General features: G+C 61.7%; 104 protein-coding genes, 1 tRNA gene and 1 pseudogene (1 of these 106 cut by a window edge). 53 read left to right on the top strand and 53 right to left on the bottom strand.

Annotated features, from left to right (window positions below):
• The 3 genes from VXL81_RS05195 to guaB all read right to left on the bottom strand — a co-directional run.
• A protein-coding gene (locus tag VXL81_RS05195) for an ATP-binding protein (RefSeq protein ID WP_340545533.1) crosses the window boundary here: on the bottom strand, positions 1-651 show its start. It extends 1,659 nt beyond the left edge of the window; only the first 651 of its 2,310 coding nucleotides appear in the window; it begins with the start codon at positions 649-651; its stop codon lies beyond the left edge, outside the window.
• Between the two features lie 93 nt (positions 652-744).
• Complete coding sequence (locus tag VXL81_RS05190) at positions 745-1,956, bottom strand: RsmB/NOP family class I SAM-dependent RNA methyltransferase (RefSeq protein WP_416553195.1); 1,212 nt, start codon at positions 1,954-1,956, stop codon at positions 745-747.
• Between the two features lie 68 nt (positions 1,957-2,024).
• Positions 2,025-3,473, bottom strand: a complete 1,449-nt coding sequence (gene guaB / locus VXL81_RS05185; RefSeq protein WP_340545531.1) for an IMP dehydrogenase — start codon at positions 3,471-3,473, stop codon at positions 2,025-2,027.
• Positions 3,474-3,722: 249 nt separating this feature from the next.
• Between guaB and VXL81_RS05180 the strand changes: the two genes are divergently transcribed.
• The 4 genes from VXL81_RS05180 to VXL81_RS05165 all read left to right on the top strand — a co-directional run bounded on the left by VXL81_RS05180 (position 3,723) and on the right by VXL81_RS05165 (position 7,918).
• On the top strand, positions 3,723-4,898 hold the full coding sequence (locus tag VXL81_RS05180; RefSeq protein WP_416553193.1) for a CaiB/BaiF CoA transferase family protein: 1,176 nt from the start codon (positions 3,723-3,725) through the stop codon (positions 4,896-4,898).
• 150 nt (positions 4,899-5,048) lie between these two features.
• The gene (locus VXL81_RS05175; RefSeq protein WP_416553191.1) at positions 5,049-7,145 is read left to right on the top strand and encodes an ASKHA domain-containing protein; all 2,097 of its coding nucleotides are present in this window, start codon (positions 5,049-5,051) and stop codon (positions 7,143-7,145) included.
• An 87-nt stretch (positions 7,146-7,232) separates the two neighbouring features.
• A tRNA-Gly gene (locus tag VXL81_RS05170) sits at positions 7,233-7,306 on the top strand.
• A 135-nt stretch (positions 7,307-7,441) separates the two neighbouring features.
• Complete coding sequence (locus VXL81_RS05165) at positions 7,442-7,918, top strand: acyl-CoA thioesterase (RefSeq protein ID WP_416540193.1); 477 nt, start codon at positions 7,442-7,444, stop codon at positions 7,916-7,918.
• Between the two features lie 24 nt (positions 7,919-7,942).
• Here the strand turns inward: VXL81_RS05165 and pgl are convergent, their stop codons facing one another.
• From pgl to VXL81_RS05150, 3 genes are all read right to left on the bottom strand, one after another.
• Positions 7,943-8,614: a 6-phosphogluconolactonase gene (gene pgl, locus VXL81_RS05160; protein ID WP_416535957.1), complete on the bottom strand. Its 672-nt coding sequence runs from the start codon at positions 8,612-8,614 to the stop codon at positions 7,943-7,945.
• The gene (zwf, locus tag VXL81_RS05155) at positions 8,611-10,095 is read right to left on the bottom strand and encodes a glucose-6-phosphate dehydrogenase (protein WP_416535958.1); all 1,485 of its coding nucleotides are present in this window, start codon (positions 10,093-10,095) and stop codon (positions 8,611-8,613) included. The genes pgl and zwf overlap by 4 nt, the downstream gene beginning before the upstream one ends.
• A 278-nt stretch (positions 10,096-10,373) precedes the next feature.
• On the bottom strand, positions 10,374-10,643 hold the full coding sequence (locus tag VXL81_RS05150) for an usg protein (protein ID WP_340545525.1): 270 nt from the start codon (positions 10,641-10,643) through the stop codon (positions 10,374-10,376).
• 223 nt (positions 10,644-10,866) lie between these two features.
• On the opposite strand from VXL81_RS05150, the gene gyrA reads away from it, so the two are divergent.
• Complete coding sequence (gene gyrA / locus VXL81_RS05145) at positions 10,867-13,599, top strand: DNA gyrase subunit A (protein ID WP_416536301.1); 2,733 nt, start codon at positions 10,867-10,869, stop codon at positions 13,597-13,599.
• Positions 13,600-13,722: 123 nt separating this feature from the next.
• Complete coding sequence (locus tag VXL81_RS05140; RefSeq protein WP_340545524.1) at positions 13,723-14,073, top strand: DUF6614 family protein; 351 nt, start codon at positions 13,723-13,725, stop codon at positions 14,071-14,073.
• Positions 14,074-14,167: 94 nt separating this feature from the next.
• Here VXL81_RS05140 and VXL81_RS05135 read toward each other — a convergent pair whose 3' ends face one another.
• The 3 genes from VXL81_RS05135 to VXL81_RS05125 all read right to left on the bottom strand — a co-directional run bounded on the left by VXL81_RS05135 (position 14,168) and on the right by VXL81_RS05125 (position 17,626).
• The gene (locus VXL81_RS05135; protein ID WP_416553189.1) at positions 14,168-15,637 is read right to left on the bottom strand and encodes a carboxypeptidase M32; all 1,470 of its coding nucleotides are present in this window, start codon (positions 15,635-15,637) and stop codon (positions 14,168-14,170) included.
• A gap of 2 nt (positions 15,638-15,639) precedes the next feature.
• Positions 15,640-16,788: a heme A synthase gene (gene ctaA / locus VXL81_RS05130; protein ID WP_416553187.1), complete on the bottom strand. Its 1,149-nt coding sequence runs from the start codon at positions 16,786-16,788 to the stop codon at positions 15,640-15,642.
• 91 nt (positions 16,789-16,879) lie between these two features.
• Positions 16,880-17,626, bottom strand: coding sequence for an RNA methyltransferase (locus tag VXL81_RS05125; protein WP_340545521.1), 747 nt, complete (start codon positions 17,624-17,626; stop codon positions 16,880-16,882).
• Positions 17,627-17,833: 207 nt separating this feature from the next.
• On the opposite strand from VXL81_RS05125, the gene VXL81_RS05120 reads away from it, so the two are divergent.
• Positions 17,834-18,469 (top strand): thiamine phosphate synthase, encoded by a 636-nt coding sequence (locus VXL81_RS05120; RefSeq protein WP_416535961.1) that lies wholly within the window; start codon positions 17,834-17,836, stop codon positions 18,467-18,469.
• A 64-nt stretch (positions 18,470-18,533) separates the two neighbouring features.
• Here the strand turns inward: VXL81_RS05120 and VXL81_RS05115 are convergent, their stop codons facing one another.
• Positions 18,534-19,757 (bottom strand): HupE/UreJ family protein, encoded by a 1,224-nt coding sequence (locus tag VXL81_RS05115; RefSeq protein ID WP_416553185.1) that lies wholly within the window; start codon positions 19,755-19,757, stop codon positions 18,534-18,536.
• Here VXL81_RS05115 and VXL81_RS05110 point away from each other — a divergent pair.
• From VXL81_RS05110 to VXL81_RS05095, 4 genes are all read left to right on the top strand, one after another.
• Positions 19,756-20,601 carry a DUF4198 domain-containing protein gene (locus VXL81_RS05110; protein WP_416553183.1) on the top strand — a complete coding sequence of 282 codons (846 nt, stop codon included), beginning with the start codon at positions 19,756-19,758 and terminating at the stop codon, positions 20,599-20,601. The two genes, VXL81_RS05115 and VXL81_RS05110, sit on opposite strands and share 2 nt — an antisense overlap.
• Positions 20,602-20,649: 48 nt before the next feature.
• Complete coding sequence (locus VXL81_RS05105; RefSeq protein ID WP_416544350.1) at positions 20,650-21,612, top strand: PfkB family carbohydrate kinase; 963 nt, start codon at positions 20,650-20,652, stop codon at positions 21,610-21,612.
• Complete coding sequence (locus VXL81_RS05100; RefSeq protein WP_416542311.1) at positions 21,609-22,523, top strand: pseudouridine-5'-phosphate glycosidase; 915 nt, start codon at positions 21,609-21,611, stop codon at positions 22,521-22,523. Before VXL81_RS05105 ends, VXL81_RS05100 begins: the two co-directional genes overlap by 4 nt.
• Before the next feature lie 83 nt (positions 22,524-22,606).
• A complete protein-coding gene (locus VXL81_RS05095; RefSeq protein WP_416538728.1) occupies positions 22,607-23,299 on the top strand; it encodes a DUF502 domain-containing protein in 693 nt (230 codons plus the stop codon).
• Between the two features lie 44 nt (positions 23,300-23,343).
• On the opposite strand, the gene VXL81_RS05090 is transcribed toward VXL81_RS05095, so the two are convergent.
• Both VXL81_RS05090 and VXL81_RS05085 read right to left on the bottom strand, forming a co-directional pair.
• Positions 23,344-24,372 (bottom strand): patatin-like phospholipase family protein, encoded by a 1,029-nt coding sequence (locus tag VXL81_RS05090; RefSeq protein WP_416553181.1) that lies wholly within the window; start codon positions 24,370-24,372, stop codon positions 23,344-23,346.
• 134 nt (positions 24,373-24,506) lie between these two features.
• On the bottom strand, positions 24,507-25,280 hold the full coding sequence (locus tag VXL81_RS05085; protein WP_416538726.1) for a 3-hydroxybutyrate dehydrogenase: 774 nt from the start codon (positions 25,278-25,280) through the stop codon (positions 24,507-24,509).
• A 416-nt stretch (positions 25,281-25,696) separates the two neighbouring features.
• Between VXL81_RS05085 and VXL81_RS05080 the strand changes: the two genes are divergently transcribed.
• From VXL81_RS05080 to VXL81_RS05060, 5 genes are all read left to right on the top strand, one after another.
• Positions 25,697-27,523: an extracellular solute-binding protein gene (locus tag VXL81_RS05080; protein WP_340545512.1), complete on the top strand. Its 1,827-nt coding sequence runs from the start codon at positions 25,697-25,699 to the stop codon at positions 27,521-27,523.
• A 111-nt stretch (positions 27,524-27,634) separates the two neighbouring features.
• Positions 27,635-28,474: a helix-turn-helix domain-containing protein gene (locus VXL81_RS05075; protein WP_416553179.1), complete on the top strand. Its 840-nt coding sequence runs from the start codon at positions 27,635-27,637 to the stop codon at positions 28,472-28,474.
• A gap of 16 nt (positions 28,475-28,490) precedes the next feature.
• Positions 28,491-28,967, top strand: a complete 477-nt coding sequence (locus VXL81_RS05070) for an arsenate reductase ArsC (RefSeq protein WP_416553177.1) — start codon at positions 28,491-28,493, stop codon at positions 28,965-28,967.
• Positions 28,964-29,620: an MIP/aquaporin family protein gene (locus VXL81_RS05065; RefSeq protein ID WP_416553175.1), complete on the top strand. Its 657-nt coding sequence runs from the start codon at positions 28,964-28,966 to the stop codon at positions 29,618-29,620. The genes VXL81_RS05070 and VXL81_RS05065 overlap by 4 nt, the downstream gene beginning before the upstream one ends.
• 191 nt (positions 29,621-29,811) lie before the next feature.
• Positions 29,812-30,042 (top strand): hypothetical protein, encoded by a 231-nt coding sequence (locus VXL81_RS05060; RefSeq protein ID WP_014874610.1) that lies wholly within the window; start codon positions 29,812-29,814, stop codon positions 30,040-30,042.
• 145 nt (positions 30,043-30,187) lie between these two features.
• Here VXL81_RS05060 and VXL81_RS05055 read toward each other — a convergent pair whose 3' ends face one another.
• Positions 30,188-30,811 (bottom strand): helix-turn-helix domain-containing protein, encoded by a 624-nt coding sequence (locus tag VXL81_RS05055; protein WP_340545508.1) that lies wholly within the window; start codon positions 30,809-30,811, stop codon positions 30,188-30,190.
• A 65-nt stretch (positions 30,812-30,876) separates the two neighbouring features.
• Between VXL81_RS05055 and VXL81_RS05050 the strand changes: the two are divergent.
• From VXL81_RS05050 to VXL81_RS05040, 3 genes and pseudogenes are all read left to right on the top strand, one after another.
• Positions 30,877-32,487 (top strand): annotated as a pseudogene (locus VXL81_RS05050) (class I adenylate-forming enzyme family protein).
• Positions 32,484-33,155, top strand: a complete 672-nt coding sequence (locus VXL81_RS05045) for a DsbA family oxidoreductase (RefSeq protein WP_416553173.1) — start codon at positions 32,484-32,486, stop codon at positions 33,153-33,155. The pseudogene VXL81_RS05050 and the gene VXL81_RS05045 overlap by 4 nt, the downstream one beginning before the upstream one ends.
• A 221-nt stretch (positions 33,156-33,376) precedes the next feature.
• Positions 33,377-34,600, top strand: coding sequence for an MFS transporter (locus VXL81_RS05040; RefSeq protein WP_416535973.1), 1,224 nt, complete (start codon positions 33,377-33,379; stop codon positions 34,598-34,600).
• Positions 34,601-34,692: 92 nt separating this feature from the next.
• Here VXL81_RS05040 and mfd read toward each other — a convergent pair whose 3' ends face one another.
• Together mfd and VXL81_RS05030 are read right to left on the bottom strand one after the other, a co-directional pair.
• Complete coding sequence (mfd, locus tag VXL81_RS05035; RefSeq protein WP_416553171.1) at positions 34,693-38,154, bottom strand: transcription-repair coupling factor; 3,462 nt, start codon at positions 38,152-38,154, stop codon at positions 34,693-34,695.
• Positions 38,155-38,188: 34 nt separating this feature from the next.
• Positions 38,189-38,713, bottom strand: coding sequence for a component of SufBCD complex (locus VXL81_RS05030; RefSeq protein WP_340545503.1), 525 nt, complete (start codon positions 38,711-38,713; stop codon positions 38,189-38,191).
• A 201-nt stretch (positions 38,714-38,914) separates the two neighbouring features.
• Here VXL81_RS05030 and hemB point away from each other — a divergent pair, with 201 nt between their 5' ends.
• Together hemB and VXL81_RS05020 are read left to right on the top strand one after the other, a co-directional pair.
• Positions 38,915-39,913 carry a porphobilinogen synthase gene (gene hemB / locus VXL81_RS05025; protein WP_340545502.1) on the top strand — a complete coding sequence of 333 codons (999 nt, stop codon included), beginning with the start codon at positions 38,915-38,917 and terminating at the stop codon, positions 39,911-39,913.
• A 217-nt stretch (positions 39,914-40,130) separates the two neighbouring features.
• A complete protein-coding gene (locus VXL81_RS05020; RefSeq protein ID WP_340545501.1) occupies positions 40,131-40,706 on the top strand; it encodes a YSC84-related protein in 576 nt (191 codons plus the stop codon).
• 159 nt (positions 40,707-40,865) lie between these two features.
• Here the strand turns inward: VXL81_RS05020 and VXL81_RS05015 are convergent, their stop codons facing one another.
• On the bottom strand, positions 40,866-41,738 hold the full coding sequence (locus VXL81_RS05015; protein WP_416553169.1) for an NAD(P)-dependent oxidoreductase: 873 nt from the start codon (positions 41,736-41,738) through the stop codon (positions 40,866-40,868).
• A 136-nt stretch (positions 41,739-41,874) separates the two neighbouring features.
• On the opposite strand from VXL81_RS05015, the gene VXL81_RS05010 reads away from it, so the two are divergent.
• Positions 41,875-44,364 (top strand): penicillin acylase family protein, encoded by a 2,490-nt coding sequence (locus VXL81_RS05010; protein WP_416553167.1) that lies wholly within the window; start codon positions 41,875-41,877, stop codon positions 44,362-44,364.
• Between the two features lie 104 nt (positions 44,365-44,468).
• On the opposite strand, the gene hflX is transcribed toward VXL81_RS05010, so the two are convergent.
• The 4 genes from hflX to trkA all read right to left on the bottom strand — a co-directional run bounded on the left by hflX (position 44,469) and on the right by trkA (position 49,033).
• Positions 44,469-45,740, bottom strand: a complete 1,272-nt coding sequence (gene hflX / locus VXL81_RS05005) for a GTPase HflX (RefSeq protein ID WP_416553165.1) — start codon at positions 45,738-45,740, stop codon at positions 44,469-44,471.
• The gene (gene hfq / locus VXL81_RS05000; RefSeq protein WP_008204623.1) at positions 45,740-45,979 is read right to left on the bottom strand and encodes an RNA chaperone Hfq; all 240 of its coding nucleotides are present in this window, start codon (positions 45,977-45,979) and stop codon (positions 45,740-45,742) included. The genes hflX and hfq overlap by 1 nt, the downstream gene beginning before the upstream one ends.
• Positions 45,980-46,107: 128 nt before the next feature.
• Positions 46,108-47,655: a TrkH family potassium uptake protein gene (locus VXL81_RS04995; protein ID WP_340546316.1), complete on the bottom strand. Its 1,548-nt coding sequence runs from the start codon at positions 47,653-47,655 to the stop codon at positions 46,108-46,110.
• 1 nt (position 47,656) lies between these two features.
• A complete protein-coding gene (trkA, locus tag VXL81_RS04990) occupies positions 47,657-49,033 on the bottom strand; it encodes a Trk system potassium transporter TrkA (RefSeq protein ID WP_340545497.1) in 1,377 nt (458 codons plus the stop codon).
• Between the two features lie 129 nt (positions 49,034-49,162).
• Between trkA and VXL81_RS04985 the strand changes: the two genes are divergently transcribed.
• Positions 49,163-49,624: a hypothetical protein gene (locus tag VXL81_RS04985; RefSeq protein WP_374015281.1), complete on the top strand. Its 462-nt coding sequence runs from the start codon at positions 49,163-49,165 to the stop codon at positions 49,622-49,624.
• Between the two features lie 76 nt (positions 49,625-49,700).
• On the opposite strand, the gene VXL81_RS04980 is transcribed toward VXL81_RS04985, so the two are convergent.
• The 5 genes from VXL81_RS04980 to dusB form a co-directional block, all read right to left on the bottom strand.
• Positions 49,701-51,116 carry a sigma-54-dependent transcriptional regulator gene (locus VXL81_RS04980; RefSeq protein ID WP_340545495.1) on the bottom strand — a complete coding sequence of 472 codons (1,416 nt, stop codon included), beginning with the start codon at positions 51,114-51,116 and terminating at the stop codon, positions 49,701-49,703.
• Positions 51,113-53,392, bottom strand: coding sequence for an ATP-binding protein (locus tag VXL81_RS04975; protein ID WP_416553163.1), 2,280 nt, complete (start codon positions 53,390-53,392; stop codon positions 51,113-51,115). The genes VXL81_RS04980 and VXL81_RS04975 overlap by 4 nt, the downstream gene beginning before the upstream one ends.
• Before the next feature lie 99 nt (positions 53,393-53,491).
• On the bottom strand, positions 53,492-54,904 hold the full coding sequence (locus VXL81_RS04970; protein WP_340545493.1) for a response regulator: 1,413 nt from the start codon (positions 54,902-54,904) through the stop codon (positions 53,492-53,494).
• Between the two features lie 6 nt (positions 54,905-54,910).
• Positions 54,911-56,077: a two-component system sensor histidine kinase NtrB gene (locus VXL81_RS04965; protein ID WP_416538717.1), complete on the bottom strand. Its 1,167-nt coding sequence runs from the start codon at positions 56,075-56,077 to the stop codon at positions 54,911-54,913.
• Positions 56,074-57,087, bottom strand: a complete 1,014-nt coding sequence (dusB, locus tag VXL81_RS04960) for a tRNA dihydrouridine synthase DusB (RefSeq protein WP_416538716.1) — start codon at positions 57,085-57,087, stop codon at positions 56,074-56,076. Before dusB ends, VXL81_RS04965 begins: the two co-directional genes overlap by 4 nt.
• A 191-nt stretch (positions 57,088-57,278) precedes the next feature.
• On the opposite strand from dusB, the gene VXL81_RS04955 reads away from it, so the two are divergent.
• The 4 genes from VXL81_RS04955 to VXL81_RS04940 all read left to right on the top strand — a co-directional run bounded on the left by VXL81_RS04955 (position 57,279) and on the right by VXL81_RS04940 (position 60,860).
• Positions 57,279-58,481 (top strand): bifunctional 2-C-methyl-D-erythritol 4-phosphate cytidylyltransferase/2-C-methyl-D-erythritol 2,4-cyclodiphosphate synthase, encoded by a 1,203-nt coding sequence (locus VXL81_RS04955; protein WP_416553161.1) that lies wholly within the window; start codon positions 57,279-57,281, stop codon positions 58,479-58,481.
• A complete protein-coding gene (locus tag VXL81_RS04950) occupies positions 58,478-58,984 on the top strand; it encodes a phosphatidylglycerophosphatase A (protein WP_340545489.1) in 507 nt (168 codons plus the stop codon). The genes VXL81_RS04955 and VXL81_RS04950 overlap by 4 nt, the downstream gene beginning before the upstream one ends.
• 17 nt (positions 58,985-59,001) lie before the next feature.
• Positions 59,002-59,466: a CinA family protein gene (locus VXL81_RS04945; RefSeq protein ID WP_416535989.1), complete on the top strand. Its 465-nt coding sequence runs from the start codon at positions 59,002-59,004 to the stop codon at positions 59,464-59,466.
• Between the two features lie 212 nt (positions 59,467-59,678).
• Positions 59,679-60,860, top strand: coding sequence for an ammonium transporter (locus tag VXL81_RS04940; RefSeq protein WP_340545487.1), 1,182 nt, complete (start codon positions 59,679-59,681; stop codon positions 60,858-60,860).
• Between the two features lie 84 nt (positions 60,861-60,944).
• Here the strand turns inward: VXL81_RS04940 and VXL81_RS04935 are convergent, their stop codons facing one another.
• On the bottom strand, positions 60,945-61,391 hold the full coding sequence (locus tag VXL81_RS04935) for a type II toxin-antitoxin system RatA family toxin (protein WP_340545486.1): 447 nt from the start codon (positions 61,389-61,391) through the stop codon (positions 60,945-60,947).
• Between the two features lie 73 nt (positions 61,392-61,464).
• Here VXL81_RS04935 and hpt point away from each other — a divergent pair, with 73 nt between their 5' ends.
• Together hpt and VXL81_RS04925 are read left to right on the top strand one after the other, a co-directional pair.
• Entirely contained in the window at positions 61,465-62,010 is a 546-nt protein-coding gene (gene hpt, locus VXL81_RS04930) for a hypoxanthine phosphoribosyltransferase (protein ID WP_340545485.1), read from the top strand.
• A 200-nt stretch (positions 62,011-62,210) separates the two neighbouring features.
• Entirely contained in the window at positions 62,211-62,561 is a 351-nt protein-coding gene (locus VXL81_RS04925; protein ID WP_416553159.1) for a hypothetical protein, read from the top strand.
• 47 nt (positions 62,562-62,608) lie between these two features.
• Here VXL81_RS04925 and VXL81_RS04920 read toward each other — a convergent pair whose 3' ends face one another.
• Together VXL81_RS04920 and lipA are read right to left on the bottom strand one after the other, a co-directional pair.
• Positions 62,609-63,754 carry an amidohydrolase gene (locus tag VXL81_RS04920; RefSeq protein ID WP_416553157.1) on the bottom strand — a complete coding sequence of 382 codons (1,146 nt, stop codon included), beginning with the start codon at positions 63,752-63,754 and terminating at the stop codon, positions 62,609-62,611.
• Positions 63,751-64,701 carry a lipoyl synthase gene (gene lipA / locus VXL81_RS04915; RefSeq protein ID WP_340545482.1) on the bottom strand — a complete coding sequence of 317 codons (951 nt, stop codon included), beginning with the start codon at positions 64,699-64,701 and terminating at the stop codon, positions 63,751-63,753. Before lipA ends, VXL81_RS04920 begins: the two co-directional genes overlap by 4 nt.
• 358 nt (positions 64,702-65,059) lie before the next feature.
• On the opposite strand from lipA, the gene VXL81_RS04910 reads away from it, so the two are divergent.
• The gene (locus VXL81_RS04910) at positions 65,060-65,608 is read left to right on the top strand and encodes a peroxiredoxin (protein WP_416553155.1); all 549 of its coding nucleotides are present in this window, start codon (positions 65,060-65,062) and stop codon (positions 65,606-65,608) included.
• A gap of 93 nt (positions 65,609-65,701) precedes the next feature.
• Here the strand turns inward: VXL81_RS04910 and VXL81_RS04905 are convergent, their stop codons facing one another.
• Positions 65,702-66,775 carry a DUF6456 domain-containing protein gene (locus VXL81_RS04905; RefSeq protein ID WP_340545480.1) on the bottom strand — a complete coding sequence of 358 codons (1,074 nt, stop codon included), beginning with the start codon at positions 66,773-66,775 and terminating at the stop codon, positions 65,702-65,704.
• Between the two features lie 239 nt (positions 66,776-67,014).
• Here VXL81_RS04905 and VXL81_RS04900 point away from each other — a divergent pair, with 239 nt between their 5' ends.
• Complete coding sequence (locus VXL81_RS04900) at positions 67,015-67,311, top strand: DUF6477 family protein (RefSeq protein WP_340545479.1); 297 nt, start codon at positions 67,015-67,017, stop codon at positions 67,309-67,311.
• A gap of 128 nt (positions 67,312-67,439) precedes the next feature.
• On the opposite strand, the gene VXL81_RS04895 is transcribed toward VXL81_RS04900, so the two are convergent.
• Positions 67,440-68,993 carry a trimethylamine methyltransferase family protein gene (locus VXL81_RS04895; protein ID WP_416535996.1) on the bottom strand — a complete coding sequence of 518 codons (1,554 nt, stop codon included), beginning with the start codon at positions 68,991-68,993 and terminating at the stop codon, positions 67,440-67,442.
• A 237-nt stretch (positions 68,994-69,230) separates the two neighbouring features.
• Between VXL81_RS04895 and guaA the strand changes: the two genes are divergently transcribed.
• The 9 genes from guaA (at position 69,231) to VXL81_RS04850 (ending at position 79,353) form a co-directional block, all read left to right on the top strand.
• The gene (guaA, locus tag VXL81_RS04890) at positions 69,231-70,799 is read left to right on the top strand and encodes a glutamine-hydrolyzing GMP synthase (RefSeq protein WP_340545477.1); all 1,569 of its coding nucleotides are present in this window, start codon (positions 69,231-69,233) and stop codon (positions 70,797-70,799) included.
• Between the two features lie 146 nt (positions 70,800-70,945).
• Positions 70,946-72,499 (top strand): hypothetical protein, encoded by a 1,554-nt coding sequence (locus tag VXL81_RS04885; protein ID WP_416553153.1) that lies wholly within the window; start codon positions 70,946-70,948, stop codon positions 72,497-72,499.
• Positions 72,500-72,605: 106 nt separating this feature from the next.
• Entirely contained in the window at positions 72,606-73,508 is a 903-nt protein-coding gene (locus tag VXL81_RS04880; RefSeq protein WP_416553151.1) for a DMT family transporter, read from the top strand.
• Between the two features lie 106 nt (positions 73,509-73,614).
• Positions 73,615-74,772 carry an OmpP1/FadL family transporter gene (locus tag VXL81_RS04875; RefSeq protein WP_340545474.1) on the top strand — a complete coding sequence of 386 codons (1,158 nt, stop codon included), beginning with the start codon at positions 73,615-73,617 and terminating at the stop codon, positions 74,770-74,772.
• A 200-nt stretch (positions 74,773-74,972) separates the two neighbouring features.
• On the top strand, positions 74,973-75,836 hold the full coding sequence (locus tag VXL81_RS04870) for an ATPase (protein WP_340545473.1): 864 nt from the start codon (positions 74,973-74,975) through the stop codon (positions 75,834-75,836).
• A 65-nt stretch (positions 75,837-75,901) separates the two neighbouring features.
• Positions 75,902-76,819 (top strand): homoserine O-acetyltransferase MetA, encoded by a 918-nt coding sequence (gene metA / locus VXL81_RS04865; RefSeq protein WP_340545472.1) that lies wholly within the window; start codon positions 75,902-75,904, stop codon positions 76,817-76,819.
• Positions 76,809-77,813 (top strand): alpha/beta fold hydrolase, encoded by a 1,005-nt coding sequence (locus VXL81_RS04860; RefSeq protein ID WP_416553149.1) that lies wholly within the window; start codon positions 76,809-76,811, stop codon positions 77,811-77,813. The genes metA and VXL81_RS04860 overlap by 11 nt, the downstream gene beginning before the upstream one ends.
• Before the next feature lie 60 nt (positions 77,814-77,873).
• Positions 77,874-78,743 (top strand): polyphosphate kinase 2, encoded by an 870-nt coding sequence (ppk2, locus tag VXL81_RS04855; RefSeq protein ID WP_340545470.1) that lies wholly within the window; start codon positions 77,874-77,876, stop codon positions 78,741-78,743.
• On the top strand, positions 78,736-79,353 hold the full coding sequence (locus tag VXL81_RS04850; protein WP_416553147.1) for a TetR/AcrR family transcriptional regulator: 618 nt from the start codon (positions 78,736-78,738) through the stop codon (positions 79,351-79,353). The genes ppk2 and VXL81_RS04850 overlap by 8 nt, the downstream gene beginning before the upstream one ends.
• A gap of 101 nt (positions 79,354-79,454) precedes the next feature.
• On the opposite strand, the gene rpsI is transcribed toward VXL81_RS04850, so the two are convergent.
• The gene (rpsI, locus tag VXL81_RS04845; protein WP_416536010.1) at positions 79,455-79,940 is read right to left on the bottom strand and encodes a 30S ribosomal protein S9; all 486 of its coding nucleotides are present in this window, start codon (positions 79,938-79,940) and stop codon (positions 79,455-79,457) included.
• A 5-nt stretch (positions 79,941-79,945) separates the two neighbouring features.
• On the bottom strand, positions 79,946-80,404 hold the full coding sequence (gene rplM / locus VXL81_RS04840) for a 50S ribosomal protein L13 (protein ID WP_260101830.1): 459 nt from the start codon (positions 80,402-80,404) through the stop codon (positions 79,946-79,948).
• Positions 80,405-80,700: 296 nt separating this feature from the next.
• Between rplM and VXL81_RS04835 the strand changes: the two genes are divergently transcribed.
• Positions 80,701-81,225, top strand: a complete 525-nt coding sequence (locus VXL81_RS04835) for a hypothetical protein (protein WP_340545468.1) — start codon at positions 80,701-80,703, stop codon at positions 81,223-81,225.
• Between the two features lie 96 nt (positions 81,226-81,321).
• Here VXL81_RS04835 and VXL81_RS04830 read toward each other — a convergent pair whose 3' ends face one another.
• Positions 81,322-82,737 carry a PLP-dependent aminotransferase family protein gene (locus VXL81_RS04830; RefSeq protein WP_416536012.1) on the bottom strand — a complete coding sequence of 472 codons (1,416 nt, stop codon included), beginning with the start codon at positions 82,735-82,737 and terminating at the stop codon, positions 81,322-81,324.
• A gap of 91 nt (positions 82,738-82,828) precedes the next feature.
• On the opposite strand from VXL81_RS04830, the gene VXL81_RS04825 reads away from it, so the two are divergent.
• From VXL81_RS04825 to asd, 4 genes are all read left to right on the top strand, one after another.
• Complete coding sequence (locus tag VXL81_RS04825) at positions 82,829-83,062, top strand: DUF1127 domain-containing protein (RefSeq protein WP_416540228.1); 234 nt, start codon at positions 82,829-82,831, stop codon at positions 83,060-83,062.
• 212 nt (positions 83,063-83,274) lie between these two features.
• Positions 83,275-83,796 (top strand): adenosylmethionine decarboxylase, encoded by a 522-nt coding sequence (gene speD / locus VXL81_RS04820; RefSeq protein ID WP_340545465.1) that lies wholly within the window; start codon positions 83,275-83,277, stop codon positions 83,794-83,796.
• Entirely contained in the window at positions 83,793-84,647 is an 855-nt protein-coding gene (speE, locus tag VXL81_RS04815) for a polyamine aminopropyltransferase (RefSeq protein ID WP_416542331.1), read from the top strand. The genes speD and speE overlap by 4 nt, the downstream gene beginning before the upstream one ends.
• Positions 84,648-84,832: 185 nt before the next feature.
• The gene (gene asd / locus VXL81_RS04810; protein WP_416553145.1) at positions 84,833-85,723 is read left to right on the top strand and encodes an archaetidylserine decarboxylase; all 891 of its coding nucleotides are present in this window, start codon (positions 84,833-84,835) and stop codon (positions 85,721-85,723) included.
• 3 nt (positions 85,724-85,726) lie between these two features.
• Here the strand turns inward: asd and VXL81_RS04805 are convergent, their stop codons facing one another.
• Entirely contained in the window at positions 85,727-86,149 is a 423-nt protein-coding gene (locus VXL81_RS04805) for a PaaI family thioesterase (protein WP_416538703.1), read from the bottom strand.
• 128 nt (positions 86,150-86,277) lie between these two features.
• On the opposite strand from VXL81_RS04805, the gene VXL81_RS04800 reads away from it, so the two are divergent.
• The 4 genes from VXL81_RS04800 to gluQRS all read left to right on the top strand — a co-directional run bounded on the left by VXL81_RS04800 (position 86,278) and on the right by gluQRS (position 90,295).
• Positions 86,278-87,066: an enoyl-CoA hydratase gene (locus tag VXL81_RS04800; RefSeq protein ID WP_340545461.1), complete on the top strand. Its 789-nt coding sequence runs from the start codon at positions 86,278-86,280 to the stop codon at positions 87,064-87,066.
• 365 nt (positions 87,067-87,431) lie between these two features.
• Positions 87,432-88,775 (top strand): methylenetetrahydrofolate--tRNA-(uracil(54)-C(5))-methyltransferase (FADH(2)-oxidizing) TrmFO, encoded by a 1,344-nt coding sequence (gene trmFO, locus VXL81_RS04795; RefSeq protein ID WP_416536016.1) that lies wholly within the window; start codon positions 87,432-87,434, stop codon positions 88,773-88,775.
• Between the two features lie 33 nt (positions 88,776-88,808).
• On the top strand, positions 88,809-89,423 hold the full coding sequence (locus tag VXL81_RS04790) for a class I SAM-dependent DNA methyltransferase (protein ID WP_416536019.1): 615 nt from the start codon (positions 88,809-88,811) through the stop codon (positions 89,421-89,423).
• Positions 89,420-90,295 (top strand): tRNA glutamyl-Q(34) synthetase GluQRS, encoded by an 876-nt coding sequence (gluQRS, locus tag VXL81_RS04785; protein WP_416542334.1) that lies wholly within the window; start codon positions 89,420-89,422, stop codon positions 90,293-90,295. Before VXL81_RS04790 ends, gluQRS begins: the two co-directional genes overlap by 4 nt.
• A gap of 56 nt (positions 90,296-90,351) precedes the next feature.
• Here the strand turns inward: gluQRS and hisI are convergent, their stop codons facing one another.
• Complete coding sequence (hisI, locus tag VXL81_RS04780) at positions 90,352-90,729, bottom strand: phosphoribosyl-AMP cyclohydrolase (protein ID WP_416553143.1); 378 nt, start codon at positions 90,727-90,729, stop codon at positions 90,352-90,354.
• Positions 90,730-90,788: 59 nt separating this feature from the next.
• Here hisI and VXL81_RS04775 point away from each other — a divergent pair, with 59 nt between their 5' ends.
• Complete coding sequence (locus VXL81_RS04775) at positions 90,789-91,241, top strand: iron-sulfur cluster assembly scaffold protein (protein WP_416542336.1); 453 nt, start codon at positions 90,789-90,791, stop codon at positions 91,239-91,241.
• Positions 91,242-91,609: 368 nt separating this feature from the next.
• Here the strand turns inward: VXL81_RS04775 and VXL81_RS04770 are convergent, their stop codons facing one another.
• The 5 genes from VXL81_RS04770 to VXL81_RS04750 form a co-directional block, all read right to left on the bottom strand.
• A complete protein-coding gene (locus tag VXL81_RS04770) occupies positions 91,610-91,732 on the bottom strand; it encodes a hypothetical protein (protein WP_024097384.1) in 123 nt (40 codons plus the stop codon).
• A 191-nt stretch (positions 91,733-91,923) separates the two neighbouring features.
• Positions 91,924-94,014 (bottom strand): ATP-dependent DNA helicase RecG, encoded by a 2,091-nt coding sequence (gene recG, locus VXL81_RS04765; RefSeq protein WP_416538698.1) that lies wholly within the window; start codon positions 94,012-94,014, stop codon positions 91,924-91,926.
• Positions 94,011-96,206 (bottom strand): NAD-dependent DNA ligase LigA, encoded by a 2,196-nt coding sequence (gene ligA, locus VXL81_RS04760; RefSeq protein WP_416553235.1) that lies wholly within the window; start codon positions 96,204-96,206, stop codon positions 94,011-94,013. Before ligA ends, recG begins: the two co-directional genes overlap by 4 nt.
• A 202-nt stretch (positions 96,207-96,408) precedes the next feature.
• The gene (gene ctrA / locus VXL81_RS04755; protein WP_340545454.1) at positions 96,409-97,128 is read right to left on the bottom strand and encodes a response regulator transcription factor CtrA; all 720 of its coding nucleotides are present in this window, start codon (positions 97,126-97,128) and stop codon (positions 96,409-96,411) included.
• Between the two features lie 125 nt (positions 97,129-97,253).
• Positions 97,254-97,532, bottom strand: coding sequence for a DUF1153 domain-containing protein (locus VXL81_RS04750; RefSeq protein WP_040104126.1), 279 nt, complete (start codon positions 97,530-97,532; stop codon positions 97,254-97,256).
• Positions 97,533-97,681: 149 nt separating this feature from the next.
• Between VXL81_RS04750 and mnmA the strand changes: the two genes are divergently transcribed.
• Positions 97,682-98,827: a tRNA 2-thiouridine(34) synthase MnmA gene (mnmA, locus tag VXL81_RS04745; protein WP_340545453.1), complete on the top strand. Its 1,146-nt coding sequence runs from the start codon at positions 97,682-97,684 to the stop codon at positions 98,825-98,827.
• Positions 98,828-99,096: 269 nt separating this feature from the next.
• Here mnmA and lpxB read toward each other — a convergent pair whose 3' ends face one another.
• The 13 genes from lpxB to pyrH form a co-directional block, all read right to left on the bottom strand.
• Entirely contained in the window at positions 99,097-100,278 is a 1,182-nt protein-coding gene (gene lpxB / locus VXL81_RS04740) for a lipid-A-disaccharide synthase (RefSeq protein ID WP_416553141.1), read from the bottom strand.
• The gene (locus tag VXL81_RS04735) at positions 100,275-101,063 is read right to left on the bottom strand and encodes an LpxI family protein (RefSeq protein WP_340545451.1); all 789 of its coding nucleotides are present in this window, start codon (positions 101,061-101,063) and stop codon (positions 100,275-100,277) included. The genes lpxB and VXL81_RS04735 overlap by 4 nt, the downstream gene beginning before the upstream one ends.
• 4 nt (positions 101,064-101,067) lie before the next feature.
• Positions 101,068-101,853, bottom strand: a complete 786-nt coding sequence (gene lpxA / locus VXL81_RS04730; protein WP_340545450.1) for an acyl-ACP--UDP-N-acetylglucosamine O-acyltransferase — start codon at positions 101,851-101,853, stop codon at positions 101,068-101,070.
• 5 nt (positions 101,854-101,858) lie between these two features.
• Positions 101,859-102,323, bottom strand: coding sequence for a 3-hydroxyacyl-ACP dehydratase FabZ (gene fabZ / locus VXL81_RS04725; protein ID WP_340545449.1), 465 nt, complete (start codon positions 102,321-102,323; stop codon positions 101,859-101,861).
• Positions 102,324-102,460: 137 nt separating this feature from the next.
• Positions 102,461-103,111 carry an OmpH family outer membrane protein gene (locus tag VXL81_RS04720; RefSeq protein ID WP_340545448.1) on the bottom strand — a complete coding sequence of 217 codons (651 nt, stop codon included), beginning with the start codon at positions 103,109-103,111 and terminating at the stop codon, positions 102,461-102,463.
• Positions 103,112-103,116: 5 nt separating this feature from the next.
• Complete coding sequence (gene bamA / locus VXL81_RS04715) at positions 103,117-105,513, bottom strand: outer membrane protein assembly factor BamA (RefSeq protein ID WP_340545447.1); 2,397 nt, start codon at positions 105,511-105,513, stop codon at positions 103,117-103,119.
• 125 nt (positions 105,514-105,638) lie between these two features.
• Positions 105,639-105,764: a hypothetical protein gene (locus tag VXL81_RS04710; RefSeq protein ID WP_340545446.1), complete on the bottom strand. Its 126-nt coding sequence runs from the start codon at positions 105,762-105,764 to the stop codon at positions 105,639-105,641.
• A 187-nt stretch (positions 105,765-105,951) separates the two neighbouring features.
• Positions 105,952-107,301 carry an RIP metalloprotease RseP gene (rseP, locus tag VXL81_RS04705; protein ID WP_340545445.1) on the bottom strand — a complete coding sequence of 450 codons (1,350 nt, stop codon included), beginning with the start codon at positions 107,299-107,301 and terminating at the stop codon, positions 105,952-105,954.
• A gap of 4 nt (positions 107,302-107,305) precedes the next feature.
• Entirely contained in the window at positions 107,306-108,478 is a 1,173-nt protein-coding gene (gene dxr / locus VXL81_RS04700; RefSeq protein ID WP_416553139.1) for a 1-deoxy-D-xylulose-5-phosphate reductoisomerase, read from the bottom strand.
• Positions 108,478-109,269, bottom strand: a complete 792-nt coding sequence (locus VXL81_RS04695) for a phosphatidate cytidylyltransferase (RefSeq protein WP_340545443.1) — start codon at positions 109,267-109,269, stop codon at positions 108,478-108,480. Before VXL81_RS04695 ends, dxr begins: the two co-directional genes overlap by 1 nt.
• A complete protein-coding gene (locus VXL81_RS04690; protein ID WP_340545442.1) occupies positions 109,266-110,024 on the bottom strand; it encodes an isoprenyl transferase in 759 nt (252 codons plus the stop codon). Before VXL81_RS04690 ends, VXL81_RS04695 begins: the two co-directional genes overlap by 4 nt.
• A gap of 9 nt (positions 110,025-110,033) precedes the next feature.
• Positions 110,034-110,597, bottom strand: coding sequence for a ribosome recycling factor (gene frr / locus VXL81_RS04685; protein ID WP_340545441.1), 564 nt, complete (start codon positions 110,595-110,597; stop codon positions 110,034-110,036).
• A 275-nt stretch (positions 110,598-110,872) separates the two neighbouring features.
• Positions 110,873-111,622 carry a UMP kinase gene (gene pyrH / locus VXL81_RS04680; RefSeq protein ID WP_340545440.1) on the bottom strand — a complete coding sequence of 250 codons (750 nt, stop codon included), beginning with the start codon at positions 111,620-111,622 and terminating at the stop codon, positions 110,873-110,875.
• 146 nt (positions 111,623-111,768) lie between these two features.
• On the opposite strand from pyrH, the gene miaA reads away from it, so the two are divergent.
• Both miaA and VXL81_RS04670 read left to right on the top strand, forming a co-directional pair.
• Complete coding sequence (miaA, locus tag VXL81_RS04675; protein ID WP_416553137.1) at positions 111,769-112,641, top strand: tRNA (adenosine(37)-N6)-dimethylallyltransferase MiaA; 873 nt, start codon at positions 111,769-111,771, stop codon at positions 112,639-112,641.
• A gap of 306 nt (positions 112,642-112,947) precedes the next feature.
• Entirely contained in the window at positions 112,948-113,772 is an 825-nt protein-coding gene (locus VXL81_RS04670) for an AraC family transcriptional regulator (protein WP_340545438.1), read from the top strand.
• The last annotated feature ends 145 nt before the right edge of the window (positions 113,773-113,917 follow it).

The following is a 113,917-nucleotide window of genomic DNA, read 5'->3' as shown; positions in this document are numbered from 1 at the left end:
TTCCCCGATCAGGCTGCGCGCGGCTTCGTTCATGAACAGGACGGCGCCGGTCCGGCCAATGGTCAGCATCGGGATCGGCACCGCATCGGCGCCACGGCTGGTTGTTGGACGATCGGTGATTTCTTCGACCCGCCACAGGAAGCTGCCGCCCTGCATCTGATGGACCGCCAGCCGCACATGGCCGCGTCGCGTCACGATATCCTCGCGCGCCGCGCCATCGACACGCGCGCGGCTCTGCATCCGAAAGAGCACGGCCGAAGGATTGGCCAGGATGGATCGCAGCGTCCCTGCCAGCGTTTCGGTATCAACATCGGCAAAACGCTTGCGCGCGGCCCCGTTCGAAGCATGGATCATACCGTCATCGTCACAAACGAAGGTTGCGGTCGCATCCTTGTCGATAAAGCCGGTAAGAAGCGCTGTCGCCACCGCCCGTGCGCGCAGACGTGTGCGGGCCTGTATCAGCATCATCAGGGCCACCGCAATCAGCGTCAGGCCAACCGTGACCAGCCCGCGGGTGATCCAGTCCGGGGTCTGTAGCAGCCAGGGCGCCGTGATGACCATGGCCGACAACAGCAAGACCGCCGCCAGACGAGCGTGTTCTGGCGTGTAGACGCGCAATTGGGGAACGGGTGAAGCTTGGCGACCGTTCATTGCGGCTCCCTCGATGAATTGATCTGCTTATATCGAGACGAATTAAGTTAAAACTGCGTTAAGAATGCAGCGTATGGCTTGCATATAGCCTGGTCAATCGTCGCCCAAACGGACCATCACGGCAACATAGAAACCGTCGGTTCCATTGTGGACCTGCCAGCCGTGATCCTGTTGCAACTGCCAACCCGGATTCTCGGCTAGAAACCGATCCACCTGCGCGCGGTTTTCCACATCCAGCATCGAGCAGGTCGCATAGGCCAGCACACCGCCAGCGCCGACCAACTGGCTGGCATCGCTGAGGATCTGCGCCTGGATCCCGCAGAGCTCATCCAGTTTCTCCTGCGTGAGCCGCCACTTGCCCTCGGGCGCACGCCGCCATGAGCCGGAGCCGGAACAGGGCGCGTCGCAGAGCACCAGATCAAAGGGCGCGCGGGCTTCCACGTCACCGGGCGCGAGCAACGTGATGGCGGCTCCGGCACGCGCAGCACGGGTCGGGAGATCCTTCATCCGCTGAGGCGCGATGTCATGGGCAAAGACATCCAGACTGGCCCGGGCCGCCATGGCCAGGCTCTTGCCGCCGCCGCCTGCGCAGAAATCAAGGACGCGCAGGCCATCCGCCAGCGGCAGTGCTTCGATCACCGCCTGGCTGGCAGCGTCCTGTAACTCGACCAATCCGTTTGTGTAGGCATCGCTGTTGCGCAGCTTGCGAGCGCCTTCGGTCACACAGAGGGCCGTGGCCGCCGCCGGATGTGGTTCAGCAAGGATGCCCTCTTCCGCCAGCCGCGCAATCGCTGCGGCCTGATCAGGATGGCTGCGGTTGACGCGCAGATGCACCGGGGCCCGCTCCTGCAATGCGCGTGCCGCAGTCTCGGCGGCGCTGCCAAGGCTGGCTTCAAATGCAGGCCAGAGCCAGTCGGGCATGTTCAGCTCTTCAGCCTGCCCCATCTGCGGCGCGGTCTGCAACAGCGCCTGTTCGGCAGCGTCCAGCGGCGCCGGTGCGTGGCCCACGCCGGTGAAGATATCGGCCGGATCAACCTCTTCTGCGCGTAGAGCCCCCAGCATCAGCTGTCGACCGGTCGTATTGCCGTCAGAGACGGGTGCAGCACCACCGCCACCACCAAGGGCTGCATAGGATCGCAGGCTGCGCAGCGCGTCAAAAACATGATCCCGCACAGCTGCCCGGTCCTTGGACCCCGCAAACCGGCTCCGCCGCGCCCAGGCCGTCAGCTCCTTCTCGGCAGGCTGTCCCGTCAGGATCTGATCAAGGATCTCAATCGCGGCCTGACGGCGGGCAGCCGGGGTCATACCCCGACCTCTGGGTGATGGCGGTTGGTCATGGCGACGATGGTCATCGGGGGATCTCCCTGGCTGGCTCAGCCAATACGGTAGTTCGGGCTTTCGCGGGTGATCTGCACGTCATGAACGTGGCTTTCCTTCAGACCAGCGCCGGTGATGCGAACAAATTCGCAGTTCTTGCGCATCTCGTCGACCGTGGCACAGCCGGTGTAGCCCATGGCGGCCCGCAACCCGCCAACCAGCTGATGGATCACCGCGCCGGCCGAGCCTTTATAGGCCACCTGCCCTTCGATGCCCTCCGGCACCAGCTTGTCGCTGGCCGCATCCTTCTGGAAGTAGCGATCCGCAGACCCCCGCGCCATTGCGCCAAGCGAACCCATCCCGCGATAGGATTTGAACGAGCGCCCCTGATACAGGATCACCTCACCGGGGGACTCATCCGTGCCCGCAATCATCGAACCGACCATCGCGCAGGACGCCCCTGCCGCGATCGCCTTGGCAAAATCGCCGGAGAATTTGATGCCACCGTCGGCAATGATCGGAATATCACCGGCAGCGCCTGCGCAATCCATGATCGCGGTCAGCTGCGGCACCCCGACACCCGCCACCATACGTGTGGTGCAGATGGAGCCGGGACCAATGCCGACCTTCACGGCATCCGCACCAGCATCAATCAGCGCCTTGGTTGCGGCGGCTGTGGCGACGTTGCCTGCCACGACCTGCACCTTGGAGGACAGCGCCTTGATCCGCTTCACCGCGTCGATGACGCCTGCCGAATGGCCATGGGCCGTATCCACAACGACGATATCAACACCTGCATCAATCAGCGCCTCGGAACGGGCAAAGCCGCTGTCGCCGACCGAGCTGGCCGCCGCCACACGCAGGCGCCCCAGATCATCCTTGCAGGCGGTGGGGTTCAAAACCGCCTGTTCAGTATCCTTGAGTGTCAGCAGACCTGTCAGCTTGCCAGCCTTATCGGTGACCAGCAACTTTTCGATGCGACGCGCCTTCATCATCGACTTGGCCTCTTCCAGCTCGGCCGGCTCATGCAGCAGCGCGAGATTGTCAGAAGTCATCATCACCGAAACCGGCGTATTGTCGTCAGTGGCAAAGCGCATATCGCGGTTGGTCACGATGCCAACCACACGGCCGTCATTGTCCACAACCGGGAAACCGGTGACGCGGTAGCGCTCCTGCAGAGCCTTGGCATCCGCCAGGGTCTGATCGGCGGTCAGGGTGATCGGGTTGTAGACGATGCCGCTCTCGAAGCGTTTCACGCGGCGCACCTGGCGGGCCTGCTCTTCGAGGTCGAGATTCTTGTGAATGACACCCATGCCGCCGGCCTGCGCCATGGCGATGGCCATACGCGACTCCGTCACCGTATCCATGGCAGAGCTGAGCAGCGGTATGTTAAGGGAGATGCCACCGGTCACCCGCGTGCGGGTATCCGCAGTGCTCGGCAGAACGCTGGACGCAGCCGGTACCAGAAGAACATCGTCGAATGTGAGAGCCTCACGAATCTGCATTTGTCATCCCCATGCATAACCCCGTTTGGCGATGACCCTATGGCACAGAAGCCGAAGGGGGAAAAGAGGCCGAACCGGAAAATCGGAAGAATTGCGCGGGTTTCTCTTGCCGGTGACGAACGGCCCTTGGCGTGGCTCTACGCCCCGCCTGCGCATCCGCACACCCGTCGCCCGGCTGATCTGTATCAAGGCAGGCCCGCCGCCAATCCGCCACCAAGGGCGCGCGGACAGAGCAGACAGGAGACCCCGATGATTTACCCGCTATCCGGCATTGTTGTTCTTGACCTCACCCATGTTCTGGCAGGTCCCTATGCCTCGATGACGCTCAAGGATCTCGGCGCAAGGGTCATCAAGGTGGAGCGACCGGGCCTGGGTGATGATACCCGTGCATTCCCGCCCTTCAAGGACGGCGAAAGCGCCTATTTTGCCACCATCAACCATGGCAAGGAAAGCATCGCGCTGGACCTGCGCGCCGAGGAAGATCGCGGTATCTTCGATCAGCTGCTGAACGAGGCCGATGTGATCCTCGAGAACTTTCGCCCCGGCGTGATGGAGCGGCTGGGCTACGGCTGGGAGGCGTTGCACACCCGGTTTCCCAAGCTGGTTTATGGCGCCGTCTCGGGCTTTGGTCATAGCGGGCCGGACCGGCTGCGCCCAGCCTATGACATGGTGGTGCAGGCGCGCGGGGGGGTGATGTCGATCACCGGCGAGCGCGACCGCGAACCGGTTCGCGTCGGCGCCTCCATCGGGGATATCGCGGCTGGCATGTTTCTCTGTCAGGGGGTTCTGGCCGCGCTTTATGCGGTGCGCGGCGGCGCGCCGGGGCAGAAAGTGGATATCTCGATGCTCGACAGCCAGCTTGCGCTGCTGGAACATGCAGTGGCGATCACCTCCGTAACGGGTCAGCCGCCGCGTCCTTCGGGCGCCCGCCATCCGTCGATCACCCCGTTTGAGACCTTTCACGCCAGCGACGGTTTGTTCGTGATTGCTGCCGGGAATGACGCGCTCTTTGCCACCCTCTGCACCGCGCTGGAACTGCCGCTGGCCAATGATCCGCGCTTTGCCGACAATCAGTCGCGCTGTGAAAATGCCCGTCTCCTCAAACGGTTGATCGAGGCGGTCACGCTGGATCAGCCGGCGAGCCACTGGATCGACCTGCTTCAGCGCGCAGGTGTGCCCACCGGCCCGATCCAATCGGTGGCCGAGGTAATGCAGGACCCGCAGATCCTGGCGCGCAATATGCTGGTGGATGTCTGCGACAAGGACGGCACACCGAGGTTCAAGGCCGCAGGCAATCCGGTCAAACTCTCCGAGCTGCCCGATGCAACGACCCGCAGGCCCGCCCCGAAACTGGACGAAGACCGGGCCGACATCCTGCGCTGGCTGGCTGCGACTGCGGGCGAGTCTCCGGCACCGACCCATTAGATCGCCGTGACGCCGCCAAAGGGGCGCCAGTTTTGAGCAAATGCGCTCAGAAATGACGCCCGGAGACCGCAAAATGACGCGCGCCGCCTTCCCTCGCGCAAAAAACGCCATATGCTCCGCCCAAACCGCGCAAGCAAGATAGGTACAGGCATGGCAAACGATCCCGTCACCGAGATCCCGACCGAGACCGCAACTGATCCCGCGTCCCATCCGCTGGTGGTCTTCACCCCCTCGGGCAAACGGGGCCGGTTTCCGGTTGGCACCCCGGTTCTCACCGCGGCCAGACAGCTCGGCGTCGATCTGGATTCGGTCTGTGGTGGCCGGGGCATCTGCTCGAAATGCCAGATCACGCCCTCTTATGGTGAGTTCTCCAAACATGGAGTCACCGTCGCCGATGATGCGCTGACCGAGTGGAACAAGGTCGAACAGCGCTACAAGGACAAACGCGGGCTGATCGAGGGGCGGCGGCTGGGCTGTCAGGCACAGGTGCAGGGCGATGTGGTGATCGACGTGCCACCCGAAAGCCAGGTCCACCGCCAGGTCGTGCGCAAACGCGCAGAGGCCCGCGAAATCACCATGAACCCCTCCACCCGGCTCTATTATGTCGAGGTGGAAGAGCCCGACATGCACAAGCCCACCGGCGATATGGAGCGGCTGATCGAGGCGCTGCACAGCCAGTGGAACCTGAAGGGGGTCAAAACCGACCTGCATATCCTGAGCGTGTTGCAGCCTGCCCTGCGCAAGGGCGGCTGGAAAGTCACCGTGGCCGTGCATCTGGGCGATGCGAACCACCCGCCCAAGATCATGCACATCTGGCCCGGCTTCTACGAAGGCTCGATCTACGGCCTTGCTGTTGACCTCGGTTCCACCACCATCGCTGCGCATCTGTGTGATTTGCAGACCGGCGAGGTCGTGGCCTCCTCCGGCATCATGAACCCGCAGATCCGCTTTGGCGAAGACCTGATGAGCCGGGTCTCCTATTCGATGATGAACAAAGGCGGCGATCAGGAAATGACCCGCGCCGTGCGCGAGGGCATGAATGCGCTGTTCACCCAGATCGCGACCGAAGCGAGCATTGACAAGGCGCTGATCGTCGATGCGGTCTTTGTCTGCAACCCGGTGATGCACCACCTGTTCCTTGGCATTGATCCGTTCGAGCTGGGCCAGGCGCCATTTGCCCTGGCGACATCCAATTCGCTGGCTCTGCGCGCAATCGAGCTGGAGCTGAACATCCACCCGGCTGCCCGTGTCTACCTGCTGCCGTGCATCGCTGGCCATGTCGGCGCCGATGCTGCTGCGGTGGCGCTGTCGGAAGCCCCCGACAAATCCGAGGATCTGGTGCTGGTGGTCGATGTGGGCACCAACGCCGAGATCCTACTGGGCAACAAGGAAAAGGTTCTGGCCTGCTCCTCCCCCACCGGCCCCGCATTCGAGGGCGCGCAGATTTCCAGCGGCCAGCGCGCCGCGCCCGGTGCGATCGAACGTGTCGAGATTGATCCCGTCACCAAGGAGCCGCGGTTTCGCATCATCGGCTCTGAGCTCTGGTCCAATGAGGACGGTTTCGCCACGGCTGTCGCCACGACCGGGATCACCGGCATCTGTGGCTCCGGCATCATCGAGGCCATTGCCGAGATGCGACTTGCGGGCATTCTGGATGCCTCCGGTCTGATCGGATCTGCCGAACAGACCGGCAGCACGCGCTGCATTCAGGACGGGCGCACCAATGCCTATCTCCTGTGGGATGGCTCGGCCGACGGCGGCCCGACCATCACCGTGACCAACCCGGATATCCGCGCCATCCAGATGGCAAAGGCCGCGCTCTACTCTGGCGCGCGATTGCTGATGGACAAATTCGGGATAGACAAGGTGGACCGGGTTGTCCTTGCCGGTGCCTTTGGCGCGCATATCTCGGCGAAACATGCGATGGTTCTGGGCATGATCCCGGATTGCCCGCTCGACAAGGTTACCTCGGCCGGCAATGCGGCAGGCACCGGCGCACGGATCGCGCTCCTCAACACCGCAGCCCGCGCCGAGATCGAGGCCACCGTGCAGCAGATCGAGAAGGTCGAAACCGCTGTGGAACCACGCTTTCAGGAGCATTTCGTGAATGCCTCCGCAATCCCCAATTCCATGGAGCCATTCCCGATCCTCAACAGCATCGTCACCCTGCCGGATGTCAACTTCAACAGTGGCGGCGGTGACAGTGGTGACGACGGCGGACGCCGTCGCCGCCGGCGCCGTGGCTAGCGTCTGTTGACGGTTCAAATTTGCTGGTTGGAGGGCGGTTGTGCGCTTGACCCTCCCCGGCGAAACCGGTAATCAGCCCTTATTGGCGCGGGTATGGTGAAAAGGTATCACGGCAGCTTCCCAAGCTTTAGTTACGAGTTCGATTCTCGTTACCCGCTCCAAAGTCTCCCAGATCAGCACACTGCGCCAAGCCATTGATCTTTCGCTGGATTTTGCGGCGCGTGATTGGCGTTTCCCATAAAGTTATGCCGCAAGTCGACTTGCGACCTGCCGCCATTCCTTCTACCGACAGGGCCATGGATCTGATTTTTCACACCCCGCTCAGCCCCGAAGCGCAACGCCATCACGGGCTGGAGACGCCGCAGCCGCTTGCCATGGCGGATCGGGTGCGGTTCTCTGAATTGGACATTCTGCACCACGTCAATAACAAGGCCTATCTGAGCTGGTTCGAAACCCTGCGCGTGGCCTATTATGATCGGTTTTTTGCGCCCCATTTCACGGGCATGCCCACGCCACGCAATGTATTGCGCAACGCCAATGTCCATTATGTCAAAGAGATGGTGCTGGATGAGAGCTATATCGCCACCGCCCGTGTGGTGTCGTTCCGGCGCACTTCATATGTCATGGAACAACAGATCTGGTCAGGCGATCTGCGTGCCAGGATGACAGGAGTCATGGTGCTGCGCTCGCCAGATGGACGCGCAGGCTATCCGCTCCCCGACAGTTTGCGCGCCGCCCTGATGGAGCAGGACGGCGCAGTCGCAGAGGCCTGAGCCATCAGCAGAAGGTCACATCATTTAAGGCGCCCAATGCACTGTCATTTCTGACAAAACCGCCTGAATCGGTGCCTCTTCGGGCGGCAGAGATTTCGCCCGTTCCAATGCCTCACGCTTGGCATCGCCATAAATCACCAGATGTTTGGCAATCGCAGCGTCCAATACACGCGCCGACAGGCTGACACGCGGTTCGGGCTGGCTGTCGGGCCGCATCACCGCCAAAATCGGTGCATCCGCAGCCAGAGCCTCGGCCAGCCCGGAGACGCCGGGAAACAGCGAAGCTGTATGCATGTCCTCGCCCATACCAAGCAGCACCACCGACAGCGGCAGATCCGGCTGGATCTGGCTTTCTACTTCGGCCAGCACCTCCTCGGGCGCGCGCGCGGGCACATGGAACGGCAGAAACGTCGCCGCAGCGGCGCGGTTGACCAACAGCCGTTCACGGATCATCCGGGCATTGGAACGCGCGCTGTCAGACGGCACCCAGCGTTCGTCTGTCGCCATGAGGCGCACCCGCGCCCAGTCAATATCGGCAGCGCAGAGGTCGTCAAAAATCGGCGCAGGCGTGGTGCCGCCCGCAACGGCAAAAGACGCGCTGTCATGATGCAGCAGATGGGTTTTCAGGTCACCGGCCAGTTGATTGGCCACATCAATGGCCAGCATGTCCCGATCAGCATATTCGATAATATTCATGGGTTGATCCCCCGCCATTCCCGTTGATCGCGCCGCATCAGAAGATCCGCATCCCCCGGCCCGGTGCTACCGCTATCATAGGGTTTTGGCACATCCCCGCGCGATGTCCAGCCCGCAATGATGGGATCGGTCCAGGCCCAGGCCGCTTCGACCTCGTCGCCGCGCATGAACAACGTCTGATTGCCCCGGATCACATCGGTGATCAACCGCTCGTAAGCATCCGGCGCGCCGTCGATATCGGCCCCCAGCGCCTGGGCAAAGCTCATATCCAGCGGCACGTCGATCAACCGCATACCGCCCGGCCCCGGCTCCTTGATGGTCACCTTGAGGGTGATGCCCTCATCCGGTTGCAGGCGAATGGTCAGCAGATTGGCATGGCGCCCGGCATCAGCACCAAAGATCGAATGTGGAGCATCCTTGAAAAACACATTGATCACCGAGGATCGCGCCACCAGCCGCTTGCCGGTACGCAGATAGAACGGCGTGCCTGCCCATCGCCAATTGCTGATATGCGCCTTCAGCGCCACATAGCTTTCGGTGGTCGAGCGCGGATCACCGGCGGTTTCGCGATAGGAAAGATCCGCGCCCGGCTCCGCCCCCTCAACAGAGGTATATTGGCCGCGCACGATATGGTGCGGCTCCACCGGTTCCAGCGCCCTGATCACCTTCAGCTTTTCGTCACGTACTGCGTCGGGATCAAACTTCGCCGGAGGCTCCATCGCAATCAGGCAGAGCAACTGCATTAGATGGTTCTGCATCATGTCACGCATCGCGCCGGATTTGTCGTAATAGGACTCCCGACCGCTTACGCCTACCGATTCAGCCACTGTGATTTGAATATGATCAACATACTGGCTATTCCACAGAGGCTCAAAAAGCATATTGCCGAACCGGATCGCCATCAGGTTCTGCACTGTCTCTTTGCCCAGGTAGTGATCAATACGGTAGATCTGGCTTTCATCGAAATGGCTGGCGAGCGTACGGTTCAGCGCCTTGGCCGAGGCAAGATCATGCCCGAACGGCTTTTCCACCACGATTCGGGTGTTATCATCGGCCAGTTCATGGGCCCAGATCTGTTCGGCCAGCGGTGCAAATAGAGTTGGCCCGACGGAAAAGTAGAACACCCGCACACGGTCCGTCGTCGGCCGGCCCAATTGCTGCGCCAGCGCGCGCCAGCCTGCTGTCTCCGTGGCATCAATGGCAAGATAGTCCAGCCGCGCCAGAAACCGCTCAAGCTCAGCGGCGCGCATCGCCAGATCTGTGGCGCCGCTCTCATCCTGCAAAGCGCGGCGGACCAGATCGCGATACCCGTCACTGCCAAGGTCGCCCCGCGCCGCGCCCAGAATACGGGCATCCTGTGGCAGCTGGCCCGCGCAATGGCGCCGGAACAAGGCGGGCAGAATCTTGCGCTGCGCCAGATCGCCGGTACCGCCAAATATGACCAGATCGAAGGCCTGAACCGGAATAACACGAGAAACCATGATGCGCCTTCTCTCACCCCTGAGATTCCACGCCGCGGCGAGATGCGCCTCAGGCACATGCACGCGGCCGCGAACCGTCACCGAAGCGGGCGCCAACCAGCTGGGCCCACCTGTTTTCGGTTCTATTCGGCGCCAGTATAAGCAGTTGTCAGTGAAAGAAAACAGCTCTCCGGCACGCCGAAGTGACAGCAGCACAGCTGGAAAGCGGCCGCAGGTAAGATGGCTCAGCTCTGCTCAGCCCCCAGCGTCTTCACCGGGGACCGCGCAATGGGGCGCTGTCAGTGGATCTGCAACACGCCTTTGACGTGGCGCCACTCTCCGGGGCTGATCATCTTGCGATGGGTAAATCGGACAGAATGAAGCGGGCCGTCGATCTCACGGTGCCAGAATTCAATGAATTTGAACAATCGAGGATGGTCCGGTGCAAGATCATAATCCTGCCAGATAAAGGTGTTCAGGACATGGGTGTGATCCGGCATATGATAGGTCATCTCTGCCGTGGTCAGACCGTAACCCTTCAGCATCAGTTCGGTTTCGCTTTCCTTCATTTCAGGTCTCCCTTACGGATCCCCCCATTCCACACTAGCACGCAATGGGTTAATTCTGAACGAATACAGTTCCTTGCCTAAAAACATCGGTCATTGACCGGGTGAAAACCCCTGCTTGCTTGCGCCTTATATGCCCTGTCTGATAAGGTGCTGACACAATATATAGACCCAATAATAACAACGGGCAGCCAACGTGAACGATACGCCGGAAACTCCTGAAAACATGGACGAAAACAAACCCGCAAGGCCCAAATACGACGGCCCGACGGTGTCCATCGAATCCGAGATGCGCACATCGTATCTCGATTATGCGATGTCGGTTATTGTCAGCCGCGCCATTCCCGACCTGCGCGATGGTCTGAAACCGGTTCATCGCCGGATTCTCTACGCCATGCATGAGGTCGGAAACTCGCATGACAAACCCTATCGCAAATCGGCGCGTCCGGTTGGTGATGTCATGGGTAAATACCACCCCCATGGTGACTCCGCGATCTATGACGCGCTGGTGCGAATGGCGCAGGATTTCTCCATGTCGCTGCCGCTTCTGGACGGTCAGGGCAACTTCGGCTCGATGGACGGCGATAACCCGGCGGCCATGCGTTACACCGAGGTGCGGATGGACAAACCCGCAGCCTCGCTGCTGGCGGACATCGAAAAAGAGACCGTCGATTTTCAGGACAACTACGATGGCAAGGACCGTGAACCCACGGTACTGCCCGCGCGTTTCCCGAATATGCTGGTCAATGGCGCTGGCGGTATTGCCGTCGGCATGGCCACGAATATCCCTCCTCACAACCTCGGCGAGGTAATCGACGCCACGCTTGCGCTGATCGAGGATCCCGATCTGACCAGCGAGCAGCTGATCGATTATATCCCCGGCCCCGACTTTCCGACCGGCGCGCTGATGCTGGGTCGCTCCGGTGCCCGCAAGGCCTATCTTGAGGGGCGCGGCAGCGTCATTATCCGTGCGAAGACGCGGGTCGAGGAAATCCGCAAGGACCGCTATGCCATTGTCGTGGATGAGATTCCCTATCAGGTGAACAAGGCCGCGATGATCGAGAAAATCGCCGAGCAGGTGCGCGAGAAGAAGATCGAGGGCGTCGCCCACGTGCAGGACGAATCTGACCGCAACGGCGTGCGTGTGGTCGTGGAACTGAAACGCGATGCCACCGCCGAGGTGGTGCTGAACCAGCTCTACCGGTTCACGCCGATGCAGACGCATTTCGGCTGCAACATGCTGGCGCTGAACGGTGGGCGTCCCGAGCAGCTGACGCTGCGCCGGTTCCTGACCTCCTTCCTTGATTTCCGCGAAGATGTGATTGCCCGGCGCACCGCCTATGATCTTCGCAAAGCGCGTGAACGCAGCCATATTCTGTGCGGCTTGGCGGTTGCTGTCTCCAATGTGGATGAAGTGGTTGCGACCATCCGTGCCTCTGCGGATGCAGCCGAGGCGCGGCACAAGCTGATGACCCGGCGCTGGCCGGCCGCAGATATTGCGCCCTATATCCGTCTGATCGACGACCCGACCCATACGATGAATGACGATGGCACCTATAACCTCTCCGAGGTTCAGGCCCGCGCCATTCTGGAACTGCGGCTGCAGCGTCTGACCCAGATCGGCGTCAAGGAAGTCACCGACGAGCTGGAACAACTGGCGGGTAAGATCAAGGAATACCTTGAAATTCTCTCCTCGCGTGAGCGGATCCTTGGCATCATCTCCGACGAGCTGCGCGAAGTGCGTGACAATTTCGCGGTTCCCCGTCGCACCGAGATCGTCGACTGGTCCGGTGACATGGACGACGAAGATCTGATCGAACGCGAAGACATGGTCGTGACGATTACCAGTGGCGGCTATATCAAGCGGACCCCGCTTGCCGATTTCCGCGCGCAGAAGCGCGGCGGCAAGGGTCTGTCGGGGATGCAGACAAAGGAAGAGGATGTTGTCACCAACCTCTTTGTCGCCAATACCCACACGCAGCTGTTGTTCTTCACCACTGATGGCATGGTCTACAAGCTGAAGACCTGGCGTCTGCCACAGGGCGGCCGTACCTCAAAAGGCAAGGCAATCGTCAATATCCTGCCGATCCCCACCGGGGTGTCCATCGCGGCGATCATGCCCGTCGATGTGCCGGATGACGAATGGGAAAACCTGCAGGTGGTCTTTGCCACCAGCGGCGGTGACGTGCGCCGCAACCGGCTGTCGGATTTCACCAATGTGCGCCGCAACGGCAAGATTGCGATGAAGCTGCCCGAGGATGGTTCGGTCAAGCTGGTCAATGCCCGGATCTGCTCCGAAGATGATGACGTGATGCTGTTCACCGACTCCGGTCGTGCGATCCGCTTCCGCACCACTGATGTGCGGGTCTTCAACTCACGTGAATCGACCGGTGTCCGCGGCATCCGCCTGACTGGTGATGACCATGTGGTGTCGATGTCGGTGATCCGCCATTTCGAAGCCTCGCCAGAGGAACGCGCCGCCTATCTCAAGATGCGCCGCGCGGTGGCAGGTCTGACTGATGATGGCGAAGGTGACGAGGAAGAGGCCGTCGCAGGCGCCATCAGCCAGGAGCGCTATGCCGAGATGTCGGCCTCCGAGAACCTGATCCTGACCATTACCTCCGGCGGCTCGGGCAAGCTCAGCTCCAGCCATGATTACCCGGTACGTGGCCGCGGTGGAATGGGTGTCACCGCAATGGACAAGGCGATGCGCGGCGGTGCCATTGTTGCCTCCTTCCCGGTTGAGATGGATGACCAGATCATGCTTGCCACCTCCAAGGGGCAATCGATCCGGGTGCCGGTTGATGGCATTTCCTTCCGGTCGCGCTCCGCCGGTGGCGTGCGGGTGTTCAACACTGCCAAGGGCGAAGAGGTTGTCTCGGTTGCCTGGATTGCCGAGCAATCCGACGATGACGACGATCTGCCAGACGCGGATACCGCCGCCAGCGCAGAGGCCTGATCCCGCCCGGGATCATCTGCCAAAACTTCAAAACGCCACCCTCGGGTGGCGTTTTCGTTAATCAAAACCTAAGCAGTGTCTGTCATTCTTCCTCCCACAAACGCCATCGCGAAGGGAGGCACCATGAACCTCTATCACTGCTCGATCGACCTGCATCATGAGGCCAAGGCGCTTGCCTTTGCCAACGCCGTGGACCAATGGATGTCTTATCTGCGCGAGCGTGAGGTGATCCAGGGCTGGCGCCTGCTGCGCCGCAAGCTGAACCTCGCCAGCGACAAGCACCGGGATTTCCTGCTGGAAATCGAATTCGCCAATATGACCCAACTGGATCAGGCGTTTCGGGTGCTGGGCGAATTGGACGAGCATGTCGAGCGGCTCTACGCAAATGTGAATGCGCTGATCGCCTCGGCTGATTTCGGGCTTTATCGCCCCTTCCCCGATCCCGAACGTGCCGAGCGGATGGCGCTGATCTGACTGGCAGGACTCCGGCTCGAACAGACAAATAAGCCCCCGCCAGTTTCCGGCGAGGGCTTTGAATTACTGCTCAAGATCTTGAACCAATGCGCGCTTACAGCCCGTAGAGCGCGCCGAACTTCTGTTCCAGATAGGACAGCAACGGCTCCGGGCTGGGCGCCATGCCCGCAGCATGAGTGATCGTCTCGACCGGGCTGCGCAACCCGCCATGGGTCTGCAGATTGTTCCGCAGCCAGCTGGTTGCCGCTACGGTGTCACCCGTCGCCAGCTGCGCATCCAGATCCGGCACTGCCTGATGCAGCGCGTCATAAAGACAGCCGGCATAGACATTGCCCAGCGAATAGGTCGGGAAATATCCAAACAGCCCCACCGACCAATGCACGTCCTGCAGGCAGCCATTGGATGGCTTATCAACGGCGTAGCCAAAATCAGCGGCAAAACGGTCGTTCCAGGCTGCTTCCAGATCCTTAGCCTGCAAATCGCCGGACATCAGCGCCCGTTCCAGATCAAACCGCATCATCACATGCAGGTTATATTGCAGCTCATCCGCCTCGGTGCGGATATAGCCGTTATGCACCGCATTCACGGCCGCATAGAAGGCATCAGCATCCGCAATGCCGAAATCACCAAACTGCAGCACCATCTGATCGAACAGCCAGCCGGTGAAGGCACGGCTGCGGCCCAGCTGGTTCTCGTAGATCCGGCTCTGGCTTTCGTGCACCCCCATCGACACGCCACGCCCTAGCGGCGTGAACAGATAGGCATGGTCAATGTTCTGTTCATATGCGGCATGGCCCACTTCATGGATGGTCGAGTAGAAGCAGTTGAACGGATCCTCATCGCTGGTGCGGGTTGTGACGCGCACATCAAGCCCGCTGCCGGAACAGAAGGGATGCACCGCCTTGTCGACCCGGCCGTGGCTCATCTGATAGCCGAAGGTCTCGGCCAGCGTGGTGGTCAGGGCCATCTGTTTATCGGCATCGAAATGACCGCTGACGCCTTTGGGCGTGGGGCGGTCCAGCACGCGGGCGCGCAGCTCCACCAGGCGCGGGCGCATGGCATCAAACAGCGTCGCAATTTCCGCCCCTGTGGTGCCGTGTTCATAATCCGCAACCATCGCGTCATAAACATCGCCCCCAGCGGCGAGTGCCTGCCCCTCTTCGCGCTTCAGGGCAACCACCTCTTCCAGCACGGGCAGGAAGGCTTCGACATCCTCGGCGGCACGGGCAGCCGCCCATTTGCCCTGCGCCTCGGAGGTAACGCGGGCGATACGTTTGGCGAGATCTCCGGGCACTTTCACGGCGCGCTCGTAGCTTCGGCGGATCTCGCGCAGCTGGGCGGCACCGATCTCATCGGGCGCCTCGGCCTGCTCCAGCCAGTCAGCGACCTGCGGATCAGAGCGGCGGGCGTGCAGCACAGCCTCGATGGCGGCCATTTCCTCGCCCCGCTGAGGCGCGGCACCGCGCGGCATCATCGTCTCCTGATCCCAACCCAAACGGCCGGCAATCTGGCCAAGCGCCTGGGTGTCACGCTCATAGGCCATCAAATCGTCAAATGCGCTCATTCTCAGTGATCCTTAATCGAAGTTGCAATCGGATAGCCCGACAGATACCGCGCCCTGAGGATCAGGACCCAGAGGCAAACAGCCATCAGCTGATGCAGGATCGCAACCTGCCAGGGTGCGGCATAGAGCACGGTGACAATACCCAGAACCATTTGCAACAGCAGCGCCGCAAAGACCGCGTTAAAGGCAAAGCGCGTCCGCGGATGGGCGCTGCCTCTGCCCCGCAGCCAGACAACAATGCCAAAGGCCAACAGGAGATATCCGCTGACGCGGTGAATGAACTGCACAAGGCCGGGGTTTTCAAAGAAATTGGTCCAGAGTGGCTCCAGCATGAAGGGCTGCGGCGGCAGGATCTGCCCCCCCATCAGCGGCCAGTCGGTGTAGGAACGGCCCGCATCAATACCGGCAACCAGCGCGCCCAGAAGGATCTGCAAGAAGCTGAAATGCAATAGCCCGGTCGACAGGCCGAACAGCTTGGTCTCCTTGGCGCGACGCGCCTGCATCAGATCGCGATCCTCACGCCCCAGCAGGAACATATACCAGGCAATGAACCCCAGAATGACAAAGGCGAGCCCCAGATGCGTCGCCAGCCGGTAAGAGGCAACCGAGGTCATGCCTTCACCCTGCGTGACACCCGATTCCACCATCCACCAGCCGATCGCGCCCTGCACGCCGCCCAGAACACCCAGTAGCGCCAGACGTCCGGTCCAGCCGACCGGGATCTGCCGCGCCAGCGCAAAACCTAGGAACCCCAGCGCCCAGACCAGACCAATAACGCGGCCCAGTTGGCGATGGCCCCATTCCCACCAGTAGATTTCCTTGAAGTCGGCCAGCTGCATCCATTGGTTGGCAATGCGCCACTGGTCGATTTCCTTGTATTTGTCGAACTCCGCCTGCCAGTCTGCCTCGGTCATGGGGGGGATCGCGCCGGTGATCGGCCGCCATTCGGTGATCGACAGACCGCTGTCGGTCAGGCGCGTCAGCCCGCCCACCACGATCATTGCCACCACCAGCGCAAAGAGCACCGCAAGCCACGCGCGGATTGCCCCCCTTGCGCCACGGCGGGCACGGTCGATGCCGCCCGGTTGCGCCTGCGGGCGCTCCTGAGGCTCATTGCCGGACACCTCTTCGAAAATGCTGCGCTTGCTCATGCTTGCCTCTTCCAATTTCCCGTCAAGCTAGGCCGCAGACGCGACCCCGTCCAGTAGGCGACTATGGCGCAAATCGGCCCGAAGTCGCGTCTCAGTCGCGTTTTTCTTTCCAGCGGACCATCTGTCGCATGATCCCGTGCAGCATCTGCACATCAGCGCGGGTCAGCGGCATCCGGCTGAACAGGTTGCGAAACACCGTCTTCATGCTTGGGGCCTTGTCCGGCGGAAAAAAGAAACCAGCCTCGTCCAGCCGTTCCTCATAGTGATTGACCAGCGCATCAACATCGCCATGAGTGGCCCAATCCGATTTGCCAAGGTCGGTCACAACCGGCATCACCTCAGTCACCTGCCTGCGCCATTCATAAGCGGTGAGCAGGACGCATTGACCAAGGTTGAGCGAGGCGAAATCCGGGTTCACCGGAACCGATATGATGGCATTGGCTCGGGCGATGTCCTCATTCTCAAGGCCCGCCCGTTCGGGTCCGAACATCACGGCCACCCGTTCGCCAGCTGCAATTTTCTCCGCAGCCAGCTTCATCGCCGCCTCGGGGCTGTAGACCGGTTTGGTCAGCTCACGCGGGCGCGCCGTCGTGGCAAAGACAAAATCGCAATCCGCGATGGCGCCTGCCAGATCTTCGGCCAGCTGCGCCTCATCCAAGAGCCGCCCAGCACCAGAAGCCATGGCCACCGCCTTGGGGTTCGGCCAGCCATCGCGCGGGGCGACGATGCGCATCCGGTCCAGCCCGAAGTTCCACATCGCCCGGGCGGCGGCGCCGATATTCTCGCCCATCTGCGGGCGCACGAGGACAAAAGCGGGTTGAGGGGTGTCGCTGGGCATCCGTTTCTCCAAAAAATCTGCTCTGCTCTAATCGGCGCGGGCCTGATGGGCAAGGCTCGGTCGTGGGACTTCTGTGCAAACGCTGCTATATTCCCGCATAATGAGCGTAGCATCACACGGAAATATCCCACCCGGGATGTCGCCAAATCCTTGCGTCCAGTGGCAGATGCGCTAAACACCGACAACCACTGAACAGGAGCCCTCCCGATGGACAGCCCCGCTGACGCCCCCGAAACGCCGCAGATCTATCTGACGACACCTCCCAGTTTTGAGCTTGGCCGGTTTCCCGACCAGCTGGCGCGGGTGCTGGATGAAGTGGAGATCGCCTGCGTCCGGCTGGAGCTGGCCAGCCGCGATGAGGACACACTGAGCCGTGCCGGCGATGCGCTGCGCGCTGTCGCCCATGCCCGCGATGTGGCGATTGTGATCACCGATCATCAGATCCTCGCCGAGCGTCTCGGCCTTGACGGCGTGCATCTCTCCGATTCAGCCCGCCCAGTGCGCGCCGCGCGCAAGGCGCTTGGCGCCGATGCCATTGTCGGCAGTTTCTGCGGTGCCTCACGCCACGACGGGCTGACCGCCGCCGAAGCCGGCGCTGATTACGTCAGCTTTGGCCCGATTGGAACCTCCGGGCTTGGCGATGGCAATCAGGCGCAGAAAGATCTGTTTGAATGGTGGTCGCAGATGATCGAAGTGCCCGTGGTCGCCGAAGGCGGGCTGACCGTTGATCTGGTCAGTGATCTGGCACCCTATACTGATTTCTTCGGTATCGGCGATGAGATCTGGCGCGAGGAAGATCCTCTGGCGAGTCTGCGGCAGCTGATGGCCGCAATGGAAGGCTGAGACCGCCCATTTTGTCTGGCCAAGGCCACATATCAGAAACGAAGCTGACCGGCGCCACCGCCGGTCAGAGGAACAGACGCTCCACGCACCAGTATCCGCCGATCAGCGCGATGGTGAAACTGGCGGGGATGGCAACCCGGCCGCGGTATTTCGGATGCCGCCAGAACCAGAACCCCAGCAGCCCATAGGCCGCGCCGACAACGGTCAGCTGCCCCAGTTCAACGCCAACATTGAATCCCAGGAGTGCCGGCAGAAACTGCGCCTCAGGCAGGCCGAATTCGCCCAGCACCGAGGCAAATCCCAAGCCGTGCAACAGGCCAAAGCCAAAGATCACCAGAGTGCGCCAGCTGTGCAGCTTGCGGGCAAAGATATTCTCAACCGCGACAAACACGATGGATCCTGCGATCAGCGGCTCAACTATGGCCGGGTTGATATGCACCAGCCCCAATGCCCCGAGCGCCAGCGTGATTGTATGCGCTACGGTAAAGGCACTGATCTGCCATATCAGCGGCCGCAGCCGGGTGCTGAAGAAGAACAACCCCAGTACAAACAGAATATGATCCAGCCCCTTTGGCAGGATATGCGTATACCCGACCGGCACATAGTCGACGAAGGCCTCGCTTGGCGTCTTGGCCAGCCCGCCGGACAGCGGAATGGTTGGCGTGGTCTCGCCGCCTTGCAGATAGCCGGTATAAGGACCTTCCACACCGTTCTGACGCAACACCACACCGCCTGATCCCTTGGGCCAGCCGATCTTCAGCCCGCGTGCACCGGTGGGAACCTCGCCCGACAGCTGCAGGATGCTGCTGCGCGGCAGGCTGACGTCACCCGGCTCCGGGATCTCGATCCCGACCACCTCCAGTGCGATATCGCCACCCGCCTCGATCCGCAGCGCCTGCAGCCAGTCTTCGGCAAAGACCTGAACCATCGGTTTCAGCTCATCCGGGCCAAGCCCGCGCAGGTCGTCATAGTCCCGCGCCTGATCAACGGTATCCGTATCGTCCACGCCATCAAGATCGATGCCTGCGACAAATGCCTCGGCGTTCAGACGCAGGTCCATCTTCAGCCGCCCGTCGGCAATTTCAAAATCCGCAATCGTCGGCGTGACTTCATGCGCAAAAACACTAGAGTAGGAGAAGCTCCAGAAGAGCCAGACCAGCAACAGACGGCTCAGCTGGGGGAGCCTGCGACCGGCGTGGCTGCGACGTCGCACCGGAGCCTCCATCGACGCCGCGCCTTGCCCGTCTCTGTCATCCTGCGTCCCAGCCAGAGGTCCCATCTGCGCCATGCGTTCTGTCCACCCTGTTGTTCTTATTCTGCTCACGCTCACCACCAATATCATCGGCGGCCGCGCCCTTGCCCATGAGTTTTGGATTGCGCCAGAAAAATATCAAGTGAAATTAGGCGCCTCGGTGCAGGCAGATCTGCGGAATGGGCAGATCTTCAGCGGGTCGCGCCTGGCGTATTTCGACCGCAATATCGCCCGCTTCGAGGTCTGGGATCAGCTCGGTGCCCATCCCTACGCTGGCCGGATGGGAGATATGCCGGCATTACAGCTCGAGCCACCGGCCGAGGGGCTGCTGGTGGTGGTCCACGAAACCACGCCGGACACGCTGACCTACAAGACCTGGGAGGAGTTCGCAAAATTTGCGGCCCATAAGGATTTTGCCGATATCAAGTCCCGCCATGCCGCGCGCAACCTGCCGGATGCAGGCTTTGCAGAGCGCTATACCCGCCACGCCAAATCGCTGGTTGCGGTGGGCAACGGCGCCGGGGCGGATCGCGCAACCGGTCTGTTGACCGAGTTCGTCGCGCGGGCCAACCCCTACACCGACGATCTCACCGCTGGCCTGCCGGTTGAGCTTCTGTTCGAGGGGGCCGCGCGCCCCGGCGCCCAGATCGAAGTGTTCGAGCGCAGCCCAGATGGCAATGTCGCTGTCACATTGACCCGCAGCGATTCCCAAGGGCGGGCGACGATCCCGGTCAAATCCGGTCACGTCTACCTGCTCGACGCCGTGGTGCTGCGCAGTCTGGACGCCGAGGCGGGTGCGTCCGATGATGGCGCTACCAAAAGAGGCCCCATACCGGTCTGGCAAACCCATTGGGCGGCGTTGACTTTCGCCGTTCCGTAGATCGGTTGCGCCTTGCGGGGGCGGGAAAAACGCGGCAATACGGGATTTATGACACAGGTTCCGCACTCTCCCGCTTCACCTAGATCTGAGGCTCCGGCCGCCTTGGGCGTCGGCACCGCCGCAGATCAGCCTGACATCCTCTGCATTGGCTCCGTCCTCTGGGACATTATCGGCCGCTGCACGGCTGAAATGCAGCGCGGATCCGATATGCCCGGACGTATCAGCCGCCTGCCCGGCGGTGTTGCGATGAATATCGCGATGACACTGGCCCGCTTTGGTCTGCGTCCGGCCCTGCTCAGCGCAATCGGGCGCGACCCGGAGGGTGACGAGCTGGTCCATGCCTGTGCCCATCTCGGCCTGATCACCGATCATCTCTACCGCTCGGAAGATCTGCCCACCGACCGCTATATGGCCGTCGAAGGTGCCAACGGGCTGATTGCCGCGATTGCCGATGCCCATTCGCTTGAAGCCGCAGGTGCCAAGATCTTGCGACCGCTCAGCGATGGTACTCTTGGCAGTGCGGAAACGCCCTATACCGGTCCCGTCGCGCTTGATGGCAATCTGACGCTGTCGCTGCTGGACGACATCACTGCCGACCCGATCTTTGCCAAGGCGGATCTGCGCGTCGCGCCCGCCTCTCCGGGCAAGGCCGAACGCCTGCGCCCCTTTCTGCTGCGCAGCTGTGGCACGCTCTATGTGAACCTCGAAGAGGCCGGTCTGCTCTGTCAGGACGACTTCACCGACAGCGCCACCGCTGCCCGCGCCATGCTGGATCGCGGCGCAGCGCGGGTACTGGTCACCGATGGTGGCAGCACCGCCACCGAAGCCGACCACAATGGCCTGATCACCCAGGCGCCACCGCGCGTGACCGTGGCGCGCGTCACCGGCGCCGGTGACACTTTCATGGCCGCTCATATCGCGGCCGAGGCCCGCGGCGAAGACCGCGAAACCTCCCTTGCGTCGGCATTGAAAGCCGCTGCCACCTATGTTTCAGGAGAACCACCCCTTTGATCAATATGACATTTTCCGCCGAGGTCGCCGCCGCCCGCGACTCCGGCCAGGCCATCGTTGCGCTTGAAAGCACCATCATCACCCATGGCATGCCCTATCCGCAGAACGTCGAAGTCGCCGCTCAGGTCGAAGACGACATTCGCGCCGCAGGCGCGGTGCCTGCCACCATGGCCGTGATCGAGGGCGTGCTGCACATCGGCCTTGAACCCGATCAGCTGCAGGCGCTTGGCCAGGCAAAGAACGTCGCCAAGATCTCGCGCGCGGATATGCCGGCCTGTATCGCCACAGGCGGCACCGGGGCAACAACCGTCGCAGCCACCATGATTGCCGCACGGCTGGCCGGGATCAGCGTCTTTGCCACCGGTGGCATCGGCGGTGTCCACAAAGGCGCCGAGACCAGCTTTGACATTTCCGCCGACCTTATGGAGCTGGCCCAGACCCCGGTAACCGTGGTCGCCGCAGGCGCCAAGGCGATCCTCGACATCCCGAAGACGCTCGAGGTGCTGGAAACCCAAGGCGTGCCGGTCATCGCCTATGGTCAGGACAGCTTCCCTGCGTTCTGGTCCGCAACCTCGGATCTGGCCGCCCCCCTGCGCATGGACAGCGCCGCAGAGATCGCCCGTGCCCATGCCACCCGTCAGGCGATGGAGCTGCCCGGTGGCCAGCTGATCGCGAATCCGATCCCGGCAGCAGACCAGATCGCAGCCGAGGATCTGGCCCCGGTTCTGGCCCAGGCCCAGTCCGAAGCGGACGCGGAAGGCATCAGCGGCAAGGATGTTACCCCCTTCCTGCTGCAGCGTATTTTTGAGCTGACCGAGGGCCGCTCGCTCACGGCCAATATTGCCCTGGTGCGCAACAATGCCCGTCTCGCAGCGGAAATCGCCAAGGAATTGGTCAACTTGAAGCAATAAAAGGTCTTTCTGCGCAGCTGCCCATTGCGGTTGCGCAGTTCCCTGCCTAGCTTCCTTACGTTCCTCTTTGGTGAAACGCACAGATGACCACGCCCTTCGACGACGAAACTACCCCCCGCCGCCCCGGCCTTTTTGCCCGGCTGCGGTCGTCCTTCTTTACCGGCATCGTGGTCATTGCCCCGGTTGGCTTGACCATCTGGCTGCTATGGACCGTGATGGGCTGGATCGACGGGGTTGTGCTGCCGCTGGTGCCGCATACCGTGCGGCCAGAACAGTATATCGGGATCAACCTGCGTGGCGTCGGGCTGATTATCTTCCTGCTGTTCACCATAGTGGTTGGCTGGATCGCCAAGGGGATCATAGGCCGTTCGCTCATCGGCTTTGCCGAGAGCCTGGTGGATCGCATGCCGGTGGTGCGCTCGATCTACTCCGGGATCAAGCAGATCTCGGAAACCGTGTTTGCCCAGACCGAGCGCAGCTTTGATACCGCCTGCCTGATCCAGTATCCCCGCCGCGGCATCTGGGCGATCGGCTTTGTCTCCACCACGGCCAAGGGCGAGGTGGCCGACCGCGCTGAAACCGGCGGCAACCTTCTGTCGATCTTCGTGCCGACAACGCCGAACCCGACCTCCGGCTTTCTGCTGTTCTTCCCCGAAGAAGACGTCATCATGCTGGATATGAGCGTGGAAGAAGCTGCAAAACTGGTGATTTCCGCCGGGCTTGTCTATCCGAACGCCAAGGATCCGACCAAACCTGTCGACCCCAGCGCAGATTAAGCCTCCAGTTAAGCCCCGGCCGTTTCCTTGACGGGCGGCCGCATTTAGCCAAACATCTCGGCCAGATCCACTGTAGATGAGACGCCGATCGCGGCGCAATCCTGTTCCAGAAAGCGCTCCGCTGCGGCCCGACCTGCCGCCTTCAGCTTTGCCAGGATCTGCGGGATCGGGATCAGCTTGGTATTGACCGATAGCTGCCGCATCAGATCATCATCAGCGATCATATGCACCAGCACCCGCTTCATCTGTCCCGGCTCCAGATGCCCGTCGGCCAACAGCCGCTGAACAAAGGAGATCGCCCGCAACTCACGCAGCAGCGAGGAATTGAAGCTGATTTCATTCACCCGGTTCTGGATCTGCTGCGGCGTCCGCGGCAGCTCATCGCGCTCCAGCGGGTTGATGCTGACAATCACCACATCCGACGGCAGCTCAGGCCGATACAGCGGAAACAGCGCCGGATTGCCGGTATAGCCGCCGTCCCAATATGGTTCCAGACGCCCGGTCTTGGGGTCCTCTATCTCGATCGCCTGAAACAGGTTGGGCAGGCAGGCCGAGGCAAGAATGGCATCGGTTGTGACCTCGTCACCGGAAAAAACCCGCACCTTTCCGCTGCGCACCGAAGTGGCGCAGATAAACAGCTGCGGCCCCTGATCCGCGCAGACCTCGGCAAAATTGAATGCCTCCACGACAGGCGTCAACGGATTGCGATAAAACGGCCCGTAGCTGTAAGGCGACAGGATCTGCCCCATCGCCTCACGCGGGGAAAACGGCGCGATCCAGTCCAGCGCTCCGAGCAAAGGCGCCGCATCAAGCCCCGCCAGCCAATGGGCAAAGCGCAGATCGCCGACCGCTCCCATCCGCTGCCAAAGCTGATCGAGACAGGCGCGCGCACCGGCAGGACCGCCATGCACCAGCCCGGATTTCAACGCAGCCCCGTTGAGCGCTCCGGCAGAGGTGCCGGTGATGGCATCAATCTCCAGCTCGTCGCTTTCAAGCAGCCGGTCCAGCACCCCCCAGGTGAACGCCCCATGGGCGCCACCGCCCTGAAGGGCCAGGTTGATCCGCTTCGTCATCTCTGCCTCCCGATCGGCGCGTCCCCGCCGCGGAGCCATGCCCGCTGCGTGTCACCTTTCTCAAAATACTCCGGGGGTGAATTGCCCTGAACAGGGGCAAGAGGGGGCGGGCCCCTCCCCGGTTTCCGCGCGGCCTACAGCGCGGTCCAGCCACCATCGACGCTGAGCGTGGTGCCTGTCATCTGGGCTGCCGCATCAGAGCAGAGGAACACTGCCGTGCCACCAAGCTGCTCCACGGTCGCAAACTCGCGTGAGGGCTGGCGTTCCAGCATCACCTTCTTGATGACCTCTTCGCGTCCCATATTGTACTTTTCCATGGTGTCCGGGATCTGCGCCTCGACCAGCGGGGTCAGCACGTAACCGGGGCAGATTGCGTTGGCGGTGATCGGCTCTTCTGCGGTTTCCAGAGCCAATGTCTTCGTCAGCCCGACAACGCCGTGCTTGGCTGCGACATAGGCGGATTTGTAGGGCGACGCCGTCAGCCCATGCGCCGAGGCGATATTGATCACCCGGCCCCACCCCGCAGCGCGCATCATCGGCAGCGCTGCCGCCGCCGTGTGGAACGCCGATGACAGGTTGATCGCCAGGATGGCATTCCATTTGTCGATCGGGAAGTCCTCAACAGGTGCGACATGCTGGATGCCCGCATTGTTGATCAGAATGTCGCAGCGCCCAGCCGTGGTGATCAATGCCCGGCAGGCCTCTGCATCGGACATATCGGCCTGAATGTAGCGCGCCTTGACGCCGAATTCTTTGGCGATCCCAGCTGCCAGCGCGTGGTCCTCGTCCCGGTCGGTAAAGGAATTCAGCACCACATCCGCCCCGGCCCGCGCCATTTCCCGCGCGACCCCAAGCCCGATGCCGGAATTCGACCCGGTAATCACCGCGCATTTGCCCGTCAATGTCATCTTGCTCTTCCCTTCCTGTGCAAAACCTGATTGGTGCAACTGTGACATGCTGCACCTGCAAAGGGAACGGCAATCCCGGCCGGAAAGTTGCGAGAAACCGCGGCAAAACGGTCCAGATGCTGGCCCATGCAACAACCGCGTGCAAGAGATGTGCGCCGAAAGGGCACCGCCACCGGGGCCGACTATCGTCCGGCAAGCCCGTCAAATATATCGCGAAGCACCGCACAAAAAAACGCCCGCACGAAGCGGGCGTTAAGTTATTGAGGCAGGTTTCATACAGGCAAGAAACCTATCGAGCAGTGAGACCTTTATAAGCAATTTCCCCCGCTCATCCAAGCTAAAAGTTTGAATTGACGCGGCAGCGCCGTTAGCGTTGGTGTTCATGAAAATAAGGCCAGAGCGGGATTGTTGCAAAAGTGCGTCCAGATTTTTTCTTTAGAGTTCGACCGGCCTTGGCCGGAATCATCCTCAGCGCATGCGCAAATTTTGCACAGGCAGAATCAGCGCATGGCATAGCTATGTATGGGGACCCGGCACTACCACCGGATTTTGTGTCTTTACCCTATGCAAATGCCGATGCCCCCAAGGGCGGCACCGTGGTCTTCGGCAACACCGGCGGCTTTGATACGCTGAACCCGTTTGCCCAAAAAGGCACCCCGCCCTGGCAGCTCCGTTTCTGGGGATATGAGAGCCTGATGGGGCGCTCGGCGGATGAACCTTTCACCCTCTACGGGCTGCTGGCCGAATCGATTGAGGTGCCAGAGGATCGCGCCTGGGTTGAATTCACCCTGCGCCCCGAGGCCCGATTCTCCGATGGATCGCCTGTCACGGTCGAGGATGTCATCTGGTCCTACCAGACCCTCGGCCAGGAAGGGCATATCCGCTACCGCCGGTTCTGGACCCAGATCGACAGCATCGAACAGACCGGAGAGCGCAGCCTGCGCATCACCTTCAACGAAGACAACCGCGAACTGGCGCTGATCGCCGGGCTGCGTCCGATCCTGAAAAAGGCGCAGTGGCAAGGCAAGGATTTCGCCGAGTCCGGCCTGCAGGAAGCCCCGATCGGCTCCGGCCCCTATACGGTGGCGGATTTCGAACCCGGTCGTTTCATCCGTTTTTCCCGCAACCCGGAGTACTGGGGGCAGGATCTGCCGCTGCGGCGCGGCACCAATAATTTTGACGAGATCCGGCTCGATTTCTATGGCGACCAGACCGTCCTGCTGGAGGCCTTCAAGGCCGGGGAAATTTCTGCAATCCGCGAATTCAACGCCGCCAAATGGGACAAGGCCTATGATTTTCCTGCGGTGACCTCCGGTGAGGTGATCAAGACCGTCATCCCCAATGGCAACCCTTCGGGCATGACCGGTATCGCTATGAATACCCGCCGTGCCCCATTCGACGATTGGCGGGTGCGCGAAGCGCTAATCCAGGCGTTCAACTTCGAATATATGAACGAAACGCTGACAGGTGGCACCCAGCCGAGGATTTCTTCCTATTTCTCGAACTCCTATCTGGCCATGCAGCCGGGAGCTGCCGAAGGCAAGGTGCGCGAGCTCTTGACCCCGTTCAAAGACAGCCTGCTCCCCGGCGTGATGGAGGGCTATACGCTGCCGGTCAGCGACGGGAGCGAGCGCAATCGCAAGAACCTGCGCACCGCAACCAAACTGCTGGCGGAGGCCGGATGGACGGTCCAAGACGGCATCATGCGCAACGCAGATGGCGAGGCGCTTGAGATCAAGGTGCTGTTGACCCCCGGCAATCTGGGCGAAGGCGAGATGCGCTCGGTCGTGGAAATCTATGCCCGCGCTCTGGAACGTCTCGGTATCGCGCTGGAGGCCGACATGGTGGACAGTGCCCAGTTTGTCGAACGTCAGCAGGAATTCGACTACGACATGACCTTCTTCCGCCGCTCGATGTCGCTCAGCCCCGGCAACGAGCAATATCTTTACTGGGGCAGCGACGCTGCGCAGCAGCCGGGATCGCGCAATCTGATCGGGATCGAGGACCCTGCCGTGGATGCAATGATCGACGCCATGCTGACCTCCAAAAGCAAAGAGGATTTCACCGCCGCCGCCCGCGCGCTTGACCGTCTGCTGACCGCAGGACGCTATGTGATGCCGGTCTGGCAATACGCCGAAGGCCGCATCGCCCATCGCAAGGAGTTGAAATTCCCCGAGCGTCTGCCCGTCAGCGGCGATGGCATCAGCTACATGCCAGAGGTCTGGTGGTATCAGGCCGACTGACCAAGCCACAGCAGCAGCTGACAGTAGCCCGCCCCGATCATCGGTGGCGGGCTTTTTTTCGGCCAGCCAAAACGGTTGACGCAGGAATAGTATTTCCGTATTTCGTGAAATATGGAAATAAAGCTTACATCACAGCTTTCCGCCTTGGCCCACCCCCAGCGGCTGGCGCTGTTTCGTCTGCTGATGCGGCGATATCCCGATGCGGTTCCCGCAGGCGAAATCGCGACGGCGCTGGCGCAGAAGGCCAATACCGTTTCCGCTTATCTTTCAACGCTCAGCGCGGCGGGGCTGATCCTGTCGCAGCGGCAAGGCACGTCTCTGCTCTATCAGGCACATCTGAACGGTCTGCGCGGGGTGTTTGATCAGCTGCTGTCCGACTGCTGCCAGAACCGCCCGGATATCTGCACCCCGCCGGACCACGAGACGACGCTCATCCCCACGACTGAGCGCCCGCTGAATGTCCTCTTCATCTGCACCGGCAACTCAGCCCGGTCGATGATGGCCGAGGCGATCCTGACCAAGGAGGGGCATGGCCGCTTCATCGCGCATTCTGCCGGCAGCCAGCCCGCGACAGCCCCACGACCCGAAGTTCTGGCGCTGCTGCGCGCCAAGGGTCATGACACCGCCACCTTGCGCTCCAAACATTTCAGCGCGGTCTCCGGCGAGGCTGCGCCGCAGATGGATTTCGTCTTTACCGTCTGCAATCACGCCGCAAATGAAGCCTGCCCAGCCTGGCCCGGTCAGCCCATGAGCGCCCATTGGGGCCTGCCTGATCCCGTGATGACCAAAGGGACAGAGGCGCAGAAACAGCTTGCCTATCAACAGGCCTACGGGCTGCTGCGAAATCGCATCCGGGCCTTTGCGGCGCTGCCTTTTGACACACTCAACCGACTGTCGCTGCAACATCATCTGGATGATATCGGCCGTCACAAAGCCACCGAACGCTCCTAAGAAACGGGTTTCCCATATGAATATTCTCGTCCTCTGTACCGGCAATTCAGCGCGGTCTATCCTGCTGGAAACGCTGCTGAACACCCATGGGAATGGCCGTGTCCGCGCCTTTTCCGCCGGATCCAAACCCGCCGGAAAAGTGCATCCGCAGTCATTGGTTCTGCTGAATGAGAAAGGCCATGACACAGACGCGGCCCGGTCAAAAAGCTGGGACGAATTTGCAGGCCCCGATGCCCCTGAGATGGACCTTGTGATCACCGTCTGCGCCTCCGCCGCAGGCGAAACCTGCCCGATCTGGCCCGGCGCGCCGCTCCGCGCCCATTGGGGTATCGAGGATCCGGCCGCCGCCGCGGAGCCAGATTGGGACGCTGCCTTTCAGACCGCCTATGCGCGGCTGGAGCGCCGCGCGCTGGCCTTCCTTGATCTGCCGCTGGAGACGCTGGATCGTGACAGCCTGTGCCAGGAGCTGACACGCATCGGAGAGCTGCCATGACCACGCAGAAGCTGATGGCCGAGGGGCTAGGCACCTGTTTCCTGCTGATTGGCGTCGTGGGCTCCGGCATCATGGCCGAAACCCTGTCGGGCGGAAATGTCGGGCTGGCGCTGCTGGCCAATGCGGTGGCAACCGGCGCGATGCTCTATGTGATCATCACCACGCTGGGGCCGATCTCGGGCGCGCATTTCAATCCGGCTGTGACGCTGGCCTTTGCGCTGCGCGGTGACCACAGCTGGCGCGCGGTTCCGCCCTATCTGGCGGCGCAGATCATAGGGGGCATCCTCGGCGTCTGGGCAAGCCACGTGATGTTCGATCTGTCGATCCTGCAAAGCTCCAGCACAATGCACCGAAACGGTATGGCCCAGTGGTTCTCCGAAATCCTCGCGACATTTGGATTGCTCTTCGTGATCTTCGGCGGGTTGCGATCGCGGCCCGAGGCCGTGCCGACGCTGGTCGCCTTCTACATCACAGGTGCCTATTGGTTCACTTCCTCCACCAGCTTTGCCAATCCGGCGGTCACCATTGCACGCGGGTTCAGCGACACCTTCGCCGGGATCTACCCCGGCCATATCCTGATGTTCATCGTGATGCAGGTGATCGGCGTCGGGCTGGCGCATCTGCTCTTGCCGCGCCTGTTCCGTCCCAGCTGACCCCGCCCCTGACGCGAACCCGGATCCCGGCAGAGATTGGCACCGATCCCGTCAGCCGCCTCTTGCTATAGCTGCGCCCCGGCCGGTCCACCCCGTGCCGGGGCGCAGCACGTCTGACGCGGACTTTCTTTTTTTGCAAAAAATGCTAGCATAAATACCCACGCGCAATTTTGACCCGGAGGGACCCCCCCATGCCTGTTCAAACAGCCCGCGCCAGCTGGTTCGACAGGATGCCCCGTCTCAAGCAACGGTTTCCGCATCTGCAAACTCGCTCGGCCCCATCCCTGTTCGACGACAAGGATAAGTTTGTGGCTTATCTCGCCCGAACGCACCATCTGACGCTGACCGAAGCGCGTGAGGAAGTGGATGATTTTCTCTACACGGAAAGCCTGCACCGCGAGCTGGAGCATCAGCTGAACTGATCTCTGATCCCGCATGGCTTAGGCACGCGCCAGGCGATGGCGGTTGCCTTGGTGGCGCGCGAACGTCTGCAACCTAAATCATCCTGATTGCATCAGGCTGAGCATGGTCCGGCAGCGCGCGCGGCCCCCGCTGCGCCTGCGATGATCAGGACAGGGATGTCACCCAGAGGATACTGGCGTCTTCGTCGCTGAGCGAAATCACGTTATGGCCCATCGCCGCATCATAATAGGCGCTGTCACCGCGCCGCATTTCGATCGGTTCATAGAACTCGGTATAGAGCCGCACGACGCCGGTCAGCACGTATAGGAATTCCTCGCCATCGTGGCGCACCCAACCATCAAACTCGTCCATCGAGCGCGCCCGAACGCGGGCGCGATAAGGCAGCATCCGCTTGCGCGTCAGGCTGTCGGCCAAGAGTTCATGTTCGTAGGTGGTGGTCGCATGGGCAGACCCCTGACCGGTCTTTGTGACCGTCAGACGCCCGTTCACCTGATCCCGCTGCGGCTGCGTAAACAGCTGTGGAACCGAGATCTGAAGCCCGACGGCAAGCTTCTTCAACGCCTCGTAAGTCGGTGACATCTGGCCATTTTCGATCTTTGACAGGGTCGATCGGGCCAGGCCGGCCTGATTGGCCGCATGTTCCAATGTCCAGTCCCGCGCCTTGCGCAGCTCACGCACACGGGCGCCCAGATCCAGCGGCTCGGTTTCGGCAGCCTCGCCCGACGCACGGGCAATAGTGATGAGCGATTTTGGATCACGAGAGGTCATGCTTTTTCCTATAGGCCGGGGCGCGCCATCTTGCAACGCGTGGATTGCCAAGTTAGCCAATCGACATGCAATCCCTGTTTGACAGCGGGCCCTTCGCGCCCTGCCCCGCGCCGTTCAATCTGGCTGACCACGTGCTTTACCAACGTGGGTCGGCCCAACCTGCCGCCGCGGATGCCATGGCACTTGCGGTTCTGGCGGTTCAGGCAAACGCCGAAGCGTCGACGTCACCGGGCCAGCAGCCAAGCCCCCAGGTGCAGTCCTGGACCTATGGAAACCTGCGGGCCGCTGTGCGTGGAACCGGTACGGGATTGCTGGCGCAAGGTTTGAAACCCGGCGACCGGGTGTTGCTGCGCCTTGGCAATACGCCGATCTTTCCGATCGCCTATCTGGGCGCCATTGCCGTGGGTCTGGTGCCGGTCCCCACGTCATCGCAGCTGACCGAACCGGAGGTGGCACGTATTATCGACGACCTGTCTCCGGCCGCTGTGCTGCGCGATCCCGAGGTTCGGTCGGTACCACATCCCCACGAGATTGACCGCGACTCACTTGAGGCAATGCAGCGCCACGCTCCGGCAGAAGACAGGTTTCAGATACCCCTCGGCGACCCTGATCGGCCCGCTTATATCGTCTATACCTCCGGAACCGGCGGAAATCCGCGCGCGGTTGCCCATGCCCATCGCGCCATCTGGGCGCGGCAGATGATGATCCGCCACTGGTATGATCTGCGCCCCGACGACCGGCTGCTGCATGCCGGGGCCTTCAACTGGACCTTCACCCTCGGCACCGGTCTGATGGACCCCTGGAGTATCGGCGCGACAGCTCTGATCCCCTTGGAGGGCACGCCAGTGACCGCGTTGCCGTAGCTGTTGCGTCAGCATCGCGCCAGCCTCTTTGCCGCCGCGCCCGGTGTCTATCGCAAGCTGCTGCAAGCTGACGGGTTGCCTGATCTTCCGGCCCTGCGCCATGGTCTGTGCGCCGGGGAAAAGCTATCGGGCCAACTGGCTCGGAGCTGGCATCAGACCACCGGCACGCAGCTCTATGAGGCCTTTGGCATGTCTGAGTGCTCCACCTTCATCTCCTCGGATCCGGCGCGTGATCGCGATGCGGCTGAGGTCGGCGATACCCTGGGGTGGCCGCAGCCGGGGCGACGGGTTGCCATCCTCGATCCTGACGGCAATCCGGTCCCCCGCAACACCCCCGGCGTCATTGCCATTGATCGCCACGATCCCGGGCTGATGCTGGGCTATGTCAACGCGCCCGAGGCCACCAGGGACCGCTATAGGGGCGACTGGTTCCTGACCGGTGACCTTGGCGAAATGATGGGAGATGGCCAGATCCGCTACCTCGGTCGCAATGATGACGTCATGAATGCAGGCGGCTATCGCGTCTCCCCGCTGGAGGTGGAGGCCGCGCTGATGGCCCACCCCGATCTGGAACAGGTTGCCGTCACCTCGGTCGAGGTGAAACCCGACACTCATATTATCGTCGCGTTCTACACCGGTGCCAAAGACGTGACCGCCGAGGCGCTATCGACTTTTGCCAAGACCCGGCTGGCACGATACAAACAGCCCCGCGCCTATCTGCGCCTCGACGCGCTACCCAGCGGAGCCAACGGAAAACTGCTGCGGCGCGCCCTGCCCGATTGCTATATTCGACACCAAAGGACCCCGTCATGAGCCTCGTTAAGCTGGATATCCTGTCCGATCCGATCTGCCCCTGGTGCTATATCGGCAAGACCCACCTGGACAAGGCGCTGGCCGACGTCGGCGATCATCCGTTTGTCATCGAGTGGCATCCGTTCCAGCTGAACCCTGACATGCCACACGAAGGCATGGATCGGCGCGCCTATCTTGAGGCGAAATTCGGCGGCAAGGATGGCGCGGTCCGGGCCTATGCCCCGGTCGTTGAACACGCCAGCGCCGCCGGTCTGGAGATCAATTTTGAGGCCATGGAGCGCACCCCCAACACGCTGGACGCCCATCGGCTGATCCACTGGGCCGGGATCGAAGGCAAACAGGGCGCCGTGGTCGATGCTTTGTTTGACGCCTATTTCGTCAAAGCGCTGGATATTGGCGACGCCGAGGTCCTCGCCGATATCGCCGAAGCGGCCGGCATGGACCGGGCCGTCACCCTGCGCCTCTTGTCCGGCGACACAGACGCCGAGGAGATCCGCAGCCGCGATGCCCATTCGCGCAAGATGGGGATCACATCTGTCCCGACATTTGTGGTGGCCAATCAGCACGCCGTTCCCGGCGCCCAACAGCCCGAACTGTGGAAACAGGTTATCGCCGACATTCAGGCTCAGCTGGACCAGGACGCCGCTCCAAACGCGGATCCGACCTGAGGGTCGCACGGTAACACACTGAAATACTATAAAAAACAATGAAACTGGATCGCTGACCTCTGGCGGTCCGCTTCGCGTCTGGCTTACGACGCATAAAGATGCACATAATACTGTGCGCCCCCGCTTCTGGCCCAATCCCGGTGGATATGTTAGCGCGGACAAAGTGACGCCCAGACAGCGCCCGATTACCGGGGCTCCTGATGTGTCACCAGAGGTTTCAAATGACAAAAGATATTCACATCAGCATGTCAAAAGCTGAGTTCATTGCCCTGATTGCGATGATGTTCGCAACCGTTGCATTTTCCATCGACGCCATGCTGCCAGCCCTGCCCGAAATCGGTCAGACGCTCAGCCCTGACAACCCCAACCGTGCGCAGCTGGTCATTGCCGCCTTCGCGCTTGGCATGGGGATCGGGACTTTCTTTACAGGCCCGCTTTCCGATGCCTTTGGGCGCAGGACGGTCATTTTTGCTGCGGCTGCTCTTTATATTCTCGCCGCGCTGGCGGCCTACGCCAGCTCTTCTATCGAAATGCTGCTGCTCAGCCGTGTGGTCATGGGGCTTGGCGCTGCCGGTCCGCGTGTCGTGGCTCTGGCCATCGTGCGCGATCTCTATTCCGGCCGGGAAATGGCGCGGATGATGTCCATTGCCATGCTGATCTTCACCCTGGTCCCGGCCATCGCACCGATGCTGGGGGCTGGTATTATCCTGCTGACAAGCTGGCGCGCGATCTTCCTGGCCTTTGCGCTATTTGCGATCATCATCATCCTGTGGATGGGGCTGCGCCTGCCCGAACCCCTGCCGCGAGAAAATCGCCGTCCGTTCCGCCTGCCAAGCCTGCTGGCCGCCGTGGCCGAGATGCTCCAGCACCCGACCGTCCGGCTGTCAATGATGGTCCAGTGCCTGTGCCTGGCGATGCTGTTTTGCATGATCACATTGGTGCAGCCGATCTTTGACGTGGTTTTTGACCGCGCGGCCAGCTTCCCCTTCTGGTTTGGCTTCATTGCCGTGATGTCTGGCACTGGCAGCCTGATCAATGCCTCCGTTGTGGTCCGCCTTGGGATGCGGCGCATGGTGACCTGGGCGCTGGGGGGGCAGATCCTGCTGTCAGCGATCATGCTGAGCCTGGGCACGCTGAACCTGCCGAATGATGTGATGTTCGGCCTCTTTGTGGCCTGGCAGACAAGCGTCTTTTTCATGGCTGGGCTGACCCTAGGCAACCTCAACGCAATGGCGATGGAACCGATGGGTCATATTGCAGGTATGGCAGCCTCGATCGTCGGGGGGGTCTCCACCGTCTTTGCTGCCGCTGCGGCTGCAACCGTCGGGCTTCTGTTTGACGGCTCCATTGCGCCACTGACCGGGTCGATCCTGCTCATGGTCGCCGCAGGCTTTGTCATCATGCTGCATATGGCGCGGGTTGAGAACCGGATCGCAGCCGAATAATCCCGCCCCCAAGAGAATGAAAAGCAAAGCCCCTCCAAAATGTTGGAGGGGCTTTCTCACGTTCTCACTTCAGGCCGATCAGATCAGGCCGATCAGCTGGTTTTGGCCCTGGCCTTCTTCTTCTCGGCAACCACTTTTTCCGCCAGATCCCGCGCGATGGCAAAGGCACCTTTGATCTTGTCGCCGTCTTTCTTCCAGTCCCGACGGACGACAATCTTGTTGTCTTTCACCTTGGCCAGCCCATCCTGGGCCTGGATGAAGTCCACCAGCCCCTGGGGTGATGCGAATTTATCGTTGTGGAACTGGATCGTTGCCCCCTTGGGCCCGCCGTCCAGTTTGGCAATGCCAGCGCGTTTGCACATTGCCTTGATCCGCACCACCAGCATCAGCGTATTGACCTCCTTCGGCAGCGGACCGAAACGGTCGATAAGCTCCGCCGCAAAGCCTTCCAGCTCCACCTTGGTGCTAAGGTCGGAAAGCCGACGATACAGACCCAGACGCACATCCAGATCGGGTACGTACTCCTCTGGGATCAGGACCGGCACCCCTAGGTTGATCTGTGGCGCCCATTGATCATCGCTGCCGGTCAACCCTTCCAGCTCACCAGATTTGATCTTGGCAATCGCCTCTTCCAGCATGGACTGATAAAGCTCATAGCCCACATCACGCATCTGGCCGGATTGCTCCTCGCCCAGGAGGTTGCCAGCGCCGCGAATGTCCAGATCCTGTGACGCCAGAGAGAACCCCGCGCCCAGCGTATCCAGCGACCCCAGCACCCGCAGGCGTTTCTCTGCTCCGGGTGTCAGACGCACCCGCGGCTTGGTCGTGAGATAAGCATAGGCGCGCGTCTTTGACCGGCCCACGCGGCCCCGGATCTGATAGAGCTGCGCCAGACCAAACATATCGGCACGATGCACGACCATCGTATTGGCGGTCGGAATATCGAGGCCGGACTCCACGATTGTGGTCGCCAGCAGAATGTCGAACTTGCCATCGTAAAAGGCATTCATCCGGTCATCCAGATCCCCGGCGGCCAGCTGGCCGTGGGCGATGACGTAGCTCAGCTCGGGCAGCTGCTCCTTCAGAAAGGCTTCGACATCGGGCAGATCGGTGATGCGCGGCACCACGTAAAAGCTTTGCCCGCCACGATAATGTTCCCGCAGTAGCGCCTCGCGGATGGTGACGGCGTCAAACTCGCTGACATAGGTGCGGATCGCCAGACGGTCCACCGGCGGTGTGCCGATGATCGAGAGGTTCCGCACCCCGGTGAGGCTCAGCTGAAGCGTACGCGGAATCGGCGTCGCGGTCAGCGTCAGGACGTGAATGTCGCTGCGCATCTGTTTCAGCCGTTCTTTATGCGCGACCCCGAAATGCTGTTCCTCGTCGATGATCAGCAGGCCAAGGTTCTGAAACCGGATCGATTTGGCCAAAAGCGCATGGGTGCCAACCACGATATCAACCGTTCCGCGAGCCATGCCTTCGCGGGTTTTCGCCGCTTCCTTTGCTGAAACAAAGCGTGACAACTGCCTGACTTCCAAGGGAAAACCACGAAACCTCTGGGAAAAAGCCGCCGCATGTTGACGGGCAAGCAGCGTCGTCGGCGCGACAATAGCCACCTGCACGCCGGACATCGCCGCAATGAAGGCCGCGCGCATCGCAATCTCGGTCTTGCCAAATCCAACGTCACCGCAGATCAGACGATCCATCGGCGAGCCGGACTGCAAATCCTCCATCACCTCGGCAATGGCACGCAGCTGGTCGTCGGTCTCCTGATAGGGGAAACGGGCGGAGAATTCCTCCCAGGCGTGCGGCGGCGGATCCATCATCGGCGCCTTGCGCAGCGCCCGTTCTGCGGCCACACGGATCAGCCGATCCGCCATCTCGCGGATGCGTTCCTTTAGCTTGGCCTTCTTGGCCTGCCAGGCACCGCCGCCGAGCCGATCCAGAAGCCCCTCGTCGTGGCCGTATTTGGACAGCAGTTCAATGTTTTCGACCGGCAGGTACAGCTTTGATTGTTCTGCATATTCCAGCAGAATACACTCATGCGCCGCGCCAGCGGCGGTCACCACCTCCAGACCCTTGTAGCGGCCAATCCCATGGTCCACATGCACCACCAGATCACCGGGGCTGAGCGATTGGGTTTCAGTGAGGAAATTCTCGGCCTTGCGCCGCTTCTTGGGCGCGCGGATCAGCCGGTCACCCAGCACATCCTGTTCGGAAATCACTGTCAGATCGGCGGTCTCGAATCCGTGCTCCAGCGCCCAGACCGCCAGATGCAACCCAGATTTGCCGATCCGGGTGCCATCGCGGATCGCGATCACCTCGGCCAGGCCCTCATCCTCGATCAGGCCGGTCAAACGCTCTCGGGCGCCCTCTGAATAAGAGGCAACAACCACCGGACCCACCTGCAAACGCGCTTTAATATGATCTGCCAGCGCACTGAACAAGCTCACATTTTCCAGCTGTCGCTCCGGCGAGAAATTGCGTCCGATCCGCCCACCGGCATCAATCACCCCCGGCCCGCTGGCCTGTGGCAGCGGATGGAACTGGATCACCCGGTGATCCGCGATCGCGGCCTCCCAAGCGGCATCATCCAGATACAGCAGCCCCGGCGGCACCGGTTTATAGACGGTATCCATCCGCCCCTTCTGCGCCATCGCGATCTTGCGCGTCTCATATTGGTCCGCGATGCTGTCCCAACGCGCCAACCGAGCCGGTGTCACCTGATCGTCCAATGTCACCGTGGCTGACGGCAGATAGTCGAAGAGCGTTTCCAACCGCTCATGAAAGAACGGCAACCAATGCTCGATGCCCTGGTATTTTCGCCCGGCTGAAACCGCCTCGTAAAGCGGATCATCGGTGCCCGCTGCGCCAAACTCAATCCGGTAGTTCTGCCGAAACCGGGTCACCGCCGCCTCATCAAGGATCACCTCGGAAACCGGCGCCAATTCAACCACGCTCAGCTTTTCGGTGGTCCGCTGGGTGGCGGGATCAAACCGCCGGGCCCCATCCAGCACATCCCCAAAGAGATCCAGCCGCACCGGACCGCTCTGTCCCGGCGGATAGATATCAATGATACCGCCCCGCACCGCAAAATCTCCCGGCTCCATCACCGTCGGGCTCTTGGTGAATCCCATCCGTGTGAGGTAGCTGCGCAGCGCCTCCTCGTCGATGCGACGGTCCACTTCGGCGGTAAAGGCGGAATCCTTCAGAACCTGTCGTGCAGGCACCCGCTGGGTCGCCGCATTCAGCGTGGTGAGCAACACAAATTGCCCCGGCATCTGATGCACAAGCGCCGCCAGCGTCGCCATCCGGGCCGCGGCAATATCTGCATTGGGCGACACACGGTCATACGGCAGGCAATCCCAGCCCGGAAAGCTGATCACCGGCATGTCGGGCGCAAAAAAAGCCAGCGCCGCCCGGGTCGCTTCCATCCGCTTGTCGTCGCGCGCCACATGCAGGACAGGACCATTGCTGCTGGCCGCCTCTTTCAGGATCAGCCGCGCATCAAAACCTTCTGGTGCGCCGCCCGCGGTGATTGCCCGTTGCGCCATCTACGTCTCTCTTTCGTCGTCTGCCCGCAGGCGATTAGCCGAGGAACCCGATTTGAAGGTTCTGATACATGCCCCAGAGCGCGGTGACAAAAATCGCCACCATCCCCACCAGCTGAATGAACAGCCGGCTGAGGGTCAGCTGCCGGATCAGGGTTTCCCCCGCCAGCCCTTCGCGGTGGATCCGGCGCGCGGAGTTCCAGTTAATTAGGCCGACAAACCCCATGGGAAAGGCCAGCAGGAACACGGCCTGGGCAAATTCAACACCGTAGTAAAACCCCAGCATCCCCAGCATGGCGAGCACAAAACAGGTCATGCCCAGTACCCAGTGGCCCGATACATCGGTGATATACATCATCCGGTTCACATTGACCCGCGCAATCGCCTCCAGATCCAGCGCTGCCTGTCCACCCTGCTTGCGGGCGCGGTACACCATGTCAAACGGCACCCCCATCACCCAATGGCTGGCAGAGGACCAGACAACGGCCAGCGCGATCCAATACCACAGGTTGGAAAAGGACCGCAGATCAATCAGCTCGGTCAAGGTATGAAACAGATCCACTGCGCGGCCCTTCTCTCGTCCAGTCTTTGCGCCCCTATATCCCCCGCGCGGCGCCCTGGCACAAGGGGTGGCCCCGCGCCGCAATAAGATGGGGACATTTGGCGCGGCGAATCTGTCACTTGTCGCCGCCGTCATTCCATGCGACCCAAAGGGAGACCACCGCGACCGCCCCCGGTCGCGCCAAAGACCTGCGAGGACCCGATGAAGCCGACCGTCGCCCCATTTCCCGCTGCCCGTCCACGCCGACTGCGCAGCACCTCTGCCCTGCGCAATCTGGTGCGTGAAACCACCTTGACCAGCGACGATCTGATCTGGCCGGTTTTTGTCCGTGACGGCGAGGCGATCGAAGAGCCGATCCCCTCCATGCCTGGTGTTACCCGGCGCAGCATCGACAAGGTGGCCGAAGCCGCCGTCGAGGCGCAGGCGCTTGGTATTCCGGCGATCTGTCTGTTTCCCTATACCGACCCCGCGCTCAAGACCGAGGATTGCGCAGAAGCCTGGAGCCCCGACAATCTGGTCAACCGCGCCATCCGCGCCATCAAATCCGCCGCACCGGATATAGCGGTGATGACCGATGTGGCGCTGGATCCCTATAATATCAACGGCCATGACGGCTATGTCGTCGATGGCGAAATCGTCAACGACGAAACCGTCGAGGCGCTGGTCAAGATGACCGTGGCCCAGGCCGATGCCGGTGCCGATATCATTGGCCCCTCCGACATGATGGATGGTCGTATCGGCGCCATGCGCCGCGCGCTTGAAGCGGCGGGCCACCGCAATGTCACCATCCTGTCCTATGCGGCCAAATACGCCTCCGCATTCTACGGACCCTTTCGCGATGCCGTCGGCGCCTCCGGCGCGCTAAAGGGGGACAAGAAGACCTATCAAATGGACCCGGGCAATACCGATGAGGCGCTGCGTATGATCGAACGCGATCTGAGCGAAGGCGCCGATATGGTGATGATCAAACCGGGGCTGGCCTATCTCGACATCTGTCAGCGGGTGAAATCCACTTTTGGCGCACCCACCTTTGCCTATCAGGTCTCCGGCGAATACGCGATGATCGAGGCCGCTGCGCAGAATGGCTGGATCGACGGCGAACGCATCATGATGGAAAGCCTCATGGCCTTCAAACGGGCGGGCTGCGATGGCGTGCTGAGCTATTACGCCCCGGCTGCGGCGCGGTTGCTGAACGGCTGATCCGCATCGGACCGGTGGCCGCTTTCGTGCATTGCGCGGGCAGCGGATCGCCTAAAATTGACGGCAGGAAGCCGCTGATTGCGGCGGTCGCAGTGATGACAGACGGCAGCTTTCCGCGTATACCATGCCACAGAGCCAGAGAACTGGCCGCAACTGAACAGTGACAGGCCGAAATGACAGCCCGCGCGGCGCCGGCCCCAGAAAACAGGCAAACAAGATGAGCAGCTCTTATTCTTCCCGTTTGACCCGGCGCGGTTTTGCGCTTGGCGCCCTCGCCGGTGCCGGTGTCACCGCCGCCTGCGGCAATGGCATCGGCAACAGCAATGCCAGCAAGATCGACGCCCGCGTCGATGCAACTCTCAGCCAGATGTACAGCCAATACCCCGGCGCCGTCGCGCTGGCCGAAAAATCAACCGGCATGCTGGTGATGCCACTGGTGACCGAGGCAGGCTTCCTTGTCGGCGGTGCCTTCGGTCGCGGCGCGCTGCGCATCGACGGCGTAACGGTGGACTATTATTCCACCGTAAAGGGGAATGCAGGCCTGCAGATCGGCGCACAGCAATACGCCCATGTGCTGTTCTTCATGACCCAGGAAGCACTGTCGAACTTCCGCCGCTCCTCCGGCTGGGCCGCAGGCGCCGATCTGGAATATGTGATCCGCGACGAAGGCGACTCGCTGGCCGCCGATACCAATACGCTGAACAGCCCTATCCTGGCAGCGGTCTTCGGACAGGCAGGGCTGCGTCTTGGCGCCACCCTGGAAGGCACCAAATACACCCGCATTATCCCCTGATCCCTGCCCGCGCGCCCCGGCGGAGCGGATCAGCCAAGCTGGCAACGCGCGCAGCATGAAACAGGGTTTCGACTGTCGCGCGGCTGCCTATCTTCTGGCCCGAAATATCCCCGCCGGAGGCATGGCCTTTCCATCAGGAAAGGCCATTTTCATACCGACCTACTCAAAGGCCTTCAGGCGTTTGAACAGGCTGGAGGTGTCCCAGCGGCCGCCACCCAGTTTCTGGACATCTTTGTAGAACTGATCGACCAGCGCCGTAACCGGCAGGCTCGCGCCGGTTTCCTCCGCCGCATCCAGACAAATGCCCAGATCCTTGCGCATCCAATCGACCGCAAACCCATGCTCGAAGTGATCGTCCAGCATGGTCTCATGCCGATTGACCATCTGCCAGCTGCCTGCCGCACCCTGGCTGATCACTTCCACCACAGCCCGACCATCCAGCCCCGCCTTCTCGGCGAAATGCAGCGCCTCGCTCAGCCCCTGAACCAGCCCGGCGATGGCAATCTGGTTGCACATCTTGGTCATCTGGCCAGCGCCGCTGTCGCCGATCCGGCGGCAGATCCGCGCATAGGCGCCGATGATGGGCTCTGCCTTGTCATAGGCGGCCTGATCGCCGCCGCACATGACCGAGAGCACGCCATTCTCCGCCCCCGCCTGTCCGCCGGAAATCGGCGCATCGACAAAAGCCAGATCCAGATCCGCCGCAGCGCCATATAAGTCGCGCGTGACCTTCGCCGATACAGTGGTGTGATCGACAAAGATCGCCCCCGCGTCCATGCCGCCAAAGGCACCGTCATCGCCCAGGCAGACGCTGCGCAGATCATCGTCATTGCCAACGCAGGCCATCACGAACTCAGCCCCTGCCGCGGCCGCACGCGGCGTTGCGGCGGCGCGGCCACCATGTTCCTTGGCCCAAGCCTCTGCCTTGGCCGCAGTGCGATTATACACCGTGACCTCGTGACCGGCGGCCACCAGATGACCGGCCATCGGATAGCCCATCACTCCCAAACCCAAGAATGCAATCTTCGCCATCTGCTTTCCCCCTGATGCGTCTTGTCCTATGTTGGCGCCACCCTAGCAGCCGCGCCGCCCGGTGCAATCTGCGAGGGCGACAATCTGCGCCATAACCGGGCCAATAACGCCAAAAACCTGAGGAAACGCACCACCGATGGGACTTCTCTTTCGCTGGCTCCTGCGCCTTGCCGCCGCTTTGATTCTGCTTCTGGTGATGGGGCTTGGTCTGGTCTATTTCCTCGCCGCGCAATCCCTGCCCGACTACGACAAGGAGATCACCCTGCCCGGCCTCCTCGCACCGGTGGAGATCGTGCGTGACAATGCCAATGTGCCGCATATTTTCGGCAGCTATGGCGCCAGCGATGAAGATGTCTATTTCGGTCTCGGCTATGCCCATGCGCAGGATCGCCTGTGGCAGATGACCACCCTGCGCCGCACCGCCATGGGCCGCCTGTCGGAGATCTTTGGCAGCCGCACCGTACAGGTCGACACGCTGATCCGGCGGCTGGACATCTACCGGCTGGCGCAGCAGTCGGTCGCCGCGCAGACGCCTGAGACGATGACCGCCCTGCGCGCTTATTCCGCAGGGGTCAATGCCCGGCTGCAAGAGATCAACGAGGATGCGCTGGGGCGCGGCGCACCTGAGATGTTCCTGTTCAATGTGCCCATGGCGCCCTGGCAGCCCGCCGACAGTATCGCGGTTATGAAACTGATGGGCCTCAAGCTATCAGGGCACATGCAGGAGGAAATCCTACGCGCCCGTACCTCTCTGGCGCTGCCGGATCCCAGCCGACTGAAGGACATCCTGCCCGATGCCCCCGGCAATGGCGTGGCGGCCCTGCCGGAATATGCCGCGCTGTTTCCACAGCTGCCCCGTCATGCCAGCACCAGCAGCGATGGCAGCCAGACGCTGCCCTTCATGCCGATTGCGCCGCGCGGGCTGGCCGGCGCCTCCAACGCTTGGGCTGCGGCACCCAGCCGGTCGGCGGCGGGCGGCACGCTGCTTGCCAATGATCCGCATCTGGAGCTGACGGCACCCGGTCTGTGGTATCTGGCGCGGCTGGAACTCGGCACCGGCGGTGTCATCGGCGCCACCATTCCCGGCATTCCCGCTGTGATCTCCGGCCGCTCGAACCTGCTGGGCTGGGGGGTGACCTCCTCTTATATGGATGATCAGGATCTGTTCATCGAACAGCTGAACCCGGACAATCCCGAGGAATACAAGACCGCCGACGGCTTCAAGCGGTTCACCAGCCGCCCTTCGATCATCAATATCAAGGATGAGACGCCGGTCACCCTGACCCTGCGCTGGACCGACAATGGCCCGGTGCTGCCCCGCTCGCTGTTCGATCTTGCGTCGATCACACCGCCCGGTCATGTGGTCAGCCTCGGCTGGACCGGCCTTAGCGGGCAAGACACCTCGATGAGCGCCGCACTCGAGCTGATGCGGGCCAATACGGTCGCAGAGGCGATCGCAATCGGCGAAGGCTATTTCGCCCCCTCTCAGAACCTGACCCTTGCCGACAGGACCACGGTCGCGCTCAAAACCGTGGGCGCCATACCGCAGCGCGACGCACGGCATCAAAGCCAGGGCCGGATGCCGAGCCAGGGCTGGCGCCCCGAGAACCAGTGGCAGGGCCGCGCACCCTATGCCGCCAACCCGGAATTTGTCTCGCCCATCGGCGGCATTCTCGGCAATACCAACAACAAGCTACTGGACCGCCCCTTCCCCAACCATGTGTCCCACACCTGGGGCGATACCCAGCGGATCAACCGCTGGAAAAAGCTCATGCAGGACCGCCAGGTCCATACCCGTGACAGCTTTATCGAGGCACAGCTCGACACCGTGTCCTATACCGCGCGCACCCTGCTGCCGCTGATTGGTGCCGATCTGTGGTTCACGGGAGAGGCCGCCCCCGAGGGTACCCGCGAACGTCAGCGCCAGATCGCCCTGACCCTGCTGTCAGAGTGGAACGGTGAGATGAACGAACATCTGCCGGAACCGCTAATCTATGCCGCCTGGGTTCGGGCTTTGCAGAAACGCCTGATCACCGACGATCTCGGCCCGCTGGCTGCTGAGTTCACGCAGGTCGATCCGCTGTTCCTTGAACGGGTCTTCCGCGATGTCGAAGGCGCCTCGGTCTGGTGCGATATCCGCCAAAGCGCACCTACAGAGAGCTGCACCGAATTGGCCCGCCTGGCCGTTGATGATGCACTGATCTGGATCGAAGAAACCTATGGGACCGCATTGGAATCCTTGCGCTGGGGCGATGCCCATCAGGCCACCCAGAACCACGAAGTGCTGGGCGACGTGCCCCTGCTGCGGGTTTTTGTAAACATCCGTCAGTCCACCAGCGGCGGCGACAACACGCTGCAACGCGGGCTGACCTCCGGCAAAGGCGAGCACCCGTTCAGCAACGTTCACGCCGCCGGCTATCGGGGGGTCTATGATTTTGCCGATCCTGACAGCTCCGTTTTCATCACCGCCACCGGCCAATCCGGCCATTTCCTGTCGCGGCACTACGACGACATGTCCCAACTCTGGCGGCGCGGCGAATATATCCCGATGTCACTGGACGAGGATTTGGCCCGGGCAGCAGCCGTTGGTATCACCCGGCTGATCCCCGCGGCCCCCGCGGAATGAGGCGGGCGATCCGGCGCCCGTCGCTAAACGTATCTGGTTCAAAACAAAATACCCCGCAACCGGTCCGGTTGCGGGGTATTTTCTAGACGAACTGCGCGACCTGATCAGAGCGCCGCGAAGCGATTCTTCTGTGTCTCGGTCCACAGAACAGTCAGCTCAAACCCGGTATCGGTCTGGGTTTCGCTTTGCACAACATCCTGTTCAAACAACCAGGCACGCTGCTTTCCTTGCGCGAATGTCAGGGTGATATCATCCTCATGCCGGATCAGCCGCAGCTTGTCGGTGATATCCGCCAACAGCCCATCCAGCCCCTCGCCGGTGATCGCAGAGATGGCATGAATGCCCTCTTCACGCTCCGCGCGCTGGCGGCGGGCCTCGGCCTCTTCCTCATCCAGAAGATCAAGCTTGTTCCAGACCTCAATCCGCGCACGGCTGTCATCAACCCCGAGCGAGGTCAGAATGCTCTCGACATCCGCCGCCTGGTTCTGGGTCTCATCATGGCTGATATCGCGTACATGCACGACCACATCGGCGGCCAGCACCTCTTCCAGCGTTGCCCGGAACGCAGCAACAAGCTCGGTCGGCAGATCAGAAATAAACCCAACCGTATCCGACAGGATGATTTCCGGCCCATCCGGCAGCTCAACCCGGCGCATGGTCGGATCCAGCGTGGCAAAGAGCATGTCCTTTGCCATCACCTCGGCACCGGTCAGCCGGTTGAAAAGCGTCGATTTTCCGGCGTTGGTATAGCCCACCAGCGCCACAATCGGATAGGGAATCTTGGCCCGTGCTGCGCGATGCAGCGTCCGGGTTTTCACCACCTTGCCCAACTGCCGGCGCAGCCGAACAAGCTGCTCGTCAATGGCGCGCCTGTCGGCCTCGATCTGGGTTTCGCCGGGTCCGCCGACAAATCCCAATCCGCCACGCTGCCGCTCCAGGTGGGTCCAGGCCCGCACCAGTCGCGTGCGCTGATAGCTGAGTGCCGCCATTTCAACCTGCAACACCCCCTCACGGGTGCGCGCTCGGTCCGAGAAGATCTCGAGGATCAGCCCGGTCCGGTCAAGGATTTTGACCTTCCAGGCCTTCTCAAGGTTGCGCTGCTGAACCGGCGACACCGGGCCGTCGATCAGGACCAGCTCCACCTCTTCGGCCTGGAACATCGCCTTCAGCTCTTCGATTTTCCCGGATCCAAACAGCATCCCCGCATGCGCCTTTGGCAGGCGCACGACGGCCGATCCGATCACCTCGATGTCGGGCAGAGCCTCGGCCAATGACACGCCCTCAGCAAGGGCGGACACCGGATCGCGGCGATCGCGGTCTGATTTGATATCGGGATGCACCACCCAGGCACGGGTGGGCGTCCGGTCATGCTCCATCAAGAGGCGTCTTCACCTTCATACAGGCTGATCGGCTGGGCAGGCATGATCGTCGAGATGGCGTGTTTGTAAACCAGTTGCGACTGCCCGTCCCGACGCAGCAGGACACAGAAATTGTCAAACCATGTGATCACACCCTGCAACTTTACGCCGTTGATCAGAAAGATGGTGACCGGAACCTTGGTTTTACGAACGTGGTTCAGGAAGGCATCCTGAAGATTCTGTCTGTCCGAAGCCATTATTATTATCTCGCCTTTGTTCTTGTCGCGCTGCGGACCAGCGCCCCGTTAATGAATACTATGAACGCAGATAGTCGGAGTTTCCACCCGAAAATTACTCATATGACGTCCACGGTAACCATGATTGATCAGCTGCGCCAGAGGTTTGGTGTCATAAGGGCAATGATCGCCAATGTTTCGAGCCGTCCCAACACCATGGCAAAGCACAGGATCAGTTTTGCGCTGGCTGTCAGATGGATCAGTGCGATGGGTTCGGATCCTGCGACCTCGGTCAGCGGGCCGGTTGTGGACAGGGTCGCAATGGTCAGGATCAGCGCCTGTTCGAAATCCGAACCAACTGCGGCCAGGCTGATGCTGATCACCGCCAGTGACAGCGCAAACAGCATGAAGAACACCCAGGCAACAAAAGCCCCGTTGCGTTGCAGTCGCCGATTGCCCTTGCCCTCGTTGCTGACGGAGGACGGATGCACCAGCCGTTCCATCTCGCGCAAGCCGTTCAGATAAAGCGCATAGACCCGCAGCAGTTTCACTCCGCCTGCCGTGGTGGCGACGCCGCCGCCGATCACCGCAAGCCCCAGTAGGATCATGCCCGGCGTATCCAGCCCCGACCATTGGCGGGCGGTTTCCCAGTCGGCGCTCTCGAACCCGGTGGTCGACAGGAAAGACAGCACGGTAAAAGTCGCCCCCCACCATGAGTGCAGCCCCTGCATCAGATCACTGGTGGTTGCGACATCAAAACTGGCGATCCAATGGCGCAGGAACAACAGCAGAGGCACGCCAAAGACGATCAGCAGGCCGATGCGGAACTCCGGGTCGCGATCCAACCGGCTATGGCCGCTGGTCACCGTATCGGTCGAAAACGTCAGCCGCGACAGGGCAAAGAACATGAACAGGAACATCACCATTTCCCCGGCGATACCACTGGCGCCATTCTCCACCCCGCCCACCGCCGAGATCCCGGAGGTGGCCAGCACCGACATCGCATGTCCCAGCGCAACAAGGGCGGTCTCGCCCGTGATGATCAACAGGATCCACAGTACCAGCGTCAGCCCGGCATAAAGCGGCGCCAGGGTTTTGGTCACCACCACCAGTTTGCGACGTGGATCAGCCCGCTGCATATGGAGCGGCGTCTCGGTGCCGCGTCCCGGCTCCCCCCGCGCGGTCACCTCAAATCCCCCCAGCGACAGCGGCGCCAGAATGGCCGAGGCCGCAACCCACATCAGCAGCCCACCCAGCCAGCCCACCATGGCCCGCCACAGATGTACGCTCGGCGGCAGGCGGTTGGGATCGGCAAATACATCCGCCCCGGTGGTGGTGATCGCGCTGACCATATCGAAATAGGCGTTGAGATAGCTGGTGTTGCCCAGGGCATCCTGCACCGGAACCGCCAGGAATGCGGGCAACACGGCAAAGCTCGCAAGCAGCGAGGTGAGCTGCCCCGGCATGCTGTACCGTGGCATCCGGTTGCCCATCGACAGCCCGACCAGCACAACCAGCATCAATCCCAGCACACCGGAATAGAAGAAACTGCGCGAGGTCTGGTGATCATCCAGGATCAGCGCGTGAACGGCAGGCACCCACATCGCCAGCGCGGCCACCATCAGGATCAGCAGAAAGAGCGGCAGACGCAGCAGGCCGCCTGTCTTTTCCATCGGCTGTTTGCGATGACGCGCCATGTTAGAAGAAGTCAATCGAGACCTGCATCAGGCGCTCAACCTCCGGCACATCCGCAGCCATGGCAAAGAGCGCGATCACATCGCCCTCCTCGATCCGCATTCCTCCGGTCGGCCGCATCACCTTACCGTTCTTGCTAACGGCGCCGACCAGCACCCCTTCGGGGAACGCGATGTCGCGGATCATCTGCCCGGCCATGGGAGAGGTCGACATCACCTCGGCCTCGATCACCTCGGCCTCGGCATCGCCGATGGAATAGACCTGTCGCACCCGGCCATAGCGGATGTGGCGCAGGATCGAGCTCACCGTTGTGGCCCGCGGATTGATATAGGCGTCGATCCCCAGCGGCGCCATCAGCGGCACCAGCGTCGGATCGTTGATCAGTGCAATCGCCAGCGGGCAGCCTTCGGCCTTGGCCCGCACAGCGGCCAGCATATTGACCTTGTCGTCATCGGTGACCGCCAGCATGGCGTCGGCCCGGTCGATCCCCGCCTCGATCATCAGGCTGCGATCCAGACCATCGCCGTTCAGCACGATGGTTCGCTCCAGCGTCTCGGCGGCGCGTTCGGCACATTTGCGGTTGCGCTCAATCATTTTGGCACGGGTGCGCCCAGTCCGGGCCTCCAGCGCCTTGGCCACCTCAAGCCCGACATTGCCGCCGCCAACGATCACAACGCGATCCTGACGTTTCTGTTGTTTGCCAAATACTTCGATTGTGCGGCTCACGTCATCAACATGGGCAAACACATAGGCGCTGTCCCCCACAAACAGCTGATCTCCCGGCTCTGGCGCAAACAGGGTGCCATCGCGGCGAATGCCCACAACGATGGCCCGCAGCGTCGAAAACAGATCCGTCAGCTGTCGCAGCGGCGTGTTGACCACCGGACAGTCCTCGTCAATCTGCACCCCCAGCAGCTGCGCTTTGCCGTCCATGAACATCTCTGTATCAAAGGCGGCAGGCGCCGAAAGACGCTGCATCGCAGCCGCTGCCACCTCGCGCTCGGGGCTGATCACCACATCAATCGGCAGGTGGTCGCGGCGGTAGAGATCCGAATAAATCGCTTCGAGATAGCTTTTTGAGCGCAGTCGCGCGATCTTGCGCTGGATCGAAAAGACCGAATGAGCCACCTGGCAGGTGACCATATTGACCTCATCCGAATGTGTGGCCGCAATGATCATGTCTGCGTCACGGGCACCGGCGCGGGTCAGCACGTCCGGGTAGGAGGCAAAGCCGGCAATCCCCTGCACATCCAGCGTATCCGTCGCGCGGCGCACCAGATCGGGATTGTTGTCCACCACGGTCACGTCATTGTGCTCCCCCGACAGGTGCCGGGCGATTTGCCAGCCGACCTGACCTGCGCCACAGATAATAACCTTCATGTGCTTGTTCCTCAGGGCGCTGCTGCGCGAAATCGCGCGTTTTGAATGACAGAAGCCGCCGGAACGGTCAATTCAATTGTCTTACCGCCCGTTCTGGCGCACAATCAAAGGATGTCCATAAGAAATCATATGCTTGCCGCACTGCTGGTGACATCAGCGCTGGCGGCCTGTGGCCCGGTTCCGGTCTATTACCGCGCCGGTGCGGATGTGGCCCGGCGCGATGCGGATCTCCTCGCCTGCGAGGTCAGCGCCCTGCGCGACGCCCCGGTGGCCACCCAGATCCGCCAGCACCCGCCAATCTTTCGCCCCGGTGGCGAGGTTTGCCGCAACGGGCGTTGCTATCACCGGGCCGGCTATTGGGAGGATGGCGGCATCTATACCGTGGATGTCAACGCCGATCTGCGCCAGCGGGTCGAGCGGTCCTGCATGGCCGCGAAGGGCTACGAAAACATCGCCGTAAAACGCTGCCCACAGTCGGTGGCGGATGCCGTCGGGGCGCGGCGCGCCGCAACCCTGCCTCAACTCAGCCAGACCTCCTGTGCGATCGAACGCCGTGGTCAGTCGCCACAAATTGTGGCGACGACGCCCTAAGGCTCAACCACGGCGTACCGAGCTTTCAGTCAGGAAACCCTGACAACCCACTGAAAAGCAGGGGATATGGCCTGAATCAGACCATATCCTCTTCGGTTTCCTTCTCAACATGCGCGATCCGCGCGCCTGCCTTGTTCGAGGTGACAACCCCCAGCGATTTCAGTTTGCGGTGCAAGGCAGAGCGTTCCATCCCGACAAAAGATGCGGTGCGGCTGATATTGCCGCCAAAGCGGTTGATCTGGGTCAGCAGATATTCGCGTTCAAACGCCTCGCGGGCCTCCCGCAGCGGCAGCGTCGCCAGCGCCCCGGAAAGCACAACCCGGCTCTGGTCATCAACCGCTTCTTCATCGCGGGGCAGATCCTTTGGCTCAATCGGACCGCTGCTTTCGCCAAGGATCAGAACCCGCTCCACCATGTTCTTCAACTGCCGCACATTGCCCGGCCACAGCATGGTCTGCATCAGGGCAATGGCATCCTCGCTGAGCTTGCGCAGCGGCAGGCCCTGGCTCTGGTTGAAATGCGCGATGAAATGATCCGCCAGCAGCGGAATATCCTCGCGCCGGTCGGCCAGCGAGGGCACCGGGATCGGCACCACATTCAGGCGGTGATAGAGCTCCTGACGGAAGCGATCCGCCTCAATCTCGCGCTCCAAGTCTTTGTTTGTCGCGGAAATAACCCGCAGGTCAACGCGTACCTTATCGGCCCCGCCAACCCGCTGGAACTGCTGATCCACCAGCACCCGCAGGATCTTTGACTGGGTCCCAAGCGGCATATCCGCCACCTCGTCAAAGAAGATCACGCCGCCATGCGCCTGTTCCAGCAGCCCGGGCTCAACTCCGCGTTCGGCGCTTTCCCGACCAAACAGCACCTCTTCCATACGGTCCGGCTCGATACTGGCGCAGTTCACCGTCACAAAGGGGGCCGAGGCGCGATTGGACTGGGTGTGAATATAGCGCGCTGCAATCTCCTTGCCGCTGCCCGCAGGCCCCGTCAGCATCACCCGGCCGTTGGACTTTGTCACCTTGTCCAACTGGCCAATCAGCGCACGATAGGCCGCAGAGGCCCCGATCATCTCGCTCACGCCGGCATCCTGACGCTTCAGATCGGAGTTTTCGCGGCGCAGCTTCGAAGCCTCCATCGCGCGGCGAATAACCACCAGCAACTGGTCGATATTAAAAGGTTTTTCGATGAAATCATACGCGCCCTGCTTGATCGCGGCGACGGCAATTTCAATATTTCCATGGCCGGAAATGATCACCACGGGGATTTCCGGGTTGTCGCGTTTCACCACCTTCAGGATGTCGATCCCATCCATCTGGCTGTCCTTCAGCCAGATATCGAGGATCAGGAGCGCCGGCGGCTCGGCGTTGAGCGCGGCCATGCATTCCTCAGAGCTGCCGGCCTTGCGCGTTGCATAGCCTTCATCCTCAAGGATATCGGAAACCAGCTCACGGATGTCGCGTTCGTCGTCAACAATCAGAATGTCACTCATGTCAGACCTGCTTTCACTGTACTCTTATTGGGGGCTGCCGCCTCATGTGCGGCAGGCAGGCGGATCACGGCCATGGCGCCATAATGGGCCTGACCTTCGAACACCGGTGCGTCTTCCAGCACCAGCGTTCCGCCGTGTTCTTCGATGATCTTCTTGACGATCGGCAGGCCGAGGCCGGTGCCTTCGTCACGGGTGGTCACATAGGGTTCAAACAAACGGGCACGGTCTTCTGGCAGACCGATGCCATTGTCGGCGATGGTGACCTCATAGCCGGTTTTCGTCGAGGTGACGGCAATGCGAATTTCCGGATCCAGATCCGGCACGCCACCTTTTTGCTTCAGGGTTTCAACGGCTTCGCCCGCGTTCTTGATCAGATTGGTCAAGGCCTGGCCGATCATGGTTGCATCCAGATCGGCAAGCATCGGTTCGGTGGGCAGATCGGCGGTGATGCGCAGATCAGGCTGGCCTGCCCGTTGCAGGGTCACCGCATCGCGCAACAGCTTCACCAGATCCTCTTCGCGGCGCTCCGGCTCCGGCATCCGTGCGAATTTTGAGAACTCATCAACAATGCGGCGCAAGTCATTGGTCTGGCGCACGATCACATCTGTCATGGATTGCAGGAGATCGCTGTTCTCCTCACCCAGCTTGGGCGCGAATTTGCGTTTGATACGCTCGGCACTCAGCTGGATCGGGGTCAGCGGGTTCTTGATCTCATGGGCAATCCGACGGGCTACATCGCCCCATGCCGCCATCCGCTGGGCGCTGACCAGGTCGGTGACATCGTCAAAGGCAACCACATAGCCCTCAAGCCGCCCCTCCTCGCTGCGCCGTGGCGACATCCGCACCAGCAGGTTCTCCAGCTGCCCCTGGCGCGTCACCTTGACCTCATCCTGCACCACATCGGCGCCGGTTTCGCTCAATTCCACAAACAGCGGCCCAAACTCCGGCACGGCCACAGCCAGCGCCAGCGACTGACGATCGCCATTCCAATCCAGCAGGCGCTCGGCGGAGCGGTTCACAAAGGTCACCCGCCCCTCAGGGTCCAGCCCGACCACACCGGAGGTCACCGACATCAGCACGGAATCAAACAACCGGCGGCGGCGTTCGATCTGGCGGGTGTTCTCAAGCAGCGTGTCGCGCTGCTCGCGCAGCTCCAAAGTCATCTGGTTGAAATAGCGCCCCAGCTGCGAAATCTCGTCATCGCCGTCGTCTTCGGGCACCTGCACGTTGAGGTTGCCCGCCCCGACCCGGCGCGCCGCAATCGTCAGCCGTCCGACAGGCCGCGACAGCCGTTCGGCAAACCACATGCCCAGCCACATCGCCGCAAGGATCAGGATCACCGCAAACCCGAGGTACAACAGCACAAAGTCAAACAGAACCCGCCCGCGTTCGCTCTCCAGCTGCTGGTAGAGATGCGCGGTTTCCTTAGTGTCATCCAGGAGGCTCAGCAACTCACCGTCCACATCACGGCTGACATACAGGAAGCGGTCGACAAACGCATCCAGCCGCACCAGCGCCCGCAGTTCGCTGTTTTCCCAGTCCTGGATCAGCGTAACCCCGTTAAACGACGCCTTGCTGATGTCAGTGGCGCGCGGCTCTTCAAAGTCAAACTCATAGGAGCGTTCGCCACGGGCCCGGATGGCCCCGGCCCCATCCACCACATAAGCCTCCTGAAGGCCGCGTTGGATCTGCAATTGCCCCTGTGTCAGCACCTGGCGCAGCTGCCCGTCGCTGATGAAGAAATTGCGGTTCCGGCTGTTGTCGATATAGCGCGCCAGCGCCACCGCATCCTCCGACAGGTCGCGCTGCTGCTGCTCCTGATAGGCCTCAGCGGCGGCAAGAGAACTTCCCACGACCTGACGGACCCGGTCCGAAAACCAGCCCTCAAGGCCCACGTTCACGGTCAGCCCGGCAAACAGCGCCACAATCACGGTGGGCGTCAGCGCCAGAAAGGCGAAGGCCCCGATCAGCCGCAGATGCAGCCGGGAACCCGCGGATTTGGCCCGTCGGGCTGCGATCAACCGCCCAACCTGCGTCAGGACCAGTGCCGCGACAGCCAGCACATAGATCAGATCAGCCAGCAGGATCAGCCGCAGCGACAGCGAGGCGACCCCTTGCGAGAACGGGCCGATGATCAGAAATGTCGAAAGCGCCAGCACAGGCCCCAGAACAACCAGCCCAAGCGCGCCGACATTGCGTGCCCTGCGGGTTCTGCGCCAGCGGTCAAGGGCCGCAAATGGCCCGTATGCCGAGCGAAGATGTGACCTCTGCGCCACGTACCGTCCCCATCCTGATGTGCGACCATTCTGGCCGACCGCCACATATCGTGATCGTCACCAGCGCGAACGCTGATCTGCCACGGTTCTGTGGCTATATTACATCAGTTTGCGACGGCGTGTCACCTCAATATCAAGGTCGGTGATCTTCTTGCGCAGCGTATTGCGGTTAATACCAAGTAAATCCGCACATTTTGCCTGATTTCCGCCGGTCATCGCGAGCGATAATTCAATCAAAGGGGTCTCAACCTCCCGCATCAACCGGGCATAAAGGCCGGGTGGCGGCAGCATATCGCCGTGCAGATCGAAATAGCGCTGCAAATGGCGCGCCACTGATTCCGACAGTTTCTCGGTACTGAGGGCCGCACCGCTGGCTGCCAGCGGCTCCCCGCCCGATTGCGCGCCCAGCGCACCGTTGACTTCATCCAGGCTGATGTCCTCGCTGCGGGCGGTCAGCGCCAGACGCCGCATCACATTCTCCAGCTGGCGCACATTTCCCGGCCACGGGAACTGCCGCAGCGGTTCGCGCGCTGCCTCGCTCAACCGGCGGTGCGGTGCGCCATCATTTTCGGCCCGCGTCAGGAAATGCGCGCAAAGCAGCGGAATGTCATCCACCCGCGCCCGCAGCGCAGGCACGGGGAGCTCCGTGCCGCTGATCCGGTAATAGAGATCCTGTCGCAGCCGTCCGGCCTCCATCGCTGCGGTCAGATCCTGCTGGCTGGTGGCGATGAAACGCGGCTGGTGGTCTCCGGGGGCATCCATCATGCGAACGACGCGTGCCTGTGCCTCCTCGGAGAGATCTGCCAGCTCATCCAGCAGCAGCGTGCCGCCACGGGCCTGCGCCAGCAACTGCGCCGGACCATCGAGCGAGGCGAGATCAGCCGCCTCAGCCCTGACAAACGGCAGGGTGCGCCGATCCGAAAGATCATGCATGGACCGCGCGATCAGGGATTTTCCAGTGCCGCTCTCGCCGGTGATCAACAGCGGGATATCGGTGTTCATCACCCGCGCCACCAGACGGTAAAGTGTCTGCATCACCTCGGTGCGCCCCACCAGTGGCAGGTCCTCATGGGTCTCGCCGCTATGAAGGCCGAGATCGCGCGCGCCCTCCCCCTGCGGCGTCGAACGCCCCTGCCCCTGCGTTTGCCGCCGCTCCGTCAGCGCCTTGGCAGTCCGCTTCATCAGCTCCGGCAGGTCGAACGGTTTGGGCAGGTAATCATAGGCCTCGGCCTCAGCCGCCTTGATCGCTGTCATGATGGTGTTCTGCGCCGAGATCACGATCACCGGCAGCCCTGGCCGGTCATCGGCGATCTTGGGCAGCATCTCCAGCCCATTGCCATCCGGCATCATCACGTCGGAGATGACGACATCACCCTTGCCCTCGCCAACCCAGCGCATCAGCGTCGTCAGAGAGGAGGTCGCATGCACCTTGCACCCGGCCCGCGTCAGGGCCTGTGTCAAAACCGTGCGGATAGTGCGATCGTCATCTGCGACCAGAACGGTGCCGTCCATGATGTGCTACTCCTTGGGTGCGTCTGCGGTATGGTTGGGATCATGTGGAAACGGTGCCGGGCGTGGCGCCGTCGGCACGCGCGACAGCGACAGGCGAAACACCGTCTGCCCGGGTTCGGAACTGACCGTGATCCAGCCCTGATGATCGGCAATGATCTTGCTGACCAGCGCCAGTCCCAGACCAGTGCCATTCTCGCGGCCAGAAACAAACGGATCAAAGATATCATCGCGGATCGCCTCAGGCAGACCCGGACCGTCATCGGAAATCTCAATCTGCAGCGGCAACAGCTTGCCCGACCCATCACTGCGCCGCAGGCGGAACGAATGCTCATAGAAGGTACGGATGCGAATGGTTCCACCACCGGGATCGGCGGCCTCTGCTGCGTTCTTCAGCAGGTTCAGGACCACCTGCAACAGCTGGTCCCCATCGCCCCAGGCCATCGGCAGCGAGGGGTCGTAATCCTCGATGATGGTCATCTGCGCACCAAACCCCAGCAAAGCAGAGCGGCGGGCCCGGTCCAGCACATCATGGATATTGACCTCCTGAAAGGCCGGGGCCGAGAGATTGCCGAATTGCTCCACCTGTTCCAAGAGCTTCACGATCCGCCGACTTTCGCTCACGATCAGATCGGTCAGCTCCAGATCATCCCCCGACAGCCCCATGGACAGCAGCTGCGCCGCACCGGTGATCCCTGCCAGCGGGTTCTTGATCTCATGGGCCAGCATCTCGGCCATACCGATTGCGGATTGCGCGGCGGATTTGGCCGAATGATTCTGCGTCAGTCGCCCGGCCAGCTCGCGCGGGGAGAGCAGGATCAGCATCCCCCCCTGAACGCCCTGCACCCGCGCCACCTGTACATTGCATTGCAGCGGCGCCCGCCCGGGGGTGCCGACGTCGATATCGTTCACAAACAGCGGCGTGCCATTGTCGCGGGCGCGCTCCACCGCCTCGTCAATGGCCGGGGCAATGATCACATGTTGCCAGATGCCCTGGCCCAGCAGCGCCTTGCGCGAGGTATTGAGGAAGCCCTCACCGGCGGAATTCACATCCGCAATCCGGGCCTCGCGATCTATGACAAAGGCCGGGATCGGCAGCGACGCCCAGAGCGCGCTGTCTGCACCGTTCCAATCGACCTGCGTGGCGCCGGTTTTTCCGCCCTCTGCCTGTGTCATGCCGCTTGCCCGCCCATGGTTTGTGGTCCAAGATCCGGCCCAGCGCCCCCGGTCAGCGCCGAAGGCAGGAGGCTGAGCACCGTCTTGGGGTCCTTGGCTGTCAGCACCTCCCGGCGCAGCTGAGCAGGAGTGGCGGCCTCATCCATATACCAGCCCAGATGTTTGCGTGCGACCCGCAGGCCCAGATCCACGCCGTAAAAGGCGATCATCGCCTCGTAATGAGCGCTGACCATCTGAACCAGATCCGAACCGGTCGGCACATCGGGGGCTGCACTGCCCCAGATGTCATGCGCCACCTCAGCCAGCAGCCAGGGCTTGCCCTGCGCCCCGCGCCCAATCATCACGCCATCCGCACCCGAGAGTGCCAATGCACTGCGGGCGGTGGCCGTATCCACGATATCGCCATTGGCCAGCAGCGGAACCGTCAACGCAGCTTTCACTGCTGCAATGGCCTGCCAATCTGCATTGCCCTTGTAGAACTGACACCGGGTGCGGCCATGGATGGTGACCATCTGCACCCCGGCCTCCTGCGCGCGATAGGCCACATTGGCGGCGTTCAGACAGCTGTCGTCCCAGCCAAGCCGCGTCTTCAACGTCACCGGCACCGAGACCGCAGCCACCACCGCCTCAATCAGCGACAGCGCATGATCCGGTGTCTTCAGCAGGGCCGAGCCGGAATAACCATTGGTCACCTTCTTGGCCGGGCATCCCATATTGATATCAATCAGCTTTGCGCCCCGGCTTTCCACCTGCCGCGCGGCCTCTGCCATCCAATAGGCATCGCGCCCGGCAATCTGCACCGCCGTATTCTCCACATCCGCACTCAGCTCGGCCCGTTCACGCACGCCGGGCTTGGCCTGCACCATTTCCTGACTGGCAACCATCTCGCTCACCATCAGCCCGACACCAAAGCTGCGCACCAGATCGCGAAACGGCCGATCGGTGATTCCAGCCATCGGCGCCAGCGCGATGGGAGGGGTCAGAGAGGTGGAACCGAGAGTGAAGGACAACTGCCTAATCCTTGTGCATATGTGGTGTTTCTATCCGAAGCAGCCTCTATGCGACAATGAAACCCCTGGCGGCAAGGCTGCTTCTTTTGGCAGTTGCCTAATTTTTAGGCACTTTACCCAGGGTGACGCGCTGCCATTGCCTCCCCTTGCATCACCTCCTAAACATTTGCGACCCAAGAAAGAGCCATCCCATGCCGTCTGCCCCCCTACCCACCGCGCCGGTTTCCACCGCAGCTGATCCTGCGTCCCACCAGACCGCAGCGTTGATTGTTGCCGCAGGCAAGGGCCTGCGGGCCGGCGGCGGTCTGGCAAAACAATGGCGCCCCCTGATGGGACGCCGGGTAATCGACTGGACCATTGATGCCTTCCTACGCGCAGGCGTTCAGCGGATTGCCCTCGTTCTCGCTGCTGAGGATACCGATCACTGGCAGGAGTTTGCTTCGCGCGCGGAGCTGCTGCTCACAAAGGGTGGCGGCACAAGGGCGCAGTCGGTGGCCAACGGGGTGGAACTGCTCAATCAGCACGGGCTCCACAGGGTTCTGATCCATGATGCCGCCCGCCCCTGTGTCTCTCCCCGGGTGATCCGCGATGTGATGGCCGCGCTTGATAACCATCCGGCCGCCGCCCCGGCGCTGGCGGTGACCGATGCGCTGTGGCGCGGGGATGGTGGGACGGTTACCGGCACCGAGAACCGCGACGGCCTGTTTGCTGCCCAGACCCCGCAAGGCTTTCACCTGCCGCAGATCCGTGCCGCCCATCAGCAGCTTGCCGCATCCGGCGGCGACGCTGCAGACGATGTGGCCGTGGCCCGTGCAGCAGGGATTGACGTTGCCATCATTCCGGGCGACCCAGACAATATCAAAATCACCCGCCCGGAGGACTTTGACCGGGCTGCGCGCATATTAGGGGGCGACATGGATGTAAGGCTTGGTAATGGCTATGATGTTCACCGGTTCGGACCGGGGGATGAGGTCGTGCTCTGCGGTGTGCCCGTGGCCCATGATCGCGGCCTTCAGGGCCATTCTGACGCCGACGTCGGGCTGCACGCCATCACCGATGCCCTCTATGGTGCGCTGGCAGAGGGCGACATAGGTCGCCACTTCCCGCCCTCGGATCCCCAATGGAAAGGTGCCGCCAGCGATATCTTCCTGCGCCACGCCGCCGAACTGACCCGCTCCAAGGGCTATCAGATCTCCAATGTGGACTGCACGCTGGTCTGTGAGTTCCCCAAGATCACGCCCCATGCCCCCGCCATGCGCGCGGCGGTGGCCGAGATCCTGTCGATTGATATCTCCCGCGTCTCGATCAAGGCGACCACCTCCGAACGGCTTGGCTTTACCGGTCGCGGCGAAGGCATCGCCGCCCTCGCCACCGCCTGCGTGGTGAAATCATGAAACGCTCGCGCCTCGCCTTTCTGATCGGCACCGTGGGCGGCATCGGCTACATGCGTCCGGCACCCGGCACCTGGGGGTCGCTTGCTGCGCTGCCCATGGCTTTTGTCCTGCACCAGCTGGGCGGATTCCTCCTGCTGGCGCTGGCAACCGTGATCTGCATGGTGGTCGGCGTCTGGGCGGCGGAGGCGATGACCCGCAACCGCGAAAACATGGATCCCTCCGAATTTGTACTGGATGAGGTGGCAGGCCAGTTTGTTGCCCTCTGGGCGATTTCCTATCCCGCCTGGGCGCATGACATTGCCATCACTGCACTCTGGCCCGGCTGGATAGCCGCCTTTGTGCTGTTTCGCCTGTTTGACGTGTGGAAACCCGGCCCCGTTGGCTGGGCCGACCGTCAGAAAGGGGCCACAGGGGTGATGATGGATGATATTATCGCAGGCATCCTTGCTGCCATCGGTGTCGCCGCGCTGGCTGGCCTCACCCATGGTGTACTGGGCCTGTAAATTGCAGAGGTAAGTCCATGGACGCGTCCGACATCATCCGCAAGGCCAGCGCAAAAGGCCTGACCATCGCCACCGCAGAGAGCTGCACCGCCGGTATGATCGCCGCTGCGCTCACCGATGTGCCCGGCTCCTCGGCGGTGGTTGATCGGGGCTATGTCACCTACTCAAATCGCGCCAAGCAGGAGATGCTGGGCGTGCAGGCCGCGACACTCGAGGCTCTCGGCGCGGTCAGCGAGGAGGTCGCGATCCAGATGGCAGAAGGCGCCCGCAGCCGCGCCCGTGTCGATATCGCGGTGGCCGTGACCGGGATCGCAGGCCCCGGCGGCTCCGAACACAAACCCGAAGGCCGCGTCTGTTTTGCGCTGGCAGCCGGGGACCGCAGCACCCATGTCGAAACCGTCGATTTCGGCGCTCTTGGCCGCGACGCGGTGCGACGGGCCACCCGCGACTATGCGCTGACACTGATCCGACAGGTGCTCTGAACCCGCTGACGCAAATCACCGCCCATCTGCCGCAATTTCATATTCTGTGCGCAGATTGAGCAGCACCCCCTCGATTGTGCTCATTTTTTCGGCACTTTGACAAAAGCCCGCTTTTTTAGCGCCAACATCAAACCTGCCGCTTTTTTCAACGCTGCAACTCCGCTTTGTCAGGCCTCAGATAGAAATCAGCCTGAAATGCGGAAGGAACGGCGATGAACGCAGCCGATACAGCTTGGATTATTGTGGCCACGGCCCTTGTCCTCTTTATGACTTTGCCGGGGCTAGCCCTGTTCTACGGCGGGCTTGTCCGTGCCCGCAATGTGCTCAGCGTGTTCATGCAGTGCTATGCGATTGCCTGTTTGATGAGCGTTCTATGGCTCGCCTTCGGCTATTCCATCGCCTTTGGCAGCGGCACCTCCGGCATCTGGGGCGGGCTGGACAAGATGTTCCTGTCCGGCGTCACCGCCGATAGCCTCTCCGGCACCCTGCCCGAGGTTCTGTTCTTTGCCTTTCAGATGACCTTTGCCATCATCACGCCCGCGCTGATCGTCGGCGCCTATGTCGAGCGCGTCGGCTTTGGCTTTGTGCTGGTCTTCTCCGGCCTCTGGATGCTTCTGTGCTACGCGCCGGTGGTGCATTGGATCTGGGGCGGCGGCATGATGGCCGATGGCGGCATCTTTGGGGAGACTGGCGTGCGCGACTTTGCCGGTGGTATCGTGGTCCATGAAACCGCCGGTCTGGCTGCGCTGATCATCGCCGTCTTCCTCGGCCCGCGCAAAAACCGCACCACACCGCCGCATAACCCCGGCTATGTCTTCATCGGTGCCGCGATGCTTTGGGTCGGCTGGTTCGGCTTCAACGGTGGCTCGCAGCTGGCCGCCGACGGCGGTGCGGCAATGGCGCTGACCGTGACGCATATTTCTGCCGCGACGGCCTCTCTCACCTGGGCGCTGTGGGAAAAGATCAAATACGGCAAGGCCTCAATGGTCGGTCTGGTCACCGGCACCATCGCGGGGCTGGCCTCAATCACGCCGGCCTCTGGCTTTGTCGGTCCGGTTGAGGCGCTGATGATTGGCGCTGTCGCGGGTATCCTCTGTCAGGAAGCCGTGAATCTGGTGCGCAATGTGCTGAAGATCGACGACACGCTTGATGTCTTTGCCGTGCACGGTGTCGGCGGCATCTTTGGCACCATCATGATCGCGCTCTTTGGTCAGGGCACCTGGCTGGCACAGCTGGGCGGTCTTGCGATCGTCGGTATCTTCACCGCCGTTGTGACTGTTGTTCTGGTCAAGGTTACCGCCGCGATCACCCCGCTGCGCGTCGATCCGGAGACCGAGACAAACGGCTTGGACATCTCCGTCCATGGCGAACGCGCCTATGATATGACCAGCTGAGGACGCAGCACCAGCCGCCATAAAAAAGAAACGGGCCTGCATCGCGGGCCCGTTTTCTTTCAATAACTTACAATGCGTTCCTGATCAGCCATACAGCTCCGCCGCGCGCCGCTCAAACGCCCGCACGATCCGCTGCATCGCTTCGTTGAAGACCACACCAATAATGCCCTGCAACACTGCGTTCTTGAACTCAAAATCCACGAAGAAGGACACGTCGCAGCCGCCATCCGCACGGTCGGCAAAGGCCCAGTTCGACTTCATATAGCGAAACGGACCGTCCAGATATTCGGTGTCGATCTTCTTATCCTCGGCGTAGAGCGTCACGCGGCTGCCAAAACGCTCGCGGAACACCTTGAAGGAGATCACCAGATCCGCCTCCATCACCTCCGCGCCCCCCTGCGGCACCCGGCTACGGATCCGCGCCGCCGCACACCAGGGCAGAAACTTCGGATAATCCCCGACATCAGCCACCAGATCATACATCTGCTGTGCCGTGTAGGGCATTGGCCGGGTTTCTGAATGGGTAGGCATGAGTGGCGCATTTCCTGCTATGATCATCCGGCGTCATGTCATATGAACGCGCGGGAATTTCAAGGGGGCACCCATGACACAGCGGCCATATGTCATCGATGTGATGATCTCAGCCAAGGCCATTGCGGCCCGGATCGAAGAGCTTTGCGCCGAGATCCAAGACGAATTTCAGGGCACCGACAAACTGGTGGTGGTGGGGCTGCTGCGTGGCAGCTTCGTCTTTATCGCAGATCTCGTGCGGGAACTTGACCTGCCGATCGAGGTCGATTTCCTTGAGGCGTCCTCTTATGGGGACGCGATGGAAAGCAGCCGGGAGGTGCGCATTCTCAAGGACTTGCGCGGCGCAATTGAAGGGCGCGACGTGCTGGTTGTCGAAGATATCGTCGACACCGGTCATACCCTGAACCATGTCACCCATCTGCTGCGCAGCCGTCAGCCTGCACGGTTGAAGTCGATCGCGCTGCTGGACAAACCATCACGGCGTGAGGTCGATTTCCGCTCTGACTGGATCGGCTTTGAGATCCCGGACGAATTTGTGGTGGGCTACGGAATCGACTACGCGCAGCGCAACCGCAACCTGCCCTTCATCGGCAAGGTCCGCTTCACCGATGAGGGCTAAGCGCCGCACGGAACTGCCCGGCCGGTATCAGAGCACCGAGAAAGGCGCGCAGACACCGCGCCTTTTTTCATGCGCGAGGGAACCGGCGGCCCCTTGCCGATTGTCGCACCCCGGTCAGCACAAAGCAGCGCAGGCGATTTGCCAAAACCGGCAGGCTCCCCCATGTCTTGGTCAAAGCAGAGATCACGAGGAGATCCGCCATGACCATGAAATACCTTGCCGCCGCGGCCACTGCCGCCGCGCTGAGCCTGACGCCCGCCCTTGCCCCGACCATCGCCAATGCGGCGCCGCCAAAATGGGCTCCCGGCCATAATAACAGCGCCGCCCATTACGCGCCTGGGCAAATCAAGAAACAGTATAAGAAGCGCCACAAGACGCGGGAGCGCATCAGCGGCGACTATATCTATGTCGACGATTACGCGCGTTGGGGTCTGGCACCACCGGCTCCCGGCCACCGCTATGTGCGCAAGGATGACCGCATCTATGAGGTGGTGCGTGACACGCTGGCAATCGTAGGGGCCGTCGCACTGGTCGAAGCCCTGACAAACTGACGGCTGAGCGGGTTGAACAGGTCCGCGCAAGGGCCTGTTGCAACACGCTAATCGCTCAAAATCTCGGCGATAACCTCGGCAAAGATGGCAACCCCGACCGGGATTGCCGCATCCGGGAAATCATAATCGGGATTGTGCAGCTGCGGCTGATCCATGCCGGAGCCGAGCCAGAACATAGCTGCCTTGGCCTGCTTGCCAAACTGGCCAAAATCTTCGGACCAGCGCTGTGGCTGCGCCCGCATCCGAACTGCATGGCCTGCGCGCGTGCAGGCGCGCCGCAGCAGCGTCACCGCCTCGGCGTCATTGGTGCAGGCCTCGAACACATCATCAAACCTGATCTCACAGCCAAGGCCGCTCTCAAGGCAGGTGCTCTGAACCAAAGTCGTGGCGGCCGTGATCAGCTCCGCCATGCGCGCATCATTCACCGTGCGCAGCGTGGCCCAGACCTCCCCTTCGCCGGGAGCGATGCCAAACGTGGCCTGCCCCAGTCGCGCATGGGTCAGCGTGACCAGCGCGTAATCGGGGCCAAGATCCCCACCACCCCCCAGCGCGACCAGCCCCGGAAGCAGCTGCGCCATGGCAGATGCAGGCGAAATTCCATCCTGCGGCGCCGCCGCGTGAGAGGTCCGGCCAGTTAGCTGCACCCGCATCCCCCGCGAGGCACAATTGGCGGCACCCGCGCAGAGCGCAATCTCCCCAACCGGCAGCCCCGGCAGATTATGCAATGAAAACGCGTAGTCAGGCGCGATAGTGGCAAAGGCCGGGTCGCCGATCACCGCAGCGGCCCCCTTGCCGGTCTCTTCGGCCGGCTGGAACAGGAGCACCACCCGCCCGCGAGACGGGCGTCGGGCTGCCAGATCGTCTGCCAGCGCGGCGACCATCACCATATGGCCGTCATGGCCGCACAGATGGCCACGCCCGGCATGGCTGGATCTGTAGGGCTGCTCCGACAGCTCCTCGATTGGCAGGCCATCGAGCTCGCAGCGGATCATGACGGTCGGCCCCGCCTGTATGCCCTGATAGACTGCAGCAACGCCATGGCCGCCGAGCCCGGTCAGCAGCTGGTCCGGCTGGTACTGGCGCAGATAGCGCGCCACCACCTCCGCCGTCTTCTCCTCGGCACCCGAAACCTCGGGGATCTGGTGCAGGCGATGGCGCAGCCCGGTCAGCCGCGCCAGACGCTCCGGTGTCATGCCTGGCCGAGCTTGGCGTTCCGCGCCGCACGCAGCCGGGCAAAATCATCCCCCGCGTGATAAGATGACCGCGTCAGCGGCGTCGCCGATACCATCAGAAAGCCCTTGCCATAGGCGGCTTTCTCATAGCTCTCGAATTCTTCCGGCGTCACAAAACGGTCCACCGCATGGTGCTTTGGCGTGGGCTGAAGATATTGGCCGATGGTCAGGAAATCGATATCTGCGGCGCGCATATCGTCCATCACCTGCTTTACCTCCTGCGCATTCTCGCCCAGGCCGACCATGATGCCGGATTTGGTGAAGATCGCAGGGTCCAGCTCCTTTACCCGCTGCAACAGCCGCAGGGAGTGGAAATAGCGCGCGCCCGGGCGGACACCGGGATAGAGACCGGGCACGGTTTCCAGATTGTGGTTGAACACATCCGGGCGGGCCTCCACCACGGTTTCCAGCACCTCAGGGGCGCATTTCAGGAAATCCGGTGTCAGGATTTCGATCGTGGTTGTCGGGCTGCGATGGCGGACCGCGCGAATGGTCTGGGCGAAATGGTCTGCACCGCCGTCTTCCAGATCGTCGCGATCGACGGAGGTGATCACAACATGGTTGAGGCCAAGTTTCTGCACCGCATGGGCGACGCGACCCGGCTCAAACGCATCCAGCGTGTCGGGCCGGCCGGTGGCGATATTGCAGAAGGTACAGCCGCGGGTGCAGATTTCACCCATGATCATCATGGTGGCGTGGCCCTGGCTCCAGCATTCGCCAACATTCGGGCAGCCGGCTTCCTCACAGACCGTGACGAGGTTGTTCTCACGCATGATCTTATGCGTTTCCGCGTAGCCTTTGCCCCCTGGCGCCTTGACCCGGATCCAGCTCGGCTTCTTCGGCTGAGCATTGTCAGGACGATGCGCCTTTTCCGGGTGGCGTTGCTCGGGGATTTTCAGATCTCGCACGTCGATGTTCCCTTGCGGCAATGGTCTTTTGGTCTTCGTAACATAGTTGCAATCGCTTGGCACGACCAGTTCTGCACCTGACGACGGCGGCAAAACGGATCAGCTCTGCACCGTAATAATCTGTCTTGATTAAGATATTTGCGCGCAATGCAGAATCTGCAACCCTGCCCGCCGGTTTTGCCTTCACGCTATTGCAGGATCAAACCCGCCTCCGAGTCGGTCAGAAAGCGGCGCATGACCACAGCGATGCGGCGCCACCCGGACACCGCTGCACCAGCGCGCGAATACCCCATTGCGGGCGATTTTGAACTATTATAAGTCACCGCCCGACACCGAATTGATCAACTAGGAGCCGATGATGAAAGCTGGCGTAAAACTGCCCGACGTGACCTTCCGCACCCGTGTTCGCGACGAATCCGTGGGCAGCCCGAACCCGTTCCGCTGGGAAGACAAAACCACCGCTGACTATTTCGCGGGCAAGCGCGTAGTGCTGTTCTCCCTGCCCGGTGCTTTCACCCCCACATGCTCGACCTATCAGCTGCCCGGTTTTGAAAACGGCTTCGCCGACTTCCAGGCCGAAGGCATCGATGCGATCTACTGCATGTCGGTGAACGACAGCTTTGTGATGAACAAATGGGCCGAATCCCAGAACCTGAAGAACGTTGGCGTGATCCCCGACGGGTCGGGCGAATTCACCCGCAAGATGGGTATGCTGGTGGCCAAGGATAACCTGGGCTTTGGCAACCGGTCCTGGCGCTATGCAGCCATCGTCAACAACGGTGTTGTCGAGGCATGGTTCGAAGAGCCGGGCCTGTGCGACAACCACCGCGAAGATCCCTATGGCGTCTCCTCCCCGGAGACCGTTCTGGAGCACCTGAAAACCGCCAAGGCTGAGGTCGCCGCCTGATCCGCGCGACCCCGGTCAGGTCCGGACCGGCCAGAGAAAATCCGCAAACCCGGTGCCGCATGGCGCCGGGTTTTTCTATGTCAGGCCATGGGTTCAGCCGATAAGCTCATCCTGCGCCTGCTGGGCGTCATAGTGAAGTTTCAGCTGTTGCAACGCGATGCGCAGCACCACCTTGCCTGACCGTGCCGACCAGCCCAGCTGGCGTTCGGCCGCTTCCAGCCCTTCCAGATGGCAGCAACAGCGCATCACGATGTCGCTCAGCCCCTCGCCAAGCGCGTTGAGCGCGGCAGAGGCCCGGCGTTTGGCGGCTGCCGCGGCCTGTCCGGGTCGGCGACGGCGGGCGGCGGCCGGACTGCAATCGCCATCGGCAAACTGCGCCACCGATTGCGCCAGATGATCGCCGACCTGCGCCAGTTCGAAATCTTCGCGCAGCCGTTCACCGGCGCGCACCAGATCGCTGGTCAGAAACGGCGTCCCATCACGATCCGTCAGCCGCGCCAGCATATGCAGCGGCGTCTCACCCAGCCCATAGCGCGCCCGGCGTGGACGACGCGGACCGCGACCAACCTTGCGCGTCGCCAGGCTGGCGCTTTCCAGTCGGGAACGGGCGCGGTTCTCGCGGCGGGCCACAAACTGGCTGAGCGCGGTGCGCCCTTCGGGTGTGATATGATAGCGGCTGAGCCGCCCCGGCGCCGGACAGGCGATCCAGTCGCGCAGGGCCATGGCCTCGGCCAGGATGCGATCCACCACGACCTTCTTGTCACCGCTTGCCGCCTCCCGCACGACAACCGCTTTCTCCATGCCATCCGCCACCGCGAGCACCGCGCCCTGCGGGTTCAGACAGGTCAGGATTTCGACCACCTCGCTCTCGAAGGCTTCGGCGCAGGCGGGCACTGTGCCCAGGGCCAGGGCACGGGCCGACATTGGCCTGGGCCCCGGCATCGTTTCGGCGTAGTGGCGGGCCGCCAGCGACGCCAAGGCGCCATCGACCAGCGGATCGTCGCGTCGGGTTTCGACCCGTCGGACCTGTCGCAATACCGTGGACGGGTGGCAGCCCGCCTGTTTTGCAAGATTGCGGATCGAACGGCCCGCTTCGGTGTGTTCAAGATATCGGCACGCCTCCTCAGGCACCCATTCCGGCAAGCCGGATACAGCCATAGTTTGCATTTTATCACCCCACATGTGATCATTCGAAACTATCCTCCCACTGGCCCCCTACGTGTTATCCACAGACACCATTCACCGTACTGGCCTGATTTTTCTGGATAGTCTCAGTCAGAGCATCATTGGTTTCAAATTTTCATCAATCAATATCGAATAGACCGTTCGCCGAACCGGCCCCTTCGGCAACACCCGCTTCAGTTGTGTTACACAGCGCTATCAACAGAGCTGGAAAGGACATGACGATGCAGGATATCTTTGGTCATCTGGCCGCTTTGCGCCGCCCTCGACTGTTGGTGCGGACCGCGCGGATCGGCGCGCGGGACTATAGCCGGCGGCGCGATTTGAAACGGGTGCTGGGCTATGGCACCCTGCCGAAACCGGCCGCTGCGGTGATGCGGCTGCTGGATCTCGAACACGATTACAACCGCCAGCGCGAGTCCGGCGATGCCGGGTATTCACTGACCCGCCATGTCGATGTGCTGATTGCCCTGATGGGCGAGGCCGAGGGGCTGCGCCGCCCGACCCTTAAAGTCGCCTGAGACCGTCGCCAGACAGGATGGATCCCAGGGCAGACCACCGGCCCGTAACGCAAAACGGCGGCCCCGAGGGACCGCCGTCTGCCTGCCAGCCGGGCTGGCATATATCGGAGTGCCGATCTCAGCCGGTCTTACATGAAGGCATCGGGCATCGAGGCTTTCTTCTCGGCGACATAGGCCTCCAGCCTGCTCAGCACTTCAGGATCGAGCGGCGGCGCCTGATAGGCGTCGAGCAGCGTTTCCACCCGGCTGCTGGCCAATGCAACGGTGTCACGCGCACCTTCTTCTTCCCAGGTTTCAAAGGGCTTGTAGTCCAGCAGCTCGGATTTCCAGAATGCGGTCTTGAAATTCGCCTGCGTATGGGCGCAGCCAAGGTAGTGACCACCGGGACCAACCTCGCGGATGGCGTCCATGGCCTGGGCTTCCTCGTCCACGGCAACACCTTTGGCAAGACCATGCAGCGCGCCCAGCTGATCGGCGTCCATCACGAACTTCTCGAAATCGGCAACCAGACCGCCCTCGAGCCAGCCGCAGGAGTGCAGCTGGAAGTTCACGCCCGACAACAGGCCCATGTTGAGCGAATTGGCGGTTTCATAGGCCGCCTGCGCGTCGGGCAGCTTGGAGCCACAGAACGATCCGGCCGAACGGAACGGCAGGTTCATCCGGCGTGCAAGCTGACCGGCCCCATAGGTCACCAACGAGGCTTCCGGCGTCCCGAAGGTCGGCGCACCGGAGTTCATGTCGATCGAGGAGACAAAGGCGCCGAAGATCACCGGCGCACCGGCGCGGATCAGCTGGCTATAGGCCACGCCTGCCATCACCTCGGCCAGAACCTGAGTCAGCGTACCGGCAACCGAGACCGGCGCCATGGCACCGCCAACGATAAAGGGCGAGATGATGCAGGCCTGGTTGTGGGCGGCGTAGACCTCCAGCGCACCCATCATCACATCGTCAAAGGTCATTGGCGAGTTGATGTTGATCAGCGAGGTCATCACGGTGTTGTCGCGCACGAAATCCTTGCCAAAAAGAATCTCGCACATCTCGATGGAATCCTGCGCCCGGCTGGGCTCGGTCACCGACCCCATAAACGGCTTGTCGCTCAGGGTCATATGCGCCATCAGCATGTCGAGGTGGCGTTTGTTCACCGGTACGTCGGTCGGCTCGCAAACGGTACCGCCGGAATGGTGCAGCCATTTGGACATATAGCCCAGCTTCACGAATTTCTGGAAATCATCCAGCGTCGCGTAACGGCGCCCGCCCTTGGCATCGCGCACAAACGGCGGGCCATAGACCGGTGCCAGCACCATGTTCTTGCCGCCGATGACCACGGATTTCTCCGGGTTGCGGGCATGTTGGGTGAATTCGGACGGGGCCGTCTTGCACAGCTCGCGCGCCAGGCCGCGCGGGATCCGTACCCGCTCGCCATCAATCGTGGCCCCGGCCTCGCGCCAGCGTTCCAACGCGCCGGGGTTGTTCACGAAGTTGACACCGACCTCTTCGAGGATGGTTTCGGCGTTGGCTTCGATGGTCTGCAGCGCCTCTTCGCTCAACACTTCGAAATTCGGAATATTCCGCTCGATGTATTTTGCGGTATCAATCTTGACGCCGGTTCGTTCTGCGCGACGGGCGGCACCACCGCCTCCACGAGCGCGACGGCGCGGTGCTGCTGGAGCTGCTTCTGTCATGGTTGTTCCTCACCACAGGCATTTCGTTGCTGGTGTGATTATAGCGCCCAAGACCAAAGCCGCCGCAGGATTACGGCCATTGAAGTTGAAAAGCGACATTCCCGACAGGTTTCTCGCGCCTGCGGCCCGATATCGGCCGTAAGAGGCCGCGCGACAACCGGATCAGAGATTGTGCAAACGCGGCCCGAAACACGAAAATACCTTGCGAATTTCGCGCCGCTGCCCTATGGCGCGTGCATGACAGAGACATCCCACGACCGCCTTCTCATCATCGACTTTGGCAGCCAGGTCACGCAGCTGATTGCGCGCCGCCTGCGCGAACTGAATGTCTATTGCGAAATTCACCCCTACCAGAATGTCACGATGGATTTTGTGCGCGAAATGGCGCCCAAAGCCGTGATCTTTTCCGGTGGCCCGGACAGCGTGACCCGCGAAGGCAGCCCCCGTGCGCCGCAGGAAATCTTTGACCTTGGCGTGCCGATCCTGGGGATCTGCTATGGTCAGCAGGTGATGATGCACCAGCTGGGCGGCAAGGTGCTCTCCGGCCATGGCACCGCCGAGTTCGGTCGCGCCTATGTGACGCCGACGGTCAGCAGCCTGCCGCTGCTGGATGGCTGGTTTGCAGATGACAGCGACCGCGAACAGGTCTGGATGTCTCACGGCGATCATGTCAGCGAAATCGCGCCCGGTTTTGAGGTCTACGGCACCTCGCCCAACGCGCCTTTTGCCATCACCGCCGATGTGTCGCGCAATTTCTACGCGGTTCAGTTCCACCCGGAGGTGCATCACACCCCCAATGGTGCGAAACTCTATGAGAACTTTGTCAAGATCGCAGGTTTCACCGGCGACTGGACCATGGGTGCCTACCGCGAACAGGCGATCCAGGCGATCCGCGATCAGGTGGGCGACAAGAAAGTCATCTGCGGCCTCTCCGGCGGCGTTGACAGCTCGGTTGCGGCGATCCTGATCCACGAGGCCATCGGCGACCAGCTGACCTGTGTGTTCGTGGACCACGGGTTGCTGCGCAAGAACGAGGCCGAAGAGGTCGTCACGATGTTCCGTGACAACTACAATATTCAGCTGATCCACGCAGATGAAAGCGATCTGTTCCTGGGCGAACTGGACGGCCAGTCCGACCCGGAAACCAAGCGCAAAATCATCGGCAAACTGTTCATCGACGTGTTCCAGAAACACGCCGACACCATCGACGGCGCCGACTTCCTGGCGCAGGGTACACTCTACCCGGATGTGATCGAATCCGTGTCCTTCTCGGGCGGGCCGTCTGTCACCATCAAATCGCACCACAACGTCGGCGGCCTGCCGGAAAAAATGGGGCTGAAGCTGGTCGAGCCGCTGCGTGAGCTATTTAAGGATGAAGTCCGCGCGCTTGGCCGCGAACTGGGCCTGCCGCAAAGCTTCATCGGTCGCCACCCCTTCCCCGGACCGGGCCTTGCGATCCGCTGTCCCGGCGAAATCACCCGTGAAAAACTGGAAATCCTGCGCGAGGCGGATGCGATCTATATCGACCAGATTCGCAAGCATGGTCTCTATGATGAAATCTGGCAGGCCTTTGTGGCGATCCTGCCCGTTCGCACCGTTGGCGTGATGGGCGACGGCCGCACCTATGACTATGCCTGCGCCCTGCGCGCGGTGACATCTGTCGATGGTATGACTGCCGATTATTACCCGTTCAGCCACGAATTCCTGGGGGAAACCGCCACGCGGATCATCAATGAGGTCAAGGGTATCAACCGTTGCACCTATGACATCACCTCGAAGCCTCCGGGCACCATCGAGTGGGAATGATCTAAGCCCCTGAAACCCCGGCCAACTGGCCGGGGTTTTTCTTTTATAGAAAGCCCTGAATTTATTCTACTTTCACTGATGTCTTAACAGTTTGAAAAACTCTATTTGCGAGGTTTCAGTGAAGTTCTATTGGGAGCATCTCTGGAATGATTATCTGCCATCCGCTCAAACTGATTTTCATTAAGACCAAGAAGGTTGGTGGAACCTCGTTTGAAATCGCACTGTCCAGCTATTGTGATGAAAGCAGCATCATCACACCAATCAGCCCAAAGGATGAAGAGAGGCGGAGGGCGTTGGGCTATCCCGGCCCTCAGAACCATCAGACCCAGACTTGGCCGGATGGAAACGGGGGCACGCAGGTTTTCTTCGATCACATGACCGCCGGACAGATCCGCGCCGCAGTTCCTCAGGATATCTGGGAGACCTATACCAAAGTAACGATCCGGCGCGATCCCTACGATGCCATGGTTTCCCGCTACTACAACGAGGCGATGGATCAGAGAGATGTTCCGCTCGATATCTTTGTCCGACGCTACCGCAGCCTGTTGAGCGAAAACCGCCGTATTGCACCACTGGATGGTTCGAATTCCGCAGATGTCGTGCTGCGCTATGAGCATCTTGAGGAGGATATAAATGCGCTCGATATCGACGGGCTTTGGGAGCGGTTTTCGAACCTGAACGCCAAGGCGCCGATGCCTGCGAAAACTGGCGCTGATGCGGCCAGACTCTTTACAGCCCACCCGGAGGCGGCGGACGTGATCGAGGTCGAGGCCGTCGGCGAAATTTCCCGGTTCGGCTACACTCGCCCGGCACTGGCTACCGCAGTCCCAACTCTTGCCACGCCGGTGTCAGAAAACGCTCAACAATGCTTAAAGCCTGAATTCATCTTCACCCTCTCTGCCGGACGTACGGGCACCGCATGGCTTGCGAAATTTCTGGGTGAGAACCTGAATATCCCGTCGGTGCATGAGCCGCTTGGCGCGAATGACTATGGCATTCGTATGCCCGGTATCGGACAAATGCGTGGGTTCAATACCTACGGGATGAACGCGAATGTCTGCGACTTCTGGGAGGGCAAACTGGGCAAACTGCAAGCCCCCTATGCGGAAAGCAACCATACATTGGGCAAATGCGGGTTGATTGAGGCGCTGGTGGAACACGGTTTAGCGCCGCGAACCCGCGTGATCATCCTGCGCCGCAACCTTGGCAAACAAATCGCAAGCTATGTGAACCGTAATGATTTTTGCAATATTACAATACCTTGGCAATGGTACCTGCATCCGACCTACAATCACAAGATCCTCGACCCCGCGCCGTTCGAGCAAATGGGCGAAATCGGCATGGCGATCTGGTATGCGCTGGAGATGGAAGTGCGCTACGCCTACTACAAACAACTCTACGGCGACCAACTTCACTTTATCGAAACCACGCTGGAGCAGGCCACGACGCCGGATGGCGCTCGAAACCTGCTGCAAGAGCTGGGCCACACCACAGGACCGATCCTGCCGCAGAAGGTCAATGCGTCGCCACAAGGCAGCGCCACGACCAATGCGCTGGTTGAGGAAATCGAGACGCTGCTGTCACGTTTGGGGTTTGATGCCGACACGATAGCGAAGGAGTATATCGAGCGCGGGAACCGGCTGGACCTCCCCTCACTGCCCCACACGGCAATGCTCAAGCAGACGGTTGCCGCCGAATAGACGCCTGTTCTGCGCGGCCCGGACCCGCGACCGCCGCCGCGCAGAGATGACTTGACCCGCCTGCTAAATTAGCCCTTCTTCGTGACCAACGGGCAAAGGGGCGGCCATGGCGCAGGGTGAGTTCAGAATAGGCACGGCTGCGCTCTGGATGGTCGGGGCGATTGTCTCGTTTTCCTCGATGGCCATCGCTGGCCGCGAAGCCGGGTTGCGCCTCGACACCTTTGAGATCATGACCTATCGCAGCGCCGTCGGGCTGGTGATTGTTGTCATCTGTCTGACCGCCACCGGCAGCTGGGGCCAGGTGCGGCGCGATCGGCTGGGCCTGCATCTGATCCGCAATGCCGCCCATTTCACCGGACAGAACCTGTGGTTCCTTGCGGTAACGCTGATCCCGCTTGCACAGGTTTTTGCGCTGGAGTTCACCTCGCCGCTCTGGGTGCTGCTGCTGTCACCGCTGCTGCTGGGCGAGCGGCTGACGAGGCCCCGCGTATTGGCCGCCGCGCTAGGCTTTGTCGGCATTTTGATCGTGGCCCGCCCCAGCCCGGAGACGCTGAGCCTTGGTGTTTTTGCGGCAGCGGCCTCAGCCATCTTCTTTGCGCTGACCATCCTCTTCACCAAAAGGCTGACCCGGCACGAGCCCATCAGCTCCATTCTGCTCTGGCTCACACTGCTGCAACTCGGCATGGGGCTGGTGATATCGGGGTGGGACGGGCAGATCACTCTCCCAAATGCCGCAACGGCACTTTGGCTGCTGATTATCGGCTGCGCCGGGCTTGCGGCGCATTTCTGCATGACCAAGGCGCTCTCCATTGCCCCGGCCACCGTTGTGGTGCCGATTGATTTCGCCCGACTACCCACCATCGCCGTGGCCGGAATGTTGATTTACGGTGAAGCGCTTAACCTCTGGGTACTGATCGGGGCTGCGGTCATTTTCTGCGCAAACTACATCAATATTCTGGATGCCGCCGGACGTTTCCGCGCGCCCCGCCGACACGGTCATTCTGCCTGATTTTCTTGCCGTTGATTGCCTTTGCGTCAACATTGACCGAAAAAAACCCCCTTGCTAGCTTTCCTCAATGTAAAACCAGGCGCCCAAGTCTGGACAGGGAGGAACAATGAAACGCTATCTTGCAACGTCAGCAGCGCTGGCGCTGGCTTCCGGCGCAGCTATGGCAGGCGGTCTTGACCGCACCGGCCAGCCCGTTGGGATCATCTTTGAAAAAGGGAACTACGCAGAGCTCTCGTTCTCGCACACCAACCCGGATGTAACCGGCACGGACGTGCGGACGCTCAACCCTGCCGGAACCCCGAGCGGCAATGTCGCACTGAGCTTCAACCAGATTTCCGGTGGCATCAAATACGACCTGAACGACCGCGTATCGTTCTCGATGATTTTTGACCAGCCGTGGGGGTCGGACGTCAGGTATCCGAGCGCAGATGCCAACCCGATCACACCCGGCTCTTTCCTGCTTGGCGGAACCACAGCGATTGCCGATTCAGAAGCAATCACCGGGATCGTTCGCTACAAGTTCAACGAGAATTTCAGCGTGCACGGTGGTATTCGTTACCAGCAGATCAAGGGCGACATCACCCTGAAAGGGCTTGCCTATAACAGCCCCTTGACACCCGGCAATGATCTCGACGGTTATAACGTCAGAGTAGCGCGTGATGGCGCGGTTGGCTGGCTGGTTGGTGGTGCCTATGAGCGTCCCGACATCGCCCTGCGCCTGGCTGTGACTTATCAATCTGAGATCGAGCATACCTTCGCCACCACCGAAAGTCTGCCGGATGTCCCGGGCACGACCTTCAACGGATCGACGACAACCAAGACTCCTCAGTCGCTTAACGTTGATTTCCAGACCGGTATTGCTAAGGACACGCTCCTGCTGGCCGGTATTCGCTGGGCCGAGCATAGTGTCGTCAAACTGCGCCCCAGCACTGCCAATGTCGATCTGATCGACCTGTCTGACTCGGTGTCCTACACGCTGGGTGTCGCGCGCCGGTTCAACGAAAATCTGGTCGGCTCGATCAGCCTCGGCTATGAAGCCGAAGACAGCGACAATCTGGTGTCGCCGCTGGCCCCGACCAATGGCTACAAGAGCATCTCAGTCGGGCTGCAATACACCAAGGATCAGTTCAAGATCTCGGGCGGCGTGCGCTATACCGACCTTGGCGATGCCTTTGCTGAGACCGGAACGCCGGATGTCGCCCGCGCCTCCTTCAGCGGCAACAAGGCGGTCAGCGTTGGCGTGAAGTTCGGCTACTACTTCTGATCCTGGCGTAGACCTGCGTGCGCCACAGGCAGCGCTGGAACAAAGACAGGTACAGGACCAGTTCTCCCCCGCATCCTATGGTGCGGGGGTTTTGCGTGGTCCATCGCCAGCCGCCGCAGCCAGGTCCTCCAGCGCTGCCGATTGACCCGCAGGCCCGGGGCGATTAGCAAGGCAAGGAACCAGAAGGGACCGGATTTCACATGCTCTATTCGTCTGCCGAAGATTGGCGCAATGCGGCGCATAAGCGGGTTTTGTTCTTTGGCATGTCCGGACTGGGCAAAACCTATATCAGCAATATTCTGCGCGGCGCGGGCAGCTGGTTCCACTACTCGATCGATTATCGGATCGGCACCCGATACATGGGCGAATATATCGCCGACAACGCCAAGGCAGAGGCGATGAAAGTGCCGTTTCTACGCGATCTGCTGCTGTCGGATTCGATCTATATCGGCTCCAATATCAGCTTTGAAAACCTGACACCCGTTGCCTCCTATCTGGGCAAGCCCGGCAATCCGGCCAAGGGCGGGCTGGCAATGGCGGAATATACCCGCCGCCAGGACCAGTTTCGCACCGCCGAACTGAACGCGCTGCGCGATACCGGATATTTCATCGACCGGGCCGAGCGGCTCTATGATTATCCGAATTTCATCTGCGACACCGGCGGCAGCATCTGCGAATGGGTCGATGCCAATGATCCAAGCGATCCGCTGCTGAGCGAGCTTGCTAAACACACGCTGATGGTCTGGATCAAGGGGGACGACGCCCATACCCAGGAGCTGATCCGCCGGTTTGATCGCGCCCCCAAGCCCATGGCCTATGAACCGGCTTTCCTCGCCCGCGTCTGGCAAGAGTATCTAAAGGAAAACCACCTATCTGAAAACGAGGTGGACCCTGACAGCTTCATCCGCTGGACCTATGCCCAGGCGCTGGCCCATCGCCAGCCCCGCTATGCCGCCATGGCAAAGAACTGGGGCGTGACGGTCACGGCGGATCAGATTTCGGGCATCCGCAACGAGGCCGATTTCACAGATGTGATTGCGGGCGCTCTTGAGGCGCGCGGCTAGGCCTTCTACATCACAGCGCCAAGACTCCGTCCAGAACGGGCGGAGCATAGACCAAAGGACACGACATGCCGATCAAGATCCCTTCTGACCTGCCCGCCTATGACGTTCTCACGAACGAAGGCGTGATGGTCATGTCGCCGGATCAGGCGGCCCGTCAGGATATCCGTCCGCTGCGCATCGGCCTGCTCAACCTGATGCCGAAGAAGATCCAGACCGAGAACCAGTTTGCCCGGCTTATCGGCGCCACACCTTTGCAGATCGAGCTGTCCCTGATCCGCATGACCGAACATCAGACCCGCAACACCGCCGCAGAGCATATGGCGGAGTTCTACCGGCCGTTCCAGGAGATCAAGGACGAGCGTTTTGACGGTCTGATCATCACCGGCGCGCCGATCGAACATCTCGAGTTCGAGGATGTCACCTATTGGGATGAGCTGTGTGAGGTCTTTGACTGGACCCAGACCAATGTGCATTCCACCTTTGGTGTCTGCTGGGGCGGCATGGCGATGATCAACTATTTCCATGGGGTGAAGAAACACCTCTTGGATCACAAGGTCTTTGGCTGTTTCCGGCATCAGAACCTTGATCCCGCATCCCCCTATCTGCGGGGGTTTTCAGATGACTGTGTCATTCCGGTGTCGCGCTGGACCGAAATCCGCCAATCTGAAATTGATGCCCGACCCGGCCTGCGCAGCCTGCTGGGCAGCCCCGATGCCGGCCCCTGCCTCATCGAGGATCCCAGCCACCGTGCGCTCTATATCTTCAACCATTTCGAATACGACAGCGATACGCTGAAGCAGGAATATGATCGCGATATCGCCAGCGGCACGCCGATCAATATTCCGATGAACTACTACCCGGACGACGATCCCAGCCGCAAACCGCAGAACCGCTGGCGCAGCCACGCGCATCTTCTTTATGGCAACTGGATCAATGACATCTACCAGTCCACCCCGTTTGATATGGCGCAGATTGGGCGTTAAGCGCGTGCTGACAGCCGGTCTGATTCTGGCGCTTGCGGCTGGCGGAACGCTGTGGCGGGCCAAGGCTCGCGAGGCGGACGCCATCGCCGCCTATCCGCCGCTCGGCAGCTTTGTCACGGTTGATGGCCAGCAGCTGCACCTGCTTGATCTGGGGCAGCCGACACCCCGGCCCGACGGGCTGCCTGCGGATGCGGCAGCGCCGGATCTGGTGTTGATCCACGGCGCCAGCGGGCACATCCGCGATATGACCTTCCGGCTGGCCCCGGCCCTCAGCAGCCGCTTCCGGGTGATCATCGTGGATCGCCCCGGGCTGGGCTATAGCGATCCCACCGGTGGCGCGCAGGCGTCCCTCAGCAAGCAGGCCGCCATCATTCGCCAAGCGGTTGCCGCTCTGGGTGCAGAGCATCCCATCGTGCTGGGCCAGAGCTATGGCGGCGGTGTCGCCCTCGCCTGGGCGCTGGATGCGCCCGACAGCCTCTCGGCGCTGGTCACGGTCGGCGCGGTCTCCCATCCTTGGCGGACGCCGCTCAGCACCTTTTACAAGGTCACTTCCTCGCCGCTGGGCCAATGGCTGGCGGTGCCGCTGCTGACCGCCTATGTGCCCGAAAGCACCATTCGCGACACCCTGACCGAGGTCTTTGCGCCGCAGGCCGTGCCAGCGGGGTATTTCGAACATTTCGGCCCGGGGCTGACCCTGCGCCGCTCCGCGCTGCGGGCCAATGCCCGCCAGCGGGCCGACCTTCTGGCCGAAATCAGAGCGATGGCCCCCCGCTACGGCGATCTCAGCCTGCCCATTGAGGCGGTTCATGGCAGCGCCGACACCACGGTGGGGCTGGATCTGCACGCGCGCCAGCTGGAGCGCGATGTCCCCTCGCTGAACCTCACGGTGCTGGATGGCGTCGGCCATATGCCACATCAGGTGGCCACCGATGCGGTTGTGGCGGCAGTAGACCGGGCGGCGGCGCGGGCAGCTACGGCACGGAATTTGCGTTAAAACGATTCACATTTCGCCGCAAAGCCCCATATAAGGGACAGAAGACAGAAGGAATTTTCTATGCCCCTGCCCTTTGACGGCGCAATCAGCGCGTTCTACGAGACCAAGGCCCCAGAGGAAATCCGCGCCGCGATCAAAGCTTCGCAGAAGGATGACCTGCTGGATCCGGGCTTTCCCTATGACACGCGGATGAGCCGCAAGCGCTATGAGAAAGAGATGGCGCGGCTTCAGATCGAACTGGTCAAGATGCAGTCCTGGGTGCGTGAGACCGGGGCACGGGTCGCCATTCTCTTTGAAGGGCGCGACGCCGCTGGCAAGGGCGGCACCATCAAACGGTTTCGCGAAAACCTGAACCCGCGCGGGGCGCGGATCGTGGCGCTGTCAAAACCCAGCGAGCGGGAACAGACCCAGTGGTATTTCCAGCGCTATATCACCCATCTGCCCGCCGCAGGTGAGATCGTCTTCTTTGATCGCAGCTGGTACAATCGCGGCGTGGTCGAGCCGGTCTTCGGCTTTTGCACCGACGGTCAGCGCGAACGGTTCTTTGATCAGGTCAACGGCTTTGAGGAGGCGCTGGTCGAGGACGGGATTCAGCTGTTCAAGATCTGGCTCAACGTCGGACGCGCCGAACAGCTGCGGCGGTTCCTCTCGCGCGAGACCGATCCGCTGAAGCAGTGGAAACTCAGCCCGATCGACGTCAAAGGGCTGAGCCTCTGGCAGGAATACTCCACCGCCATTACGGATACGCTGACACGTAGTCACACCGAGCACGCCCCCTGGACCATCGTGCGCTCCGACGACAAGCGCCGGGCCCGGCTGGCCGCCATTCGCCGGGTGCTGCACGCCGTCGATTACACCAACAAGGACGCCAAAGCGCTTGGCGATCTGGATGATTCCATCAGTGGCGGACCGGATCTCTGGGATGCCTAAGCGGGGGTATCACCACGGCAACCTGCGCCAGGCGCTGGTCGAAGCCGCACTGAAGCTGATCGAGGCCAAGGGCCCCACCGGCTTTACCCTGTCGGAGGCGGCCAAACAGGTCGGCGTCACCCCGGCCGCGGTCTATCGTCACTTCAACGGGCGCGAGGATCTGATCGCCGAGGCAGGCCGTCAGGGCTATGTGATGTTTGCCGATCTGATGCAGCACGCCTATGACAAATATCAACCTTCGGCCCTGGCGGCGTTTGAAGCGACGGGCCGGGCCTATCTCGCCTTTGCACGCAAACATCCAGGCCATTACATCGCGATGTTCGAAAGCGGGATCTCCGTCAACCGTACGCCTGAGCTGGCCGAGGCCGCCAACCGCGCCCGCGCCATTCTGGAACGCGCCGCCGCAGATCTGAGCAAACATATCCCGGCCGAAAAACGCCCGCCCGCCTCGATGTTCTCGGCGCATGTTCTGGCGATGAGCCATGGCGTGGTGGAGCTCTATGCCCGGAACTCTCCCGGTGCGGCCTCCCCCTTCCCGCCCGAGGATCTGCTGGAGAGCGGCATCGGCATCTACCTGCGCGGGCTGGGCCTGATCGAACCGGACAGCTAAGACTGACCGCTGCGCAGGCTCAGGCAGCATTCGAACAATCCACACAAAGAAAAGGCCGCAGATTGCTCTGCGGCCTTTTCCAAATCCATGTGATCCAGCGATTAACGCTTGGAGAACTGGAACGAACGACGCGCTTTGCGGCGGCCGAATTTCTTACGCTCGACAACACGGCTGTCGCGGGTCAGGAAGCCTGCGGCTTTCAACGCGCCACGCAGCGACGGATCGTACAGCTGCAGTGCTTTGGAGATGCCGTGCTTGACCGCGCCGGCCTGACCGGAGAGGCCACCGCCCTTGACGGTTGCGTAGACGTCGAATTCGCCTTCGACACCGGCAACCTGGAACGGCTGGCGCAGGATCATCTGCAGCACGGGGCGTGCAAAATATGCGTTCAGCTCTTTACCGTTCACGGAGACCTTGCCGGAACCCGGCTTGATCCAGACGCGGGCAACCGCGTCTTTCCGCTTACCGGTGGCATAGGCACGGCCCAGCTCGTCGCGAACGGGTTCGCGCACGATGGTTTCTTCGGCTACGGTTTCTACGCCTGCAACGGCGCCGAGCTCTTCGAGAGTGTTGATCTGATCAGCCATCGGTCTCAGCTCCGGGTGTTTTTCTTGTTCATGGATTTGACATCCAGAACCTCGGGGGACTGGGCTTCATGCGGGTGCTCGGCACTTGCATAGATGCGCAGGTTGGTCATCTGCTGACGCGACAGACGGTTGCCGGGCAGCATCCGCTTGACGGCCTGATAGACAACGCGCTCGGGGTGGGCACCGTCCAGGATTTCCTGTTTGGTGCGGGATTTGATGCCACCGGGGTGGCCGGTGTGCCAGTAGAAGTGCTCTTCGCGCTTCTTGCCGGTCATCTGGATCTTGTCAGCGTTGATCACGATGACATTGTCGCCCATATCCATGTGAGGAGTGAAGGACGGCTTGTGCTTACCACGCAGGCGCATGGCGACGATCGAGGCAAGACGGCCCAGCACCACGCCTTCGGCGTCGATGATGATCCACTTCTTCTCGATGTCTGCCGGTGTAGCAGAGAAGGTTTTCATAGCAGGTCAATCCTGTTTGACGTGAAGGGCACCCCCAAAACGGCGCGCCCGAATTCGATGGACGGGGTTTACGGCAGGCCTGCGCATAGGTCAACACCCTGAAATCAGATTAAAATGTTTAAAAACAGTACCTTACAAAATAGGTATTATAATACCCCATTTTTGAACACCCTCGGATACGCTCCTGCCCCGATCCAGACCGCATCTGTCGTCGCGGAACAGGTCGGGGCGCCTTTTAAGTCGGTGTTTCACACGCTAAAGCTGCACCGGAAAGACAAATTATAGGATCCTACTACATGTTTCGAAAACTTGCTCTGGTTGGCGCCCTGCCGCTGGCCCTTGGTGCCTGCATGCAAAACGCCGAAGTCACCGCTCCCCCGGTAACGGTCGCGCTCAAGAATCAAGGCTCAACAGCGCCGCGCGTTCAGGGCTACAAAGAGCTGACCTTCCGCACGCATGTTGTGCTGGACAAGGAAAAGATGAAGGCGACAGGCGGTCAGCCCAGCAGCGCCAACATGCGCGAAGTTGTAGGCGCCCGGTGCACCGTCGAAAGCGCCGAATTCAAGGCGACATTCATCACCCCGGCTCTCGTCAACGTTCCGGTGCTCAAACGCCGTCCGACCCCGGCCTATGTGCAATGCGACGCGGGCCAACAGTCCGGCCAGACCACGCTTAAACCTGAGCTGAACGGCACAGTGGTTGGCGGGGCCTCGGCAGCAGGTCTTCTGGCCGCTGCCATCACCGCTGGCATCGCTGCTGGTCGCGACAACTGGTCTTTTATCGGGAACCACACCTCGGGCGTGTCGATCCTGGTCGAATAAGCACCCCGGTCGATCACCGCTTACATATAAGGGGGGCCTGAGTGTTCAGGTCCCCTTTTCCTTTGCAAAACAGCCCGCCCCGAGCCGGGCAACAGTTCAGACGCTGATCTGCTCCGGTGGGTTGTCGAGCAGTGCGCGCAACCGCAGCATTGCCTCCTCAAACCGTTTGGGCGTGACGTGGCCGTTCACCGCGATCCGCACCGCATTGGGCGCGCGGCCGTCGCGCAGGGCGAATTCATCGGCCGAGCGGATCTGAACCCCCTGCGCCTCTGCCGCGCGTGTGAACGCGGCTGAACGCCAGCCCGATGGTAGCCTTAACCACAGGAAGGGCACGCTGTCCGACCAGACAAGTTCAAAACTGCCCAGAGCGTTGACGGCAATGCGGACGTATTTGGCCATCTCCTTGCGGACATCGCGCACCAGCTGCGGCGTGCGGGGGTCGGACAGCAGGATACGGGTCAGCTCCGCCAGTGGCTGTGCGATTCCGAAATAACTGTATTCCGCCGTGCGCCGCAGATCGGCGCCACGCCCCTTGGGGGCGAGTGCGAACCCCACGCGCAGCGCCGGTGTTATCGTCTTGGAAAATGAGGTGACATGCCAACCCAGCTCAGGAGCAAGCACGCGGTAGCTTGGCGCACGCGCCTCCCCCATCCGGTAGCAGTCATCTTCTATGATCTGGACCTCGTGGCGCCGGGCGATCTCGACAATCTCCTTGCGACGCTCCAGCGGCGTATAAAGCCCGGTCGGATTATGCACCTCCGGGCTGGTGCATAGAACGGTAGCGCCTGTCTTGCGAATGGCGAGTTCCAGTGAATCCGGCAGGATGCCCTTGTCATCCATCGCCACCCCCACAACGCGGGCGCGTGCCAGCTCTGCGGCGCGCCGAAACCCAGCATATGAGAGATCTTCGACCAGAATCGTCGGCTGCGGCCCCTCAAGCACGGTTTGCAGCACCGTCAGGATGCCGTTCTGCCCGCCGTGGGTCAGCACGACGTCATTCTGATGCACATTGCCCAGCAGCTCATCCGAGAGCCAATCGGCAACCACCTCGCGTACCGGTTCATAGGCATCGCGTGTGGGGTAGTTCAGGAATTGCAGCGGATCGCCCTGGGACACTTTCACCATCGCCTCGCGCAATGCCGCAACCTGACCAACATCCGCGAGGCGGGGACTGAACAGGCTGACGTGGCCGGGATTACTGGCCTCCAGCAGATGCAGCTGCCGCGACCAGACATCATCCAGCACCTTGGTTTCCGGTTCCGCCACAAAAGTCCCGCGCCCGACCTCCGCCTGCAACAGCCCGTCATCGGTCAGGAGCGAATAGGCCCGCGCCACCGTGCCGGGGGTGATCTTCAGCTGATAGGCCAGCTCCCGCACCGGCGGCAGCTTTGTACCGATACAAAGTGTGCCATCTTCAACCGCCGCCCGGATGGTATCAGCCACCCGTTGATATTTCGGCCCGGATCGCCCGGAAAGATCAGCCGGCAGCTCGTTTGGCCAAATTGTACCCATTACAATCCTTTCTTGGACAAGACGTCGCGCAAATTGTACCCATTGATTGTGATATAAACACAGGATTGTATCAATACAATAGGAAACTGCCATGACACAGAACGCAACACCCTCTTCGCCCGACATGATCTATCTTTCCAGCCGCCCCACCCTGCCGGTGCTGGCTGAGATCGCGGTCTCCTTTGCGGTTCTGGTCACCAAATGGACCGTGCGTCAGCGCACGCGACAGGCATTGCGTCAACTGCCGCCGGAACTGCTCAAAGATGTTGGGCTGACCCGCGAAGACGCCGAGTATCAAGCGACTCTTCCGTTCTGGCGCCCATGATCCCCGGGCAACGGAACCACCTGATGACCGGGGCTTGCCCCGGTCTTTTTTATGGCACGATGGTGTTCATTTTACAAAAAACCCCTTGATCGAATCCCGCCCCCACAATAGATGCCCCCTCACTTTCGGTACCGATCCCAACCCCGGACTCTTATCCGGGGGGGCGCTAAGGGCCGGCTGGATTGTCATCTACTGGAACGAAGGGGAGTGTCATGACGGACGCCAACCTCTTCCAACTGGGGATCGGTCTGGAGACAGGCGCCCAAGAGGAAGATACCGCCCGCAGTGCAACCACTGCGATCGTAAACTCACTTGTGGATTCGGATCGCGAAGACCATTTCATCCGTCGGGATGGAAAGGTATTTGCCGGAACCCATCTCATTATCGAGGTCATGAACGGCAGCGGTCTGGATTGCGAAACCCGCATTCAGAACGCCTTCCGCAAATGTGTCGAGGTCTGCGGCGCGACACTGCTGCACATCCATACGCATAAATTCTCGCCGCAAGGCGTCTCCGGCGTGGCCGTTCTGGCCGAAAGCCATATCTCCGTCCACACCTGGCCCGAGATCGGCTATGGCGCCTTTGACGTCTTCATGTGCGGCGATGCCGAGCCGTGGAAAGCGGTTGACGTGCTGAAAGAAGCCTTCGACACGCCGACGGTTGCGGTGCGTGAACTGCTGCGCGGCGAGGAGTTCCTGGCAAAGGGCATCCTGACCAAGGAAGTGGCGGCATGAGTGATCACACCTGGATCACCGAAGGCCTGCACGCCCATTACGCCCAGCGTTTGCGCGTCGATGAGATGCTCTATGACAGCAATACCGAGCACCAGCGTCTGAAGGTGTTTCAGAACGGCCAGTTTGGCCGCGTTCTGACGCTGGACGACGTGGTGCAGACCACCGAAGGCGATAACTTCATCTACCACGAGATGCTGACCCACGTGCCGATTCTGGCCCATGGCAATGCAAAACGGGTGCTGATCATCGGTGGCGGCGATGGCGGCATGGCGCGCGAAGCGCTGCGCCACGCATCGGTCGAGCATGTCACCATGGTGGAAATCGACGGCGGTGTGGTGGAATTCTCCAAAGAATACCTGCCGATGCTGAGCGATGGCGCCTTTGATGATGCCCGCCTCAATCTGGTGATCAACGATGGTGCGCTCTTCATGAAAGAGAACACCGAGAAATTCGATGTGATCATCGTCGATTCCACCGATCCGATCGGCCCCGGCGAGGTACTGTTCACCGATACTTTCTATGGCCACGCAGCCCGTTCGCTGACTGAGGATGGCATCATCGTGACGCAGAATGGCGTGCCCTTCATGCAGGGCGATGAGCTGACCGGCACCCTGCGGGCGTTTCAGGCGCTGTTTGCGGATGCCTCCTGCTATCTGGCCACCGTGCCGACCTATGCGGGTGGCCCGATGGCGTTCGGCTGGGGCAGCCATTCGGACAAGGCGCGCAGCGTGAGCCTTGCGGATCTGGAGGCACGTTTTGCCGCCGCGGGGATCGACACCGGCTATTACAACCCGGAGGTTCACAAGGCCGCATTCGCCTTGCCGAACTATGTGAAGAAGCTGTTCCCGTAAGGGGCAGGCATCAGGGGGCTTCGGCCCCCTTTTTCGTTGCTCTCCTGGCAAAAAATCACGTCGCACGGACACCGGACCTTTGGGCCGTGGCGGCCTGCCCGTCGCCTTGCGCTCCAAATCCCCCTTGGCGTGACTGCTGCTTCTTGCTAGGCGCGGCGGGAGCGAAACAAAATCTGGCAGGCCCCATGCAGCGCGACCCTATCCTAGTTGTTGACCGCGACACCGGAGACACCTTTGAAGAGGTCGTTCTGGGTGAAAAATGGATCCGCTGGGCCTATCAGAACGCCAGCGCAAAACCGGTGGAAAAACTGTTGTTCCGCTCCGCCCTGATCAGCCGCCTGATGGGAGCATGGTTTGATTCGTCCCTCTCCAGAGGGAAGATCCAGACCGTGGTCGACGATCTTGCCATCGACATGAGCGAGGCGACGGAACCGACGGAAAACTATGCAACTTTCAACGCCTTCTTTGCCCGCCACCTGAGGCCGGAGGCACGCCCCTACAGCGACGATCCCAGCGAAATCGTCAGCCCCGCCGATGGTCGGGCGCTGGTCTTTCCCGAGCTGGCGGAGGATGTCTTTGTCCCCGTAAAGGGGCATCCGATGTCGGTACGGACGATGCTGCCCGGAATTGCGGATCGGTTTATCGGGGGCGCGCTGGCCATCGTCCGGCTCTGCCCTGCGGATTACCACCGCTACCACTTCCCCGCCGCCGGTCGCATTGCCGGCGCGCAGGACCTTGCAGGCGCGCTGCATTCGGTGAACCCCATCGCGCTTGGCGCAGGTCCGGATGTCTTTGGCGAGAACAAACGCAGCTGGACCCTGATCGACACAGACACCATTGGCAGCTACGCCTTTGTCGAGGTCGGCGCCTTTGGCGTTGGCTCCATCGTCAACACCCGCACCTCGGGCGCGGTGCAGAAGATGGACGAAAAGGGCTATTTCAAATTCGGCGGTTCCACCGTTGTGGTGGTGTTTGAACCGGGCCGCGTGCAGTTCAGTGACGATCTGGTCACCAATAGCGCCAGGGGGCGCGAAACCCTGGTGAAAGTTGGCCAGCCGCTGGCCACTGCGCGCTAGGTCCTACCGGTCTGGCGGGATGGCATAGGTCATGGTGGAGCGGGCCACCGGACGCGGATCCCCTTCGGAGAATAACAGCACATCGCCCACCGCCAGCTGGCGTCCCAGTTTCAGCAGCTTGCCTTCGGCAATCAAGGGCGTGCCGCCTGCCGGTTTGCGCATGAAGTCGAACGAGGCATTGGTGGTCACCGCCAGCGCCTTGCGCCCCAGCCGCGACAGCACCAGCGCATAGATGGTGACATCGGCCAGACCAAACATCGACGGTCCTGAAACGGTCCCACCGGGGCGCAGGTGACGCTCATCCACCAGAAGCCGCATCGTGATCCCGTCCTCATCCAGCCGGTCAATCACAAAATCATTGGCCACCTCTGCAAACACCTCATGCAGATAAGCTCCCAACCCTGCGGCATCAAACGCCAAGCCCATGCTGTCTCTCTCCCTCACTGTTGCCGGTTCCCTGCGAGCCGATGTCGCATGGGGTGGCGGCGCAATACCGGTTCCCCCCTAAGTGCAACATGTTCTAACGTTGGCCTTAATCCGGGGAGGGACACAAGATGACAATTTTGGAACGTCACGACAGCAACGGCATCGCCACGCTCCATCTCAACGCGCCCGAGCGGCTGAATGCGCTGTCGGACGGGATGCTGGCCGCACTTCAGGGGCAGATCGACAGCCTGCGCGACGACGACGAAACCCGCGTCGTCATCCTCGCCGGACGGGGCAAGGCGTTCTGCGCGGGCCATGATCTGCGTGAAATGACAGCCGGGCGGCAGGCCGAGGATGGCGGACAGGCCTATTTCGCCGATCTCTTTGCCCGCTGCACCGAGGTGATGCTGGGGCTGCAACAGATCCCGCAGCCGGTAATCGCACAAGTCCACGGTATTGCCACCGCAGCCGGCTGCCAGCTGGTGGCCTCCTGCGATATGGCCGTCGCCGCCGAGGGCACACGGTTTGGCGTCAATGGCGTCAATATCGGCCTGTTCTGCTCCACTCCCATGGTGGCGCTGACCCGGAATATCTCGCGCAAACATGCCTTTGAAATGCTGACCACCGGCGATTTCATTGACGCCACCCGCGCCGAGGAACTGGGGCTGATCAACCGCATCGCCGCAGCTGAGGATCTGACCGAGACCACAAATGCCCTCGCCCAAACCGTGGCAAGCAAACTCGGCGCCGCCGTCAAGATCGGCAAACGCGCGTTTTACGACCAGCTTCAGCTGCCCACGGCCGATGCCTATGCCCACACCGGCGCCGTCATGGTCGAAAACCTGATGCTGCGGGATACCGTCGAAGGCATTGATGCCTTTCTGGAAAAACGCGACCCGGACTGGAAAAATCGCTGATCTGCTCAAAAAATCTAAAAGACATCGAAAATTTTAGTCTTTGTTTACGATTGGTGATTTATTGTTTCCATGTCAGGTCTTTCAAACAAGGCAAGATCATGGCAAAGATTGGGCAGGGTTGGTGAGACATGGTCACGAACCCCAGCACAATTAGGGTCGCTGATGCGGACCGTCCCTCCACCGGGTCTCTCCCCCGGCCAGACAGTTCCCCAGCGACCCCAATACCCCTCCCGCTCAGACCAGTCGACATTTCCACTGCTTGCAACAGGCTCGCTTGGCCCAAAAGCACCAGTTTTTCGTGCCGATCTGCACAAGCCGCACCGCGCAATATTGCGTGACGGCCCCAGCTGCCCTATGTGGCGGGCATGACAAAAACATTGCATATCGTGGGCGGCGGCATGGCCGGCTCAGAGGCCGCATGGCAGGCCGCACATATGGGCGTAGAGGTGGTGATCCACGAAATGCGCCCAAAGGTGGAAACCTTTGCCCATCAGACCGGCAATCTGGGCGAGATGGTCTGCTCCAACTCTTTCCGCTCAGACGATGACGAGCAGAACGCCGTGGGCCTCCTACATTGGGAGATGCGCGCAGCCAACGGGCTGATCATGTCCACCGCCGAACAACACCGCCTGCCCGCCGGTGGCGCATTGGCGGTGGACCGCGAGCCCTTTGCCGAAACCGTGACGGCCCGGCTGAAAGCGCTGCCAAATGTCACTGTCTCCTATGAGGAAATCACCGAGCTGCCCGCCGATGGCCACTGGATCTTTGCCACCGGCCCGCTGACTTCGCCTGAACTCGGCAAGGCCATTCAACGTGAGACCGGCGCCGAGGCGCTGGCCTTCTTCGACGCCATCGCCCCGATCATCTACGCCGACAGCATCGACATGTCGCAGGCCTGGATGCAGTCGCGCTACGACAAAGGTGAGACCGAAGAAGAGCGCACCGCCTACCTCAACTGTCCGATGGACAAGGATCAGTATGAAGCGTTCATCGACGCGCTGCTGGCCGCCGACAAGACCGAATTCCACGAGGGTGAGACCGCAGGCTATTTTGATGGCTGCCTGCCGATCGAGGTGATGGCCGAACGCGGCCGTGAAACCCTGCGCCATGGCCCGATGAAACCGGTGGGGCTGACCAACCCGCACCAGCCGGAGGTCAAGGCGCACGCGGTGGTCCAGCTGCGGCGCGACAATGCGCTGGGAACGCTGTTCAACATCGTCGGCTTCCAGACCAAGATGAAATACGGCGCCCAGACAGAAGTGCTGCGGATGATCCCGGGGCTGGAAAACGCCAGCTTTGCCCGCCTCGGCGGCATCCATCGCAACACATTCCTGAACTCCCCCACCCTGCTCGACGCGCAGATGCGGCTGAAATCAAAACCGCACCTGCGGTTTGCCGGCCAGATCACCGGGGTCGAAGGCTATGTGGAAAGCGCCGCCATGGGCCTGCTGGCCGGCCGTATGGCCGCTGCCGAGATCCTGGGCCAGGAGCTGCCAGAGGTGCCGCAGGACAGCGCCATGGGCGCCCTGATCCATCACATCACCGGCGGCGCCGAGGCCAAGACCTTCCAGCCGATGAATGTGAACTTCGGCCTGTTCCGCCCGGTCGATGGTCTCAAAGGCGGCCGCCGTGGCCGCAAGGACCGCTACAAGGCCTATACCGACCGGGCCAAAGCCGCGTGGCAGGACTGGCTTGGCAACTTTTCCTAGACGCTTCGGGCGGCGAAGGCATAAACTGTCGTCATGAGCAAAAAGTTCCTCGACAAATCCTATGACCTGGAAACACCGGAAGCGACCCTGGCGCATTACGACCAATGGGCCGCTTCCTACGATGCCGAAATCGCCGAAAACGGTTACGCGACGCCGGGACGGATTGCCCTGGCGCTGGCGAAATTCCAATCGGATATGAGCGAACCCGTTCTGGATTTTGGCTGCGGCACCGGCCTGTCAGGTCTGGCACTGCGCCTCCAGGGGTTTGAAACCGTCGACGGGATGGAGCCCTCCGCCCGGATGCTGGAGCAGGCCCGTGCCAAAGACGCCTACCGCCAACTGACGCAGATCGACGCCGCCGACCGCCAGCCGATCCCCAAGGGCGCCTATCGTCTGATCACCGGCTGTGGCGTTCTGGGCACCGGTGCCGCTCCGCCTGCGGTCTTCGACAGCATCCTGCACGCCCTGCCGCGCGGCGGCCTCTTTGCCTTTTCCTACAATGATCACGCACTGGAGGATCCCGCCTATACCGGCAAGCTCAACGAATGGCTGGATTGTTCGGCGGCACGGCTGCTGTTTCGGGAACACGGTGACCACCTGCCCGGAATCAACCTGAAGTCCACCGTTTATGTGATTGAGAAAGCGTGACATTCGCAACCCGATTTGCGCCATCCCCAACTGGACCGCTGCACCTCGGCCACGCCTATTCGGCGCTTCTGGCACATGATATGGCGCGGGCAGCGGAGGGCATTTTCCTGCTGCGCATCGAAGATATCGACCAATCCCGCTCCCGGCCCAGCTGGGAGGCGCAGATCTATGACGACCTGCATTGGCTCGGCCTCCGCTGGCCGCAACCGGTGATGCGCCAGTCCGAACGGCTGCCACGCTATCGCGCCGCGCTGGATCAGCTTGCGGCAATGGGACTCACCTATCCCTGCCGCTGCAACCGCGCCGATATCGAGGCCGCCGCAGGCGCGCCGCAAGAAGGCGTACCGCAATTCGGCCCCGACGGGCGCATCTATCCGGGCAGCTGCCGCAGCCGCGCAATGGCCGACGCCGCGCCGCAGGACGTGATACGGCTCAACATGGCAAAAGCGCTGGATGCGGCCAGCCTGCGCAGCTTCTCGGAAACCGGCCTATCCCATCAGGGCCGGCACCGGCTGAACCCCGATCAGCTGCTCACCGCGGTCGGCGATATTATCCTCGTCCGCCGCGGCATGGGCAGCGCCTACCACCTCTCCGTAGTGGTCGATGATGCCGATCAGCAGATCACCCATGTCGTGCGTGGAGAGGATCTGTTCGAGGCTACGCAGATCCACGTGCTGCTCCAGGCACTGCTCGGCCTGCCGACACCCATCTACCACCACCACGGGCTGATCCGTGACGATCAGGGCAAGCGACTTGCCAAGCGCGACGATGCCCGTGCCCTCGCCAAATACCGCGCCGAAGGCGTCAGCCCGTCGCAGATCCGCGCCATGGTCGGCTGCGCTGCGGTGCCCGAACAGACATCTTCTGGCTAGAAATATCCCCGCCGGAGGCACGGCCCGCACCGGGCCGTCCCCTCAGCCGGTTGCTGTCAGACCATCGGCGCCATCAGCTCGACCTCATCGCCATCGCGAAGGGCAGTATAAAAACAGCTGCGCCGGTTGGTGTGGCAGGCAGGCCCGGTCTGACGCACCACCGCCAGCAGGCAATCGCGATCGCAATCCACGCGCAGATCGACCAGTTCCTGCATATGTCCCGAGCTTTCGCCCTTGACCCAGAATGCCTGCCGCGACCGCGACCAATAGGTGACCCGGCCACTGTCCAGCGTCTGTCTCACCGCATCGGCATTCATCCAGGCCATCATCAGGACCTCGCCGCTGCCCGCCTGCTGCGCGATGCAGGGGATCAACCCGGCCTCATTGTACTTTAGGCTAAGAGGATCAAACGACATGACAAAAACCTTTTGCATCTGGAGACTGGCTCCCTATGTATTGGGAACAGCACGTAAGGGAAAGCCCGAGGTATCCGATGTCCGGCGAGACTGATCTGATAAAACTCTACTCCGCACGGATCCTGGCCCTGGCCGCCGATATCCCGCATCTGGATCGTCTCGACGCCCCGGATGTTACGGTTAAAAAACGCTCGCCCCTGTGCGGCTCGACCGTGACCGTCGATCTTCGGATCGAGGATGGCGCGATTGTCGGATTTGGTCAGGACGTCAAAGCCTGTGCGCTTGGCCAGGCCTCGGCGGCGGTTGTCGGCGAGGTCATCCTGGGTCGCACCCTGCCCGAGGTTGAGCGGGCCCGCCAGCAGCTGAAGGCCATGCTGACCGAAGATGGCCCGGTTCCGGAGGCGCCGTTTGACGGGTTTGAAGTCCTGATCCCCGCCCGCGAGTTCAAGAACCGCCACGCCTCGATCATGCTGGCGCTCGATGCCACCTATGAGGCTATGCAGACCCATCAGGAACAGAGCTGCGCCTGATGGCCGCCTGCCGATCCAGCGTTACAAGTTCAACATGTTGGATCAGTCGCGCACGCCAATAAGGCAGATCCGCAGTCATGATCCAAGGCCGCCATCTCAGCCGCCGATTGATATGCTTGCCTCACCAGCGCCCGTGACGGCAGCCAGAACAACCCTTCTAATAGGGCCATATGAAAAAACCGCCGCACACCTGACAGGTGGCGGCGGTAGTATGCTCTCTCATGCGGGACCCGAACGGGGCCTGTTGACCTGAGGCAGGTCGGCCAGACCGGCAGGCAAACCGGGCAGGCTTGGGACAGGCGGCCCCGTCCGGCATAAAGAGTGCGATCAGGAAATCTCAAAAACTCAAGGCTGGTCGCCCGGCGTCATCACAGCAGACCCGGCAGGTGCAACCCCGCGACCAGCATCACAACCAGTGCCGCCGCGCCAATCGCGTCTTGCAACAGTGTCGATTGGGCATTCTGAACAGTCGTCTTGATTTGGGTCATCATGGTGCATCCTCCTGTCTGTCTTGCGCTCGCTCTCTGGCGTGTTGTTGCCTATTTGTTCTCATATTCAAACGCAGCTGTAAAGAACTTTATGAGAACATTTGCGAACACATGAGAACACGGCGCAAAAACACAAAGCAGCGTCCCGATCATAAGGACCGCCGCTGATGAAGGTTTCAGCTCAGGAAGACGTGCTAACCGACGGAAATCAAACGGATCGCCTGATCCTGTTTCATTAGCCACAGAAGAACCCGCGCCGCCTGTCCGCGCGGGCTGGACAGATCGGGATCGCTGGCCAGCAGGGCCCGCGCGTCGCTTTGTGCAACAGCCATCAACCCGGCCTGACGGTCCAGATCGGCGATGCGGAATCGCGGCAGCCCCGATTGTGCGGTGCCGATGACATCGCCCGCACCGCGCATCTCAAGATCGGTTTCGGCAATGCGAAAACCATCCTCGGTCTCGCGCAGGATCTCCAACCGTTTCTGGCCGCCCTTGCTGAGCGGCGCCTGATAGAGCAGCAGACAGGTCGAAGCCGCATCCCCGCGCCCGACGCGGCCGCGCAGCTGGTGCAGCTGTGCAAGGCCGAATATCTCGGCCCGCTCGATCACCATGATCGACGCGTTGGGCACATTGACTCCGACCTCGATCACCGTCGTGGCCACCAGAACCTTGGTCTCTCCAGCCTGAAAGGCAGCCATCGCCGCGTCTTTCTCCGCCGGGGGCATCTGTCCGTGAACCAGCCCGACCACGCCCTCTCCCAGCGTCGCCCGCAGATGTTTGAACCGCTCCTCGGCGGCGGTCAGATCCATCACCTCGGATTCCTCAACCAGCGGACAGACCCAGTAGCATTGCCGCCCGGCTTCGATGGCGCCGCGCAGATGGCTGACCACCTCCTGCATCCGCTCGGTGCTGATAACCGCAGTCTTGACCGGTTTGCGACCGGGCGGTTTTTCATCCAGTACCGAAACTTCCATATCGCCATATTGCGTCAGCGCCAGCGACCGCGGAATCGGTGTTGCGGTCATCACCAGCACATCCGCGCCTTTGCCCTTTTCCGCCAGCTCCATGCGCTGACGCACGCCAAACCGATGCTGTTCGTCGACAATCGCCAGCCGCAGATCCCGAAACACCACATCCGGCTGAAACACCGCATGGGTGCCGACCAGAATATGAATGTCCCCCCGCGCCAGCGCCGCGCATTTTGCGGCCCGCTCCCGGCCCTTGTCGCGGCCTGTCAGGATTTCCAGAACCACGCCTGCGGTTTCCGCCAGCGGGCGCAGCGCCTCCAGATGCTGACGGGCCAGAATTTCTGTCGGCGCCATCATGACACCCTGCCCGCCTGCTTCAACTGCGACCAGCAAAGCCATGAAAGCAACAAGAGTTTTGCCAGCGCCGACATCGCCCTGCAACAGACGGTTCATCCGCGCACCAGCCGCCATATCGGCGGTGATCTCCGCAATTGCGCGGGCCTGCGCATTGGTCGGCCGATAGGGCAAGGCCGCAAGCACCCGCGATTGCAACGCCCCGCTGGCCAGGCTGCTGCGCCCCGGCAAGGTCCGATCCCGCAGCCGCGCCAGCGCCAGTGTCAGCTGATGGGCAAACAGCTCATCATAGGCAAGACGTGTCCGACCGGGTGCCTCTGCCGCCAGCGCATCCGGCCCATCGGGGTTATGCGCAGCACGCAGCGCCTGCTGCCAGCTTGGCCAGGATTCCTTGGTGATCTGCGAGGGATCTGCCCATTCGGCGAGCTCCGGCAAGCGCGATAGCGCGCTTTGCGCCGCCTTGAACATGGTTTTCTGCGACACACCATGGGTCAGGTGATAGACCGGCTCAAAATCGGGGATCTCGGCAGCCTCTGCCAGCGGCAGCATATGGTCAGGGTGCACCATCTGCGCCATGCCATCAAACAGTTCCAGTTTGCCCGACACCACCCGCCGCGCCCCCTCCGGCAGCTGGGCCTCCAGATAGCGGCTGCGACCGTGGAAAAATACCAGCTGGAATTCCTCCTCGGCGTCGCTCACCTGGATCCGGTAGGCGCCCCCCTTGTTCCGCGCCGGCCGATGCGCGCCGATGGTCACCTCAACCGTTGCAACTGTGGGAAAATCAAGCCCGCGAATGCTATCGCGCCGCCGTCGATCCACCACCGAATAAGGCAGCGAAAACAACATGTCACGCGGCGTTTCTATATCAATCTGCGCAAAATGCTGCGCCGTCTTCGGGCCGATACCCTGAAGCGTTTCCAACCCGGCAAACAGTGGGAAGAGGATCTCTGGTCTGCCGCTCATGCGCCCGCAATCAGCTCCAGCCAGCCGTCTTCGTCGAGGATCCGCACGCCAAGATCGCGAGCCTTCTGCTCCTTTGACCCCGCACCGGGACCTGCGACCAGAATATCCGTCTTTTTCGACACCGAGCCGGCCACCTTCGCCCCCAGGGCTTCGGCGCGTGCCTTAGCTTCGGCGCGGGTCATTTTCTCCAGCGTCCCGGTAAAGACCACCGTCAGGCCGGTGACCGGGCTGTCGTTCTTCGGAGCTTCGGGCGGAATGATCGTCAAATGGCCGCGCAAGGCGTCGAAGGCCGCCCGCTCATCGCTATTGGCAAAAGCATCGGAAAGCGACAGACCCAGCGTTGCGCCAATGCCGTCGATCCCGATCAGATCCTCCCATGCCGCGGCGGCCTCCGCAGGCACGTTCAGCGCCGCAATGGCCCGGTCTCGCGCTTCCTTGATGCGGGCGCGACGGCCCTGCTGGGCTGCTGCAACCCGCTCGGCCTCCTCGGCCCCATCCGCTGCGCGCTGCGCCAAGGCGGCCGGGCGGGCCAGATCAACAGCCGCCGCCATCGCGTCCCAATCCGCATAATGGAGCGCCAGATCGCGCGCCCCGACCTCGCCCACGTGACGAATGCCAAGACCAAAGATCAGCCGAGCCAGCGCGATGTTGCGCTTCTCGTCAATCGCGGCGAAGAGGTTGGCGGCAGAGGTCTCGCCCCAGCCATCGCGGTTTTTCAACTTGGCCAGATTCTGCGCATCCCGCGCCTGAAGGGTAAAGATATCGGCCGGCGTTTTGATCGCCAGACCCGCGTCACTGTAAAAGGCTTCGATCTGCTTGGCGCCCAGACCTTCGATATCGAAAGCCTTGCGCGAGACAAAATGCTTCAGCTTCTCAACCGCTTGTGCCGGACAGATCAAGCCGCCGGTACAGCGTCGCACCGCGTCGCCCTCCTCACGCACGGCCGGGCTGCCACATTCCGGGCAAACGGTCGGAAAGGCGAAGGCAACCGCGCTCTCGGGACGTTTGGACAGATCAACATCGGCAATCTTCGGGATCACATCCCCGGCGCGGTAGACCTGAACCCAGTCGCCGACCCGGATATCCTTGCCGTCGCGGATCTCTTCACCCTTGGAATCCAGCCCGGCGATATAATCCTCATTGTGCAGCGTCGCATTGGAGACAACAACGCCGCCCACCGTCACCGGCTGCAACCGCGCCACCGGGCTGAGTGCGCCGGTCCGTCCAACCTGAATGTCGATGCCCTCCAGCCGCGTCCAGGCCAGTTCAGCCGGAAATTTATGCGCAATCGCCCATCGCGGGGTGGTTGAGCGGAAGCCGAGACGGTCCTGCAAGGCCAGCGCATCCACTTTGTAAACCACGCCGTCGATATCGTAGCCAAGCGTCGCACGCTGTTCCTCGATCAGGCGATAATGCTCAATCAGCTCGGTGGTGCCCTTGCAATATTTGGTCAACGGGTTGGTCTGAAAGCCCATGCCCTTCAGGCGTTCAAGCGCTGAAAACTGCGTATCGGCGAGCGGCTCCGACAGCTCGCCCCAGCTGTAGGCAAAAAAGCGCAGCGGCCGCGACCGGGTGATTTCAGCGTTCAGCTGCCGCAGGGATCCCGCCGCCGCATTGCGCGGATTGGCGAAGGTTTTGCCACCCTGTGCGGCGTGCCGATCATTCAGCGCCGTAAAATCCGCATGGCTCATGTAGACCTCGCCGCGCACCTCAAGTACCGCCGGAGCATCGTCGATCCGCTGCGGAATATCGGCAATGGTCAGGGCGTTTTCGGTGACATTCTCCCCCACCGCCCCGTCGCCACGGGTGGCCGCATGGATCAGCCTACCCGCTTCATAGCGCAGCGACAGCGACAGCCCGTCGATCTTCGGCTCCGCCATATAGGCCAGCGGGTCCTCGGCGCCGAGGCCGAGATATTTGCGCAGACCTTTGTCGAAATCGCGCACGTCCTCGTCGTCAAAGGCGTTGCCCAGCGACATCATCCGCTGTGCATGGGTGATCTTGCCAAAGCCGGAGGCTATTGGCGCACCAACCGTCTCCAGCTCGGTTGCGATCTCAGCCAGATCGGGAAATTGCTCCGCCAGCGCGCGGTAGCGGCGTTTCTTAGCGTCATATTCCGCATCGCTGATCTCGGGATCGTCGGCCTGATGATAGGCAAGATCGGCGGCGCGCAACTGCTCCTGCAACGCCATAAATTCGCGGCGCGCCTGATCCTTGGTCAAACCGTTCAAATCGCTGTTGCCTGACTGTGTCACGTCTGTCGCCTCGCTTTATCTTAGCTAGGTGATAGGACGGTGACGCCATCGCGTCCAGCCACAGCGCAGGTGACAGACGTGAAAAATCCCGCCGTAGCGGGATCGTTCGGGAACCGGGTGAGATGAAGGTCGCGCCGGATCAGGCGCCAACAGCCATCCGGTGACCACCAGTCAGCTGATCGTCCTGCGGATCGCGCAGCACATAGCCGCGGCCCCAGACTGTTTCGATGTAGTTATCGCCACCTGTCGCCGTGCTCAGCTTCTTGCGCAGCTTGCAGATAAAGACGTCGATAATCTTCAGCTCGGGCTCATCCATGCCGCCATAGAGATGGTTCAGGAACATCTCCTTGGTCAATGTGGTGCCCTTGCGCAGGCTCAGCAGCTCCAGCATCTGGTATTCCTTGCCGGTGAGATGCACGGCCTTGCCTGCAACTTCCACCGTCTTGGCATCCAGATTGACCGAAATCTTGCCGGTGTTGATAATCGACTGCGAATGCCCCTTGGAGCGGCGGATGATGGCGTGAATACGGGCCACCAGTTCCTCGCGATGGAAGGGTTTGGTCAGATAATCATCGGCGCCAAAGCCAAAGCCCTTGATCTTGTTTTCGGTGTCATCTGCACCGGACAGGATCAGAATGGGCGTCTCGATACGGGCCATGCGCAGCTGCCGCAGCACCTCGTGGCCGTTCATATCGGGTAGGTTAAGATCCAGCAGGATCAGATCGTAATCATAGAGTTTAGCAAGATCGATCCCCTCTTCGCCGAGATCGGTCGAATAAACGTTGAGGTTGGCATGAGTCAGCATCAACTCAATGCTCTTCGCCGTTGTTGGATCATCCTCAACAAGAAGAATGCGCATATTATTTTCTCCGCCTGTACACTGTTTCCCTCAGGTCGAATTAACCTTGGTGGAAAAAAGTTAATGGCCCGTTACCATGATGGTTAATTTGCGCGTTCACCTCAAGTCTGAATGATTTTTTTGCGTCAGGATTTACGATAGTCTTTGAGACGGGTGGCTTTCAGGGCGTCCTCGCCAAAGTCCGCAACAGCGGAAACCCAGCTGCGAAACTCCTCTTCGGAGAGGCTGTATCTGCGCAATGCCTCGCTTTGCGGGATCAAGCCGTAGAGGACTCCGCGCACAACCGCCGCCTTGCGTGAGGCCACCCAGCGCCGCGTGGTCTTTGGCGGCAGATCCGCGCGCGTCATCACCGTGCCATCCGGCAGGGTCACAGCGCGCGGGCCATCGACTTTCTTCAAGAACATCTTTTCTTCCTTCGTGTGGAGCATAGAAATTGGTCCGTCCCCACATTTCGCGCAAACGCCTTAAGGAGGGGTGAACCTGCCCCCTTGAGGATCATTAGGATTTTCCTATATTCTGCGGTGTCTTTCCCACATATCCGAGGAGTCGCCTGATGGCGCAGGATGCCAATCCCCAACTGAATTCGCTTGGCTTTGCCAAACCACCGTCGGAGACGCGGGTGGTTGTCGCCATGTCGGGTGGCGTCGACAGCTCTGTTGTTGCTGCACATTTGGCCGATGAAGGCTATGATGTTGTGGGCGTGACGCTACAGCTCTACGACCATGGTGCGGCGCTTGCAAAGAAAGGCGCCTGCTGTGCGGGGATCGATATCCATGATGCGCGCCGAGTCGCCGAGGAGCGCGGCTTTCCGCATTACGTGCTGGATTATGAGAACATTTTTAAGGATGCGGTGATCGATGAGTTCGCCGACAGCTATCTGGCTGGCGCAACCCCGGTACCCTGTATCCGCTGCAACGAACGGGTCAAGTTCAAGGATCTGCTGGAAACCGCCCGCGATCTGGAAGCCGACTGCATGGCCACCGGCCACTATATCCAGCGCAAGGATGGGCCAAACGGGCCGGAGCTGCATTCGGCCGAGGATGCCAACCGCGACCAGAGCTATTTCCTGTTCTCCACCACCCCCGAGCAGCTGGACTATCTGCGATTCCCGCTGGGACATCTGCCGTCAAAGGACGCCACCCGCGAGATGGCGGCACAATATGGTCTGGCGGTGGCCGATAAACCCGATAGCCAGGACATCTGCTTTGTTCCCAATGGTGATTATGCCAGCGTGATCGAGAAACTGCGCCCCGGCGCGGCGGAGCCGGGGGACATCGTTCATGCCGATGGCCGGGTGCTCGGCCGTCACAACGGTGTCATCCACTACACCATCGGCCAGCGTCGCGGCCTCGGCATCGGCGGGCTGAGCGAACCGCTTTATGTGGTGAAACTGGATGTGGACAAGAAACAGGTGGTCGTTGGGCCCAAGGACTTGCTGGCCACCCGCACCATCCCGGTGCGGGAAATCAACTGGCTCGGCGATGAGCCTTTCACCAGCCGCGACGAATGGCATCTGAAGGTCAAGGTCCGCTCGACCCGGCCCCCGCGCGATGCGGTGATCCGTCCGATCTCGGAGACCGAAGCCGAGGTCGAACTGCTGACCCCGGAAGAGGGTATTTCTCCCGGACAGGCCTGCGTGTTCTACGCTGAGGAGGGCAGCCGTATCTTTGGCGGCGGCTGGATCTGGCGCGGCTACTGACACGGCCAGTAACACGGTGCGTCTGTCAGGGAAGGCGCAGCCTCCGCGCGGGACCCGGCTTGTCCTTGACAGACCCTCCCCAAACCCAAAATCGAGATAGCGCCTGAGGGCAGACCTGCCCTTAGGCGCATCTCAGCATAACAAAATCCATCACCACACTACGCCCAACGGCACATGCTCAGTCACCCGCATTGCGGCGCGCACCGCGCGGGTGCACAGCGCCCGCGCTACGAGAGGCCACCTGCAGGAGACTCTGCATCCGGCAGGCTTCAGGAGACCGCGGAGGTCTGCGCAGACAAACGATCCAACACTGCGCGGGCCGCGCGAAGACCGGGGTCTTCGCCCCCCTCGCCCAGCCGCTCCATCGTGATGGCCATGGCAGAGGATTGCGCGGTAGGCGCCGCCTTGACCTTGATCAGCGCCTTGGCGATAGCCTCCGGCGTACACTCAGGGCCGAGGCATTCCGGCACCACGCGTGTATCGCTGACCAGATTGACCAGCGTGACGGTGTCAATCAACGCCATGCGCCGCATGATATGCCAGGTGAGCCACTGAAACTTATAGGCGATCACCATTGGGGTGCGCGCCGCCGCCAGCTCCAGCGAGACCGTACCAGAAGCCGCAAGCGCCAGATCCGCCGCCGCAAAAGCCGCGCGTTTATGCGCCTTGGCCACCTCACCGTCCAGCGTATTGGGGTCGATCACCACCGCGGTATCCGACCATTCCGCAAGATGGCTGCGCACCAGATCGGCAACCGGAGCTGCGGCCGGCACCACGATCCGATACTCCGGGTGGCTGTCCTGAAACTGTTTCAGGGCTGCACCGAATACCGGCGCCAGACGTATCACCTCAGAGCGCCGCGATCCCGGCAGCGCCAGAATGCAGGGCGCCTCCTCCAGCTGGTACTGGCTGCGAAAGGCGGCAATCTCCTCCGCCGTGGCCTGTGGCTCCCCCACAACGGGGTGGCCAACGAAATCGCACTCCATGCCAGCCGCTTCCATATAGGGCGGCTCAAACGGCAGCAGCGCCAGCACATGATCGATGACCCGGGCCATTTTTTCGGCCCGCTTGGGGCGCCAGGCCCAGACCGATGGCGCCACATAATGTACCGTGCGAATACTGCTGGCTTCTTTCACCAATGCGGCGACCCGTAGGGAGAAATCCGGGCTGTCGATGGTGATCATCACATCCGGCTTCATGTCCAGAACCGCCTCTGCGGTTTCGCGAATGCGGCGCTTCAGCTGACGGTATTTCGGCAGCACCTCGGCCAGCCCCATGACCGACAGTTCCGACATATCGAAGCGCGACTTTAGGCCTTGTTCAGCCATCAGCGCGCCGCCAATCCCCTCAAAGATGATATCCGGGCAGAGCTGTCGCAGACCTGCCATCAGCGCACCGCCAAGGCGGTCCCCAGAAGGCTCGCCTGCGAGGATGAACACCCGTAGGCTCATGCGCTGCGCAGCCAGAGAAACAGCCCGAGCCGATTGCAGGTGGCCACCACCTCATCCTGATCGAGCACGATAACACCGCCTGCCTCCAGCACGATCCCCGACAGCCCAGCCTTGGCCGCCAGCTCAACCGTCTGCACGCCAATCGTGGGCAGATCCGCGCGGCGGTCCTGTCCGGGTTTGGGCGCCTTGAACAGCAGACCTCCGGTGCCGTCAGGCCGGTTCTGCAACGCCGTCAGCATCCAGTCGGTGCCAAAGAGGTTCTCGACCGCAATCGCCTGTCCGCGCCGCACCGCGCAGGACTGGCCGACATCGGCGCGGCACATGGCCTCGACAACCTCTGCGCCGCGTTCTGCATCGCGCCGGTCCAATTCGCCGGGCTGCACCTCGGTCGGGATGCCCTCAGCCATCACCAGATCCGGTGCTACCTCATGGGCGGCGCGCACGCACATGCCCGCCTGCTCAAAAAGGCCGATGATGGCGCGCAATGCCCCGTCGTCACCTGCGGCAATCGCCCCCTGCAGAATCGGAACCAGCGGCATGGTCTCGGCATCAATCTGCGATGGATCAATGGCCGGGCGGCGCACTGCGCCCGCCAGGCAGATCTCGCGCACGCCGCTGGCCGACAGGCGCGCGATAAAGCTGCCGAGCTGTTCCAGGCGAAAGGTCAGCTCCGGCTCAATGTGATCGGGCTCGGAGCCGCGCATGGCACAGACCAGTGGCCGGTCGGACAGGCGCGCGGCCAGTTCGGCAGGCAGTGCGCCCTGCCCTGCAATCAATGCCAGCATGGTCTCAGCCTCCCGGCGTCAGGAAAGAGCGGTCACTCTCGCCGGTAATGAAATCAACGATTTCCTGCACGTATTCGCTGTCGCTCTCTGCGCCAAGACGGCGCGCGCGCTCCTGAAACGTGCCCTCGCCCTGGGCCAGCATCTGAAAGGCCGCCCGCAGCGCGGTGATATCCGCACGCTGCACGCCCCGGCGTTTCAGGCCGACAAGGTTCAGCCCGTCCAGCTCACCGCGCGGCGCCTGCACCAGCCCGTAGGGAATCACATCATTGGTCACCATGGTGACCGCGCCGACAATGGCGCCGTGACCGATGCGCACCCATTGGTGAATGCCGGACAGGCCGCCGATGATGACGTCATCTTCCAGCACGCAGTGGCCCGCAACCGCAGCGGAATTCACCACGATCACACGATCTCCGATCTGCGCATCATGGGCGATGTGGCAGCCGGCCATAAACAAGCCGTCATCACCGATCCGCGTGATCCCGCCGCCGCCTTCGGTGCCGGCATTCACCGTCACATGCTCTCGGATGCGGTTGCGCTTGCCGATCACGGTCTTGCAGCGCTCGCCCTTGAACTTCAGATCCTGCGGAATCTCGCCCAGCACGGCAAAGGAGAACACCGTGGTATCCTCTCCGATCTCGGTATCTCCGGTGACGACCACATGGGATTTCAGCTCAACCCGGTCGCCGAGCACGACCTCAGGGCCAATCAGGCAGAACGGGCCAATGACGCAATCGGCGCCAATCTTCGCCCCTTCTTCGACCACCGCGCTGGGATGGATCCGGGTCATCTGTGTCAATCCTTCTGCACGTCGATCATGGCCGAGAACTCGGCCTCCGCCGCAGTCTCACCATTGACGGTTGCAACACCCTTGAACTTGAAGATCTTGCCACCGGGCTTGCCCCTTGTGGTCTCCACCCGCATCTCCAGCACATCACCGGGGATCACCTTGCGGCGGAATTTGCATTTGTCGATGTTCATGAAATAGATCAGCAGCTCGGTGTCGATCATATCCATACCTACGCCCAGCATCACGCCCGCAGTCTGTGCCATCGCCTCGACGATGGTGACGCCCGGCATAATCGGCGTGCCCGGGAAATGGCCCTGGAAATGCGGCTCGTTCATGGTGACGTTCTTGATCCCGCAGGCCGAGGAATAGCCGTCGATCTCGACCACCTTGTCGACCAGCAGAAACGGATAGCGATGCGGCAGGATCCGCTGGATCAGGTGAATGTCGGCGCTTTTCAGCTCGGTTGTCATTGCGGTTTCCCCGTTTTCTGAATGTTAGGTATGTCCTAGCAACTGCCCACAGCTTCGGCAAGCGGCAGACCCGGCGATGGCTGCACGGTCGGCGCCCTGCCTCCGCCTGAGGCAATCACCAGCCGGGCGCGGTAAGCCTATTCGCCGGTGGCCTCGGGCAGGCTCTCACGCCCGTCGCCGAGCACTTCGTTCACCCGCGCAATCGCCAGATCCGTGACATCCGCGGCATCTGCGCTCAGAAACACGCTGGCGTGTTCCAGAATGGCTCCAGCCCCGGCTTCCAGCATGATCTGTTGCAGCACAGGCAGCGAAGCGGTGAAGAAATCACGCCGCGCATCTTCGCCGATCTGGTTGATATCGCGCAGTTTCTGATCCTGTTGACGACGGGTTTCCTGCACCTTTTTGTCAAAAGCATCGGCCAGCGCGCGAAACGCCGCAGGATCCATGCTGCTGCGGCGCTCGGTCAGCTCAAGTTCCTCTGCGCGCAGCTCCGCCTCGATCCGGCGGTTTTCGGCCGTCAGGACCGCACCCTCGGCATCCAGTTCCTGGGAAACACGCTGACCAAAGGCGCTCTCGGCATAGAGCCGCTCGGACTGGATGGTCAGCAGCCCGGTCTGCGGTGCGCCCAGCTGCAATGTCTCGCCAAAGGCAAAGCCCGCCCCCGGCAATGCCGTCTCCTGCGCCATCGCAGGCAGCACCAGCAGCGGCAGCATCGCAAGCCCGCGCACAAAAGGCGCCAGCATCTCCGCCAGCGCCCCCGTGTGCCGTGTGTCCACAGCTCGTGTCATTGCGATCAGAACCGCGCCTGCAACGTCAAATCAAAGCTCTGTTCCTGGTCGAAGTCTTCTTTCTTCAGCGCCTTGGAGAAATTGAACCGCAAAGGGCCAAATCCGGTTGTCCACAACAGCGAGAAGCCGACCACATGACGGTACGACCCGCCGCGCCCGACAATATTGCCGCCCGCCGCGCCGGTATCGGCATTGTTCAGACCCCAGAGGTTGCCCACATCATAGAACAGACCGCCACGCAGGCCGATCTCTTCTGGCAGGCCCAGCGGGAATTCCGCATCAAAGCGGGCCGCCGCGTAATAGTTGCCGCCGAGGAAGTCGTTATAGGTCCCGCCTGCGCCATTGGGCGACTGGTCCCGTGGACCGATACCACCCGGTTCAAAACCACGCAGGATATTGGGCGACAGGACAAACCGATCAATGGAGCGGCTGAAGCCATCCCCCTGCCAAGCAAAGGCGCCTGCCTCGATCGTTGCCCGCAATGTCACCTCTTCATTGAAGACACGACGCTGGGCGATGATCTTTGCGGTGGTGCGCAGATATTCGGAATCCCCGCCAAGCCCGGCATAATCGGCCCCAACCTGGAACAGATAGCCCGAATTCGGATCCAGTCCGTTCAGGCGGCTGTCAACAGTATAGGTAAAGCCGATGGAGCTGGCGTTGATCGCACCCTGGTTGATCTCGCTACGAACCACAGGACCGGCCAGCGGGATCCCGGCGGAATCATCGCCACGGGTGATCATCTCATCCTCATCCCAGGTGTACCGGATCTGAAGGCTGCTGTTTTCCGAGGTTTGGAAGGTCAGCGCGGGCGAGAAGAACGCACGTTTGGTGTCGTAAAGCGCAAAGCTGGAATCCGTCTCAGACAGACCCAGATCCAGATCGAGACGCAGGTCGCGCCCCAGAAGATAGGGCTCGGTGAAGCCAAGCGTGTATTCCTCGGCGTCCTGAGCGGTCGAGATGTTGAACGACAGGCGCTGCCCCCGACCAAGGAAGTTGTTCTCCGACAGGCCGATGCTGAGACCGAAGCCGTCGTTGACCGAGTAGGCACCACCAAGGCTCAGTGCACCCGTTGGCTTTTCCTCGACGTCCACATCGACAACCACCTCACCGGCGCTGCTGCCTTCGCGCACGTCCACCTCGGCGGTTTCAAAGAACCCCAGCGCACGGATGCGTTCAGCGCTTTCGCGGATTTCGCGCGGATTGAACGGGTCGCCCTCGACGGTGCGGAACTGCTGACGGATCACCCGGTCCAGCGTGGTTGTGTTGCCTTCGATGTCGATCCGCTCAACAAACACGCGCGGACCACGGGTCAGCACAAAATCCACGTCCAGCGTCAGCTCGCGATCATTGCGGCTGATCCGCGGCTCGGCCCTCAGGAAATCAATCCCCTTGCGGATCGCATATGTTTCCAGACGCCGGATGGCATTTTCAACCACGCTCGGCGAATAGGTTACCCCGGGGCGGACCCTCAGAACCTTGCGGAACTCATCGGCGTCAGCTTCCGACATCTCGCTGGTGACCGAGATTTCGCCAAACTCGAACTTCTGGCCCTCGCTGATATCCACCACCAGGAAGGCGGCGTCGCGTTCTTCGGTCACCTCGGCATTGGTGCTGTTGATACGCACGTCAACATAGCCGCGCGACAGGTAGAAATCGCGCAGCACCTGCTTGTCGAATTCCAGACGGTCCTCGATCAGCGTATCGGCGCGGATGAAGGTGCGCAGCAGACCGGCCTGTTTGGTCTCCAGCACGCGGCGCAGACGCCGATCGGAATAGACGCGGTTGCCGATGAAGGACACGCGCTCGACCTCGATGGTGTCACCTTCGGAGATTTCGAACACCAGATCGACACGGTTGTCGCTGCGCCGGATGATGCGCGGTGTCACGGTTGTGGCCAGACGTCCCTGTGCACCATAGGCTTCGGCCAGATTGGAGGCGTCACGCTCGGCGACCGTGGGGTTGAACACCCGGCGCGGCGCCGATTCGATCAGCTCGGCCATGGCATCGTCCTTGATGCGGCGGTTGCCTTCAAAGCTGATCTTGTTGATGGTCGGAAATTCGGTGACCTTGATCACCAGCGTATTGCCCTGCGGAACAATCTCGACGCTTTCGAATACGCCGCTGTCCAGAATGCGCTGATAGGCATCGTTGAGCTGCCCGGCGCTCACCGATTTGCCCCGCTCAATGCCGGTATAGGCCACAATTGTTGAGGTCTGGATGCGTTGATTGCCCTCGACCTGAACGTTTGTGAAACTATAACTCTGCGCCACTGCGAACTCTGGCGTCAGGACAAATCCCAAGGCAACAGCCAGCGCTACAGCAGATGCGTTTCTATACAAAATATGGGCACCTAATTTGCGCCCCCCACAGGATCTACCTGTGTGCTTCCCCCGAACCATCAGTCAAAACCCGATTTTTTTACAGCTTAATCCGTGCGTATCGGGTTTATCAGCGCTTGTCAAAAACAACAAAAAGGCGCGCGGGAGGACCCCACGCGCCAGATTGCTTGCAACAGGTTGAAAACTCAGAGACTGCCGATCCAGGCCCCAGCCACCAGCGCTCCCAAAATCGTCGCCACAGACATGGCGCGGTCCCAGTTCAGGCGCATAAAAAGACCCAATCCCGTATTGGTAATATGCAGGCTGCTCATGGCGTCCACTCTCCCGTCTATCTAAAAAAGATCCCACATCCGCCACAACCGCGCCGCGATCTGCGGCACCGCTGCCCACCGGCGGCTTACCAAAGGATTAACAGGGGAATGTGGCGACAGTTTGGCGCGCCCTGCTGCTGCGGGATCTGCCGACCAGCCGGATCGTGGCCGGTCGGCAAGAAAGCGCCTAGCAGAAGATATCGTTGAAAAGCGCAAACATCATCAGGCTGAGGATGGCGGAGATGCCAACCGCCATCAGTACCCGCATCACCGCATCATTCGGCGGCTTACCGGTCACCGCCTCATAGGCGTAGAACATCAGATGCCCGCCATCCAGCGCCGGGATCGGGAACAGGTTCAGCAGGCCAACGGCAGTGGAGAGCACGGCGATAAACCGAATGAAGCTGGCCGCCCCCTGGCTTGCCATCGCACCAGAGGTCTCGGCAATGCCAATCGGACCCGACAGGTTGCAGGTGCTGATCGCACCGGTGATCATATGTTTCAGCCCGGAAAGCGACATTTCGACCACGCCCCAGACCTGCGCCGCGCCACCGCCAAGCGCCTCTCCAAGGCCCAGGCTCTCGGTCGCAGGCTCAAACGCCAGACCACCGACAATGCCCATACGCCAGCGGGTGGCAAAGCCGCCATCCGCCTGCGGCTCATCCACACGGCGGGGTGCCAGAGCCATCTCGAACTCTTCGCCAGCGCGCCAGACCTTCAGCAGCAACACCTTGCCCTCGGCGCTTTCAACCGCGCGTTTCAGCTGGTCAAAGGCAAAGATCGGCGCGCCATCCACGGCGGTGATCACATCGCCCGGCTGCAGGTCGATGTCAGACGCGGCACTGCGCGGTGCCACGCCACGCACATGCGGCGGCCAGGGATACGGTCCCTCGACCTCGGTCTGCTGGCCGTCGCGCAGCACGGTATAGGTTAGCGGCTGCTGTTCCGGCACCGCATCGCGGAAGGCCGCAAAGGCAGTGTTATCCTCCAGCGAGGGAACATCGACACCGTTGATCTGCAACAGCGCGTCACCTTCGCGCAGGCCGGTTTGCAGCCCCGGCAGTGGCACCAGCCGCTCCACCGTCAGCGGATCGCGCATGGTGCCCTGCACCATGAAAACACCGGCAAAAATCAGCGCGGACATGATGAAGTTGAACACCGGCCCCGCCGCGACGGTGGCCGCCCGCGCCCAAAGCGGCGCGCCGTGCATCGTGCGCCGCAGCGCCACCGGATCAGCCGCCGCATCCGCCATTGCCGCGCTATCCTTTCCCGAGGCCGCATCCGCATCACCAAGGAACTTCACGTAGCCACCAAACGGCAGCAGCGCCACCTGCCATCGGGTGCCGCGCTTGTCCACCCGCGAAAACAGCACCGGACCGAATCCCAGCGAGAAGACCTCGGCATGGATCCCGGACCAGCGCCCGACGATGTAATGGCCATATTCATGCACAGCCACGATCACCGACAGGGCCACCACAAAGCTGGCAATCACATAGAGATACCCGCCAAACTGCGGAAGAAAGGAGACGAGATCCAAGGGCTTACCTTACATATTTCAAAATTTCATTGTCGGCGTCCATACGGGCGAGATGGTCGGTCCGGCGCACCGTATCAAGTGTCATTGCCTCATCTAGCCCGCGATCGGCACTGTCAAATTGATCCAGCACCCGCGCCACCACTTTGGCCATGTCCAGAAAGCCGATGCGCCCGGCGATGAAATGATCCAGCGCCCGTTCCTTGGCGGCATTGAACACCGCCCCCATCAGCCCGCCCCGCGCCATCACATCATAGGCCAGCCGCAATGCCGGATAGCGCGCGGGATCAGGCGCCCGAAACGTCAGCTGCGCCAGCCGCGCCAGATCCAGCCGCTCCACAGGCAGCTCGCGCCGTTCGGGCCAATGCAGCGCATAACCAATGGCATGGCGCATATCCGGCGCGCCGAGATGCGCCATCAGCGCACCGTCGCGAAAACCGACCAGCGCGTGAACGATGGATTCAGGATGCACCACCACTTCGATCTGGTCTGGATCGACGCGAAAAAACTCACGGGTCTCAATGACTTCCAGCGCCTTGTTGAACATGGACGCACTGTCGATAGTGATCCGCTGGCCCATGTCCCAATTGGGATGCGAGGAGGCCTGTGCCACCGTGGCGGTCTTCAGCTGCTCCAGCGGCCAGTCGCGAAACGCCCCGCCAGAGGCGGTGATCACCACACGTTCCACCGCCGCGATGTCTTCACCGACCAGCCCCTGAAACACCGCCGAATGTTCGCTGTCCACGGGCAGGAGCCGCGCATTATGGCTGCGGGCGGTCTCCAGCAGCAGCGCTCCGGCGCAAACCAGCGATTCCTTATTCGCCAGCGCCAGAGTCGCGCCCTGCTTCAGCGCCTCGAGCCCCGGAGCAAGGCCAGCCGCGCCGACAATCGCCGACATGACCCAATCCGCAGGCCGCGACGCCGCCTCGACCAGCGCCGCCTGCCCGGCGGCCGCCACGATGCCCGAACCGTCCAGGGCGGCCCGCAGCTCCGGCAGCTTGTCATCATAGGCGGTCACGGCGATATCGGCACGCAGCGCTCTGGCATCCTGTGCCAGCTGGGCAATATTGGCGCCACCGGTCAGCGCCACCACATTGTAGTCACCGGGGGCCCGCCGGATCAGGTCAATCGTATTCTGACCAATGGATCCGGTGGCCCCGAAAATCGAGATCTTGCGCATCAGATCGTCCCGCCGGGCAGACCCCACAGGCTGAGTACCAGCAGCACCATGGCCGCCGCGCCCAGCATACCGTCAAAGCGGTCGAACAGCCCGCCGTGGCCCGGGATCAGGCCGCTGGAATCCTTCACAGCCATCTTCCGTTTCAGCGCGCTTTCGGCAACGTCACCGGCCTGGCTGGCCATGGAGACTAGCACCGACAGCAGCACGACGCCAAAGCCAAGCCCGCCCTGCACCGCAAAGACCGCACCGACAGCTGCGGCCGCGATCCAGCCCGCAGAGGTGCCGGACCAGGTTTTCTTCGGGCTGACACGCGGCCAGAATTTCGGCCCGCCAAAGGTCTTACCGGCGAAATAGCCCGCAATATCCGTGGCCACCACAACCGAGATCAGCCAGATCATCCAATCCAGCCCCAGCGCGCTGCGCATCCAGATGAACGCATAGGCCGCGAACAGCACCCAAAGCGCGAAACCGATGTAAATGCCCCGGCGGATGTCGATGGCCAGCGCGCCCAGCAGCGCCGGTATCAGCAGCAGGCCAAGCGCCCAGCCGCCGCCCATCAGCGCTGCGGCCAGCACCGCCCCCATCGACAGGACGCCGAGCGGCAGCGCCAGCCCCTGACGATCAGGCACCACCATGCGCAGCAATTCCCAGATCATGCCACCACAGGCCGCCGCGATCAGCAGGTCAAACACCACGCCCCCGCGCCATACGGCCCAGCCACCCACGACGATCATCACGATGGCGGAGATCACCCGCGGCATCAGATCGGCCCAACGTCCCGCGGCGCTCATGTCTTCACCGCGCCAAACCGGCGATCCCGCTGCCCGTAGCTGCGGCACAGCCGGTCCATCTCGTCGGCGGTGAAATCCGGCCACAGCGTGTCGATGAACTCATATTCCGCATAGGCCGACTGCCACAGCAGAAAGTTGGAGATCCGCGCTTCACCGCTGGTGCGGATGACCAGATCTGGATCGGGCAACACATGGGTATCGAGATAACGTGGCAGGGTTTCCTCATCCACATCCGCAGGGTTCAGGCGCCCCGCTGCCACATCCTCGGCCAGCCGTTTGGTGGCCCGCGCCACCTCGTCACGGCTGCCATAATTCAGCGCGATGGTCAGGTGGGTACCGTCATTGCAGGCGGTCTCCTGCTCCAGCTGGTCCATCAGCGCGACCAGCTTTTTGTCCAGCCGCACCCGGTCCCCGATGAAACGGACCCGGACATTGCGCTGCGACAGCGCTTTCATCTCCTTGGAGATATAGCGGCGGAACAGGCTCATGAGGCCTGCGACCTCCACCTGCGTGCGCTTCCAGTTCTCGGTCGAAAAGGCAAAGATGGTGAGGTATTTCACCCCCAGCGCGGGGCAGCATTCCACCACCTCGCGCACCCGTTTGGCGCCCGCGTGGTGACCGAACAGACGCGGACGGCCCCGCGCCTGTGCCCAGCGGCCATTGCCATCCATGATGATGGCAACATGTTTCGGGCCGCGTTCCGGTGCGAGGTCGCTCTCATCCGGCGCCAGGACGGTGTCTGTGCTCTGTGACATAAGCAGGTGTCAGACCTGCATAATTTCGGCTTGTTTGGTTTCCAGAGCCGCGTCGACAACCTTAATCATCTTGTCGGTCAGCTCCTGAACTTCGCCTTCCCAGAGCTTCTGGTCGTCCTCGGACATGCCGTCGGCCTTGGCTTTCTTGATCTGGTCCATCCCATCGCGGCGCACATTGCGGATCGACACCCGCGCGTGCTCGGCATACTGGCCGGCCACTTTGGTCAGCTCGCGGCGACGTTCTTCGTTCAGCTCGGGGATCGGCAGCATGATGATGGTGCCATTGAGCTGCGGGTTGATGCCCAGACCGGATTCACGGATGGCTTTTTCGACCTTGCCGACCAGCGCCTTGTCCCAGACGTTGATGGTGACCATGCGCGGCTCCGGCACGTTGACGGTGCCAACCTGGTTGATCGGCGTCATCGAGCCATAGGCGTCCACCATCACGGGCTCCAGCATCGAGGCGGAGGCACGACCGGTCCGCAGCGACGCGAATTCGGTTCTGAGATTGGCCATGGCACCATCCATGCGGCGCTGTAGATCATCGGTATCGAGAATAAAATCGTCAGACATTCTGCTCTCCCCTGACTTGAGGCGGTGTTTGCATTGCTCATAAGACATTGGTGCGGCGTTGTATAGCGATCTTGCCGCAGATTTGAAGCGGCCACAGGCAGGGTTCTGCCCTTCTCCGGGACGGCCCGGCACCGCAGCCGGTCAGCCGCCGCCGCACAAGACCCGCCGCCAGCGCCGCGCGCCACATGAAAAAACCGCGCGCCGGATCTCGATCCGGGCGCGCGGCTCATTGTGCATGTGGCAAGGGCAAGTGCGCCCTGCCCACCCCGGCGCGGTTAGCCGTGAACCTTCGTGTAGGTCCCCTTGCCCGCCAGAATGCCCCGGAAGCCGCCCGGCTCATCCAGCGGGAACACCATCAGCGGCAGGTTGTTGTCGCGCGCCAGCGCAATGGCCGAGGCATCCATCACCTTCAACCGCTTGGCCAGAACCTCGTCGTAGCTGATGGTGTCATAACGCACCGCGTCGTCATGCTGCGCGGGATCCTTGTCATAGACACCATCGACGCCATTCTTACCCATAAAGATCGCCTCGCAGGCCATCTCATTGGCGCGCAGCGTGGCCGCGGTATCGGTGGTGAAATAGGGGTTGCCGGTGCCGGCGGCAAAGATGCAGACCCGTTTCTTTTCAAGGTGACGCACGGCGCGGCGGCGAATGTAGGGCTCGGCCACCTCATCCATGCGAATGGCCGAGATTACCCGGGTAAAGACACCCAGACCTTCCAGCGCCGACTGCATCGCCAGCGCATTCATCACCGTGGCCAGCATCCCCATATAGTCGGCCGTTGTCCGCTCCATCCCCTGGGCCGAGCCGGACAACCCGCGGAAGATATTGCCGCCGCCGATCACCATGCAGATCTCTACGCCCATGTCGCGCACGGATTTCACCTCCTGCGCGATGCGCTGGACGGTTGGCGGATGCAGGCCAAACCCCTGGTCCCCCATCAGCGCCTCGCCTGAGATTTTCAGCATCACACGTTTATAGGTTGCCGCCGGCGTGGCCTCCGGCTGATCGTTTGTAAGGGGCATGTTGCGCTCCGGAATATGACGGGGTTAATTTGCGCGCAAAATGAAGCAAATCGGCGGCAGGATCAATGCGGCCTGAGATGTTTTTCGGCGCCCCACCGCAGCAACGCTCCGCGCGCCGCAGAACATCCAAAGAACAGGACGCCCGCATGACCACCGCAACCCAGCTGCCAGACATCCCGCCCCACCAGCCGGTGCTGATCGCCGGGCCAACCGCCTCCGGCAAATCGGCGCTGGCGCTTCGGATCGCCGAAGCTCAGGGCGGCGTGATCGTCAATGCCGATGCCAGTCAGGTCTATGACTGCTGGCGGGTGATCACCGCCCGCCCCTCCCCCGAGGAAGAGGCGCAGGCCCCGCATCTGCTCTATGGCCACCAGCCTTATGACGCCGACTATTCCGTCGGGCATTGGCTGCGCGAGGTGCTGCCGCTGCTGGACCACGGCACCCGTCCGATCATCGTCGGTGGCACCGGGCTTTATTTCAGCGCCCTCACGCAGGGCCTTGCGGAGATCCCTGCCACCCCGGCCGAGGTCCGGGCGCAGGCCGATCTGCTGTCGCTTGAGGATATGCGCGCGGCGCTGGATGCCGCGACGGCTGAGCGGATCGACCTTCTCAATCGCGCCCGGGTGCAGCGCGCCTATGAGGTGCTGACTGCGACCGGTCGTGGCCTGGCCGACTGGCAGGCCGAAACACCGCCGCCGCCGCTGCCACTGGATCGCTGCACCGCGATTGTTTTTGACACCGACAAGGAATGGCTCGAAGCGCGGATCCGCCGCCGCTTTGATGCGATGATGGAGGCCGGTGCGATGGAGGAGATTGCCGCCATGCAGGATCGCTATGATCCCGCCCTGCCCTCCTGCCGCGCAATTGGCGTTCCGGAGCTGATGGCGCATTACCTGGGCGCGATGACCGAGGCGGAGGCGCGGGAGCGAGCCTCGGTTGCGACCCGGCAGTTTGCCAAACGTCAGCGCACGTGGTTCCGCGCGCGAATGAAGCAGTGGACGCCCTACCGTCCGGCCTGAGGGCCGTCCGAACAGCCTCGAAAACACCGTCGGAACGCCGCCTTGGTACTGCCCGGCACCCCGGCTTGCGTCCGGTCGATAGCGCTTTCGCTGGCCAGAATGACATCGGCGGCACGGTGCGCGGAACAGATGTGGACAAAATGTCCAGATGACCGCGCGTCATACGCACATTGTTGCCCAAACCCCATGCAGAGACCTGCAATTCTATTAAATCCTTAAGCATTTTTCGGCAAAAACTTGCCAGAATCAATTTTTCATGTCCATTTGCGCCAACCGAAAATACGAGCATCACATATCAACCAGCCTATGCCTTTTGACCCCACCCATATCGGCGAGATCACAGTCGCACCGCTGTCGCAGCTGACTCCCGATGGGCCTTGGCAGGTCGAATTGGCACATGACCGCCCCGAAAATCTGCTGATCTGGATCACCCGTGGCCAGGGGCGGGTCTTTCTGAACGGGCAGCAGCGTGGCTTTGGCCCCAACAGCGCCATCTTTGTTCCGGCCGGGACCCTGTGGTCGCTGGAGCTGGGTCGGCAGTGCATCGGCCAGGTCATGAATGTGCCCACCTCGACCCCGATGGATTTCCCCGATGCCGCCGACACGCTGCGCATCCCCGATGCTCAGGATCAGGCGGTGATCAACAGCATGTTCCAGGCCATGCAGGCCGAACAGCAGGATCGCCCCGCACTGTGGTATCGCGCGATGCAGGCCCATGGCACGCTGATCGCAATCCACATCCGCCGCCTGATGGCGGAACGCAGCAGCACCAGCGGCAAACCCACCGCTGCCCAGCGGCTGGCTCAGGGCTATTGCGGGCGCATTGTCGAATGCTATGCCCAACATGCCAGCATGGCCGATCATGCCGCCGCGCTGAATGTGACGCCGACACATCTGACCCGCGTCTGCAAATCCGAAACCGGCAAGACGGCGGGCGCTCTGCTGACCGAGCGCCAGCTGCACGCGGCGCGCAGCCTGCTGATCAACTCTGAATTGCCGATGCGCGATATCGCCTCGACCCTCGGTTTTGGCAGCGCCGCCTATTTCACCCGCTTCATCACCCAGCACACCGGTGAAACCCCAAGCCGTCTGCGCAAACAGGCGCGCGAAAAGCTGAAACGCGCCGCCTGAGATATCAGGCCGCACCAGATCTCCCCCGCACCGTGTCCACCGGGGGCGCAGCGGCGCCGCGCCTGCGCGCCTGCACCACCTCGCGCCGAATTCCCCAGCCCCTGGACCGCGCTAAACGTCCACGAGTCACCCCGGCGACAGACGC

This window comes from Phaeobacter sp. JH204B, from assembly GCF_048055755.1.
In the GTDB taxonomy this organism is placed as follows: domain Bacteria; phylum Pseudomonadota; class Alphaproteobacteria; order Rhodobacterales; family Rhodobacteraceae; genus Phaeobacter; species Phaeobacter bryozoorum.
Note: the sequence above shows the minus strand (reverse complement) of the source record. Positions and strands in the feature narration are given on the sequence as shown.

What these genes read in the sequence shown, in the direction of transcription:
- guaA (WP_340545477.1), top strand. Translation starts at nt 69,231, where the DNA reads ATGACAGAGACATCCCACGACCGCCTTCTCATCATCGACTTTGGCAGC.
- VXL81_RS05115 (WP_416553185.1), bottom strand. Translation starts at nt 19,757, where the DNA reads ATGGCGCAGATGGGACCTCTGGCTGGGACGCAGGATGACAGAGACGGG.
- asd (WP_416553145.1), top strand. Translation starts at nt 84,833, where the DNA reads ATGCAGCGCGACCCTATCCTAGTTGTTGACCGCGACACCGGAGACACC.
- VXL81_RS05105 (WP_416544350.1), top strand. Translation starts at nt 20,650, where the DNA reads ATGACACAGGTTCCGCACTCTCCCGCTTCACCTAGATCTGAGGCTCCG.
- VXL81_RS04750 (WP_040104126.1), bottom strand. Translation starts at nt 97,532, where the DNA reads ATGTTCTTGAAGAAAGTCGATGGCCCGCGCGCTGTGACCCTGCCGGAT.
- speE (WP_416542331.1), top strand. Translation starts at nt 83,793, where the DNA reads ATGAGTGATCACACCTGGATCACCGAAGGCCTGCACGCCCATTACGCC.
- gyrA (WP_416536301.1), top strand. Translation starts at nt 10,867, where the DNA reads ATGGACGAAAACAAACCCGCAAGGCCCAAATACGACGGCCCGACGGTG.
- VXL81_RS05045 (WP_416553173.1), top strand. Translation starts at nt 32,484, where the DNA reads ATGAGCCTCGTTAAGCTGGATATCCTGTCCGATCCGATCTGCCCCTGG.
- ligA (WP_416553235.1), bottom strand. Translation starts at nt 96,206, where the DNA reads ATGGCGTTGCAGGAGCAGTTGCGCGCCGCCGATCTTGCCTATCATCAG.
- fabZ (WP_340545449.1), bottom strand. Translation starts at nt 102,323, where the DNA reads ATGACAACCGAGCTGAAAAGCGCCGACATTCACCTGATCCAGCGGATC.
- VXL81_RS04695 (WP_340545443.1), bottom strand. Translation starts at nt 109,269, where the DNA reads ATGAGCGCCGCGGGACGTTGGGCCGATCTGATGCCGCGGGTGATCTCC.
- VXL81_RS04870 (WP_340545473.1), top strand. Translation starts at nt 74,973, where the DNA reads ATGCTCTATTCGTCTGCCGAAGATTGGCGCAATGCGGCGCATAAGCGG.
- ppk2 (WP_340545470.1), top strand. Translation starts at nt 77,874, where the DNA reads ATGCCCCTGCCCTTTGACGGCGCAATCAGCGCGTTCTACGAGACCAAG.
- VXL81_RS04775 (WP_416542336.1), top strand. Translation starts at nt 90,789, where the DNA reads ATGTCCGGCGAGACTGATCTGATAAAACTCTACTCCGCACGGATCCTG.
- VXL81_RS04995 (WP_340546316.1), bottom strand. Translation starts at nt 47,655, where the DNA reads ATGGCGCGTCATCGCAAACAGCCGATGGAAAAGACAGGCGGCCTGCTG.
- ctaA (WP_416553187.1), bottom strand. Translation starts at nt 16,788, where the DNA reads ATGAGCAAGCGCAGCATTTTCGAAGAGGTGTCCGGCAATGAGCCTCAG.
- VXL81_RS04980 (WP_340545495.1), bottom strand. Translation starts at nt 51,116, where the DNA reads ATGAGTGACATTCTGATTGTTGACGACGAACGCGACATCCGTGAGCTG.
- hfq (WP_008204623.1), bottom strand. Translation starts at nt 45,979, where the DNA reads ATGGCTTCGGACAGACAGAATCTTCAGGATGCCTTCCTGAACCACGTT.
- hflX (WP_416553165.1), bottom strand. Translation starts at nt 45,740, where the DNA reads ATGGAGCATGACCGGACGCCCACCCGTGCCTGGGTGGTGCATCCCGAT.
- VXL81_RS04850 (WP_416553147.1), top strand. Translation starts at nt 78,736, where the DNA reads ATGCCTAAGCGGGGGTATCACCACGGCAACCTGCGCCAGGCGCTGGTC.
- speD (WP_340545465.1), top strand. Translation starts at nt 83,275, where the DNA reads ATGACGGACGCCAACCTCTTCCAACTGGGGATCGGTCTGGAGACAGGC.
- frr (WP_340545441.1), bottom strand. Translation starts at nt 110,597, where the DNA reads ATGTCTGACGATTTTATTCTCGATACCGATGATCTACAGCGCCGCATG.
- bamA (WP_340545447.1), bottom strand. Translation starts at nt 105,513, where the DNA reads ATGGTTCGGGGGAAGCACACAGGTAGATCCTGTGGGGGGCGCAAATTA.
- VXL81_RS04735 (WP_340545451.1), bottom strand. Translation starts at nt 101,063, where the DNA reads ATGCTGGCATTGATTGCAGGGCAGGGCGCACTGCCTGCCGAACTGGCC.
- miaA (WP_416553137.1), top strand. Translation starts at nt 111,769, where the DNA reads ATGACCACCGCAACCCAGCTGCCAGACATCCCGCCCCACCAGCCGGTG.
- VXL81_RS05020 (WP_340545501.1), top strand. Translation starts at nt 40,131, where the DNA reads ATGAGCAGCTCTTATTCTTCCCGTTTGACCCGGCGCGGTTTTGCGCTT.
- trmFO (WP_416536016.1), top strand. Translation starts at nt 87,432, where the DNA reads ATGACAAAAACATTGCATATCGTGGGCGGCGGCATGGCCGGCTCAGAG.
- hemB (WP_340545502.1), top strand. Translation starts at nt 38,915, where the DNA reads ATGAAGCCGACCGTCGCCCCATTTCCCGCTGCCCGTCCACGCCGACTG.
- VXL81_RS05120 (WP_416535961.1), top strand. Translation starts at nt 17,834, where the DNA reads ATGGACAGCCCCGCTGACGCCCCCGAAACGCCGCAGATCTATCTGACG.
- VXL81_RS04910 (WP_416553155.1), top strand. Translation starts at nt 65,060, where the DNA reads ATGAAAGCTGGCGTAAAACTGCCCGACGTGACCTTCCGCACCCGTGTT.
- VXL81_RS05180 (WP_416553193.1), top strand. Translation starts at nt 3,723, where the DNA reads ATGATTTACCCGCTATCCGGCATTGTTGTTCTTGACCTCACCCATGTT.
- VXL81_RS04825 (WP_416540228.1), top strand. Translation starts at nt 82,829, where the DNA reads ATGACACAGAACGCAACACCCTCTTCGCCCGACATGATCTATCTTTCC.
- VXL81_RS04670 (WP_340545438.1), top strand. Translation starts at nt 112,948, where the DNA reads ATGCCTTTTGACCCCACCCATATCGGCGAGATCACAGTCGCACCGCTG.
- VXL81_RS04720 (WP_340545448.1), bottom strand. Translation starts at nt 103,111, where the DNA reads ATGACACGAGCTGTGGACACACGGCACACGGGGGCGCTGGCGGAGATG.
- VXL81_RS05140 (WP_340545524.1), top strand. Translation starts at nt 13,723, where the DNA reads ATGAACCTCTATCACTGCTCGATCGACCTGCATCATGAGGCCAAGGCG.
- guaB (WP_340545531.1), bottom strand. Translation starts at nt 3,473, where the DNA reads ATGCAGATTCGTGAGGCTCTCACATTCGACGATGTTCTTCTGGTACCG.
- VXL81_RS05095 (WP_416538728.1), top strand. Translation starts at nt 22,607, where the DNA reads ATGACCACGCCCTTCGACGACGAAACTACCCCCCGCCGCCCCGGCCTT.
- VXL81_RS05060 (WP_014874610.1), top strand. Translation starts at nt 29,812, where the DNA reads ATGCCTGTTCAAACAGCCCGCGCCAGCTGGTTCGACAGGATGCCCCGT.
- zwf (WP_416535958.1), bottom strand. Translation starts at nt 10,095, where the DNA reads ATGGTTTCTCGTGTTATTCCGGTTCAGGCCTTCGATCTGGTCATATTT.
- ctrA (WP_340545454.1), bottom strand. Translation starts at nt 97,128, where the DNA reads ATGCGCATTCTTCTTGTTGAGGATGATCCAACAACGGCGAAGAGCATT.
- recG (WP_416538698.1), bottom strand. Translation starts at nt 94,014, where the DNA reads ATGAGCGGCAGACCAGAGATCCTCTTCCCACTGTTTGCCGGGTTGGAA.
- hisI (WP_416553143.1), bottom strand. Translation starts at nt 90,729, where the DNA reads ATGCAAAAGGTTTTTGTCATGTCGTTTGATCCTCTTAGCCTAAAGTAC.
- mfd (WP_416553171.1), bottom strand. Translation starts at nt 38,154, where the DNA reads ATGGCGCAACGGGCAATCACCGCGGGCGGCGCACCAGAAGGTTTTGAT.
- pyrH (WP_340545440.1), bottom strand. Translation starts at nt 111,622, where the DNA reads ATGCCCCTTACAAACGATCAGCCGGAGGCCACGCCGGCGGCAACCTAT.
- VXL81_RS05190 (WP_416553195.1), bottom strand. Translation starts at nt 1,956, where the DNA reads ATGACCCCGGCTGCCCGCCGTCAGGCCGCGATTGAGATCCTTGATCAG.
- VXL81_RS04830 (WP_416536012.1), bottom strand. Translation starts at nt 82,737, where the DNA reads ATGGGTACAATTTGGCCAAACGAGCTGCCGGCTGATCTTTCCGGGCGA.
- VXL81_RS04790 (WP_416536019.1), top strand. Translation starts at nt 88,809, where the DNA reads ATGAGCAAAAAGTTCCTCGACAAATCCTATGACCTGGAAACACCGGAA.
- VXL81_RS05150 (WP_340545525.1), bottom strand. Translation starts at nt 10,643, where the DNA reads ATGAAGGAAAGCGAAACCGAACTGATGCTGAAGGGTTACGGTCTGACC.
- lpxA (WP_340545450.1), bottom strand. Translation starts at nt 101,853, where the DNA reads ATGACCCGGATCCATCCCAGCGCGGTGGTCGAAGAAGGGGCGAAGATT.
- VXL81_RS04690 (WP_340545442.1), bottom strand. Translation starts at nt 110,024, where the DNA reads ATGTCACAGAGCACAGACACCGTCCTGGCGCCGGATGAGAGCGACCTC.
- rplM (WP_260101830.1), bottom strand. Translation starts at nt 80,404, where the DNA reads ATGAAAACCTTCTCTGCTACACCGGCAGACATCGAGAAGAAGTGGATC.
- VXL81_RS05015 (WP_416553169.1), bottom strand. Translation starts at nt 41,738, where the DNA reads ATGGCGAAGATTGCATTCTTGGGTTTGGGAGTGATGGGCTATCCGATG.
- VXL81_RS04800 (WP_340545461.1), top strand. Translation starts at nt 86,278, where the DNA reads ATGACAATTTTGGAACGTCACGACAGCAACGGCATCGCCACGCTCCAT.
- VXL81_RS04945 (WP_416535989.1), top strand. Translation starts at nt 59,002, where the DNA reads ATGGACGCGTCCGACATCATCCGCAAGGCCAGCGCAAAAGGCCTGACC.
- VXL81_RS05125 (WP_340545521.1), bottom strand. Translation starts at nt 17,626, where the DNA reads ATGCCCAGCGACACCCCTCAACCCGCTTTTGTCCTCGTGCGCCCGCAG.
- mnmA (WP_340545453.1), top strand. Translation starts at nt 97,682, where the DNA reads ATGGCGCAGGATGCCAATCCCCAACTGAATTCGCTTGGCTTTGCCAAA.
- VXL81_RS04835 (WP_340545468.1), top strand. Translation starts at nt 80,701, where the DNA reads ATGTTTCGAAAACTTGCTCTGGTTGGCGCCCTGCCGCTGGCCCTTGGT.
- VXL81_RS04875 (WP_340545474.1), top strand. Translation starts at nt 73,615, where the DNA reads ATGAAACGCTATCTTGCAACGTCAGCAGCGCTGGCGCTGGCTTCCGGC.
- lpxB (WP_416553141.1), bottom strand. Translation starts at nt 100,278, where the DNA reads ATGAGCCTACGGGTGTTCATCCTCGCAGGCGAGCCTTCTGGGGACCGC.
- VXL81_RS04965 (WP_416538717.1), bottom strand. Translation starts at nt 56,077, where the DNA reads ATGACACAGGCAGAGGGCGGAAAAACCGGCGCCACGCAGGTCGATTGG.
- VXL81_RS04905 (WP_340545480.1), bottom strand. Translation starts at nt 66,775, where the DNA reads ATGCAAACTATGGCTGTATCCGGCTTGCCGGAATGGGTGCCTGAGGAG.
- VXL81_RS04880 (WP_416553151.1), top strand. Translation starts at nt 72,606, where the DNA reads ATGGCGCAGGGTGAGTTCAGAATAGGCACGGCTGCGCTCTGGATGGTC.
- VXL81_RS04805 (WP_416538703.1), bottom strand. Translation starts at nt 86,149, where the DNA reads ATGGGCTTGGCGTTTGATGCCGCAGGGTTGGGAGCTTATCTGCATGAG.
- VXL81_RS05085 (WP_416538726.1), bottom strand. Translation starts at nt 25,280, where the DNA reads ATGACATTGACGGGCAAATGCGCGGTGATTACCGGGTCGAATTCCGGC.
- rpsI (WP_416536010.1), bottom strand. Translation starts at nt 79,940, where the DNA reads ATGGCTGATCAGATCAACACTCTCGAAGAGCTCGGCGCCGTTGCAGGC.
- pgl (WP_416535957.1), bottom strand. Translation starts at nt 8,614, where the DNA reads ATGAATATTATCGAATATGCTGATCGGGACATGCTGGCCATTGATGTG.
- VXL81_RS05040 (WP_416535973.1), top strand. Translation starts at nt 33,377, where the DNA reads ATGACAAAAGATATTCACATCAGCATGTCAAAAGCTGAGTTCATTGCC.
- VXL81_RS04940 (WP_340545487.1), top strand. Translation starts at nt 59,679, where the DNA reads ATGAACGCAGCCGATACAGCTTGGATTATTGTGGCCACGGCCCTTGTC.
- VXL81_RS05075 (WP_416553179.1), top strand. Translation starts at nt 27,635, where the DNA reads ATGGAAATAAAGCTTACATCACAGCTTTCCGCCTTGGCCCACCCCCAG.
- metA (WP_340545472.1), top strand. Translation starts at nt 75,902, where the DNA reads ATGCCGATCAAGATCCCTTCTGACCTGCCCGCCTATGACGTTCTCACG.
- VXL81_RS04770 (WP_024097384.1), bottom strand. Translation starts at nt 91,732, where the DNA reads ATGATGACCCAAATCAAGACGACTGTTCAGAATGCCCAATCGACACTG.
- VXL81_RS04950 (WP_340545489.1), top strand. Translation starts at nt 58,478, where the DNA reads ATGAAACGCTCGCGCCTCGCCTTTCTGATCGGCACCGTGGGCGGCATC.
- VXL81_RS04925 (WP_416553159.1), top strand. Translation starts at nt 62,211, where the DNA reads ATGACCATGAAATACCTTGCCGCCGCGGCCACTGCCGCCGCGCTGAGC.
- trkA (WP_340545497.1), bottom strand. Translation starts at nt 49,033, where the DNA reads ATGAAGGTTATTATCTGTGGCGCAGGTCAGGTCGGCTGGCAAATCGCC.
- VXL81_RS04885 (WP_416553153.1), top strand. Translation starts at nt 70,946, where the DNA reads ATGATTATCTGCCATCCGCTCAAACTGATTTTCATTAAGACCAAGAAG.
- VXL81_RS04970 (WP_340545493.1), bottom strand. Translation starts at nt 54,904, where the DNA reads ATGGACGGCACCGTTCTGGTCGCAGATGACGATCGCACTATCCGCACG.
- VXL81_RS05065 (WP_416553175.1), top strand. Translation starts at nt 28,964, where the DNA reads ATGACCACGCAGAAGCTGATGGCCGAGGGGCTAGGCACCTGTTTCCTG.
- VXL81_RS04710 (WP_340545446.1), bottom strand. Translation starts at nt 105,764, where the DNA reads ATGAGCAGCCTGCATATTACCAATACGGGATTGGGTCTTTTTATGCGC.
- VXL81_RS05010 (WP_416553167.1), top strand. Translation starts at nt 41,875, where the DNA reads ATGGGACTTCTCTTTCGCTGGCTCCTGCGCCTTGCCGCCGCTTTGATT.
- VXL81_RS05175 (WP_416553191.1), top strand. Translation starts at nt 5,049, where the DNA reads ATGGCAAACGATCCCGTCACCGAGATCCCGACCGAGACCGCAACTGAT.
- hpt (WP_340545485.1), top strand. Translation starts at nt 61,465, where the DNA reads ATGACACAGCGGCCATATGTCATCGATGTGATGATCTCAGCCAAGGCC.
- dxr (WP_416553139.1), bottom strand. Translation starts at nt 108,478, where the DNA reads ATGCGCAAGATCTCGATTTTCGGGGCCACCGGATCCATTGGTCAGAAT.
- VXL81_RS04935 (WP_340545486.1), bottom strand. Translation starts at nt 61,391, where the DNA reads ATGCCTACCCATTCAGAAACCCGGCCAATGCCCTACACGGCACAGCAG.
- VXL81_RS04985 (WP_374015281.1), top strand. Translation starts at nt 49,163, where the DNA reads ATGCTTGCCGCACTGCTGGTGACATCAGCGCTGGCGGCCTGTGGCCCG.
- VXL81_RS05110 (WP_416553183.1), top strand. Translation starts at nt 19,756, where the DNA reads ATGCGTTCTGTCCACCCTGTTGTTCTTATTCTGCTCACGCTCACCACC.
- VXL81_RS05135 (WP_416553189.1), bottom strand. Translation starts at nt 15,637, where the DNA reads ATGAGCGCATTTGACGATTTGATGGCCTATGAGCGTGACACCCAGGCG.
- VXL81_RS04895 (WP_416535996.1), bottom strand. Translation starts at nt 68,993, where the DNA reads ATGACAGAAGCAGCTCCAGCAGCACCGCGCCGTCGCGCTCGTGGAGGC.
- VXL81_RS05165 (WP_416540193.1), top strand. Translation starts at nt 7,442, where the DNA reads ATGGATCTGATTTTTCACACCCCGCTCAGCCCCGAAGCGCAACGCCAT.
- VXL81_RS04920 (WP_416553157.1), bottom strand. Translation starts at nt 63,754, where the DNA reads ATGACACCGGAGCGTCTGGCGCGGCTGACCGGGCTGCGCCATCGCCTG.
- VXL81_RS04900 (WP_340545479.1), top strand. Translation starts at nt 67,015, where the DNA reads ATGCAGGATATCTTTGGTCATCTGGCCGCTTTGCGCCGCCCTCGACTG.
- VXL81_RS05055 (WP_340545508.1), bottom strand. Translation starts at nt 30,811, where the DNA reads ATGACCTCTCGTGATCCAAAATCGCTCATCACTATTGCCCGTGCGTCG.
- VXL81_RS04955 (WP_416553161.1), top strand. Translation starts at nt 57,279, where the DNA reads ATGCCGTCTGCCCCCCTACCCACCGCGCCGGTTTCCACCGCAGCTGAT.
- VXL81_RS05090 (WP_416553181.1), bottom strand. Translation starts at nt 24,372, where the DNA reads ATGACGAAGCGGATCAACCTGGCCCTTCAGGGCGGTGGCGCCCATGGG.
- VXL81_RS05070 (WP_416553177.1), top strand. Translation starts at nt 28,491, where the DNA reads ATGAATATTCTCGTCCTCTGTACCGGCAATTCAGCGCGGTCTATCCTG.